We start from the raw sequence: 115,343 nt of genomic DNA on the forward strand, positions 1-115,343 counted from the left end.
ACATTTGAAGCAACATGTTTGACTGGCTCATTTAAAATTGGCAATGCGTCCATAAAAAAGGCATGCATACGCCATTCTTTAGGAAATGGATTTTTTCCTCGTTCATATGATGGCGCAACTTGAATATCTTCATTTGAAAAACGATTAATAATTTTTACTGATGCGCTCAAAGATGGCTCTAAATAACAATCAGCACCAATTGTACTGACCCCTATCAATTGAACGTTTTCCATTTGTAATAATAAAAATAGAGATACTAAATCATCTACACCACCATCATGGTTAAAATAAACTTTCTTAGTCACTCGAAATCCCCCTTACATTTCATTGTCCATTAACAATATTATGTTTTTATAAAACGTTGTTATATATCTTTCTACAAAATCATAACATTCTGTTGTAATCCTTTTAAACCTCTTCTTTTATTGATAGCCATTCCCTGATATCCCTTCCATAAAGTATGCACTAATATAATTATGATATAACTTATCAATAAAGAGATACATTGAGCTATTTTCTCAGGTATACTACTTTAGCTATAATAATACTAATCTATCATTAATTAAATTGAACGATAACAACGGCACTTATTATTTAAAAAAATACAAATATCTAACTTTCTAGCTATAAAAATAAGAGCCTAATACAATATCAAAAGATGATATGTTTCAGACTCTCATTTCACTAACTTATATAGCTGAATTATTTTGCAGCTTTAATTAATTTTTCTTTTAAATCTTTACGCATGAAATCTAATGTATAAGGATCGTTGTACCAGTATGTACCAGCATCAACTTTAACAATATGTCCTTCTTTAGTAGCTTTCAAATTCTTCCACATGTTTGTTGATTCATATCCTGGTGTAGGTTTACCTTCACTTGTACTCACAATGTAATCACCAGCATATTTTTCAATTTCTTCTTGTTTCACTTCAGCCCAACCTGCTTTTGCAGTTAACTTTTGTTGTTCTGGTTGCATTTTCAAACCAAATGCTTGATATAATACTTCTCCACCACGACCCCAGTTATCGCCGTAAGTGTATAATTTTTTATCAAATTCATCAAACAATGACACTGTTGCATCTTGTCCAATTGCTTTTTTAATTTCTTTACCGTCTTTAGCAGTTGTTTCTTCCCAATCTTTCTTCCAAGCTTTTACTTTATCTTCTTTACCAACAATTTTCCCTAACATTTCTTGTTGTTCTAAATATTTATGCTTATTATAATCAACAACTACTGTTGGTGCTACTTTTTGATATTTTTTAATATCTTTGTCAGTAGAGTATACAATAATTAAATCTGGCTTTTCTTTAGCAACTTTTTCTACATCGCCATCACCAATTTTTGTAACACCTTTAAATTTATCTTTTAATACTTTGCTTTGATCGACTTGTTGATTTACAGCTACAATGTTTGCACCTAATTTTTTAAGTCCACCAGCATATGTTGGCGCAACTACTGCAATGCGTTTAGGGTCTTTCGGAATATCTACCGTTTTGCCATCGTCCATTTTATAAGATTTAGTTTCAGCTTTGTTATTTTTTTCACCTTGGTTCCCACACGCAGCTAACACTAATAACATAATTATTAATGGTAATAATAGTTTTTTCATAATTTCCTCCTATTGAAAATGATTATCAATTATTCCAAAATTATACAAGATTGCATATACATTTACAATAGCTAGTGCTATTTATTTTTTTATTTTCGCAAAAAATTTAGCAAAATATCTTAACATCCCTATAAATCCCCACAAAAAAGGGTAAATCCGAACGTCAAATTTCATCTCTTTATGCCAATCAACGATCGATTTACCTTTTTAAATTTAAAATGTATCTGTAATACTCTTAGCAATATTTGTATATGCTGCATCTTCCATAGGTGGATTGTGTAATCCTGCACGCATGTCACGATAGTAACGTTGTAATGGTCGATTCATTTCTAAGCTTTTAGCACCAACTATTCTCATCGCTAAATCAATCACTTCAAGCCCTTGATTCATTACCATCACTTTACTCGCACTTGTTGGATTTCTTATCTGACTGTCATCTTTATATTGTTGATACCCTTTTGCTGTACTCCATAAAAATTGTCTCGCACATAACAATAGCGTTTCCATTTTCCCTAAATTTTGTTGCACAGTTGGCAATGTTGCAATCGTTCCTTCAATACTATTAGGGCTATGTTGGATTGCAAAGTCTACAGCATAATTTCTAGCAGCTTGTGCTATACCTAAATAACAGCTTGGTATATGCAATATCCAACCATTTGGCGCTTTACTTTTCTCTGTTTCCACTAAATGTTTTAATGGTACTTTTACATCATTTAATATTAAATCATGACTTTCTGTCGCTCGCATACCTAATACGTCCCAATTATCGGCAATTTCAACACCAGGCAAATTCCTGTCTACTAAGAAAAAACCAACACTTTCTAATTCTTCTATATAAGCAGCAACAATAATATGTGTTAGTGCTTTACTCATTGATGTATATGTCTTCACACCATTTAAAATATACCCATCATCAGCTTTAACAGCATGTGTACTTGGTCTTCCCCCTCTTGTTGGACTACCCATTTCAGCTTCACTAACTGCTCTATTAACTAATGCACCATTATTAATTTCAACAGCAAATTGCTCCAACATATCTTGAGACCATAATTTCTGTTCATAAATTTGTCCTACGACACTCACATGCCAACCAATAGATAATGCTGTGGCACCATCAAGTTCGCCTAAAAATGATTGCAAAATAACCATGTCTTCTATGGTCGCACCTTCACCACCATATGCTTTTGGTAACGTTAATTTTCCATAACCTTCTTTAATTAACCATTCAATATTTTTATATGGAAATTGGCTATGTTGATCATTATATTCAGCTTTAGCCTTAAATGTATCTCTAATTACTTTGAATTTTTCAATCCATTTTCTTTGAATTTCCGTTGTTATTAAAAAGGAATTATCCATATCATTCATATTAGTCACCCCACACAACACACAATATAAATTATTTATTCCTAGTTTAACACTCGACTTTAAAAATAAAAAGGAACGTGCTGTGAACAATTAAAAGAAAACTGATAATTCGATTAAGTATGCACTTAATTTTATCCATAAAAATACACCTTAAACTATACAATTCGCTGTATGGTTTAAGGTGATATTCAAACAATATTAGGTTTGATTTAACTATCAAGCATCTACTTTGTCATGTTTAATACCAGCAAATAATAAAATCCATGTCACGATAATAAATGGCAATGTTAATGCAGGTAAGCCAAACGGTTCAAGCAATGTTGTTGTACCTAGTTGCACCACTACTGTTAATAACACACCTAAAAAAGTCGAAATATAAGGGTTAATCGCTGTTTTAAATGTATATCCTAGTGCGATTGCCATTAATACAAAGTTATAACCGAATAATCCCTGATTAATATCATCATAATTACCACCTAATAGAGCTACAATGATAAAGCTTAACAAACTAGCTATAACAGCTAAGAGTGCTGCTTTTCTTGATGCTATCAATATGCCGATTAAAATACATACGCCACCAATTACACTCGCTTCGATAAATACTTGACTGAATCCTTCAAATAATGACTGAATGAAATGTATTCTATCATTGTTGCTAAAATTAACCGTTTCAATGTTTTGAGGCATTAACTTTAACGATGTATCTACAAATTTAACCTGTCCTGAAAGTAAAATTGTAAACCAAGTCACAATGACAAAAGGCATCGTCAGCATCGGAACTTTATATGGTCTTAAAACTTCTCTCACTGCAGCAGCAACTGGTAACGTTAATAAAGTTGCTATCATTGTTATAACAATATCTAATCCTGACTTATCTAAAAAGATTGTTAACGCAATGGCAGTTAACACTGGATTAAATCCGGCTAACCCATCATTAACCTCTGCCTCACTATAATTTATAAAACGCGCAAAAGTATAGGCGATGATGCTACCTACAATAGCCGCTAATCCAATTGTCCAATCGGCTACAAATAATCCTATTAAGATAAATAATCCTGTCCATTTATTACTAATTAACACAACCTGAGATATATTTTTCAAAAGCACATCTATTATCTTCAAATCTTTCACCTTTCCTTTGAATCATTACTCATTAATATACTACTATTCTATGAAAAGTTATATTAAAAACTATTTTGGTTTTTACATAAATATATTCCGCTATTTGTTTTCGATTAGATTGTTTGCTTCAATAGCGGATATGCTAAAAATATAATTTTCTAATTACACATTGAACTTTGTATATTACTTGTTTATCACAACAATTAGGATTAATATAAATTTTGTAAATTGTATCTAATATGAAATTGGGGGTTTTAATTTGCATTTTACACAACGAGAGCAAGACAAATTAATGATTGTAGTGGCGGCGGAAGTTGCACGTCGTCGTAAAGCACGTGGTTTGAAACTAAATCATCCTGAGGCATTAGCTTTAATCAGCGATGAATTATTAGAAGGTGCACGCGATGGTAAGACCGTTGCAGAGTTAATGAGTTATGGTAGACAAATTCTAAACAAAGAAGATGTCATGGATGGTGTCGAACACATGATTACAGATATCGAAATCGAGGCTACGTTCCCCGATGGTACTAAGTTAATCACAGTACATCACCCTATTGTTTAAAGGAGGCAGTCAAATGATACCAGGAGAAATTATTACAAAAAGTACAGAGGTTGAAATTAATAACCATCATCCTGAAACAGTTATCGAAGTTGAAAATACAGGAGATCGACCAATTCAAGTGGGCTCACATTTTCATTTTTATGAAGCAAATGCAGCATTAGATTTCGAACGTGAAATGGCATATGGAAAACATTTAGATATTCCAGCTGGAGCAGCTGTTCGATTTGAACCTGGGGATAAAAAAGAAGTTCAATTAGTTGAATATGCTGGCAAACGTAAAATTTTTGGTTTTCGTGGTATGGTCAATGGTCCTATCGATGAGTCACGTGTCTATCGCCCAACTGATGAAAATGATGCATATGCAGGTGTATTCGGAGATAACGGTGCTGAAAACGTGAATAAAAAAGGAGGAAAAAGATCATGAGCTTTAAAATGACGCAAAATCAATATACGAGCTTATACGGTCCAACTGTTGGAGATTCTATTCGTTTAGGTGATACGAATCTATTTGCTCAAATAGAAAAAGACTATGCGGTTTATGGTGAAGAAGCTACTTTTGGTGGTGGTAAATCTATTAGAGACGGTATGGCGCAAAATCCTCGTGTAACACGTGATGACGTGAACGTTGCAGACCTTGTCATTTCTAATGCCGTTATTATCGATTACGATAAAATGGTTAAAGCTGATATAGGCATTAAAAATGGTTATATTTTCGCCATAGGTAATGCCGGCAACCCAGATATAATGGATAATGTCGACATTATTATAGGTTCAACAACAGATATCATTGCCGCTGAAGGTAAAATCGTCACTGCTGGTGGTATTGATACTCATGTTCATTTTATTAATCCTGAACAAGCAGAGGTCGCATTAGAAAGTGGTATTACGACTCATATTGGTGGTGGTACTGGTGCTTCAGAAGGTTCTAAAGCAACAACTGTAACTCCAGGTCCATGGCATATTCATAGAATGTTAGAAGCTGCCGAAGGTTTACCGATTAATGTCGGTTTTACAGGTAAAGGACAAGCAACAAATCCAACTGCACTCATTGAACAAATCAATGCCGGAGCAATTGGATTAAAAGTACATGAAGACTGGGGTGCAACACCATCTGCTTTGAGTCATGCATTAGATGTTGCTGATGAATTTGATGTTCAAATTGCATTACATGCAGATACTTTAAATGAAGCAGGATTTATGGAAGACACAATGGCTGCTGTTAAAGACCGTGTACTTCATATGTACCATACTGAAGGTGCTGGTGGCGGTCATGCGCCTGATTTAATTAAATCCGCTGCATTTTCAAATATTTTACCTTCATCTACAAATCCAACTTTGCCTTATACACATAATACTGTAGATGAACATTTAGATATGGTAATGATTACTCACCATTTAAATGCGGCTATTCCTGAAGATATCGCATTCGCAGATTCACGTATTCGTAAAGAAACGATTGCAGCAGAAGATGTTCTGCAAGATATGGGTGTATTCAGTATGATTAGTTCCGATTCACAAGCAATGGGCCGTGTAGGTGAAGTAATTACACGAACATGGCAAGTAGCACATCGCATGAAAGAACAACGTGGTCCTTTAGATGGTGATTTTGAACATAATGATAATAATCGCATCAAACGTTATATCGCTAAATATACAATTAACCCAGCAATTACACATGGTATTTCTGAATATGTAGGATCTATCGAGCCGGGCAAACTAGCTGACATTGTCTTATGGGACCCAATTTTCTTTGGGGTTAAACCTGAATTAGTTGTAAAGGGCGGATTAATTAACTCTGCCGTAAATGGCGATGCAAATGGTTCTATACCTACATCTGAACCGATGAAGTACCGTAAAATGTATGGTCAATACGGCGGAAACCTTACAAGTACGTCAATGACATTCGTGTCTAAAACTGCTTATGAAAATGGTATCAATCGTGCATTAAATTTAAAACGCATGGTGCGTCCAGTTAAAAATATTAGACAATTATCTAAAGCAGATATGAAAAATAACAGTGCAACACCTAAATTAGACGTTGATCCACAAACATATGAAGTATATGTAGATGGAGAAAAAATTACAAGTAATGCAGCAACTGAGTTACCATTAACTCAAAGATACTTCTTATTCTAGGAGGAACATAGAATGATTGTTGAAGAAATCCAAGGCAATATTGCCAATTTGTCAAATTCAGAAAAACAAAAGCACGTCGAAAAAGTATACCTTGAAAATTCAGATCTTGTTAAACGTATTCAAAGAGTCGTTACAGACCATGGCACTGAAATAGGCATTCGTTTAAAACAACCTATTGACTTACAATATGGAGATATTTTATACGCAGATGACCATAATATGATTATTGTGGATGTTAATTCAGAAGATCTTTTAGTGATTCAACCAAGAACATTGCAAGAAATGGGAGATATAGCCCATCAATTAGGAAATCGTCATTTGCCAGCACAATTTACAGAGACTGAAATGCTAGTACAATATGATTATTTAGTTGAAGATTTATTAAAAAGTTTAGGCATCCCATATGTTCGAGAAGACCGTAAAGTTAATAAGGCTTTCAGACATATAGGGCATTCTCATGATTGATCATACACACTTAAGATTATTTCAGTTCTGTGATTCACAGTTTCCAACAGGTGCTTTCAGTCATTCATTTGGTCTTGAAACATATATTCAACGAAATATAATTCATGACGATCATACTTTTATTGCTTGGTTAAAAATGTTTTTACAAGAGCAACTTACCTATTCTGATGGTTTAGCCATGCGTTTAGTTTATGATGCATTGGAAAATGATGATACACAAAAAGTATTACACATAGATAAACTGATGTTTGTTCAAAACTTACCTAAAGAAACACGTGTTGGTGCAAAACAAATGGGGACTCGCATGGTTAAATTGGCTTTAGAACTTTATAATAGCCCATGGATTGCTTGGTATCATCAACAAATGCAAGATAAGAAAGCAAAGTTAAATCCAGCTATTTGTTTTACTATGCTAGGCCATCATTTAGGTGTAGATATTGAAACGATTATTGATTACTATTTATATCAAAATGTTTCAAGTTTAACTCAAAATGCTGTTCGTGCTATTCCACTTGGACAAACTGCTGGTCAAAAGATAGTTACTCACATGATTCCTTATATAGAAGAAACAAGAAAGCAGATTTTCGAATTAAAAGAAGCAGATTTTGGCATGACAGCGCCTGGTTTAGAACTAAATCAAATGGCGCATGAGAACGTCAATGTTAGAATTTTCATATCATAGGAGGTTATAATTGTGGCAAATCCGATTAAAATTGGTATTGGTGGTCCTGTAGGTGCAGGTAAAACACAATTAATTGAAAAAGTTGTAAAACGTCTTTCAAAAGAAATGAGTATCGGCGTTATTACAAATGATATATATACAAAAGAAGACGAAAAGATATTAGTAAATTCAGGAGTTCTACCTGAAAGTCGTATCATTGGTGTTGAAACTGGTGGATGTCCTCATACTGCGATTCGTGAAGATGCATCTATGAACTTTGCAGCAATAGACGAATTATTAGAACGTCATGACGATATAGAACTAATTTTCATAGAATCTGGTGGCGATAACTTAGCAGCAACATTTAGCCCAGAACTTGTTGACTTTTCAATATATATTATCGATGTTGCTCAAGGTGAAAAGATTCCACGTAAAGGTGGTCAAGGTATGATTAAGTCAGATTTCTTTGTAATTAACAAAACTGATTTAGCTCCCTATGTAGGTGCATCATTAGAACAAATGGCTGAAGATACTAAAGTATTTCGTGGTAAACGTCCATTTACTTTTACTAACTTAAAAACCGACGAAGGTTTGGATGAAGTTATCGATTGGATTGAACGCGACACTTTACTCAAAGGATTATCATAATGGATGAACAACAATGGACTGGGCAACTTGATTTAACAGTGTTTTTCGATGGCAATCGATCAGTATCAAGAGATATTTTCTTTGAAAAAGCACTTAAAGTGATACGTCCAGTTTATCTAAATCAATCTACCATTCCTACATTTTATATAGTAAATGTAGGTGGTGGCTATTTAGATGGAGATCGTTACCGTATGAATGTGAATGTCGAAGATAACGCTAAAGTGACATTGACATCTCAAGGTGCAACAAAAATATACAAGACACCTTCCAATCATGTTGAGCAGTATCAAACTTTTAATTTAAAAGATAACGCATATTTAGAATATGTCGCTGATCCAATCATCGCATATGAAAATGCTAAATTTTATCAACACAATACGTTCAATCTCAATAATTCTAGTTCATTATTTTATACTGATATTTTAACTCCTGGTTATTCAAAAACTGGCGAAGCCTTCAAGTATCAATATATGCATTTAATAAATGAAATTTATATTGAAGATGAGTTAGTCACATATGATAATTTATTATTGAATCCTAATAAACAATCGATCAATGAAATAGGTTATATGGAACATTACTCTCATTATGGCTCTGCTTACTTCATACATGAAGATGTTAACCAAAAACTAATCGATTCAGTTTATGAAACCATTAGTTCTTATAGCAATACATTCGATTGTCGTGTTGCTATTTCTCAATTGCCTACACATGGCTTTGCAGTTAGAATTTTTGCTTATCGCACACAAATTATAGAGAAAATACTTGGAACCATCCAAAGCTATATCGCAGAAAATATTTATGATCGTAAACTTGATTTTCTAAGAAAATATTAAAATAAAAAGACTAGTGTACCTTGTTTCAAGCTTAATAAGCTGAAATAAGGTATGGCTAGTCTTTAACTTTAATTAAAGCATCTTCAATATTTAAATTTTAAGTTAATTTTATGTCCCAATGCTGAATAAATAACTTCGTTTTAATAAATTGTTATCGTTCAATGTTATTAAACGCAATTAACCTTGATTTAATTTTTAATGTATTCTTCTAATTCTGAAATCAGTTTTTGAATATTTGCTTTTTGTGTATCTGTAACATAAACAATAACTGTTCTTTCGTCTTGTAAACTTCTTTTCTTTGATAACAATTTTAAATCTTTTAGCTTTTGTAAAGCTTTAGTTAAATAGTAAGGTTTGAACTCTGAGCACTTAGCAATCTCTTTAGATGAGATTTCGTTAGACTCACTTCTTAAAATATGATTTAAAATATAAATTTCTTCATAGTTCAAATTGAACTTCTTTTTTGTATCTCTGAAAAACTTCTTAACTTGAAATGTTGCGTTGACTAAATCATTAATGTCATTAATTTTACTCATTATTAAACCACTCCTCTGATGCACATCTTGTTGTAGCAAGGTTCACATGTAATTTATTAAATCGAAACTCTATCCAACTATGTTATAAAGTTCATTCTAAACAAATAAGTATAAAAATTCAATATTTTTATTACTAGAATATGGTTAAATACATTTATTTCTTATAATAATTTGATGTTTAAGATATTTTGCCAAATTGAAAATTATTAGTCTGAATATTTTGTATCTTAACTGATATGTAAACTTTTAAAATTTTAATCTATATCAACGTGTTTGATTTGATATTTTTTATATTAATTGGATGGCTTGCTCACAAAATTTATAAAATATAAAAAAAGAAGAGCTTTAAATCATAACGCATGCCATTTATCTTTAAATGCAATGAGTTATCATTCAAACTCTTCTTATCAACCTACATACATTGACATTATACTATCATATGTTGTTTTACATATTCAACAAACATTTCAACGTTATCACTTTTAATATCATGCATTGGGACATTACCAATATTAAATTTGAACATTATAGTTTGACCATCATAATCTATCTTCTCTATTTCATTATAACTAATACTTCTATAATAAAATTGGCCATTCATATCTACATTCATAATTAATCTTTCATTTGTTGCTATAAATGCCCCTTCAAATTCATTCTCACCTTGAACTTGATACTCAATTATTCCTAGCACTGACGGACCCTTTTTTTCAGTTGGAAATAAATCATTCGGATTCACATTATCTAAAATCATAATATCCCTCCCACTTAAAACTATAAACTATTCTTCATAGGTATATGAAATACAAGTGATTAACTATTTATTATTAAGCTTAACTTGTATTCCCTTTTCAAGATAATTATAACATGCTTGAATAAGCATAGTGACTTTAGAAAACTTTTCTCGCTTGATTGTTACATTAACACGTCTTTCATCTAATTCACATCTCTCTTTTTTAACTAATCCCTTCAAAATTAAACACTTTAAAATCGGGCTAACCGCAAATATCGGGTGATGGAATTCACCCTGTAATTCTTTAACCGTCAATTGACCTTTATGCAGATTTAATATTCCTAAAACGTATAACTCTTCTAATGTTAATTGACACATATTTAAATAACACTTTAGATTTCGAAATAATTCTTGTGACGACAATAAATACGATACATAGTCACAACTAAAATCAAATGTATATTGACCAAAGTAACGTTCAATATAGTCACTAAGCTCATTATTCATATATTCTATTTTATCTATATGCATTTTATTAATCGAAATAGTCAATTTACGTTGATCCCTTTGATCTCTTCCTTTCAATAGCCATTGATGATTGTTTAAATAACTTAACATTTGAAGAAGTGCCATCTTAGATTGGATTTCTTTCATTTTTAATAACCTATCTATTGAAGCGCTATTGGAATCAGAATTATCATATTTAACTAATAGATTTAATAGTTTCACTTGAGTCAAAGTGAGATGAAATGAATATTTCAACATATCATTAATGACTTTCAACATTAGTATGTGTGCAGTTAAACGCTTAACTTTAAATTTAGACATCTTTAAAACCTCTCTTAAACCATGCCTATATCTCAAGATGATATTTCAAATGAACAATACTATTGCTTGAGACCATTAATGAATGATCATAAATATTTCTTTCTATAAAATTAGCTTTCCAATAACTGTGTTGTTGCATAATATCATTCACAAGTACACCATTTTCGGAAGTATGATTATCTTTATCTATACTTAAAACAATTTGTTTAGTTTTAGCATGGCTAAATTGTTGAAGACCCTTACACGATAAACGTATAGCGTCTGAATTCTCATTTAACAATGCGGCTGGCAAACAAATGACACATTGTACTTCATGTTTGAACTTCGTTACAATCATCGTGTCATTTTGATAAATAACAATCCCTCGTAATTGATTAAGTATATTTATGATAAAAATGAATATTGATAATCTAGTCAAATTTATTTCTTTGCTAGCTTCACTTATAATTGACATGTGCATAATAAGTCCTCGAAATTTTGTATAATTTGTCAAAAGTTCAGTAACCTTATTAAAATCAGACATTGTGATTTTTTCTTTTAAGTCATTATTCTCATTAATCAAATCTACATCACATATAATTTTAGAACATGCAATAGACACCTGTTCTATTTGTCTTAGCGGTAAGATAAAATAGTCTATTAGATGATCAATTTCTTTATCATAGTGCGTATTCAACTCTTTTGGTTCCAGATGATATATTAATTCAAATACTCCTATATAATTATCTATTAAGCGTTTCAGTTTTTGAATTGCAGTAGTATTTAAGTCGTTAATTAAAAATGCAATCTTACATCTATTACTCTCAAATGTCATATTAAAAATTGTGGCTACTAGCTTTTCTATCTTGCCTCTTTCAGTACTCGTTAACAATTCCTTATATTCATGTTTAATACGAAATACTACATTTACATTGTAATTCACTATCTTTTGAAGTAATAAAGTGATTTGTTCAATCGATAGCTCATTGCTTGTGTCGATTGTAACAATTATATGCAAGTTTTCAAGATTAACACCTAATCTTTGAATGATTTGTTTAATAGTATAATAATCCATCCAATAAAAATTACTTCCTTTAATATAAATGTTTTTAGGTTGATACATTTGACTCCTTTTTGTAGGTTCAAAAGGTATATCAATCTCGCGCATACTTGAAGAACTTTGATTAGTATTATCAAATAATTCAATTATATTTTTATCAATTTCAACTAATTGGGAATGGTTAATTGAATGAGATGTTGGACTATATCTTTTTCTAATTAATTTAGGAGTGTTACCATACGTTTCTTTAAAGAGGTGTATAAAACGAGATTAATGATTAAAACCATGACTACTTGCGATTTCTTCAATAGGCTTCTTAGAAGTTAAAATATCAATTAAGCAATGCTCCAGTCTAATATGATTTAAATATTGAATAAAATTACTATAAGGTGTCGCTTTAAACATGTCACTTAAAGCTTTGTTTGTAATACTAACTTGATTAATGACATCTTTCCTATTTATCTTTTTATGGTGGTTGTTTGTTAAATAATCGTGCACTTCTTCGGCTACTAAATGACGACTACCATCGTATGTATTTAATGACATTAATTCAACACACATGTAATTAATAATCTTATCATTAGCATTATAAGACTGTTGTTTAATTTTGCTGTAGATTAAATACTTAATCAAGATTCTAAAAGTGCTAGCAACCTCATTTGTTAATATCTTGCCACGCATCATATAGTTTGCATTCATAAACTTCAAAAATGTCTTTGCACTTACTTCAACAACACAACATACACTATCATCATGACCATCAATTTGATACAAATCATTCAACATAATAACGGTGACATCATTTCTTTTTACATCATATTGTTGTAGATTGATTGAAACTACACCTGTACCTTGTAGCCAATATATAATTTTTAAGTTCGCTTCCTTCACACTACTCATTTTCATACTTTTATAAATATGTAGTGAATAATTATCTGTCATCTTACATCCTCACATATACAAATATATTGATTTACTCCTGTTTGTCTTTCTCAAATCAATTGTCAACATCTAATATTCACTACCAATTATATCGCCACATGTTTTTTAGCAGTAACAAAACATAAGTCGATTATATCAAATAATACTTTTATTAAAACATTTTTTTATGCTAAATTAGGATATTTTATCCATTAAATATACATTTTCATCCAAATACCAAAGCTTTCATAATCATAGAAACTTGATCGTTCGTGTCGAATTTTTATGCATTTTCTGATTAAAAGTCCTATATTATGCACAAAATATACATTTAGAATTTTCAGTAATATTACAAATTTGTAACAGACTTATTTTCGAAACATTCAGTTTTCACAAAGAATGCCGTAGTTATAAGTTTTGCAAAATGCAAATTTCTATACTTTTAAAATTCTATTGTGTCAAGATATTAGCAAAAAATTACAAAACGTTAACAAAGCACACAAGGACGCTAATTTCTGTTATAGTCTTTCTTGTCGTTTAATTACGAGAGATAACTTATAACATTAATTTTGTCACACGGACATTACGAAAATATTTTAGATTTAAAATTTTTAGGAGGATATTTTTAAAATGAAGAAAATCGCTACAGCTACTATCGCAACTGCAGGATTCGCTACAATCGCAATTGCATCAGGAAATCAAGCTCATGCTTCTGAGCAAGATAACTACGGTTATAATCCAAACGACCCAACATCATATAGCTATACTTACACTATTGATGCACAAGGTAACTACCATTACACATGGAAAGGTAACTGGCATCCAAGTCAATTAAACCAAGATAATGGCTACTACAGCTATTACTACTACAATGGCTACAATAACTACAACAATTACAACAATGGTTATAGCTACAATAATTACAACAATGGTTATAGCTACAATAATTACAGCCGTTACAACAACTACTCAAATAATAATCAATCATATAACTACAATAACTATAATAGTTACAACACAAACAGCTACCGTACTGGTGGTTTAGGTGCAAGCTACAGCACTTCAAGCAACAATGTTCAAGTAACTACAACTATGGCTCCATCATCAAATGGCCGTTCAATCTCAAGTGGTTATACTTCAGGACGTAACTTATACACTTCTGGTCAATGTACATACTACGTATTTGATCGTGTAGGTGGTAAAATCGGTTCAACTTGGGGCAATGCAAGTAACTGGGCTAACGCAGCTGCAAGAGCTGGTTACACAGTGAACAATACACCAAAAGCTGGTGCAATTATGCAAACAACTCAAGGTGCATACGGTCACGTTGCATACGTTGAAAGTGTTAACAGCAATGGTTCAGTAAGAGTTTCAGAAATGAACTATGGTTATGGCCCAGGTGTTGTAACTTCACGTACAATCTCAGCTAGCCAAGCTGCTGGTTATAACTTCATTCACTAATTAGTGATGGCTATGTTTTACGCCAACAAGGTTTCAAAAGCCTTGTTGGCTTTTTTAATTTCTATGAAAAAAATCGAATTGGTAAAAATCTCAAAATTTCGATTTTCACCAATCCGATTCACTCTGTAATAAAGAATAAACAACATACAGCCATTGACACACCCAAATTTAGGCATGTCAAATCGGCTATACATTGATAAATTTTTAGTTAAAGTACTTACAAATATACTTGCCTTCAAATTCTCAATTAATTTAGTCATTACAAATCATGACATAAAACTTACATTACATATATCAACATGTTCCGCTACAAAACATATTCAGTATATGTATAGAGGATATTTATTCTAAGTTAAAACCTTTTCAAATTATAACCGCTACAATTATAAATGATTAAAGTGTTTCAACATATTATATATATTCCACGCTCACATTAAGTTAAACGTGAATTCGATGACTTTTTAATACCTATCCCTGTAAAACCATAGATAATTGCTATAATTGCGCATAAATAACATGGTACTGTCCACATGAAAAATTCTCCAACAGAGACATGAAGTTGATTCGTATAGTAAATACCTGATGTTCCCCATGGTATTAAAGGTAAGACCATCGTACTTGAGTCTTCAAGTGTTCTTGATAAAACGGAACGAGAGACTTGGTATTTTTCGAACAAATCTTTCATTAACACACCGACCATAATAATTACAATCGAAGCAACACCTGCAGCGAATACAAGCGCAATACAACAAATAACAGTAATACATATTAAACTTCCTACAGAATGGATGCCTTTAGAAATAGTAGTTAATAAGACTTCTAAACATCCTGCTTTTTCTACAATACCTGCAAATGCATATCCGCAAAATATCGTTACTAATATTTGGGTCATACTCATCATACCACCCTGTTCTAACAAGCTTTTCACACTGGATGAAATATGAGACTGATGTATCATTGAGTCGTTAAAACCACTAAATGTTGCTTTGAAACCATCTGTCATTTTGAAATGATGATTAAAAGTCCCCACTATAATGGCAGAAAAGCTTGATATTACCATAGCTGGCACTGTAGCCATTTTAAATAGCAAACAAACAATGATCACAATTAAGGGAACCCAGACCCATATGTTAATTTGATAAATCTGTGCAAGCTCTGATAACAAAGTTTGAATCTGTTTATCATTTGAATGCCCTTTAAATTGAAATCCAGCAATAAACCATACTAATAAACCTATGATTGATGCAGGTATCGTCGTCCACATCATCGAATGTATATGTTTAAATATATTAACTTTAGTAACAAGTGCCGCTAAATTAGTTGTATCTGATAATGGTGACATTTTATCGCCAAACACAGCCCCTGCTATAATAGCACCCGCTGCCATCCCTGGAGGAATCCCCAATTGATTACCAATAGAAATAAGTGCAATCCCTGCAGTTGATGCAGAGCCCCATGCTGTACCAGTTGCTACAGATGTAACAGCACTTATAAAAAAGGCTGATATTAAAAAATAGCTTGGATTCAATAAATCTAAGCCATAATAAATCAAGGCTGGCACTGTGCCAGAAAATATCCAACTGCCTACTATAATTCCTACCGCTAGTATAATTAAAATTGCAGGCATTGCAGTATTTAAACGTTCTGCAATGCCTTTTTCTAAATCTTGCCATGTTAAGCCTACACGTTTTGCAATCCATGTGGCATATGCTGAGGCAATAATTAATAATACTTGAATTGGAATATCAAAAAACACAAAGCCTGTTACAACAACAATAACCATTACAATCATTGTCGAAATTGATTCTAAAAAGGTTGGTTTTCTTTTCATCATCTATCGTCCCCTTCGCTTATTGATGAGAAACCTCTTTTCTTCAATTTATTGCTTTTGCATAATGCTATATCCTTTTCTATCTTCAAGCCATCATTTATTTTAAATATTTTTCTAAATCAAGCTTATCTAAACCAATTTCTTCAACTGTTAAGCCTTCCTCAAAGAAGTCTCTCTCTAAAATGGTTGATGCAATTACAATTACTGCATCTATATTTGGTGTCGGTACATCAATAACACGACCTAAGCTTGACCATAGTACTAAACCATATGCAATATCTTCAGTTAAATATCTGCTTTCTACATGATTTGGTCCTGGAATTTGTGAAAATACTGGGCTTGTATTAAACAAACGATTTAATGGTTCATCTTCTTTATCACGTTCTAAATAACCACGTTCAATACGTGATTCTTTAGCTGTTGATAATTCAAAACCTAATCTACGGCCTAAATTTAAACGTTCTAATTCGATTGCATGAAGTAATCTAACTGTATGTTTAGTAATTCCTTCTTTATATAAAGCGAACTCGCCAGCATAATCAATGCGACCGACATTCAATAATGTTGGTCCTGGATGCACTTCAGGATTACCATTTTCAAGATTTGTTTTAATTAAGCTTTCCTCTTTTACTAAATGATCATAAATACTTGAAACTTTGTCATAACAATCATTTAGACAGCTTCTATCATATGTTGAAAAGAAGATACGACGTACATTTAGAGATAAATCAACTGCTGCATTTTCAAAATCGACACGCGTACCATACGTCAACGTATTAGCTTCCGCTAGTTGTGGTTTTGTTTCAATATGTCTATCTTCTAAAACATTCATAAAACGAATTGACCCCATTGCTGCAGCCATGTTGAAGAATATCAACTGATTATCAGTTACATGCTCTGCCATTACATCAGCATAATACTCTATGTATGAAGATGGAATAATCACTTGAACAATTTCAGCATCTTTTAAAACATATTCCATATCATCACTAATATCAGTGAATTTTACGAAACGTTCATCACCTTCATTATTAAAATCAAATCCGCCCTTTTCGATTGCGTTTTGAAACTTACTTATAGATTGATTACGACAATATAATTTAACATCGTGGCCTTTGCTCACCATATCTACTGCTGCCGTAACTGCGCCATTTCCTGATCCTACAATTGCTATTTTCATAAACAACCCTCTTTCTATCTTTGGTTAAAATTAAAAACAAATTATACGTAAGACAATATAAAAATGATGCGAATTAATTACGCATCATTATAAATGTTAAGTATATATAACCTTAAATTAACCTATTTAAACGCCGACGTCCACCAATTATTTTTATTTTTAATAATTGTTTAATAAACATGTTTATTTTTGATTATATTTTGTTATAGTTAAAGATAATATTACAATTTTCAAAGGAGTGTCTAATATGACAACTGAAATGAACGACGTAACAAATCATCAACCGAATCGCAAATCCAATGATGAGAACATTATGGCGATGCTTATCTATTTATTAAGTTTATTCACATCTATTATTGGTCCACTGATAATATGGTTATTGAAAAAAGATGAATCGAAACTAGTTGATCGTGCTGGAAAAAATTATCTTAACTATACGATTTCTTATATTATTTGGTCTATCGTTTTAGTCGTTATCACTTTAATAGGCGTTTTCCTAATTGCTACCGATATTAGTTTCATTATCATTATAGGTTTCATCATTACATTTATCGGTATTTTATCCATATTCGCTTTCTCAATATTATCTTTTGTATTCACAATTATTGCGTGTGTCAAATATTATAATGGCCAAGAATATGTAATACCTTTAACAATTCGATTTATTTAAACATATTACAAATAAATATTTCCTATTAATTATCTGTTAATCTCATTGTAACTTTGACTAATTTTTATTACAAAATTAGTCAAAGTTTTTTTATTCTTTTACAAATCAATAACATTCCCCACAAGAAGCATTAATTTTGTTAAAGTAACTATTGTCATCAATTCGAGATGTGAGAATAAAACAGTCGCTACGTTTTATTTATAAAAAAAGATATAGAACTTTGGAGGACTTTATTCATGAAAAAATTAGTAACAGCAACTACGTTAACAGCAGGAATCGGTACAGCATTAGTAGGTCAAGCACATCATGCAGATGCTGCTGAAAATTATACAAATTACAACAACTATAACTACAACACGACTCAAACTACAACGACTACAACAACTACGACAACTACATCATCAATTTCACATTCTGGTAACTTATACACTGCAGGACAATGTACTTGGTATGTATATGATAAAGTAGGCGGAGAAATCGGTTCTACTTGGGGAAATGCTAATAATTGGGCTGCTGCTGCACAAGGTGCTGGATTCACAGTAAATCATACACCTTCTAAAGGCGCTATCCTACAATCTTCTGAAGGACCATTTGGTCACGTTGCATATGTAGAAAGTGTAAACAGTGATGGTTCAGTTACAATTTCAGAAATGAATTATAGTGGCGGACCTTTCTCAGTAAGTTCTAGAACTATTTCTGCAAGTGAAGCAGGTAACTACAACTACATCCATATTTAATATAAACACGATGATACATATTGTCTTGAAACTTAATTCTAGTACATATGTCATCAAAAAACTTTGAGCTTTCCTTTATAGGAGAAGCTCTTTTTTTGCTATTTTTCGTTGCCACCTACTTATTTATATTTCCCCCATATTTATAATATTAATTTTTTCTAATACTATTAACTTTAAAACTACGTTATCTAATTTAATTGATCCAGTTTTTCCACATTACAAAATTCATAGTTCTACAGTGCCTAAGTTATATCACCTCCATCAAAAGTACGCGCTTACATCATTGATACACAAGACATCATGACATAGTTGTATACTGTCTAATCTTCTACTATACTAAGATAAAAGGAGTGATCTTTTATGGAAAAAGTTTATGTTGCTGGTGCAATACCAGAAGTAGGGTTAAAACTTTTACAAGAACATTTTGAAGTTGAAATGTATGAAGGTAAAGGATTAGTCGATAAAGACACTTTAATTAAAGGTGTTAAAAACGCGACTGCCTTAATTAGTTTATTATCTACAAACGTTGATAAAGATGTTATCGATGCTGGTAAAGACTTAAAAATCATTGCCAACTATGGCGCTGGTTTTAATAATATTGATATCGAGTATGCCCGAGAAAAAAGTATAGATGTTACAAACACACCTAAAGCATCAACAAACGCGACTGCTGATTTAACAATTGGATTAGTACTTGCAGTAGCTCGTCGTATTGTTGAAGGGGACCAATTATCACGTACAACTGGATTTGACGGATGGGCACCTTTATTTTTCAGAGGTAGAGAAGTATCTGGGAAAACAATCGGCATTATCGGTTTAGGTGAAATTGGTAGTGCAGTAGCTCGTCGTGCAAGAGCATTTGACATGGATGTGCTATACACTGGACCTAATCGCAAAGAAGAAAAAGAACGAGAAATCGGTGCAAAATATGTAGATTTAGATACACTATTAAAGAATGCAGATTTTATCACTATCAACGCTGCTTATAATCCTAAAATGCATCATTTAATTGATACAGAACAATTTAAAATGATGAAATCTACGGCGTATTTAATCAATGCCTCTCGTGGTCCAATCGTGCACGAACAAGCACTAGTGCAAGCATTGAAAGATAATGAAATTGAAGGTGCTGCACTTGATGTATATGAATTTGAACCAGATATTACCGATGACTTAAAATCACTTAATAATGTAGTATTAACACCGCATATTGGTAATGCTACATTTGAAGCACGTGACATGATGTCTAAAATTGTTGCTAATGCTGCAATTAGTGCCGTTCAAGGTGAGAAACCACAATTTGTCGTTAACTAATAATTGAATTTATTATAATAACATTATAAAAACAAGAACCCCCATATGTTGAGCTCTCGTTTCAACATACGGGGGTTTTCATATTGTTGTATTATTTCTCTTTCGATTTATATAAGAATTTAGTTTGTCCAGCTGCTAATGCATTTGGCATCATTTTCATAATACGATTTCTAACTGCAACAAATAAACGACTACGATATTGGGCAATTTTACCGATTTTTCTAGAACGCTTAATTACTTTTGCAGTATGTTTGACACGTATTTTATCATAACGCTGTAATGCTTTTTCAAAGTCGTATGCGTTAAAACAATTTACTAATACGATAGCATCTTCCATTGCTTGTCCAGCACCTTGCCCCATATTAGGCGTTGTCGCATGTGCTGCATCTCCTAGTAAAATAGTACGACCATAAACAAAAGATTTGAGTGGTTTCAAATCATAAATATTATGCAATAAGATACCTGTTTCACTTTGTTTGTCCAAGATCTCTCTAACTTCATTTGGATAGTGATTAAAGTATGCTTGCAAATGAGGTTTACCAAACGAACTATATTTATGATTGTTTTCCTTCGAGTTAATTGTAATGAACCAATATGCTTGATTATTTAATAACGGAACAATACCTACTCTTCCTTTTCTTCCCCAGTATTCTTTTGCACAATCCGGATGCTTTAAATCAATATCATCAATTAAACCTCTAAAGCATGTATACCCTTGATATAATACTTTACTGTCAGCATTTACAGATTGTCTCACTTTAGAATGAATTCCATCAGCACCAATACATAAATCAAATGCTTCACTCTCTTGTTCCGCGAAATGTATGGTAACTTTATCTGTCTCATTATCTATATGCGTGACTTCATGATTTGTAAATATTACATCATCTTTTACATAAGATTTAATAATGTCAATTAATGTTTGGCGTGGTAACGTCACATTCAATGTATTACTTTTTAATTTAACAGTAGTTAACAGGCGATCTTTGTCATCTAACACTGTCATTGTAGATAAGATTTGCCCAGCATTTTTAATACCTTTAGCTAAGTCATGATTACCTAGTTTTTTAAGCACATTATCTCCGATACCAATCCCAGCGCCAATTTCTTTAACTGACTCATTTTTTTCAAAGACTTTAATAGTATGACCTTGTTCTTGTAATAATGCAGCAGCTGTTAATCCACCGATGCCTGCACCTATAATTGCTATCTTCATATTGTCACCTCTATATTTTTCATTCTTTTCTATTTTATCACATGCACTATTGTTTAAAAATGACTCTTGGAACTAACGTTTCATTTTTAAGGACTTAAGTGTATTATCTGCACCATTGTACATTACATGCACATTTAGACAGCAATATTCATTTACATCATGTACATTTGTAACAATGATGTGGGATATAGCATATTTGATGCTATATAGCGTTTTTTGTTAGGTTAAAATCCATTTAACTAACACACTCAGAATGCGCTAAAGGAGCTCGAAACAATAAATTGTTCCAGCTCCTTTAAGCACCGATGTCTTATTTATAATATGTTTGTCTAATATCATCTTTCTTTATACCAAACTGCTTATAGGATTTATCCATTAATTTGGCAATTTTATCTGCCCATCGAATGTCACTCGCATATTGATGTTGCGCAGGATTTTCTGGATTCCATCGCATTTGATATAAATTCAGTTGATTGTTTTCAAAATATTCATTACGAATGAACTTTGCACCACCAATAATCGCCTTATCTGGTGATGTCCATTGTTCCTTTTCAGCATAACTTTTCCCACTACGAACAGCACTACTATCGAATGCTCCTATACCAAAAAAGTTGTAATAGCGTTTTTTCCCATCTTTAATGCCTTTTGCTAATTCTGATTTGCCGTTACCTGTTTCTACTAATGCATGGCTAACAAGATAAATGACATTAACCTCATATTTTTCTTGAGCTTCTAGAAAAACTTTCCCTCGATTTTCTAAAATCCCCTTACCTTTTAGCAATTGGTTAACTTCAGATTCCGACATTGGCACTTTTTCTGTGATATCCATATACTTCATATCATTGTCTTTATGTGAAATAGTCATTGCTTTAGCAATTTCATTATTATTTGCTTCAACAAATTTACCATCCTCTTCTTTTGTCTGTACAATACCTTTCCCTTGTTGCATTGAAACAGCCTCATCAAAAGAGTAATTCACATCATTTTTAAACAATTTAGTTTCATTCACGATGAGTAATACAGCAAAAACAACTAAAATAACTATCAATAGTAGCGTTGAAATGCGTAACTTGAAATTCTTCTTCATATAGACAAAACCTCATTTTTCTTACTTAGACAATAAAAAATATGCCACTACAATCGCTAATATTACGATTAAAAAAGAAGCGTTAACGATTACTTTCATCGTTGTTCTATCTCTGAACATCATATTAAAGACAACTAGACTAATTGATAATGAAACAGCAAAAAAAGTAATAGCTAACACTAATTTCATCATAAATAGACAGACTAAACCTATGACTAATAATGTATTAGAAATTACAGCTGACGTTTTTAACATTCTCGAATTAATATGCACTCACCCTTTTTATTTAAATAACTTACATAATCATAATAATACATGATGTTTCATAGGCCTGTCGATGATTGATTCACAATAGCACGTGATTTTTTTGTTTTTCAATATTATTCATTTATTCCATCAAAAACACCCTTTTTAATTTTTACAAAAATTAAAAAAAGTGCTCCTACACTGCTTGCATGTAGAAACACTTTTTCATTGTAATGTTATTCTTCTCGAGACATACCTTTTAGCATATTAAGCATGTATGTTAAACTACGGTTCATGTCGTCATCTTTCAATACGCCCAATAGACTTCTTATAGTTGTCTTAGCATTTGGACTCGCTTGATTGGCAACGTGTAATCCTTTATTAACTTTATTTAGGAAGTCGCTTAAATCTGATACATTGAGTTCACCTAATAAAAATACCATTGAAGCCATATTAGATAATAGCCCTGTATAAATATCTTTATTAAGTTCAACTGCAAATTTATTTATGATGACTTGACGTCCTCGAATTGCACCATTTAAAGCATCTAATAGTTTTGCATCATCTAATGTTTTAATAAGCTTGATTGCTTTTAATATACTATCTTTATTCGCTGCAATTGCCTCTGTAACTTCATTTAAACTTTCTAACTTAATTTGTTCTTCTGATTTTTCTAAGCGTCTAATTTTAGAAGATATTCTCTCAGCCATTATTTATCCACCTGATTTCCCGGGAAAACATAATCTGAACGTTCCCATTTTTTCTGTACTTGAACACTGTACTGCGGATGACGTTTTTTATTGACACGGAAATTATTAGGGTTCAACGGTGACTTACCACGTTTCGTAATTACCTCCAAACGACAGCTAGTACGTTTATAAGATGGTGTATCCGTGTATTGATCAACATCACTATTAGTTAATAAGTTAATTGCACCTAGATCTCCATTTTCCATCGCATCATTATTTAATGGAATATAGATTTCTTTACCTTTAACACGATCTGTCACGTGAACTTGTAATACCGCTTCTCCTGTTTCAGAAATCAGCTTAACTTCTGCACCTTCATGAATGCCTCTATCTTCAGCAAGCTCTGGAGAAATTTCAACAAATGCACGTGGCACTTTGTATTTAATCATTGGTGTTTGATAAGTCATATTACCTTCATGGAAGTGCTCTAACAATCGACCATTGTTTACATGAATATCATAAATTTCATCTTGCTTAAAGTAATTATCAAATGATAATGGGAATAATTTTGCTTTACCATTATCAAAATTGAATCCTTCTAAGTATAGAATAGGCTCATCAGTACCATCAGGTTGTACTGGCCATTGTAAACTATTGAATCCTTCTAAACGATCATAACTTACCCCAGCATATAGAGGTGTTAAGCGTGCTACTTCATCCATAATTTCACTAGGATGCTTGTAATTCCAATCAAATCCTAATCTATTAGCAATTGCTTGGAAAATTTTCCAGTCAGGTTTTGAATCACCAAGAGGTTCTAATGCTTGGTATAAACGTTGAATACGACGTTCGGTATTTGTAAAAGTACCGTCTTTTTCAAGTGAAGGACTTGCTGGCAATACAACATCTGCGTATGTTGCTGTGAATGTTAAAAATTCATCTTGGACTACCATGAAATCTAATTTTTCAAACGCAGCTTGTACAAAATTAATATTTGAATCCACAATACCCGTATCTTCACCATATAAGTACAATGAGTGTACTTCTCCGTCATGTATACCTTCTACCATTTCATGATTATCTTTACCAGCTTTTGGATTCAATTTAACGCCATATTCTTTTTCAAATTTAGCGCGAATATCATCCGCTTCAATACTTTGATAACCAGTAATCTTATCAGGCATACTTCCCATATCACTACATCCTTGAACATTATTATGTCCACGTAATGGATACGCACCAGTACCAGGACGACGATAATTACCTGTTACTAATAATAAGTTTGAAATCGCTGTACTTGAGTCACTACCAATGTCTTGTTGTGTAATACCCATTGCCCAACAAATTACAACAGATTCAGCTTTAGCACATTCTTCAGCAAATTTAATCAATTCTGATTCAGGAATACCTGTTGCTTCTTCAGCAAAAGCCATTGTAAATGTTTCTAATGATTTGTAATATTCATCAAAATCATCTACCCACTCATCAATAAATGCTTTATCGTGTAAATCATGATCAATAATATACTTAGTCACTGCACTTAACCACGCTAAATCCGTACCTGGTTTAGGTTGATAAAAACGATCCGCACGTTCTGCCATTTCATGTTTTCTAATATCAAATACATGTATTTTTTGTCCAAATAATTTTTGAGCACGTTTCATGCGTGATGCGATAACTGGATGAGCTTCGGCTGTATTGGTACCTATCAATACAGACATTGCCGCTTTTTCTAAATCTTCAATACTACCTGAGTCACCGCCGTGTCCAACCGTTCTAAATAAGCCTTTTGTTGCAGGTGCTTGGCAATATCTTGAACAGTTATCAACGTTATTTGTGCCAATAACTTGTCTTGCTAATTTTTGCATTAAATACGATTCTTCATTCGTCGCTTTAGAAGAAGAAATGAATGATAGTGCATCTGGGCCATACTTTTCTTTAATAGATGTAAAATTATCTGCAATGACATTTAAAGCTTCATCCCATTCTACTTCATGGAACTCACCATTTTTCCTTACTAGTGGTTTAGTTAAGCGTTGATCTGAATTAATATGTCCCCATGAAAACTTACCTTTAACACAAGTCGCAATTTTATTTGCTGGAGAATCATGTGATGGTTGTACTTTTAAAATTTCTCTATCTTTAGTCCAAACTTCAAATGAACAACCCACACCACAATAAGTACACACTGTTTTAGTTTTCTTAATACGCTCTTTACGCATTTCTGCTTCTGAATCTGAGATTGCAAATAGTGGACCATAACCAGGTTCTGCTTTTTTAGTTAAATCAATCATTGCTGCTAATGAACCAGGTTCCGTATCAGTCATATAACCCGCATTACCTTCCATATTCACTTCCATCATGGCATTACATGGACATACAGTTGCGCATTGACCACAAGATACACATGACGATTCATTAATTGGTACATCATTATCCCAAATAACACGTGGATGTTCACGATCCCAATCAATTCTAATAGTTTCATTCACTTCGATATCTTGACATGCTTCTACACAACGCCCACATAAGATACATTGATTTGGATCATAACGATAAAATGGGCCATAATCCTTTTCATATGGCTTCTCTTTATATTCATACGTTTGATGCTGAAGCCCCCATGCATCCATCGTATTATGAATTTCACAATCACCATTATTATAATCACATACTGTACAATACAGCATATGCTTTTCTAAAATTCGATCAAGCGCTTCTTTTTGAGCATCTTTCACATCATTGTTCACAGTATTTACAGTCATTGGACGATCAATCACCGTACTACATGAACGTTCAATTTTACCGTCAATCTCAACAGTACATGTATCACATGTTTGAATTGGTCCCATCGACTCGTTATAACAAATTGAAGGTACAAAAGTATCTTGTGATTTAATAAATTCAAGTAAATTCGTACCTGGTTCTACAAGATAATCTTTTCCATCAAGTGTAACCACCAAATGTTCTTGCATATTACTCACCCCGTCTATATATATTTTCCGTAAATGACTTTTAATAAATTGCTCATATCCACCTAAAATAACGATGCCCCACACATCTTTCAGATAGAATTAATTTAATTGTATTACTTTATGTACTAGTTGTTAAGTGAAATTTTGTATTTTGCCTTTTTACAATCATTTTTATTTGAAATATTTTGCGCGAAATTAAATCATCTTTTTGTTTAATTGAAAATAATTATCATTATTAGTTTTCCAATTATCTGTTTCACGCTTTTCAGTCATATCTTTCACAACCTTATTAATGACAATACTTAATAATCACCTCACCTAAAAATCGTTATACTATTTATAAATACCCTTTTTCTGAAAATTAATAACCCAAGTTTGATAAATATCTACTACCATTTAGAAGGTAATATTTATCTTTAAATTAAATTTGTAATGGATTAATTTATAAAAATCAAATCAGGCATTAAATAAAATAGCCCATAAATACAAAGTGTTATCACCTTCTATTTACGGGCTATTAGTTCTATTCGTTATTCTATTTACAGATCATTCTATCTAATTAATTTGTGTACAATTTTGATAACTTATTTTCCCTTAGTTTACTACTCTAGATTATCTTTTAATAACTTAGTACTTTCAGCTTTTGACTGCTCACTAGGAATGAAGTAGTACAATCCGTCACTTTGAATGCCGCCTTGACCACTCAATTGATGTTTATTAATCGTGTCATTAGCATCTTTATAATTGCTTCTAATCGTATTCAAATCACCTAATGTTAAATCTGTTTTAACATTATTTTGAATTTCATTCATTAGACTATTAAAATGTGTAATCGATGATGGGCTTGCAATCTTATTGGCCATCGCTTCAAGCACAATTTGCTGACGTTGTTGTCGACCAAAGTCACCACCAGCACCTTCTTCTTTACGACTTCTAATAAACTTCAATGCTTGATCACCATTTACATGTGTCTGCTGTCCTTTTGTAAAACGAACACCATCAACAGTGAATGTATCATTACTTACTACATCAACACCGCCGATGCTATCTATCATATTATGCAAACCATCCATATCGATTGTCGCATAATGATCAATTGGCACATTCATTAATTTTTCAAGTGATTTAACAGCCATATTTGGTCCACCATATGCATAGGCATGTGCAATTTTTTCAGTAGTACCACGGCCAACAATTTCCGCTCTTGTATCACGCGGTATACTTACTATTTCAGTTTTCTTCGTTTTAGGGTTGATAGATAAAATCATAATACTATCACTACGCTCTCCGCCACCCTTTTTCTTACGATCAGCATCTGAATCGACACCAAATAAAGCGATTGTGAATGGATCACCATCGTTTAAACTCACTTTTTTATCTCTTAATTCTGAATGATTGCGATCTAACGGATTGTGTATCTTATTACCAGTAATAAAAATTTTAGCAGCTACATACACAACAGCTACAATCGCTAAGATTACTAAAATACCGAATACCCATAAAAATATTTTTTTCGGTAGGCTCATTTTACTTTTAGACGAACGTTTCAATCCCACCACTCCTTTACTATTCCTTACATACTTTGTCTGTTTTCTCTATTTATTATATAGTAAAATAATTTTTTTACTATACTTCTGTAGACGTATAACTATTTTTTATCATTTTTTATCTCTAGAGAATATCTATCTGTATTTTTGATAACCACCATTTGCATTTAAAATTTTAAGTACCGTTTCATGACATGCTTTATTACTTATAATAAAAGGTGCACCCTTTAAATGATCAATTGCCTTACCATCTAAAGTCGTCATTTTTAGATTCAATAGTTCTGCAAATAAAAACTGTGCAGCAATGTCCCAAGGTTTAGGATTTGTATTAATATGTGCCCCAAATTGACCTTTTGCCACTCGCATAGAATCTAATCCGCAAGCACCAACTAAACGATAACTAAATGAGGCGTCAAATAAATCTTGCACCGTATCTAGATTCATCACTTGTGCATTAAACGATATAATAGCGTCTTCCAATTTTAACGATGGTGGTTCTTCCATCTTAATTCCATTACAAAAAGCACCTTCTCCTCGTATTGCTTTATAAAGCTTTTTATGCGGATAATCATATACGTACGATAACATTGGTTTACCTTCATAAAAATACGCCAATATAATACAATAATCTTCTTGCTGTTTTACTAAATTGGCAGTTCCATCAATGGGATCCATAATCCATAAATGATTAATTTCATTCGTAATCATTTCATTACTTTTTTCTTCCGCTAATAGTTGGTGTTCCGGAAAATGTGTTGCTAAAAATTGTTGGAATTGTTGTTGAATCTGTTTATCTACATTTGTAACTAAATCAAATCGATGACGCTTAGTTTCTGTAGTCATTTCCATAATTAATTGCGGAATAACATTGTCTATTTGTTTCAACCACGAACATATTAACTTATCTATTTGCTGTAATGTTTTATCTGTCATTTCGTCCACCACTTCTCATATCATTATCATTTTATTATTACCCTATATTAAAAGAATCAACAATACAACTGAAGACTTCTTCATTTTATGCATAAAAAAATCGGCTAGTCACGTGCTAGCCGACAAATAGAAAGGAAAGTAAGTAATAAATATTGAAGATGTTGTGATGTAACTTGAACGATTAAAAGCTATCTGTTATATAGCTCTACCCCTTTGTTTAATCGCTCCCCCTGTTACAAGTAATATCATAGCACAATCTTTTTTAAAATGTAAGCGTTTTCCAAAAAATTTTTACGATTTTTTTTAAAAGATATTGAAAATGTCCTCATTGTCACTCTTATGTTATACTTTGTGTAATATATCATCTTTTAGGAGGTGGCTGTCATGAATAAAGCTGAAAGGCAAAATTTAATAATTACTGCAATTCAACAAAATAAAAAAATGACCGCTTTAGAATTAGCTAAATATTGCAACGTATCCAAACGCACAATTTTAAGAGATATTGATGATTTAGAAAATCAAGGTGTTAAAATTTATGCGCATTATGGGAAAAATGGTGGTTACCAAATACAACAAGCACAATCTAAAATTGCATTAAACTTATCTGAAACACAATTATCGGCCTTATTTTTAGTGCTTAATGAAAGTCAGTCGTACTCGACATTACCATATAAAAGCGAAATCAACGCAATTATAAAACAATGTTTAAGTCTTCCACAAACACGCTTAAGAAAATTGCTTAAACGCATGGACTTTTATATTAAATTTGATGACACACAACATATGACACTCCCAATGCTGTTTTCCGACATTTTAATTTATTGTACAGAACGAAATGTGATGTTAGTAGATCATAGGGTTGATGATAATATTAAAGCTGAAAACGTTATATTTATTGGCCTTTTGTGTAAACATGGACATTGGCATGCAGTCATTTATGACATTGCTCAAGACAAAACTGCCGAACTCGAAATTGAAAATATTATAGATATTTCGTATTCATTCGGTAAGACGATTCAAACCAGAGACATATCCATTGATAACTATCATCAATTTTTAAACCCCATCGATTCCTAAACTATGGAGTCGATGGGGTTTTATCTACGCATAAATACTTATTACTGATATAACGAAAGAAACAAAATTATTTGCTATATGTAATGCAATTGTTGAACCTAGGTTTCTTCCAGATTTTAAATAAGTGAAAACTAATATGATGGATAGTATGAGATATGGACCAAACTCAAACGGCGACTTTGCATCAGTCACATGAATAAATGCAAATAAGAACACCGAAACAATACTCATAGCTATAAAATTAAACTTCTTACCTAATTCTCCAATTAAAATATGTCTAAATACGATTTCTTCAACTATTGGACCTACAATCACAATTAATAAGAATGCTACAGGTAAAAATGCAGGCACTTCAAACATTTTATTTAGCTCAAGTTCATTGGCTGTTTCACTATATTGCAAATGTTTAGGTAGAAACTGTGTCATATATTCATATGTATAAATTAAGATGAGAGCAATAATATACGTTATTGACAATCTAAGCCAATATTTTTTGATATACGCAAAACCAGCTCGAAGCCTTGATGGCATCACTTTTAAATGAAATAAATAAAATGCGCCAATCCCAATCGTATATGCTAAAGCTTGTGTGATAGTCGCTACAAATATCAGATTACTATCGATTTCATAATAACCAAACAAAATTGGTCCTATGTAAGCTGCAATTGTGAGTGCATAAAATATAACACCTATAATTGGAATTATAAGCAAATCTCTCCATGCTATATCTTTAAACGTGTATTTCTTTTTTTCATTTTCCACTGTTATATCCTTTCCTGTTTAATAATTGATTTTTGGAGGTACTTCTACATGATAAACGAAACTAAGTATATGAGACAACAAATTACTAATTTGATTCAAATCATTGATACGATTAAATATAATACTTTAATGACAGATTGGAACATTCAAACGCATATTTATAAATTTAACCAAATAGTTACTAATGAATTGAATAAGTTCAAAGGCTTTGAAACATCATATATAATAAACGAAAATCAAGTTTCCTATTATGAAATTATAACACTACTTAATAAACGTCCCCTCCGACAAGTCGACTATGGTAACAAAATTCAATATCTTAATTTTTATCATACAGAACTATCTAACGCATTATTTGCAATTAAATTTGCCCATTAACCTATTTTTCATAAAATGTCATTTAAACAAGTTATTTATTAAAATTCACTTTATTACATAAATTATACAATTAAAAAGTTTCTTCAAATTGTAAAGATGCATTAATCGAGTTATAATCATAATGATTAAGATGGTAGATTTAGTCTTATATAACTACATTTACTAAGATTTAAATAGATGAGTACATAATGTATAAATTGGGAATATACAGTATGACTTACGGTAATATATCAATATATTGATATATTATTTGCACATGGGAGTATGCTATTTTTTATCTATACATCTTAAAAAAATTTACAGTTTTACAATTCAATATCATTAAACAAACAACATATTCAGCTTATTTTTCATTCTCTTACGTTACAAGTTGTAAATACCATCGCGTTAAACAACAATAGCCAACGCTAATAAAATATATTGCGTTAAAGTGGAGTGATTAATATGTCAAACGTACTAACAGAAATAGATAGTCAATATCCATATATGACTAAAAATGAAAAAAAGATAGCTAAATTTATACTAAATTCACCTCAAAAGGTGATTAAAATGAGGTCTCAAGACTTAGCAAGCTTATTAGATATTAGTACATCATCAGTCATTCGATTCAGCAAGAAAATTACTGATGGCGGTTTTCACGACTTGAAAATAAATATATCTAAATATGTTCCTAAAGCATCATCAATTTACAATGTTGAATTAATGAATAACGAAAGCACAGAATCTTTAAGAACTAAACTCCATACACGTACTACACGCGCACTTAATCATGCAAATAACGAATTAAATGATAAAACTATTGATCAAATATGTCATTGTTTAAAACGTTCTGAGACGATTTTTATATATGGTTTTGGCGCATCTTTTGTAGTTGCTACCGACTTATACCAAAAGTTATCAAGAATAGGTCTTAATATTCAACTTGTTCAAGAAACACATATTTTTGCTACATTATTAGCAACTCACAATTCGAACGACAGTGTTATTCTTATTACTAACAATGGTACGCAAAGTGAAATGCAATCAATGGTTAAAGTTATTGATGACTACCATATACCTATAATTACAATTACTAGTACAAGGGATAATCCCGTAGCACAGGCATCAAATATTGTTTTAACTTATGGGAAAACTGATGAAAATGAGATGCATATGGGAGCAACAACTTCATTATTTGCTCAAATGTTCACTATTGATATTTTATATTATCGTTATGTTGCATTAAATTATCACGCATCATTAGATTTCATAACACAATCTAAAATGGCTTTAGATAACTATCGTAAACATTTATCAAATATTAACTTTAAACATTAACAGTCTTATATAAATTCTTTAATCATGTCATATAATAATTTATGCATCATTTTCAAAGCTTACATGTCTTTTATCTTGTATAACATACGCATATGACCAATGATTTGATAAGGCCATTCAATTTCTTATATTAAAAACAAACGCAGTTGATTAACGGATTCATTCCATATATCAATTGCGTTTGTTATTTTAATAATGCTATTTTTTATTTTAAAGCCCACAGTAAAAACTAACGATAATATTGCCACTTATAAGTTTTTCACACTACAACTTCGATTTAAGCTATATTTATAAAAAAATGCGCCTACTCATAACATTCTTTGGCTATTTAACTTTAATAAGCTAGGGCCAAATTTGTCATAAAATAAGCGCACATTATAATCATACTATTTTGCTTTTACATTATTTTTATTATATCTAATAAAGTAATAAATCGTTACAATCGTTAAGAAGATGACACCAATTAGCACTGATATTCTAGTTTCAACATTAAATACCATACCAACCAATACTAATATTAAGAATAAGATTGTTAAATAGTTAGTTACTGCGCCACCAGGCATTTTGAATGGGTGACCTTCCAATTCTTCAGGATGTAATTTTCTAAAACGTAAGTGACTGAATAAAATCATAAACCAAGGAATCATACCTGGTAAAATAGACGCACTATAAACGTATACGAAAATACTCTTCGCTCCATCGATATATAAAGGTAAAATTACGTTTAATAAAGCACCAATTAAAATACCAAGAGATACTGCTACAACAGTGTACAATGGTACACCATTTCTCATGATTTTAGTAAATATTTTTGGCATTTCACCTTTATGAGCAAGTGTATAAATCATACGACTCGCACTGAAAATACCTGAGTTACATCCTGACATTGCTGCAGTTAATACAACAAAGTTAATTAATCCAGCTGCAAATGTAATACCGATTTTAGCAAATGTTGCAACAAACGGACTTCCAATGTCTCCTAATTGATTCCAAGGATACACTGAAACAATAACAAAAATAGCGCCTAAATAGAAAATTAAAATTCTCCAGATAACACCATTCACTGCTTTAACGATATTTTTCTGAGGATCTTTAGTTTCACCTGCCGTAATACCTATCAGTTCCACACCTTGGTATGAACCAATTACAATTGATAATGCAAAGAAGAAACCAACAATACCATTTGGCATAAATCCGCCATTTGTCCATAGATTAGAAATACCTACCGCATGGCCACCATTTCCAAAACCAAAGAAAATAAGACCAAAACCAGCAATAATCATTAAAATAATTGTTACAACTTTAATTAAAGCAAACCAAAATTCAAATTCTCCAAACGCTTTTACCGAGAATAAATTCGCTGCCATTAATAATAAAATAGCAATAACACCAGGAATCCAAGTTGGCAATTCCGGGAACCAAAACTTCATATATTCTCCTACTGCGATGACCTCACTCATACCAACTACAATCCATTGGAATATATTACTCCATGCTGTCATATAACCTGCTGCAGGATGTATATAATCACTTGCAAATGTTGCAAATGATCCTGTTGTAGGGTTTAAATAAATCATTTCCCCCATTGCTCTCATGATTAAAAATAAAAAGATACCCGCAATTAAATATGCAAGGATAACTGATGGGCCTGTCCATTTAATTGTACTTGTGGCACCCATGAAAAGCCCCACGCCAATCGTACCACCAAGTGCAATCATTTGAATTTGACGGGCACTCAATCCCCTTTGTAGTTCATTGTTCTCCATAACTTCTTACCCCATCTCTGATTGATACTAAATAAATCCATAAAAAAACTTATTGCCGTAATTATACTATAAATTATCGATTTTGGTACATTAATATTTGCATACCATGCAATCGTTTACAGAACTACTATAGCAGGCTTTTGCAACTTTGCAAACAATTATTTTGTGATTTTTCTAAAAAATTAAAAAAGTTGCTCAAGTACCGTTGAGTCACATACAACTTCAGCTATTCTCGGTAATTATGATATAATTTTAATAATATTAAAAAGGAGTATATCAATGTTAAAACAAATACTGCCACGTGCTACAAAAATATCGATACTCTTTGCTGTAGCATTTTTCATCATAAATTATATCGGTATGGAAAAACCTGACATCCTATATTTAGTTGGAAGAACTATTATTGCAACACTTGCTTTCATACTCATTTGTCTTACATTATTTACTATTATTAATTCTCCAGAGCGCAAGATTAAACTCGGTACGACTTTACCGATTGCATTAATTATTGGTATCATTTTCGGCGCCATATTTTTAACGGTACAAATCGGTGTCATCACTGGGTTAATCATCGGTGTGATTGCTACGTTTATTTGGGAATTGATTGAAAAAAATAAAGGAGGTCGTTCATCATGACAACAGCATTAATTGGTGTAATTGTATTAATCTTACTAATTATTAGCTTTGTGCCAAACTACCGTGCTATGAAATCAGCAAAAGAACAAGGAAGTAATGCAACAAGAGCTACAATTATGGTAGGCATAGATATTATCTTAATTGTACTTATCATCGTGACATTATTATTAAAATATATGTAACTATTTAAACCACCCTATCTCATACATAAACATGAACGTTCTGCCATTTCACATACATATGGTCGTCCATTTAATGAGGTAAGGTGGTTTTCTCGTTAAAGTTTACCTTGTAATAGTAAAAAATAGCCAATTGTTGCGAGTATTAAGTAAATCATTGAACCAACAACAAAAGATCTTACTTGCACGCGAAATGGTGTCTGTTTGTTAAATATAGGACCAATCACCAAATTTCCAACGCCTAAAATTACTGGACCAGCTAGAAAAAACAATATAATGTAACCCATCATGATACGCCTCCTATTTCGTAAAGAAACGCGCTACAATTTGATCGTAATCAATATCTTTTGCTACATAATCTACATTAGAAAAGTCCTGTGCGCTTGTCATTTTATTCGTATTAACAATAACATCTAATCCAGCTGCAATCGCGGCTGTTGCACCATTTACAGAATCTTCAATAGCCAAACATTGTGTCGGCATATAATTTAATTGTTGTACTGCAGATAAATATAATTCAGGGTCAGGTTTAACTTGTTCAACATCTTCTCTACCAACAACTACCTCTATATAATCGTCTAGACCTAATGCTTTAAAGGTGGGCATTATTTCCGCTTTCACACTACTTGTGGCAATTGCCATAGGAATGTGACGTTGCTTTAAAAATGCCATCAATGATTTAATCGTATCAATCATCGGTAATGTTGTACTAGTAAGATGATGTTCTTCATAAAGTTTATCTTTATTTTCCGAACCAATCGCTTTAATTAAATGGTCATGCAAATCTGTAGCTGCTCCTCCAATAGAAGAACGATAAAAATCAATGCTTATAGGATCGGCATTATGCATCTCTAAATGTTTATTAATAACATTAAATAAATGTTGTTCCGTATCTATTATTGTTCCATCGAAATCAAATATAACTGCTCTATACATATATTTACTCCTCTATTTTTTCTCTTTATCAAAGCTTAACATAGTCCGATGACCACTTCATTCTATTAGTGCAATTATAACTTTTTTGACCAATACTTTGCTAAAATAGGCCCTGTTATATTATGAATGAAACTAAACACTGCGCCTGGTACTGCTGCAATTGGATTAAAATGCAATGCTGCTAATGACACAGCTAAACCAGAGTTCTGCATTCCAACTTCAATACTGACTGCTTTTTGATCTTGTCGATCTAATTTTAAAAGACGAGCTAACCAATATCCAATCGTATACCCTAATACGTTATGTAAAATAACTACTAAAAATATTAATAATCCTGTAGTTAAGATTTGGTGCTTACTGCCACCTACAACTATTGCTAAAATTAATGAAATAGCAACAACTGATATAATCGGCAAAGCTGTAGAAGCTTTTTCAGCAATTTTACGATTAATAATTTGCAAAACAATACCTAAAGCAATTGGAATTAATACAACTTGAACAACTGACCACAACATACTCAGGAAAGATACTTCCAACCATTCATTTGCAAATAGATATATTAACGCAGGTGTAACGAATGGCGCTAGCAACGTAGAGACCGTCGTAATAGAAACAGAAAGTGCTACGTTAGCTTTGGCTAAATAACTCATTACATTACTTGATGTCCCACCCGGACAACATCCAACTAATATTACGCCAACAGCAATATCAGGTGGTAAATGAAAAGACTTTGCAATTATAAATGCTAATGTGGGCATAATACTGAATTGTAGACAGACACCAATAATTACTGCTCTAGGTGCTTTAAAGACCATTTTGAAATCATTAGGTGTAATTGTTAATCCCATACCTAACATAACAATACCAAGTAAATAAGGTACCCACTTACCTAATGTCGCAACATGTTGTGGGAAAATAAATCCAATAACAGCTGCTACTAACATCCATACCAAAAAACTCTTCGTGGCAAATATACTCAATTTTTGAAACATTGTTAACACATCCTCGTCGATAATATTGAAAAATATTACCATAAGACCAGTAAGGTTACAATTACTTTTCTGAAAATTAAGATTATTTAGCCATTCTCTTCTTATTGCAAATATTTTATCACTGATAAACAATTATTTTAAACTTCATTCAAAAGTCTTAGTGAATAAAGAAAAAAAGCGTGGTAAAATCAACTTGAACAAAATTAAGTCACCTTTATAAATATTAAACGTGTATTTAATGCCATGTATTCCTCGGGAGGTCCTCACATGTTAATTGATAAATTCGAAACATACATCATCAACATCGCCGGTTTAAATGACCGTACTACTAGAAAAAAATTAAGTAAGTTATGCAAAAGTGTACAATTTTGTGATGCGTTGCAATTCTCAATAAACAAACAGTTTAATCAGTATGTATTAGAAATTAGCTTACCAAAGCAACAACTTCCATACTTCATTTCATTTTTAAGTTTTCATCAGTATAGTATTTTCCAAGTACTTTCACCAAAGAAAATAAATGAATTACTTGATTCTGATAATTTATATCAATCTGCAAAGCGTTTCGATATCAATATTGATGGCTTGCAAGATGCTTTCATTAAAGACAAAGTCATCGATATTATGAATATGTTCCAAAATCACACTGATATCACTTATACGTTGAATAAGTCTCATGCACATATTATATGTACGCCAGAAATATTTGCTAAATTGTTACATACGATTGCAACTAGAAATATCGACATTCTATCTGCCAATTATAGATCGTCATCTATGAGCAAAGCTCGTATATCATAATAAAAGACACATCTATACGATGATCATTTACAATGATTGCGTATAGTGATGTGTCTTTTTTTGTATTATTTATCTTCGGACGATTGATCCTCAACCATTTGTTCAAATGCTTCACGAACTTGTGGTACTGTCATACCTACTACAACTTGGATACTCTTACCACTCTTTACTAATCCGTGTGCCATTTGTTGATGCGTGAAATATTCCGTATCCGCAACTTTACTTTCATCATAAACAGTTAAGCGTAATCTTGTTGTACAGTTAGTAACATCTTTGATATTTTCTTTGCCGCCTAAACCGTCGAGGTAATACGCAGCTTTGTCTTCGTATTCATTACCTGTTGAAGCACGTTTAGAATCTACGCTATCACCTTTTTTATTTTTGTAATCTTGCTTAGAAAATAATTTAACTTCCTCTTCTGTTTTCTTACGTCCAGGTAATGGAATATCAAATTTCAAAATTAAGAATCTGAATAAGAAGAAGTAAATCGCTACAAATATCAGACCGATAATAACTTGTGCAACATAAGTACCCCAATGTTCTTTACCTAATGGCAACCAGTTTGTTGAAATAAAGTCTAACAAGCCACCACCCATGTTACCTACAACACCAAATGCGTACATTAAAGTATCCATTGATGCTGCTAAAACTGCGTGTAAAACAAATAAGTATGGTGCGATGAATAAGAATGTAAATTCTAATGGCTCAGTAATACCTACAACGACTGCTGTTAATGTTGCAGGAATAAGTAATGCTGCTACTTTTTTACGATTTTCTTTAGGTGTCGTAGCATACATTGCTAAAGCAATACCTAAACATCCAAATACTTTCCCATTTCCTTGAAGCATAAAGCCATAAGGGAATTGCTCTTTTAATGGCTTAGTACTCTTAGCAAACTCATTTAAATGTTGTAACCATTCAGCTTTCAAGCCATGATTGACTACTACTGGTCCAACTTCAATTGGTGCATAAATAAAGTGATGTAATCCTGTTGGTATTAATACACGTTCTAAGAAGTGGTACAGCCAAACACCGATATAGCCTGAAGCGATGATAAAGTGTTGCATTGAACCAATACCGTGCTGAACAGTTGGCCAAATAACACAAGTAATTGCTGCTAATGGTAACATCACAAAAAATGAAATTGTAACCACAAATGTTAAACCTTGGAATACACCAACCATTTCTGGTAATCGTTTACTGTAGTATCTATTGTGAATCCACGTAATAATAGCTGAAATAATAATACCACCTAGAATATTCGTATCCAATGTGGCAATACCTGCAATTGATTTTAAACCAGGTACATTTTCAACGCCTTTTTCTAAATTAGCGCCAAATGTATGTGGCCATTGCGTTAAAATGGCATTTATAAATGTATTAAACATTAAGTAACCCATCAATGCTGCAAGCGCTGCATGACCTGGTGCTTTTTTAGCTAAAGAAAGTGGTAAACCTACAACAAATACAACTTCCATATGCGTAAAAATAACCCAGCCACCAGATTCTATCACTGACCAAAATTTAAACCAAAACGTATGTTGATCTGCTAAACTCCCCATGATTGTAGGATTTTTAAATAATGTCGCAAAGCCAAGCACTATCCCAAAGAAAGCGAACATTAATACCGGTACAATCATTGCACTACCGAAACGCTTTATCGCATTCATCTTCTATTCCCTCCATATCATCTTTCCTAACAATACATCTAATTAGATTCATTTATAAATAGATGTCTTACTATTTAAATATAATATATAGTAAACGCTTACACACCTACAACGACATTGACGTATTTTGAAAGTATTTTGTATAATCAGATTATCTTTTCATATAGTGAAAATTTTTTCACGACCTTATATATGACATCGTTGTATTTGTAATACATTCGTTTTAAACGCATAATCAAACCTATATCAATACACAAATATATATAATGACATACAAGATTTTAATGTAATAACGATCTATCACACATTTATTTTCAAGGAGGTTGAATATGTTTTTAGATGAACACATTAATCGAAACTTTGATAAACTTAATGATAATGATTTACATATCGCTCACTTTATCAATACACATATAGATGAATGTAAAAATATGAAAATACAAGATTTAGCGCAATTCACACATGCCTCGAATGCAACCATTCACAGATTTACACGCAAATTAGGTTTTGACGGTTATAGTGATTTTAAATCGTACCTTAAATTTGAAAGTAATAAGACACACCAATTACCTTCTAACTCTATCGATAGTTTCAAACAAGAAATCGATAGTACATTCAGTTATTTAGAACGCGTTGATTACCAGCTTCTTACTGAAAAAATGCATACAGCTTCAACAATATATTTGTATGGTACAGGGCGTGCACAGTTAAACGTTGCTTCAGAGGCACAGCGTATATTGTTAACGTTACATAATCATGTCATTGTACTTCATGATGAACATGAACTTAAAATGATTTTGAACAAGAGTGAACCTAATGATTTATTCTTTATTATTTCATTATCAGGTGAAACACATGAATTATTAGAAGTAACAAACTTGCTTCAACTTAGACAAAAATACTTTATTTCTGTTACTACAATGAAAGATAATACCCTTGCTCAAAAAGCAAATTACAACGTCTATGTATCCAGTAACACATTCTACTTAACTGATGGTACAGACTATTCTAGCTTCATCAGTTATCATATATTCTTTGAAACACTTGTAAGAAAATATAATGAGTATTTACTACATAATGATATTTCAAATTAGAAAAAAGGAAGTTATGATTTAATGGCCTTGAGCCTATCATAACTTCCTTTTATCATTTTATTGTTGTGTTGATGTTTCGATAACGTGGTACATCTTATCAAACATCAATTCGAAACCATGCACCATGGCATCATGATATTCTTTTTTCTTTTGCTTGTATTCTAAATTAGTAAATCGTCTTTCTTTTTCAACTAATGAACGATAATAAAATAGCATTTGGGTGCCACCTGTTTCACGTTCAAAAAATTCTACCTCAATGACATCTTGTGTTTCACTTAGTCCAGGCATACCGATAGTCATCTTAACGTATTCATCCATAACTAAAGATTCATAAATGCCTTCAATCACATTTACTTTGCCATTACGTTGTTGATCTACAATACGATATTTACCGCCTTCTTTAACGTCCGCTTCAATCTCTTTATTCGTTCTGGCTGATGTCATAAACCATTGTTTCAACAAATCTTTCTTTGTCCAAGCTTCGTATACTAACTCTGGAGAAAATTTATAAAGCTTTTCAATTTCAACTTCGACATGTTCATTCTCTACATTAAATTTTGCCACTGTTGTCCACCCACTTTCGCTCTTACTTTTATTTTAACGTATTTTTGCTCAGTTCCAAACATAGATGATCATCATTTTTAAAAGATTAGCGTTATACGGTGAGTACAACATGATCTGTTAATATAACAAGCCACCTTACTTGGCTACATCGATATATTGTTAAGCATTAATGTTTCATTTCTTGACTAGTGTTCTTTTTTAGCTTTGGAAAATTAAATAAAATCGCAATAAGTCCGCATACACCTAATAATATAGGATAAATGCTGTATGGGAATAACATTAATGGTGAAATACCAGCTACACCAGCCGCTGAAATGACTTGCGGGCTATATGGTAATAAACCTTGGAAGCAGCCTCCAAATATATCAAGAATACTTGCTGATTTCCTTGAATCTACATCATATTCATCTGCAATATTTTTAGCTAAAGGACCTGACATAATAATAGAGATGGTGTTGTTTGCCGTGGCAATATCTGCGACACTTACCAAACTCGCAATTCCTAATTCTGCGCCACGCTTTGATTTCACTTTAGAGCGAACAAATTGCAACAACCATTCAATACCACCATTGTGTTGAATAATACCGACTAAACCACCAATTAGCAACGCAATCATAGCAATATCTTCCATGCTTATAATACCTTTGGACACTGCATCTAGTAGTCCCATCCAACCGAATGAACCATCTATGAGACCAATGATTCCAGCTAATAATGTTCCGCCAATCAATACGATAATGACATTTACACCTAATAATGCTAATACCAATACTAAAATATACGGTACAACTTTAATTAGATTATAATCATAGTTTTTAGCATGATTTAAAGAAATGCCATTCGTTAAGAAATACAGAATAATAATCGTTAAAATAGCACCTGGCAATACAATTTTAAAGTTTACTCTGAATTTATCTTTCATTTTCGTATGTTGTGTTCTAACCGCAGCAATTGTTGTATCTGAAATCATTGATAGATTATCGCCGAACATTGCACCTCCAACAACTGTAGCCATTGCTAGCGCAGTTGGTACATCTGTCGCTTGTGCAAATCCGTAACCAACAGGTGCTATTGCAGCAACAGTTCCTACAGACGTCCCCATAGATATAGAAACAAACATACAAATCACAAACAATCCTACAATAATTAAATTTTCTGGGATTAATGATAGTCCTAAATTAACTGTCGACTTTACGCCACCCATTTTTTCAGCTGTATTTGAAAATGCACCTGCTAAAATAAAAATCAACATCATTAAAATAATGTTTGAATGGCCTGCACCTTTCGTGAAGACCTCAACTTTTTTAGCAAATGATTCTTTTCGATTCATTAATAACGCCACAATTACCGTTATCGTAATTGCAACATTTAATGGCATTGAAGTAAAATCACCTGTGATAATACCTACGCCTAAAAACAACGCCACAAATAATAACAAGGGGAATAATGCCCAAGCATTGCTCTTTTTATGTACTTCCATCCTTTTTACCTGCTTTCCAATTAAAAATACCTCTTTCTCACAAACGATGAAGAAAGAGGTTTTCATGTGCTTTACCTGCTTATCTTCAAACCATTACGGTTACTGGAATTGGCACATTCGAGATGTTGCCGAGGCTTCATAGGGCCAGTCCCTCCACCTCTCTAGATAAGTGATGCTTATTTACGTTTACGTTACAAGATAATCCTTAGTACGTCAATCATAAATTAATCAGGAGTCGTATAATATTTTTCATAAACAATCATTGCTACTGTAATAATAATCAAAACAATAATGCTAATAACAAGTAAAAGCCACCATTTAAGCATTAATGCAATAAAAATGAACACGATAGACACACTTACTAATATTAATGATATGACTTTAAATTGCTGAACACGTTGCTTGGAGATGACTTTCAACTGTTTGTTTGATAGACGCGTATTTTTTATACTGATTCCCAGTATATTTTCTAATATTTGAACCAATACGATACTTATTGCAAATATAATAATTGGTAAAACATCATAGCTCCCTATAGTTAATGTATAAATTACAAATCCAATGTAAAGTAACCCTGAGACAAAGGATAAAAAGTATGCGACGTATTTGTTAAACTTAATGATATGCTTTTTAACGTTTTGATGGGTAAACCATACATTCATAATAATCGCAACTGCTACAAATAATGTGAATACTATATATAATGGTAATTTTTGTTCAGGAAAAACAGTCGCTATTCCAAAAGCTAATGCTAAAATCAAAAATAATATAGCTCTAGATACTATTAATGCCATAATAACAACCCCTTTGTTTAATATCGAGTTTGCAAATTTACGTTTATCAGCATTTCTATGATCAGTACTTCTACGGGTAGCGTTTCTATGTAATTTACATCATCTTAACATATAAATACTTCGCTATTTAATTGAAAACATATCTTATTATTCTTTGTCCGTTCTGACATTTAATATCTAACCTTAGGCATTTCACTTGTTAATAAATTTAACTTTCTTCCACTAACCGTCCCTAAACCCAATCCCGCAACAGTTTTTAACTTTTTCGTTGTTGTCCTGACATCCTCATTAAGAAAGTTTATTCTGCTTAAAACTTATAATCCACACCCTGAGCAAACGCTCCTTATGACAGAGTATTAAAATAAGCCGATAAAGATACACACCTTTACCGACTATTTAAAATACACTTCACCAATTCATTTTAATTTAATGGATTGAAGTAACTAAATTAATATTATGCTGTTCAATTAAAAGCTTCATACAACCCTAATCTATTTGCACTCCACCGCTAACACCGAACACTTGTCCAGTTGTATAACTTGATTCCTCTGACGCTAATAGCACATAAGTTCCACATAACTCAACAGGTTGACCTGCACGACCTAAAGGTGTTTTTTGACCAAATGTTGGGATTTTACTTTGAGGTTGCCCACCAGAAATTTGTAATGGTGACCAGAATGGACCAGGTGCTACACAGTTCACTCTAATTCCTTTTGGTCCTAATTCTTCTGAAAAACTTTTAGTTAATGAAATAATTGCTGCTTTTGAAGCGGCATAATCATGAAGAATAGGACTAGGATTATAACCTTGTACAGATGATGTCGTTGTAATTGACGCACCCGGTTTTAAATATTCCAATGCTTTTTGAACTGTCCAAAATAGCGGATAGACATTCGTTTCAAATGTTTCTGTAAATGCCTCAGTTGTAAATCCATGAATATCATCATGATACTGTTGATGTCCAGCAACTAAAGTAACATTATCTAAGCCACCTAATTGTTGATATGCTTGTTCAACAAGGTCATAGTTGAACTGCTCATCTCTTATATCACCAGGAATTAACACTGCCTTTTGACCACTTTCTTCAATTACTTGGCGTACTTCTTGTGCATCTTGTTCTTCACTCGGAAGATAGTTAATCGCTACATCTGCACCTTCTTTAGCATACGCAATTGCTGCTGCACGCCCTATTGCTGAGTCACCACCTGTGACTAACATTTTATAGCCTTGTAAGCGTTGATGACCTTGGTAAGACGTTTCGCCACAATCAGGTGCTGGCGTCATTTCAGATTGTAAACCCGGTACCTCTTGTTCTTGTTTTTCATATTCCGTTGTTTTAAATTTTGTTCTAGGATCTTGAGTTGCCATTTTTTAACATCTCCTTATTCGCTTAATGGTTATTATTTACCCAATCTTCCTAGGAACTTAATCATGATTACACTAAAAATTACTTTCTTCTTTATAAAAACAAGCTCGAATTACTCATGCAATAGTCTCTTTACAAATTCAACAAAATACTCAGGTACTTTTTCCAGAATCCTTTCATCCGGTTTATATTGAGGGTGATGTAAATCATATTCACTATGAGAACCAATTAACGCAAATACACTTGGAAAATGTTGACTATAACCTGAAAAATCTTCTCCAATCGTAAGCGGCTGTTCCATCATTTCCACCTTATATCCAACATGTTGGGCTACTGCAATTGCTTTATGCGTCAATGCCTCATCATTCATCACAGCGCCAGGTAAATGTGTATAATTTAAATTAATTTTCATATTATATGCTTGAGCCAATCCGTCCGCAATATCTTGTAATCGTGTTTCTACAAGCTTTCGTACCACAGGATCAAAACTACGCACTGTGCCTTGTACATACGCATGATCAGCAATGACATTCCAAGTATTACCACATGATATTTGTCCAATTGTTACTACCGCTTCATCAAACGCAGATAGATTTCTACTAACTATGGATTGAATACTATTAATCAATTGCGCCAACACAATAACTGGATCGTTGCATTGTTCTGGCTTTGCAGCATGACCACCCACGCCTTTAATATGAAACTCAAAGCGATCTACTGCTGATGTAATTGCCCCTGTTTTGATTGCAAATGTACCTACCGAACGCGATGGGTCATTATGAAAACCCAATACTGCTTGTACATCTTTTAATGCATCTGTTTCAATAATTTTAAAAGCGCCATGTCCTAGTTCTTCTGCTGGTTGAAAAATGAATTTAACACGCCCAGTAAGAGTGCCCTCAATTTCTTTTAATTTTACAGCCGTAGCCAAAATACTAGCCATGTGAATATCATGACCGCACGCATGCATAACACCTTCATTTTCAGATTTAAAATCCTGTTCAACAAGCTCTTGAATCGGTAAAGCATCAATGTCAGCCCGAACAGCTATACAACTCAGACCTTGTCCCACTTCAGCAACCAGCCCAGTCATAAGCGGTAAGTCTAATATTCTAATATGATGTTCTGTTAAAATATCTTTAATTTTTTGTGTAGTCTTAAATTCTTTATCGGATAGTTCTGGAAATTGATGAAAATACCTTCTCCAGGTAACAGCTTGATCTTTTAATCCCATCGGTCATTCCCCTTCCTTAAGTCAATGATATGTTGTCTACCCTACGATGATCATCTTTGACTATTAAACGATGATTTCACAACAATGTACTCTTGTTAATTACTTTCGCTAATGATAGACAGTTGTTTAATAATATCGTAACACTGTTGTCAAACTATTCTAACTTTTATAATTAAGAATCTATACAAAAACGTGTTCTCGGATAAACTTGTTTTTACAAACCACAAAAGCTCTAAACATTAGTGTAAACCAATGCTTAGAGCTTTCTAATTATTTTATGCTTTAAAAGATAATGTGTTATCTACGATGACCTTACCGTCTTTAATAACTTTTTCTGCGTGATTGATACCAAAATGATATGGAATATATTCATGATTTGGTGCATCCCAAATTACTAAATTAGCCTTATCACCTGTGTTAATTGTACCCGCGTTAATATCTATTGCTTTAGCAGCGTTGACCGTAACAGCATTCCACACTTCACTAGGCGAAAGCTTTAATTTTAATGCTGCAATGGCCATAACAAGTTGCAAGTTATTCGTTACACTGCTGCCTGGATTATAATCAGTAGCTAACGCGATGGCACCATTATTATCAAGCATACCTCTCGCATCTGCATAATCTTCTTTACCTAAATAGAACGTCGTTGCAGGTAAGAGGACAGCTACAGTATCACTATTTCGCAACTTTTCTTTTCCTTTATCACTAGAAGCTACTAAGTGGTCTGCTGATATTGCTTGTTCATCAATTGCTAATTCCAGTCCGCCTAACGGATCAATTTCATCCGCATGTATTTTCACTTTAAAACCTGCTTCTTTGGCTTTTTGCATATAATGTTGCGATTGTTCTATTGTAAATACACCTGTTTCACAGAAAATATCCGCAAAGTCTGCATATTGTTTTACTTCCGGAAGTAACGCAATCATTTCTTCTAAAAATGCCTCATTTGAACTTGCCTCTTTAGGTACAGCATGAGGCCCTAGGAAAGTATGTTTCATGTCTAAATCATATTTCTCAGCTAAACGATTAGACACTTTCAATTGCTTCAGTTCATTTTCTCTATCTAATCCATAACCACTCTTACTTTCAACTGCAAGCACGCCGTGTTTAATCATAGTAAGCAAATCATGCTCTGCTTTTTTAAACAAGTCATCTTCGGATGTTTCTCTAGTAGCATTAACGGTAGATAATATGCCACCACCCATTTCTAATATTTCAAGGTAAGACTTACCTTGACGTTTTAATGACATCTCATGTTCTCGAGATCCACCAAATGTTAAATGGGTATGAGCATCTACTAATGCCGGAGAAACTACTTTTCCACTAGCATCTATCGTCTCAGTCGCATCATAGTCATCTGTATGTTGTCCAGCATATACAATTTTGCCATCTTTAATGACAACTGTACCATTTTTCACAACATTTAATTCATCTAATTCCTTACCCTTCAAAGGTTTATCTGTTGATTTCGGTAAAATTAATTCTGCTATGTGATTAATTATTAAATCATTCATTATTTATCACCTGCTTTATCAATCATTGGAATATGAATACCTTTTTCTTTAGCTGTTTGAATAGCGATGTCATAGCCAGCATCAACATGTCGGGCAACACCCATACCTGGATCAGTCGTCAATACACGTTCCAATCTTCTTTCAGCACGCTCTGATCCATCTGCTACAACAACCATACCCGCATGAAGTGAATATCCCATGCCAACACCGCCACCGTGATGGAATGAAATCCATGAACCACCTGCAGCTGTGTTAATGAGTGCATTCAATACAGCCCAATCACCAACCGCGTCACTGCCATCTTTCATACTTTCTGTTTCACGGTTAGGACTAGCAACTGAACCAGCATCTAAATGGTCTCGTCCAATAACAATTGGTGCTGAAATTTCACCGTCACGTACAAGACGATTTAAAGCTAAGCCCATTTTCGCTCTTTCTCCATAGCCTAACCAAGCAATACGTGATGGTAGTCCTTGATATGAAATTTTTTCTTCAGCTAAATCAAGCCATCTTAATAACTTTTCATTTTCTGGGAAAAGTTTGCGCATTTCTTCATCCGCACGCTCGATATCTTTTGGATCACCACTCAACGCAGCAAAGCGGAATGGCCCTTTACCTTCACAGAATAATGGTCTAATGTAAGCTGGTACAAAGCCTGGGAAGTCAAAAGCATTTTTCACTCCGTTATTGAAGGCTACTTGACGAATATTGTTACCATAATCAAATGCTACAGCGCCACGTTTTTGGAATTCAAGCATTAATTCAACATGCTTTGCCATTGAAGCTTGTGACAGTTCAACATATTTTTTCGGATCTTTTTCACGCAATACTTTCGCTTCTTCTACAGAGTATCCTTGTGGCACATATCCATTTAGCGGATCATGTGCACTTGTTTGGTCAGTAATAATGTCAATTTTAAATCCTTTTTCTAGAATCGCTTGATGGATGTCTACAGCATTTCCAACTAACCCGATTGATAATCCTTCTCCACGTTCTTTCGCCTCTTCTGCTAATTTTAATGCTTCATCTAAATCAGCTGTTTTAACATCACAGTATTTCGTATCAATTCGCTTATCAACACGTGTTTCATCAACATCCACGCAAATTGCTACCCCATGATTCATAGTAATTGCTAACGGTTGCGCACCACCCATACCACCTAAACCTGCTGTCAGTGTAACAGTGCCTGCTAAATCTCCATTAAAGTGTTGATTACCTAGCTCGGCAAATGTCTCATAAGTACCTTGCACAATACCTTGAGAACCAATATATATCCAACTACCGGCTGTCATCTGTCCATACATGATTAAACCTTTTTTATCTAATTCATTAAAATGATCCCAGTTTGCCCATTCAGGCACTAATACTGAATTTGAAATTAATACACGTGGCGCTTCTTCATGTGTTTTAAATACAGCAACTGGCTTTCCTGATTGTACTAACATTGTCTCATCTGATTCTAATTCTCGTAACGTTTTCTCTATTGCTTCAAAAGCTTCCCAATTACGTGCTGCTTTTCCAATACCACCATAAACAACTAAATCTTCTGGTCTTTCAGCAACTTCTGGGTCTAAATTGTTGTATAACATTCTAAGTACTGCTTCTTGTTCCCAACCTTTACACTCAATACTCAAACCTTTTTTTGCTTGAATTTTTCTCATAAAATTCGCTCCTGTTCTTTTAAGAAGTTAATTCCACTAAATTTAAAACGCTTACATTATTATCTTCAATATTCATTATAGTATGTTAAAATATAGCCAACAAATATAAATAAACTAATTATCCATAGCTTGAACCTATAAATAAAAGGAGCAAAACACATGAAAATTATTCAGTTAGAATACTTCTTGGCTATCGTGAAATATAATAGTTTTACTAAAGCTGCACAATTTTTACATATTAGCCAGCCATCTTTAACTGCTACGATTAAAAAAATGGAAGCAGATTTAGGTTATGACTTATTTACACGTTCAACAAAAGACATCAAGATTACCGAAAAAGGAATACAGTTTTATCGTTATGCGAGCGAATTAGTTCAACAATATCGATCCACGATGGAAAAAATGTATGATTTAAGCGTTACATCAGAACCAAGGATAAAAATTGGGACTCTTGAATCTACGAATCAATGGATTGCGAATTTAATTCGAAAGCACCATTCCGACTACCCTGAACAGCAATATCGTTTATATGAAATACATGACAAACATCAATCTATAGAGCAATTACTGAATTTTAATATTCATTTAGCTATAACAAATGAAAAAATAACCCACGAAGATATAAGATCCATTCCTTTATATGAGGAATCTTACATTTTATTAGCACCCAAGGAAACATTTAAAAATCAAAATTGGGTAGATGTTGAAAATTTGCCACTCATATTACCAAACAAAAATTCTCAAGTGCGCAAACACTTAGATGACTATTTTAATAGAAGAAATATTCGTCCAAATGTCGTTGTAGAAACAGATCGATTCGAATCAGCAGTTGGATTTGTTCATCTCGGCTTAGGTTACGCTATCATTCCGAGATTTTATTACCAATCATTTCACACGTCTAATTTAGAATATAAAAAAATTCGTCCAAACTTAGGCCGAAAAATTTATATCAATTACCATAAAAAACGCAAACACTCCGAACAAGTACATACATTCGTACAACAATGCCAAGATTATTTATATGGACTTTTAGAGGCTCTTTAACTTAAGTTATTAGAGCCTCTTATGCAGTTGCGTAGTCAACTGTATACCTTTTTCCTTTAACTTAAGTTATTAGAGCCTCTTATGCAGTTGCTCAGTCAACTGTATACCTTTTGCCTTTAACTTAAGTTATTAGAGCCTCTTATGCAGTTGCTCAGTCAACTGTATACCTTTTGCCTTTAACTTAAGTTATTAGAGCCTCTTATGCAGTTGCTCAGATCATCGTATAAAAATTAATGACGTCATTTCAAAAATCGATACAAAAATAATTTATTATAAAAATTCTAAGAAAGAAGTGAAGCAGATGTTAAAATCTATTAATCATATATGCTTTTCAGTCAGAAATTTAAACGATTCAATACATTTTTATAGAGATATTTTACTTGGGAAATTGCTATTGACTGGTAAAAAAACTGCTTATTTTGAGCTTGCAGGCCTATGGATTGCTTTAAATGAAGAAAAAGATATACCACGTAATGAAATTCACTTTTCATATACACATATAGCTTTCACTATAGATGACAGCGAATTTAAATATTGGCATCAGAGGTTAAAAGATAATAACGTGAATATTTTAGAAGGAAGAGTTAGAGATATTAGAGATAGACAATCAATTTACTTTACTGACCCTGATGGTCATAAGCTAGAATTACATACTGGCACACTTGAGAACAGATTAAATTATTATAAAGAGGCTAAACCACATATGACATTTTACAAATAAGGCGTCATTATAAAAAGGCCTCTTGAAATCCGTTAAAATTTTAATTAATTATTATATAATAAGAGAACTTTTCAAACAATACAGTTGTTATTTTTGCTATTTCAACAAACATAAATAAGCAGTAAGATGACTACAACTTAAGAGTCTTCTTACTGCAATTATTTTTCAAATATATCAACGTTAATATAACTTCTATTAAGAAATACTCACATTCTGCCCTGCAATGCAAATCTCGTCACATATAAATATTTTTAATTATTTTAAAAAATGATGCACTAAATTAGCAACGAGCTTAGCAGTTCTATTGTCAGCGTCATATGTTGGATTCATCTCAGCAATACTAACTGAAGACACCTTATCACTTGGAATAATACGTTTTGCTAATTCAAGAACAGTATGTGGATACAAACCTAACACTGCCGGCGCACTTACCCCAGGCGCAAACGCACTATCAATGACATCCATACAAATCGTAAACATAATGACATCATGTTCATGTACAAAACGTTCAATCATATCTTTAATTGTTGGTGATACGTGACTCAATAATTCATCTGCAAAGACATAATCAATCTTTTTCTCTTTAGCATAATCAAATAAACTTTGCGTATTACCACCTTGAGCAATACCAAGCACTAAATAATCTGTGTTTTCATCTTCTTCTAAAATTTGTCTAAAGCTCGTTCCAGATGTAGATTGTTGTTCAGCACGTGTATCAAAATGCGCATCAATATTTATCACACCAATAGATTGTGTTGGATAGACTTTACGTGTTGCTAAATATTGAGCATACGCAATATCATGTCCACCACCTAATAAAAATGTTTGTCTATGATTAGCAATTGACTTCGCTGCAAGCATAGCAAATTCTTTTTGAGTATCAATTAATTCCTCATGATCATGATAAACATTTCCGTAATCGACTAAAGTTTCACATTGATTCAAATCCGGCAAACCTGCAAATGCTTGTTTAATCGCATCTGGTCCTTCTTTTGCACCAATGCGCCCCTTGTTTAAAGCAACACCTTTGTCAACAGCATAGCCTAATATACCGACCCCTGATGGCATACTACTCTTTTCCAGCTTAGACAAATCTTCAAATGTTACTGTTTGAAAATGTCTAAATTTTTTCGGGTCTGTTTCACTATCTAACCTTCCAGTCCATAAATTTGGTTCACCTTGCTTGTACACAGCATTTCCCCCTCTTATTTATGTGGCTTATTAACAATTAAAGTATAACGTATAGGAAATTTTGAATTCAATTCATAGTTAAATCCGTATCTTAAAAATACTTATCTACATTACTTTTACCCCTATTTTCTATGTAATAACGAATACTTAGCTGATTTATGTTAATAAAATACGTCAAGACTATTACATTTTCATTAATATTGACATAGACAATTTATCTCTCGGCTTGTAATATGTATAATTGTTACTAAAAGATATTTTGCTTGTTACCTAATGGAGGTTACATATAATGAAGAACAATAAAATTTCTGGTTTTCAATGGGCAATGACGATTTTCGTCTTCTTTGTCATTACAATGGCGTTATCCATTATGCTCAGAGATTTCCAGTCTATAATTGGTGTCAAACACTTTATATTTGAAGTTACAGATCTAGCACCATTAATTGCTGCAATCATTTGTATACTCGTTTTCAAATATAAAAAGGTCCAACTTGCAGGTTTAAAATTCTCAATCAGCCTGAAAGTAATTGAACGTCTATTGCTAGCTTTAATTTTACCTTTAATTATTCTAATTATTGGTATGTACAGCTTTAATACATTTGCAGATAGCTTTATTTTATTACAATCAACAGGCTTATCAGTACCTATTACACACATTCTGATTGGACATATTCTGATGGCGTTCGTAGTAGAATTCGGATTCCGTTCATACTTACAAAATATTGTTGAAACGAAAATGAACACGTTCTTTGCAAGTATTGTTGTTGGTTTGATGTATTCAGTTTTCTCAGCAAATACAACTTATGGTACAGAATTTGCTGCTTATAACTTCCTTTATACATTCTCATTCTCTATGATTCTTGGTGAATTAATTAGAGCGACTAAAGGACGTACAATTTATATTGCAACGACATTCCATGCTTCAATGACATTCGGACTTATTTTCTTGTTTAGCGAAGAAATCGGCGATCTATTTTCAATCAAAGTCATCGCCATTTCAACAGCAATCGTTGCAGTAGGATACATTGGTTTAAGCTTAATTATCCGAGGTATTGCATATTTAACAACAAGACGAAACCTTGAAGAACTTGAGCCTAATAATTATTTAGACCATGTCAATGACGATGAAGAAACTAATCATACTGAGGCTGAAAAATCTTCTTCAAATATTAAAGATGCTGAAAAAACAGGTGTAGCTACTGCATCAACGGTTGGTGTTGCTAAAAATGATACTGAAAATACAGTGGCTGACGAACCAAGCATTCATGAAGGTACTGAAAAAACAGAACCTCAACATCACATAGGTAATCAAACTGAATCTAATCATGATGAAGATCATGACATCACTTCGGAGTCAGTAGAATCAGCAGAATCAGTTAAACAAGCACCACAAAGTGACGATTTAACAAACGATTCAAATGAAGATGAAATAGAGCAATCATTAAAAGAACCTGCGACTTATAAAGAAGACAGACGTTCATCAGTTGTAATTGATGCAGAAAAACATATCGAAAAAACTGAAGAACAATCTTCAGATAAAAACAAATAATAACAAAGCGCTTGCTAGTACCTCTTAAAAAGATGATGCTAGCAAGCGCTTTTCTATACTATATATTATTTTTCTAAAATTTTAACACCCTCTTGAGTGCCTACAATAACTTGATCTGCCATATCTAAGAAGTATCCTGTCTCAAACACACCTGTCAGATGAATTAAATACTCATGGAACTTATATGGGTCAATTCCTTTTGGTAACTTACAATCTAAAATATAATTGCCATTATCAGTTATAAATGCGACATCTTCGTTTACACGACGTTCTACTTTTATATCAGCGTATGATTCAATTTTACGTAATATGTGATACCAGTTAAATTTATCCACCTCTACTGGTAACTTAAACGTCTCACCTAAGTATTGAACTATTTTCGTTTCATCGACAACCACAACAAAACGCGATGCCATTTCATCTATAACTTTCTCTCTGAACAGCGCACCACCGCCACCTTTAATTATATTTAAAGATGGATCTACTTCATCAGCACCATCAATTGCTAAGTCGATATGATCAACATCATTGATTTCACATATTTTAATACCTAATTCTTTTGCTAAAAATGCAATTTTATTAGAAGTGCATACACCTGTAATATTGTAACCACGTTCTTTAATTAGTTGCGCCATTTGAGGTAAGAGTAATTCCATTGTACTTCCTGTACCAATTCCCAGCGTCATGTCACCATTGATTTGACTTAAAACATCATTTAATGTCATTAACTTGAGTGCTTTGACATCTTTCATGAAGGTAGCCTCCCATATTTATGTAATCTATTCAATTCATATTTTACATGACTCGTATAAATTAACATACCCTTATTTCTAACATTTTTTTAAACATATCAATCAGAATTTACAATTCTAAAAATGTTTTATAGTACAATATATTTTAAATAATACTCGTTAAGGAGAATGATATGATATCAATTCACGCAATTTCGACAGGAAAAATCCAAGATTTGCCTTATAGCTCGAAAAGACCGATACGCTCTGCTTTAGATAAAACTAAGATTTCACAAACAACATGGTTATCTTCAACTGGTTTCACTGGTGATGAACAGGCTTATAAAGATCATGGTGGACCACATAAAGCAGTTTGTGGGTTTAGTAAGCATAATTATGCACTGTATCAAGATGATTTACCTACACTACCTACTCATGCGATGTTTGGAGAGAATTTAACATTTGATTATTTAGACGAATCTGATGTTTACTTTGGTAATCAATATCGTTTAGGTGAAGCGTTAATTGAGGTTTCTGAAATTAGAGAACCATGCTGGAAAATTCAAGCAAAATATAATATTCCTGATTTAGTGAAGCGCATGTCTACATCTGGTAAAACAGGTTTCTATTTCCGGGTATTAAAACAAGGCTATGTATCTCCAAATGATCAGCTTTACTTAATACAAGAAGCACCAATCGAACATCGTTTATCTGTACAACAGCTTAATGACCTTTATTATAATGATAGACAAAATCAAGATATGTTACGATATGCACTAAACAATCCATTTCTGTCACCAACAAGACGCGATAAACTTCAAAAAATGTATAACAGAACATTGAAATAATTACCTTTCATTATAAGTGTTAAATGAACTTTTCAAAACAAAAAGGAATCAACTTACACATCGTTTGTATAATAGTCTTATCTATAACCACTGATGCTATTGATTCCTTTTTTATGTTATATATTTTCTTTATTTCAAACTGTATATTAATGATGTCACTTCATTTGATACGATTCTTGATAACCTATTCAAAATTCCGCCAAATAACATAAATATTATATAAATGCCGATACTTTTAATCATTTTCTACTTTTTCTTCGATACGGAAACTTGTTTTCGAATTGAACACTTCACCAGCTTTTAAAATTGACGGTGCTTTTTCACCATATAAATTAATATCATTTGGTAAAAATTGTGTTTCTAATGTAAAGCCAGAATGTGGTTTATAAATATTAAATGGACTATCCCACTCATCAGGCTGGTTAAAAGTAAAGAACACAACATGAGGCATATCTGTATCGACCTCTAACATAAATTCATGATTTTCAACATACATTTTATGTTCACCAACTGTAAATGGGTGATCGAGACCACCAAAACGTGTCATTTGTTGGCTTAATTGCGCATGTTGTGATGTAAAAATATCACTCAATTTTATCTTGTTATCTTCAAACACTTCATGTAAATCTAGAATATCACCTGTAACAATATTTCGCTCATCTAATACATACATATCTAATTGATTACTTGAAATGCGATGATTATCAACGACATTATTATCTCGATTCAAATTGAAGTACACATGATTCGTAGGACTAAACAATGTGTCTTCTGATGCAACTGCTTCGTATTCAATCGACCATTGGTGATCCGCATCATAAATATGTGTAATCGTCACATCGATATCACCCGGGAAATGATCATCAGCTGATTTCAACACCGTCTTAAATATAACTTTAATTTGAGCAATTTCATTTCTAATTTCATAATCAAATAACTTATTGTCCAAACCATGACATCCACCATGTAAATGATGTTCACCGTTGTTTTTTTCTAACTGATATTCTTTACCTTTCAACTTAAATTTAGCATTATCAATTCTACCGCTATATCTTCCTATAGAAGCACCAAATTTAAAAGGATTACTATGATAAAACTCATCCGCTTCAACAACATTTCCAAGAACAATATTATTATCATGATATTTCCAAGACACTACTCTTGCTCCATAATTCGTAAAAATAATTTTAGTTTCATCATTATCAATTTTGATTAAATCTACACCTTGTCTTTGGTGCTCAACTTCAACTATCATTTTTACTTCTCCCTTCTAACCACAAGTGTTCAAGCTCTGCTGGGTAGCAACATTACTAAAACACCTACAATACAAATGATTGCACCGATAACATCATATTTATCTGGCATTTGTTTATCTACGACCATCGCAAAAATCAAACTCATGATGATAAATACGCCACCATATGCTGCATATACTCTTCCGAATGATGGAAATGATTGAAATGTCGCAATGACACCATATAACATGAGTATCGCACCGCCTATTAGCCCAACAAGTGAAGACTGTCCTTCCCTAAGCCACAGCCAAATCAGGTATCCCCCACCTATTTCACATAAGCCAGCTAATATAAATATAAAAATCGGATATAACATGAAATCACTCCATCACACATTTGCTATCAATAATCTATCGGCTACATATCATTTGTTTACATTTCTTCTTACTTCACATTCCCATTTTAAAAAGTTCGTTTTCACATTCATATTGTACACTTTTTTAGACATTATTCTATAGCTAAATATAAAAAAATAAGAGTAACACGCTTTCATCATCATTTTATATGATAAATGTGTGTCACTCTCATCAATTTTATTTTTTAAATACACGTTTCATTGAATTAAATAAGCCACGTTCAAATGTAAGTACTGAATCTTTATATGTTTTAATTGCAATCCATATCAAGACAGCTACCATTACAATTGAGATTAAAGAACTTAAGATGACCTCATATATTTGAAGCCCTGAAGTTTGAGCGCGTACAACTAATTGAAATGGCGCTAAAAACGGAATATAACTTGTGATTAAAGCAAGTTGTCCATCAGGATTATTTATCGTGAATATCGCGATATAAAATGCAATCATACCAAGTAATGTCAGTGGCATCAAAGATTGATTTAAATCTTCTATTCTAGATGTTAATGATCCGAGGATGGCTGCAAGTAATACATACGCCATAATTCCAACAATACTACTTATAATTCCGACAATAATAATTTGCCAAGACAATTGATTCATTTCCACGTTAAAACCTTGTAGCAAGTCTTTTAAGTCAAAGGCAAAAATGCATATAACTGCCATCAATACAATTAAAATAATCTGAGTCACGGCAACTGCTATAACGCCTAAAATTTTAGCAAAAATATGTTGGATTGGTGAAATACTTGTAATAATCATTTCAATGACACGCGATGTTTTCTCACTAGCAATTTCCATAGCTATTTGAGATGCATAATTTAAAACAATGAAGAACATTAGAAAGATAATGCCATAAGCTAAAGCATAGTTGAAAATCTTTTGTCCTTCTGATACTTTATCGACTTCATCATTAGAAATCACCTTATTATCAACTTTACTTTGTGCTTGTAATTTTTGTAAGTCTTCTTTGTTGATATTTAATTCCCCGGCTACCATATTTGTTTGAATAGCTGTAAGCAGTGCTTGTACTTTTTGTGAATCTTCATGACTTACTCGCTTCTCACTAATGATTGTCCCTTGTAACGTGCGATTTTGATTCACCTTGATAATATAAGCTTTATCAAGTTTATGTTTTTTTACTTCTTTTTCAGCATCTTCTATAGAAACTTTAGTAAACTTAGCATCACTATGGAATGTATTCGCCTGTTGCTTGAAAACCTTATAGATTTGTTCATTCGGTGCTGCTACACCAATTTTATCTGGACCATCATCAAACATGTTAATAATCTTATCAATGTTAGATAGGCCAATCATTAAGGCAGCAATAATAATCATAAAAATTACAAATGATTTAGCTTTAATTTTTTTGATATATGTCAAAGTAAATGTCGCCCAAAACTTATGCATCCTTGCCACCAACCTTCTCAATGAATATATCTTGTAATGATGGTTCTACAACTTGGAATCGTTTAACATAACCTTGATGTGCCACAACTTGATAAATATCTTTGGCTACGTCTTCATTCTCAATCGTCAACTGAAGACCTTGCTTCATGTTTTCACTATGAATGATGCCTCTAATGTTTGTTAAATCTGGTAGTGTTGTTTCTGATTCAATGACAACTTTCTTGTTACCATTAGATGCACGTACATGATTGATATCACCAGAAACAACAAGTTGACCTTTATCTAAAATACAAACATCATCACATAATTCTTCAACATGCTCCATACGGTGAGAACTATAAACGATTGTACTGCCCCAATCATTTAAGTCTTTAACTGCTTCTTTTAATAACTCAACATTAACTGGGTCTAGACCACTGAAAGGCTCATCTAATATTAGTAATTCTGGTTTATGTAACATACTTGCTAACAGCTGAATTTTTTGTTGATTCCCTTTTGATAGACTATCAATTCGTTTTTTGCGGTTTTCAGTAATATCAAAACGCTCAAGCCAATACGATATTTGCTGTTGTATTTCTGTTTTTGACATTCCCTTTAAAGTTGCCAAATATTTCAATTCTTCTTCAACTGTCAATTTCCCATGTAAACCGCGTTCTTCCGGTAAATAACCAATACGATTGTACATTGTTTTATCTAGTTTTTTACCGTTATACGTAATGTGTCCTTCAGTTGGTTCACTTAAGCCTAAAATCATACGAAATGTCGTTGTTTTACCTGCACCATTTCTTCCTAGAAAACCTAACATTTTGCCTGATTCTAACTCTAATGAAATATCATTTACTGCCGTCATCTTGCCAAAACGTTTCGTAACATGTTCAATTACAAGTCCCATACTTTGCCTCCTAAAAAAATATGTATTTATCTTAATATAACATTTCTATTCTCTATAAATGCAATATTTTTAAAGTGAATTTATTTTTAAAATTTCTGAAATTGAAATATTTAAATAGTATCTTCTTTGCATGTTAAGTATCATTAGCGCTAGATACGCATTTCCCATACCTTTATTGCCTTATTTGTAAAAAAATATCCCAGCATCATTGTGCCGAGATATTTATATCATTACAATTGATTATCTGTTTCTTCCGGTGTTTTCGGTGTTTCAGATGTCACTGGTTGATTTTTAATTGTAGACGGGTATTTTGGGCTTTCGCCATATTTATTTGCCGGCTTACTGTCAAAGCATAGGAATACTATCATAACAATTGTTAGGCCTAAATAAACAAAATAAAGAAGTACTAACAAAATATTAAGACCCATCGGCATTAATGTAAAATCACTGTCATAATAACTATCGATAATCTGTAATACTATATAAAATATAATACTGAATACTGTCATAATCATTGGAAATAACATTGTTCTTGATATATCGTGAAATCTTCGAACGCACAACGCTAAATTTGGAATAAACGTTGCCAAACTATAGACAAAAGTATACACAGATGTAAGGATAATCATCAATATACTCATAACTATTAATGTTTCGTTATCTGCCGCTATAGAAATAAAGACTAGAAATAGGTTTATTATTAGCACACACACAGCTGGAACCATAAGTATCAAATGCCATAGTGCCATATACCAATATTCACTACGTCTTGATCTCCCCTTAAAATTTACATAATTTTTCCAAAATAATACGAATGATTTCATAAAACCTACTTGAGGTAATTGTTCCATTGTAATCTCCCTTTCGTTAATCATATTTATATTTTTAATTATTGTTACCGTTATAATTTACAAGATTCATTATCAAGCCACTTCATTTCAATCGTCATTCACTTTGGAAAATGGACTTTATATTTCATCACTAGTAAAATGAAAACCCGCTACAAGTACACATCTATATGGAGACTCATTTGAAAGTCAACGCTTCGTTAACTATACTAAAAATATGTCATACTGCAATGTTCACGTTTAAAAGAGTCTCAATCTCTGCAAATAAAATATTCCATAACAAAGTATATACTTTACATTTTTATAATTCTTAACAATACTATTTTATCAAATATTTACCACAATAAAAATATCTTTTTCATTTTTATTTAATTTAATCATATAATTGCGAGGAGAATATTATGGATTTCGTTAATAATGATACAAGACCAATTGCTAAAAACTTATTAGGTGTCAAAGTGATTTATCAGGATACCACTCAAACGTATACAGGCTACATCGTGGAAACGGAAGCTTACTTAGGTTTGAATGATCGTGCGGCTCATGGCTATGGCGGTAAAATAACACCTAAAGTCACGTCATTATATAAACGTGGTGGTACAATTTATGCACATGTCATGCATACGCATTTACTCATTAATTTTGTAACAAAATCTGAAGGTATACCTGAAGGCGTACTTATACGCGCAATTGAACCAGAAGAAGGTTTATCCGCTATGTTCCGTAACAGAGGTAAGAAAGGCTACGAGGTAACGAATGGCCCAGGAAAATGGACTAAGGCATTTAACATTCCACGGGCTATCGATGGCGCTACGTTAAATGACTGTAGATTGTCTATTGATACTAAGAATCGTAAATATCCTAAAGATATTATTGCTAGTCCACGAATCGGTATTCCAAATAAAGGTGATTGGACACATAAATCTTTACGTTACACAGTGAAAGGTAATCCATTTGTGTCTCGCATGCGTAAATCAGATTGTATGTTTCCCGAAGATACTTGGAAATAAATGCCATCTTTCATTGATTACTATCATGAAAATGAAATCTATCTCCTTATAAGTCAATCAATCGTGCCGCCAACATGCGGATGGGTTGATTGTTTTTTTGTCCATCATATTTTTTGATTCATCTCCTCTTTTTGAACTTGTTCTTAATTATAAAATATAACAATAGAATTATTTATAATTATTAAATTTAGATGCATTAATATTATTGATATTATTTTCAAAAACTAGAAATATTGATTTGTTGCATGTATAATGTTAAAAGTGCCCTTTTATAACGCTTACATATAAAAGCTTATTTAGGGAGAGGGATATTCAACAAGGGGGATTTGAAAATGATAGAACTTAATGCAATTACAACATTATGTTTAGCCTGTATACTTTACTTACTTGGTACAGCTATCGTTAATCACGTTAATTTTTTGAAACGCATTTGTATACCAGCACCAGTGATTGGCGGCTTAATCTTTGCTATTTTAGTTGCGGCTTTGGATTCATTTGGCATGGTTAAGATTAAATTAGATGCTTCATTCATTCAAGATTTCTTCATGTTAGCATTCTTTACGACAATCGGTCTTGGTGCATCATTGAAATTATTTAAATTAGGTGGCAAAGTCTTGCTATTATACTTTATGTTTTGTGCTATCATTTCAGTCATTCAAAACATAGTTGGTGTATCACTAGCAAAAGTATTAAATATTAAACCGTTACTAGGATTAACAGCAGGTTCCATGTCTATGGAAGGCGGTCATGGTAATGCTGCTGCTTATGGTAAGACAATTCAAGATTTAGGTATTGATTCGGCACTGACAGCGGCTCTTGCAGCTGCAACTTTAGGTCTTGTATTTGGAGGGCTTATCGGTGGTCCAGTTGTAAAATATTTAATCAAACGTTATAACTTAAAGCCTCAACATAGTGACGATACATTTAAAGATTATAGCCAAGTAGCATATAACGAACATTTACATAGTAAATTTAATGCCACTGAAGTATTCTTCATTCAATTTACAATCGTTGTATTCTGTATGGCAGTTGGAAGTTATTTCAGTCATTTGTTTACAGCTCAAACAGGGATTAATGTTCCAATTTACGTTGGCTCATTATTTGTAGCTGTTATCGTCCGAAATATCTCTGAAAGTTTTAATTTTAATATTGTAGATTTAAAAATTACTAATCAAATTGGCGATGTCGCATTAGGTATTTTCTTATCTCTTGCGCTAATGAGCATTCAATTAATCGAAATTTATAAACTTGCTATACCTCTTATTATTATCGTTTTAGTTCAAGTTGTCGTTATGATTTTATTTGCTGTTTTAATTTTATTTAGAGGTTTAGGAAAAGATTATGATGCTGCAGTAATGGTAGGTGGTTTTATCGGGCATGGGCTTGGTGCAACGCCAAATGCCATGGCAAATTTAGATGTTATTACTAAAAAATATGGAAACTCACCTAAAGCATATTTAGTTGTACCTATTGTTGGTGCATTCTTAATCGATTTAATTGGTGTTATAGTCATTATGGGATTCATTCAATGGTTTAGTTAAACACCAAACTCATAAATAAAAGAGGAGGCCTCCGCCTCCTCTTTTATTTATCCTCGATGTATATTCAAGCTACGTTGTTCTATCCATGACATTATTTCCGGACTAAATACGATTTGTTTTTGTGTTAAGTCGTCAATATTTTTAGCATCTAACATCGTCATTATTGATTTCATGTGTTCAATAAATGATTCTACATAAGCTACTGTATGTGCAATGCCATTATTTTCAACTTGATTTAAAAACGGACGTGACATACCAGTTGCCTTTGCACCAAGTGCTAAACTTTTAATTGCATCGAGTGGTGTACGTAAACCACCACTCGCGAAAACTGAAATTTCGCTTTGATAAGCCGTTGTTTCAAGTAATGACTCAACTGTAGACTGTCCCCATGATGATAAGTAATCCATATCTTTATTTGCACGACGTTCATTTTCAATATCTACAAAGTTAGTACCACCTTTGCCACTAACATCGACATACTTGACGCCTATTTGTTGTAAGTCATGCATTAATTCTTTGCTCATACCAAATCCAACTTCTTTTATAATGACTGGAACAGACACTCGTGATACAATCGACGCTATATTATCTAACCAAGTCACAAATTCACGATTCCCTTCAGGCATAACTAATTCTTGAGGAGAATTAACATGGATTTGTAACGCTTGTGCCTCAAGTAATTCAACTGCTTCCAAAGCCTTTTCTACTGGTACGTCCGCACCAACATTGCTAAAAATCATGCCTTCAGGATTCATTTTTCGCGCAATCGTAAACGTCTCAGCCATGCGTGGATTTCTCAATGCCGCATGTGTTGATCCAACTGCCATCGCTAAGCCAGTTTCTCTTGCAACTACAGCTAGCTTTTCATTGATGTTTTTCGTCCACTCGCTACCACCCGTCATTGCATTAATATAAATCGGATATGCCATCGTTAAGTCAGGCGTCTGTGATGTCAAATCGATATCATTTACATTAATTGATGGGATAGAATGATGCACAAAACGCATCTTATCAAAATCTGAATGCATTGCGTCAGATTGGGCCATTGCTATTTCAACATGTTCATTTTTTCTCTGTTCTCTTTGAAAATCACTCATGATTAAACCTACCTTTTCGTCATTTCTAATTTAAAACCATTTTTTACGTCTGAAAAAGATGATTAATACGACAGCTATAACAAACATTACAGCTAAGCAAATATAATATCCATAATGTAAATGTAATGCCGGCATATTTACAAAGTTCATACCATAAATCCCAGCTATGAATGTTAACGGTGAAAATATAACTGATACTAACGTTAATACTTGCATAATACTATTCATTCTAAATGACGTGTATGACTCAAAATTTTCTCGTATTTCGTTTGTCATTTCTTGAGCAGTACGAATGATATTACGTTGCTTAATCAAGTGGTCATCGATATGTTGAATGTATAGCGAATGTTTATTATCTATAATCAAATCACCATTTTGTTTCATTGTATCAATTAGCTCTTGCATAGGAAACAGTACACGTTTTACTTTAATCAAATCCGAACGTAACTTAAAGACACTATCCATGACCATTTTATTAAAGCGATCATCTACATGGCGGTCTTCAAAATGATAAACACTATCTTCAAGTGCATATACAAAGTTGAAATATTTATCAACCATCATATCTAAAATTAATATGACGACATCTGCACAATCTAATTCTGCATCTAATGTATTCATATACTTATAGACTACTTTATTTAATGATTCCAACGTTTGATGATGATATGTTACTAATACATTGTCTTGTATAAAAATATTTAGTGCTATTGGTGAATAGTTTGACCCCATAATACTATGAAATACTAAGTATTGATAATCTTTATAAGATTTATATTTAGCTCGTGGCATACCGTTAATTGCATCATCCACTTCTAAATCATTAAAATTAAAATGTGCTTTAAACCATTCATTTTCTTGTTCATTCGGTTCATCAAAATCATACCAAACAATAGTCGCATCTTTTGGTATCTCTTTGATATCATCAACTACTTTAAACGGTTCATATGTAGTTTGATACCGTATCTTTAAAGCCATCGATACTCCCCCTAAATAACGAATTCTCTATTATTTTATCATGAATTAAATAACGTGTATGTCTTAATTTATTTTAGTATGATAGTCACTAAGGAGATGGTTATTATCAAACAACTTTTTACACATACTCAAACCGTAACATCTGAATTCATTGACCATAACAATCATATGCATGATGCAAATTATAATATCATTTTTAGTGACGTCGTGAATCGTTTTAATTACAGCCACGGTCTTTCTTTAAAAGAACGCGAAAATTTAGCATATACACTATTTACACTAGAAGAACATACGACATACCTCTCAGAATTGTCTCTTGGCGATGTATTTACTGTTACTTTATATATTTATGATTACGATTATAAGCGGTTGCATTTATTTTTAACATTAACTAAAGAAGATGGTACACTAGCATCAACAAATGAAGTAATGATGATGGGAATTAATCAGCACACACGTCGTTCTGATGCTTTTCCTGAATCATTCTCAACACAAATAGCACACTATTATAAAAATCAACCAACTATCACTTGGCCTGAACAATTAGGACATAAAATAGCAATTCCACACAAAGGAGCATTAAAATGACAGATGCATTACAACAAAAGATTCATATTGAATTACTAGATTTATTAGATGATGTTAAGTTTGAATTAACAGAATTAAATGCACAAAAAGGGTTATACATTAACGGACCAGCAAATCAGCTACTTAAGCGTGGCGTTCATATGGCTTATGTTCAAGGACAAAAGCAAGCCATCGATAATATTATGACTATTGTGGAACAGCAGCTTGAAGATCAACATTTCCTAGAAGATTATGATAAATTTCAAAATGAGGTTACTCATCGCAATTATGATAAAACAGCTAACTTTGCAGAACTTAGTGATATTCCACGTCAATTCGATAATTTTTTAGATCAATTTTATCAAATTAAAGGGCAATACTTTATCATCACACATATCAATACACTTATTGGTGATTTTCACTCAGAAGCTCATTAACAATTAGTCTATATAACCCTTGCTATATTTTCAAAAACAAAACCCAATTACGTTTTCATGTCAAATATCATCTTGCATGAAATCGTAACTGGGTCAATTGTATGTTATTAGTTATTTTGTGTTACATCCTCATCTATCGATTTGGCAATTTGTTTAATAGCTTTATGTGATTGTCTAATTGGATAAATTGGAAAATCATGTACCATCTTAGGATAATCATAAAACTCAATGTATTGATGATGTTGCAACATCATTTGTTCGAATAGCTTCATATCAGGATGTGTCATTTCACGTCCACCACCAAACATATAAACTGGTGGCAATCCTTCTATTGTGCCATTAATTGGCGATATGCGCTTATCTGTTAATGGTAGGCCATTCGCCCATTTTTTCATAATCTCATTGACACCAAACTGACTTAGAACCGCATCTTGTTCGATTAAGGCGTCCGAAATATCTTTATTAGATAGTGTTGCATCTAAAATTGGTGAGATTAAATACAATTTATTCGGTAATGGCTGTTGATTATCTAAAAGAGATTGTACAAAGGATAATGCCAGTGCACCACCTGAACCATCACCCATGACTACGACATTTTGATGTCCTACTTCAGATACTAATTGATCATAAACACGTTGTATCGCTTGGAAAGTATCGTCAATATGAAACTCTGGTGTCTTTGGATAGATAGGCAGTACAACCTCATATAATGTACTTAAAGTGATTTTATCCAACAATCTCCAATGGAACGGTGATGGTTGTAGTGCATTGAATCCACCGTGAATATATAAAATTTTCTTATCAATTTGATGTCTGAAATTAAAGCGAAAGACTTGCATATCATCTAATGATAATTTTTCTAAATTTGCTTTAACATTTAATGTTGAAGGCTGCTTATGTTTTTTTCTATTTTCAATTTCTCTTTTATAAAAAAATCTTTCAACATCTTGATCATTTTTAAACATAATCGAGCGATTGTGAAGCAAATATTTATTGACAACGCTATTCATAACACGGTTTCTAATCAATGTCTTAACCTACCTTTATATATTTTATGTATCCAATGATTGTCTATCCCCTACATTCTTTGCCAAAAAAAGTATATAATGTAGAAGATATTTTCTTTTTCACTTTCAAATTTAAGACTACAATTGAACAGTGATTTTTCATCATTATAACAGACAACTAGACATATTGATAAGTAAAGAAAAGAACTTTATACGGAGGTGCCTTGCATGACAAATCCAAATCAACGATTAGAACCATTTGATGAGACATTTCAACAACCGAATATTCATCGTGGTAAGCGATATGGTAAGAAAAAACGTTCATTGGTAAGCATGATTATTCAAATCATTGTTGTTATATTAACCGCAATCGCTGGATACAGCATGTGGAAACAACCCATTTTTAATATTGTCTTCACCAAAGAATCTGTAGATTTTGATGGCATTAAAAATTTTAACGAGACAATTGGAAAAATGCATCAATTAAATATTAATTTGGGTAATATCAATGATTTACAACAAGGAATCGATCGCTTAATTTTAGTCTTTAACGGTTTCTTTATTCTATGTATCGTTAGCCTAGTCATAACAATACTGACAATTGTATTTAATCGCACAGTTCTAAAAGTAGTAAATATTTTAGTGTTAACAATTATGTTAGTCATTACTTTGTATTTCAGTTATATTATTAAAACACTCGCACAAGAAATTGCAGATGCTTTAAAAAAATATTATTTAAATGTACCACCAGATCAAGTGATTACAGAAGCTGACGCTATTCATAACGGCATCATTTTACTGGGCTGTAGCATCGGTTTACTTGTTATAAGCTTATTCTTCCGTAATCGCATGCCTCGTTTAAAATAATGTTATATAGTAGGGATTGGGACAGAAATGTTATTTTCACAAAATTCATTTCGTTGACCCACTTCCTGCTTTTTCTTTATTAATGACCTACTACGTCAATGCCAAATTTTAATATAATTCCTCTTTTATTTTATAAATCAACAAATAAAAAAAGTATCGATAACCATATTTGGCACCGATACTTTAAAAATCATGTCCCCACAACATAATTTTTGATTAGTCACACTTCAATTAATTTATTTTATTTATTCATGATTGTTATTTGAGCTTGCTTCTAACTTTTGAGCTGTAGCTTTTGCTTTTTTATTACTTTGTAAAAATAAACATAAAATTAAAGCGATGATGCTAAATATCGTTGCAACTATAAATGCATCATTAATACCTTCAACTGTTGCTAGTTTATTTACAAATTGTAATAACACTTTCATTGCGCCTTCTTGACCACCATATTGCGATGCTAATTCACGCATATGATCTTGTACAACAGGATTCGTTTTATCTAACTCTTCCCCAAAAGCTGATAAATGTTGTGTTGTTTGTGTTGTCATAACAGTAACTAAGATTGCTGTACCTATAGAGCCTGCTAATTGACGCATCGTATTTAAGAAAGCATTACCATGAGAGGCAAGTCGTCCCGGTAACGCATTAATAGCTGCAGTTACCATTGGCATCATTATAAATGCCATACCAAATGAACGAAGTACATAGATACCCATGATTGTCATATATGGTGTATCCATATTTAATTTAGTTAATTCCCATGTTGCATAAGTCATGACAGCAATACCAAAGATAGCTAATGGTTTTAAACCAATAGTATCTAACAATTTACCTGCAAATGGTCCAAGTAGACCCATAATTAGAGAACCAGGTAATAATAACAATCCGGAATCTAATGCTGAGAATCCGCGTAAATTTTGTAAATAAATCGGTAATAAAATCATACCACCATATAAACTTAACATTACAACCATATTAATAATTGTTGTTAATGTAAATGTTGGGAATTTTAATACTTCTAAATTCAACATTGGTGATTTCATTCTTAATTCTCTTATTACAAATAGAATAATAAAGATAATACCAATCGCAAACATTGTTTCTATCTCAACAGAACCCCATCCTTTGTTCCCCGCTTCTGAAAAGCCGTATAACAAAGCACCAAAACCAATCGTACTAAAAATGATACCTGGGATATCAGCTTTAGGGTTTGTTGTATATTGATATAACTTAAACCATACAAAACCAACTAAGATTGCAATAATACCGATAATGAACATACCGTAAAACATCACATTCCAATGGTAATTTTGTACAATATAACCTGATAATGTTGGACCAATTGCAGGTGCTAAAATCATTGCGATACCCATTGTACCCATGGCAGCACCACGTTTTTCAGGTGGATAAATTGTAATAATAACAATTGAACCTAATGGCATTAGTACACCTGCACCAATGGCTTGTAATACACGTCCAACCATCATGATTGGGAAATTCATTGAAATCGCACAGATTAATGAACCAATTGTAAAGAGTACTAACGCAACTAAAAATAATTTTCGATATGAATATTTATTAAATAGATACGCCGTAATTGGTATTAAAATACCGTTTACTAACATGAATCCCGTCATCAACCATTGCCCTGTTGACGCAGAAATATTAAATTCCGTATTAATTTTTGGCAAAGCAACATTTAATAATGTTTGGTTTAAAATCGCAATAAACATACCGAATAATAATGCCGCTAATATTTTACCGCGTGAAACACCTTCACCAAAAATAAAGTTTTTATGTTCTTTTTTTATTTTTTCATTCACTTTATATTCTTCTGATTCAGGATTTTTAGCAGCAACTGCTTCCTCACCATTATTATTAGTGAATGCTTCTTGATCTTTCTCAGACCCCTTTGTGTAACCATTTAGACTAACTTGGCTATGATCATCTTGATTGTCAACACGCAACTCTTCATGCGTCATACGTTGTGTCGATTGATCAGTTGTTTTGTCTAAATCACTAGCTTTAAATTTAGATTGATTTGATTGACGTGTCGTAAATTGTTGTTCCTTTTGTTGGCGTTTGCCTTTTTTTCTTGATCTTATTAAAAATAAATTGATAACCCCAACAATAATGAGCGCTAAAATAATGTAGCTAATAATGAAGGTCGTAGTCATTTAATGACCCCCTTAATTTTTATGGATTTTTACTTCAGCGTTCATTCCAGGAACAACTTGTTTAGACGGTTCTGATTCTAGAGTGATTTTAACAGGTATTACTTGAGAAACTTTAGTGTAGTTACCATCACTATTTGATGATGGAATTAATGAAAAGCTTGCAGCAGTTGCTTTTCCAATACTATCAACTTTACCTTTAATAGAAGCTTTTTGACCGTCAATAGTCACATCAACATCTTTACCTACTTCAACATCTTTAATATCTTTTTCGTCAATATTTGCTGTTACATATAAATCATCTAAATTGTATGCATAAGCGATTGGGTTACCAGCTTGCACCATTGAACCTTCCATACCATCTAATTTGGCAATTGTACCTTTTTGAGGCATTTTAAGATCCATATCTTTCGTTTCGCCATCTTGACCTTGTACAGTAACAGTTGCTACTTTGTCACCTTTATCGAGTTTGTCACCTTGTTTAACATTAAGTGATTTAATTTGTCCAGATGCAGGACTTGCTATTTTAATTTGATCGCCATTTACTTTTGCATTATCAGTTGTTACATAGCTTGTTGTTTTATTCCAGAAATAAAAGCCAGCAATCCCAATTGCTAACAGTACAACAACCGTAATGACATTAATTAATATCATCTTTTTCATGAAACATTTCCTCCTATTTGCTTTTAAAATTCACTTTATTTATTATAGAGACATGATAACTAAAAAAACACCAACAATTTTTATAAGAGTGTTGGTTAAAATTCACAAAGGTGTAACAATATGAAACGACAAGCCAAAATAGAAATTCAAAACGCACTTGTTGATTTGATGGCTGAATATCCTTTTCAAGAAATATCCACTAAAATGATTTGCGCGTATTGTAATATTAATCGTTCTACTTTTTATGATTATTACAAAGATAAATTTGATTTATTGGATACCATCAACTCAAAGCATAAAGAAAAATTCCAATTTCTTCTAAGCGCGCTACATCATAATTTCGAAAATATTAAACAGGATAAGCTTAAACTTTATAAATTCTTCATTATTATTGCTAAGTATATCAAGCACAATGAGCAGTTTTTCAAAGACATTTTAGTTACCTATCCAATGAAAACATTATTCATAGACTATATAAATTTAGCGAGAGATTACTATCAACAAATTATGAATGACTATAGTACTACAGTAACCAATAAACAGCTTTATGTTACATATATCATAGGCGGTCAAGCTGGGGTGTTTATTAATTGGCTTTCGAATGGTTGTAATGAATCACCTGAAGAAGTTGCTGACATTTTATTGGCTAATACGATTAAACTTCAAATCCAATAATACGGTTTCATTCTAATAAAGAAATGCTATAAAACAACTAGATAAAGTTAAACCAAATGGATAGATAATAGTACATATGTTACGGTGCTATCAATATAAAAATGCCGAGATTTCCACATAATAATCTCGGCATTTTTATTTTTGATGCTAAATTCATAGGTCTATGAATAGCTCAAGTTTTGTTTTTTAATTTTTCAATTCAATATAATAGAAGAAACTATGTTTATCATCGATTTGTTTTAAATACCTTCATATTATAAATCTGTAAAATAATTAATATAACTGCTGTAGCTATAATAATAATTATGTAAGGTATAGGATTATCTTCACCTTTTACCCCCACTAATGGCGATGCAACACCACCAAATAAAAACTGCACTAAACCTAATAAACTTGATGAACTCCCTCTACCACTACTACTTTCATCCATAGCTATTGTAAAACCAAGTGTCGCAACACCTGTCACTGGTGCTATTAAAATGATAAATCCTATCGCTAAAATCCAAAAGTTCCAATGATTAAGCAATACAATCGTCACTAAAATTACACCGATAATCTGAATCATCGTCATGCCTCTCATCAATTTTTGTGAGTCTATAAAATCAACAAGGTACCCAGTAAGTTGACTTGATATAATGAGCGTAATACCAATTCCTGCAAACATCCAACTAAATTGTATTGCAGTCATGCCATAAATTTTTTGAATAATAAACGGAGACGCAGAAATATAAGTAAATAATATTACAAATGTCATACCTTGAATGAGCATTGGTAATACAAAACGTGGCGTCTTCAATAATATTTTGAAGTTTTTAAACATTGTTTTTAATCCACTACTTGACTCACGATTTGTCACTGTTAATGATTCAGGTACTTTTAATAAAGAACCTATGACCATGACGAAACCAAAGATAGTCAGAATGACAAAGACCATACGCCAGACAGAATAATTTAAAATTATGCCCCCTATTGTTGGCGCAACAACTGGTGCAATACCATTAACAAGCATCAATAATGCCATAAACTTAGTTAGTTCATTACCACTATACATATCACTTGCTATAGCTCTTGAAATAACTGCTGCTGCGCCACCTGTCACTCCTTGAAGAAATCTTAATGCAACCATCAGCCAAATATTATGTACAAAAACAATACCTAAACTTGCTAATGTAAAAATAATCATAGCTATAATAAGCGGCTTTCTGCGCCCAGTTGAATCTGAAATTGGACCAGCAAACAAATTACCAAACGCTAAACCAATCATAAACATCGATAATGTTAATTGTGCGTTAGACGTCGTTGTTTGAAAATCATGTCTAATATCTGGTAATCCAGGCAAAAACATATCTATCGATAATGCTCCAATGGCCGTCAAAGATCCTAAAATAATAATAAATATCGGTGAACGCTTGTTAAAATGCGTTAAATCATTCATATGACTATCTCCTTTATATAATGATTAGTTTATAACTATCACGAACAGAAACTAAATTTAAATATGCTCTTTTATATATTAGCATTACTCACAAGTTTCATGAACATCATTACAACTTATAAAAGGTATAAAATGATATAAACCTCAGCACTCCATAAATTTTTTCACAAAAAACAATCCCTTCAAAGTAATTCACACTAATTGTAAATACTTTGAAAGGATGTTGTTTGTATTCCATGACACATGCATCTTATTTAAGTTTTATACTCTATTTTTCTGATGTCTTGATTAATTGCAAGCGGTCTTGCGAGCCTTGTTCAAGCTCATATTCTTTATCTACTTGCTTACCGTTTTCATTTATTAATCTTACGGTTGCGGTAATCTTATCACCATGTTTTTCAGCATCTATAATTTGTGGTGAACTAATCATCATTAAACTTCCTTTAGATACACGCTTCTTTACATCATCATAAAAAGATGATCCTTTTTTTATATATGACGATACAAAATCAAAATCTGACTGATTAAACGCAGCATTATTCGCTAAAGAATATCCAGCAAAGAATTCTATCAATTTGTTCTTCAAGCTGTTTTCTTCTTTTTCTTTCTTTTCAACATAGTCTTCGATATCTTCACTGTCAAAATTCAAAGTTATCTCTGTATTGTATTTTAAATCGCTGGCTTTAATCGTCTTCGTCTGTGTTGTAAATGTTTTACCTTTCGCTTTACCTGAAGCTGAAATGGTAATATCTTTATTTTGTGGATATGGACCATACGTTTTGGAACTTGAAAATGTCATTTCACGGTCATTTATAGTTACTTTTTTAGAACTATCATTTAATTTTGTATCGCCTTTTAAAGTTACAGTTATATTTGCTTCTTCAAAATCTTCAGTAACATCTACCGTTTCAGAATTACTTTGTCTAAAATCAAATTTTAAATAGCCTGCAAAATCACCGTTCTCAGTTGATTTCATAGCTGGAATTCTATATGTCCCCGGTATAAAATTACCTATTGGCGTCACTTTATTTGCTTCAGCTATAACCATCTTTTTCTTACCACCAGATTTAAACTCATATTTTGTTTTTTCTTTCGGCTTAACAATTGGTTGCTTGGTAGGTGCAGTAAAGCTCATATTATCGAAAAAGATATAACGCGTGCCATTTTTACTTACACGTAATATATTTTGACCAGATCTGGTTTGAATATAAGAAGCTACGCTGGTCTTACTCTTATTCAATTTATGTACCGTATTTTTAAGGTCGCTGACAAATTGCTTAAGCCCAACTTCATCTTTGATATAGTTAATGTATACTTTCGCTTCTTCAGAATCTACTTTATTATCTTTAGTACTTAATAATGTTGCTACTTTTTGTTTATCATTATTCTCAATCGCATTCACTAATATTTTAGTTTGCGCTTCAGGTGAATTGAAGTTTCTTAGTAAAAAGAACAATATAATAATTAAGATTAAAATGAAAAAACCAATTGCCCAAGGCACCATTTTTCTCATCTTGATGTTATTAGTTTGTATATCTTCATCGGTTGACTTTCTATATAATGCTTGACGACTATCAAATTTATGTCCACATTGTGTACATATCTGTACATCATCTTGTGCTTGTTGTCCGCACTTCGGGCAAGATTTCATACTTTCACCTCAATTCTGTTCCTCTTCAATTGTTATATGTATATCACAAAAATTATTTCATTATTTTACCATTATTATTTTACAAATATTATCCCAAGAATACAATTCAAGAAATGATTAACTTTACTTTAGAATTGTACCTTATTACATTATTTATGAAAGTACTCTCTCAATTATAACTAAAAAGAAGGTGTTCAATACATACATATTTAGTCTTATATTTGAACACCTTCAAAAACCTATTTATGATTGCTATATGTTTTAATGCGATGATTGATGACTTCTAATACTTGCCTTACATTTTCAATATCTTCAGAATTTAAATCATTAGTAATATCTTGCGCAATATCTGTCATAATCGCATTACGTTCTTTCAAATATGCTCTACCTTTGTCAGTTAAGGTTATGAATTTCAAACGTTGATCAATATTTAAATTTGGTTTATCTAACTTAACTAATTTAGCATCGATTAACTTTTTAATTCGTCGGCTTACTGCGGCCTTATTTACTCCTTGTCTTTGCGTGATTTCACTAATTGTCAAAGGTTCTTTATTTAACATACCTAATACGTTAGACTGCTCTAATGAAATTTCATATTCATTTTGTAAATCTTTCAACATTTTTGCAGTTAATGCGTTAACGTTATTTATAAACTGCTCTAAAAATTGAATATGGTCTTGTAAATGTTTTACCATAATTATTTCTCCCTAATTACTATTTTTATAAAGTATCCTCAGCAATCATTGTATCGCACATCTAAAAAACACAAAAATATTGACCCATATATAATATAACAAATTAAGACTTACATGTTGCTGCGTTCTCCTTGCTTTAATAAATTAAATCATCTACATTTATATTTAATATTTATTATAAGCGAGGTGTCAGTATGTTATTGAATTTATTATTAATATTTATACTTATCGTTATTTGTCCGTTAATTTTCAACTATACTCTGACGTTAAATTTAACATGCTACATCTTAGTTGTCATATCGATATTTTTGTCACTCATCTATAGCATCATGACCTATACTTTCCCTTGGTCTATGTTTGTAACATTTATAATAATCAGTATTATCATGCTATTCAAACATAGATATTTATTTTCTCATACTTCTAGTCGCTTATTTATTAAAAAATTATTATCTTTTTCATATAAATTTGTACTCTACACATCAGCACTTCTATTTATAAGTACGATTCAGTCACCTATTGTGAAAGGTTTGTCTATGTGGTTAGCTATATTATGTCTTTCCCTGTTACTAACCTTTATTTGTTATCTCGTTTGGACAGTATCATATAGACATAGATCATACAACAAAGAAGTTGATATCATAATTGTGTTAGGTGCTGGTATTTTTACCGAATTTGTCACACCAATGCTTGCAGCGCGTTTAGACCGTGCACTTGATATCTATCAACAACAAGCATCAGCAACAAAGATTATTGTATCTGGCGGACAAGGACCAGACGAACCAATTTCTGAAGCTTTAGCTATGCAACGTTATTTGATTGCACATGGTGTTGATAAAACAGATATACTAATGGAATCTCACTCTATAAATACATACACAAACTTTTTATATTCTAAACAAATCATCAACAATTTGTATCATGAAGCAGTTAAAATTGTTTGTGTAACAAGTCAGTTTCATGTATTGCGCGCCTTACGACTAGCCCAAAAATTAGGTTTATCTATCGATGGTGTCGGAAGTCATACACCATATCACTTTTTCTTACATGTGCTCATTAAAGATTATCTAGGCGTAATGTATCAGTATAGATTGTTATTAACGTTATATTGTTCAAGTAGTTGGTTTATATGTCTTTACGCCGCTTTTATTTATAATAGTTAATCCACAAACAAACTATTATTATAGGTTGTTTCTAATATTGCGTCAAACTATCTTTAAATATTCGTTAATCCTTGATTAGACAATTGTTATATTGAAAATAAATAAACTAAAGCACGTCATCATTTTATATAATAGTGACGCGCTTTTTTGTAAACCCAAATCGTATTCTGTTATCTAACTTTTATACTACTATGTCTTAAATCATTAACATTTAGCGTCTTTACAAGCCACTAATCAGTTATTTTGCCATCTTCTAATTCAATCACTCGATCTGCATATTCAAATAATCTTCGATCGTGTGTAATCATAATACCAATCATTTGTTGTTCTTTAATTTGTTGACGTATCATCTCAACAACTTTTGTTGCTCTATCGGCATCTAAACTTGCTGTGGGCTCATCTGCTAAAATGATTTTCGGATTATTCATAAATGCTCTCATAATCGCAACACGTTGCTTTTCACCGCCAGATAACTGATGCGGATATACATTCAAGCGATCTTCTAACCCAATATTTTTCAAAAGTTGTATTGCTCTTGTTGAACTTTGTTGTTTGGTCATTCCCGCTTCTTGGCCTACGAGTGTCAATTGCTCTATCACTTTTAAATAAGGAACTAAATGTGAAGATTGAAAAATAAAACCAATATCTTCCAATCGCAAATCACTAGGACGATGCTGTTTATCAAACAATGGTGCATCATTGTAAAGCACTGTACCACTCGTTTGACTTAACAATCCGCCTAATATCGTTAGCAATGTTGTTTTCCCAGAACCAGAGGCACCATTTAAAATGACAAATTCCCCTTGTTCCACTTCAAAATTAATACCTTTTAAAACTTTTGTTTCAGACAAACCTTCTCCGAAATTTTTGACGATATCTTTAACGACTAATGCCATTATTCTGCACCTCCAATTGCTTCGATAGGATCCACTTTAAATAATTTGATAAATGATAGTGAGGCACCTAAAATCGCTACTAATATAAATATCCCCACCATTAATAAAATATTTTGCGTTGTTAAGTAAAAAGGCATCGTTACCGGCATCATAAATGATAGTCCTACTATGATGATCACAGCAATACCTACCCCAATTATTGTTAGTGTTAAAATTTGTAAAACTAACGCACTCAATAAATGTCTTGTCTTAATACCAATTGCTTTCAAAATGCCAATTTGTGATATTTTTTGAATCGTCATAACATAGAAAAATGCACTTAGAACGATTGCTGTAATAGCAAACAAACTAACAATCATCATATTTAACGGTGCTTGCTCTGCTTGATAACTCGCAATATTACCTGTTAAATCTTTTTCACTCACAACTTGAACGTCATTTATTTTATTAAGCTCATCACGTTGTTGTTGTGTTAAATTTTTCACTGGATAAAATGCCGTATTAACCTTATTCAATGCATTAAATCCGTTATCGTTCAATAGCACAATGGAACTATGCGCATACATTGTGTCGTTTAAAATACCAGAAACTCTATAACTAGTTGAATTATTTTTAAAATGTAATCTATCCCCGACTCTAATGTTGTCTGCAGCTAACTTATCATTAATAGCGACCTCATGAGCATTTTTAGGATAATCACCTTTTTTAAGTTGTATGCGTTGTTGTTTAACGTCATTCATTGTAATCACATCTTGTTCTTTATTAGATAATTTCAATGTTTGAATATTCATTTTATATGGTTCTTGATGAAATACCTTTTTAATTTGATTCTGTTGCGTATCACTAAGTTGCGATTTCTCAATTTGCGGCTCTTTCATTTTTTGAACAACATATTCATCATTATCAAAGTGTTCAAATAACGAAATATTCTCCCTACCAAGCCCTTGAGCTAAACCACTAATAAATAACACCATAATACTTAATAAAAGAATGATTAATGTGATTAAAATATAACGAAATTTGTAAAACATAATCTCTTTTATCGCTAATTTCATATCGATTCACTTCTCCCTATTTCTTCTTTAGCGTCAGTATAAGGTTGAAATATGAACTCAATATGAACAATTGTTTTTTTACGCAAAAATATTTTACATGTATAATAAATGAAAAAGATAAGGGAGTTTATAGCTATGGTGCAATGTCTTGTTGTCGATGACGATCCTCGAATCCTAAATTATATAGCTAGCCATTTACAAACAGAGCACATTGATGCATACACACAACCAAGTGGTGAAGCTGCATTAAAACTTTTAGAAAAACAGCGTGTCGATATTGCAGTGGTAGATATTATGATGGATGGTATGGACGGCTTTCAATTATGTAATACATTAAAAAATGATTATGATATACCAGTTATTATGTTAACAGCGCGGGATGCACTTAGTGACAAAGAGCGTGCGTTTATAAGTGGTACTGACGATTATGTAACCAAACCCTTTGAGGTTAAGGAACTTATTTTTAGAATTCGTGCGGTATTACGTCGATATAATATCAATTCAAATTCAGAAATGACTATTGGCAACTTAACGCTAAACCAATCCTATTTGGAACTCCAAGTATCTAATAAAACGATGACGTTACCGAACAAGGAATTTCAATTATTATTTATGCTTGCAGCACGTCCTAAGCAAATCTTTACTCGTGAACAAATAATAGAAAAAATTTGGGGCTATGATTATGAAGGAGATGAACGAACAGTTGACGTTCATATTAAGCGACTACGCCAAAGATTAAAAAAATTAAATGCCACACTTACAATTGAAACAGTAAGAGGACAAGGCTATAAGGTGGAGAATCATGTTTAAAACACTCTATGCTAGAATTGCGATTTATTCCATTACGGTTATTTTATTTAGTGCATTAATAAGTTTTGTATTAACAAATGTTTACTATCATTATAATTTAAAAGCATCTAATGACGCGAAAATCATGAAGACACTTAAAGAAGCAAGACAATATGAACAATCAGCTAAACCAACGCACATTCAACAATATTTCAAACATTTAGGGCAAATGAATTACCAAATAATGACCGTTGATCAAAAAGGTCATAAGACATTTTATGGGGAGCCATTTAGAGAAGATACTTTATCACAAAATGCTATTAACAACGTATTAAATAATAAAGATTACCATGGTATTAAAGATAAACCATTCGCATTATTCGTAACTGGATTTTTCGACAATGTAACAGATAATACTGTTGGTATTAACTTTAAGACAAAAGACGGTTCAATAGCAGTATTCATGCGTCCAGATATTGGAGAAACATTTAGCGAGTTTAGAACATTCTTAGCCGTCTTGTTAATGTTGTTATTATTTATCTCGATTTCATTAGTTATCGCATCAACCTATTCAATCATTCGTCCAGTAAAAAAGTTAAAGCTAGCGACCGAACGCTTAATTGATGGTGATTTTGAAACACCTATCAAACAAACACGCAAAGATGAAATTGGAACATTACAGTATCACTTTAATAAGATGAGAGAGTCATTGGGACAAGTTGATCAAATGAGGCAGCATTTTGTACAAAATGTATCTCATGAAATCAAAACACCATTAACACATATTCATCATTTATTAAGCGAGTTACAACAAACTTCTGATAAAACATTAAGACAACAATATATAAATGATATTTATACCATTACAACGCAGCTGAGCGGATTAACAACTGAATTGTTACTCTTATCCGAATTAGATAATCACCAACATTTATTATTCGATGATAAGATTCAAGTCGATCAACTCATTAAAGATATCATTCGACATGAACAATTTGCTGCTGATGAAAAGTCGTTAATCATTTTAGCTGACCTAGAATCAATCAATTTCCTAGGAAATCAACGTTTGTTACATCAAGCATTGAGTAATTTATTAATAAATGCTATTAAGTATACAGATGTTGGTGGTGCCATTGACATCGCTTTGCAACATAGTCACAACAATATCATTTTCACAATAAGTAATGATGGTTCACCAATTAGTCCACAAGCTGAAGCACGTTTATTTGAACGTTTTTATAAAGTGAGCAAACATGATAATAGCAATGGTTTAGGTCTTGCAATTACAAAATCCATCATTGAATTGCATCATGGTACAATCCAATTCACACAAAGTAACGAGTATGTAACCACCTTTACTATTACACTGCCAAATAATTCACATTAATCTCTACCTCCTGAAAAAACATTTCTGTTTTTATTTCAGGAGGTATCTTTTATATTGATTAGCGCTTTCTAGCCACTTAACATTTAATTTCTACCATTCAACAAAATTTAAATATATCGATGGTCATTTATGGTTTAATAATTTTGAAGGAGGCATTAACCTATGATGAAACTCAATTTATTTATCAATGCAAATGAGACGGAATCTTATATTGATATACATGCACCTAAAATGAATGATCACGTTCAAAGTATTATTAATGCAGTCAATGATTTAGACAAATCACATACATTAGTCGGATACATAGACAAAGAAATCCATATCATTAATGTATCAGATGTTATAACATTCCAAGTTATTAATAAAAATGTAACAGCCATTACAAGCAATCAAAAATTCAAACTAAAATTACGACTTTATGAACTAGAAAAACAGTTACCACAACATTTCATTCGCATTTCCAAATCAGAAATCGTCAACAAGTATTACATTGAAAAATTATTATTAGAGCCAAATGGACTTATACGTATGTATCTTAAAGATGCACACTACACCTATTCTTCTAGACGTTATTTAAAATCTATAAAGGAGCGCTTATCAATATGAAAAATTTGAAAAACTCATTATTTATTAGCTTAATCATTGGTTTGTCCCTTTCACTGTTCTTTAGTATGTTATTTGCAGACGGCAAATATTATCCACTGAACCCACAATCAACTATTGGCATTTTGTATTATAATCATTTCACAGAAACTACCGTAATGTTGATTTCTATCATTTTATGGTTACTCATAGGCGTCGTCTTTTTCCTTGGAGATTTTATCTTTAAATACACAGATTGGAGCATTACTAAAGCAACTATAATGCATTTCATAACAACGTATGTCGGATTCTTGCCTTTAGCAATGCTTGCCGGTTGGTTTCCACTAACAGTGCATTATCTAATCATATTCACAATTATCTTCATTGTGATTTATGTATTAATTTGGATAATTCAATTCTTTAAAAACAAGAACTACGTAGACACTATTAACGAGCAACTGAAACAATTAAAATGATTTTTATTAACCACTAAAAAACGGTAATGTCTATCACATTAAAAAAGACATTACCGTTTCGTTTATTATTTAACTTGTAAATACTTAGTTACTTCTTCATTAATTTTGTGATATAAATCCTCATGATCTGTTAAGCGATAACCAAATGACGGCACCATTTCTTTAATCTTTGGTTCCCACCCTTTGAATTCATCACGATAGCATCGCTGTAAAACATCAAACATAATATCTACAGCTGTTGACGCACCAGGTGATGCACCAAGTAATGCAGCTAATGTGCCATCATCTGACGTAATGACTTCGGTACCAAATTGTAAGTTACCTTTAGAATCCTCAGTATCCTTGATTACTTGGACACGTTGCCCTGCTGTAATCACTTCCCAATCTTCATTTTTAGCATTTGGGAAAAAGACTCTTAAATCATCCATACGCTCATCATTAGATAACATCAATTGTGACACTAAATACTTCGTAAGACTCATTTCTTTGATACCTGCAGATAACATCGTCACGATATTATTTGGTTTAACCGATTTAATTAAATCCATATGTGAACCTGTTTTTAAAAATTTAGGTGAGAAACCTGCAAATGGACCAAATAACAATGAACGCTTGCCGTCTACAAAACGTGTATCTAAGTGCGGCACTGACATTGGTGGCGCACCCACTGCTGCTTTTCCGTACACTTTAGCATGATGACGATCAATCACTTCTTGATTTGTACAGCGCAGGAATAATCCACTTACTGGGAAACCACCAATATGTTTTGATTGTTTAATCCCAGTCTTTTGGAGTAATGGTAAACTCGCACCGCCAGCACCAATAAATACAAAATCAGATTCATATGTTGTCGTTTCATTAGTTTCTAAATCTTTAACTTTAACTAGCCATGCCCCAGATTTCTGTTTCTTGATGTCTAATACATTCTGCTTATATTGAATTCCCACACCACGTTGCTCTAAATTTTCAAATAACTTTGCAGTTAACGCACCAAAGTTAACATCTGTACCAGTTTCATCATAAGTTAAAGCAATTGGTTCATCAGACTTACGACCTTCAATCATTAACGGTACCCAAGATTTCATTTCTTCTTCATCTTGCGATAATTTCATTTTTTCGAATAAAACACTTTTCTTTAACGTTGCAACACGACTTTTTATAAAAGCTACATTATCTTCGCCAATGACAAAACTCATGTGTGGCACCGCTTGAATAAAGCGATCTGGGTTATCTAATTGTCCTGTTTTAACTAAATATGCCCAAAACTGTTTTGAAATTTGGTACTGCTCATTTATCTTAATTGCTTTACTACAATCAACTGTGCCATCCTTACCTTCTTTTGTATAGTTCAACTCGCAAAGTGCTGAATGCCCTGTACCGGCATTATTCCATACATTTGAACTCTCTTCGCCAGGTTGTGCTAATTTTTCAAACACTTTAATATTTTTCTCAGGTGATAATTCTTTAAGTAATGTTCCTAATGTTGCACTCATAATACCGCCACCAATTAAGATGACATCTGTTTTGCTATGTTGTGTTGTCATAACAAATACAGTCCCCCTTTTTAAAATGAATAATGGAACGTTCGAGAAATACGACATATTAATACCACTTTAAATCAATAAGTGTCTCAATAGGTTCCCATGGTGATGCTCTATTACTATCTACTATGTATATTAATATTTTATAATAACGAAACTACTTTAATTATATACTTTATGTGCGATAGCACAAAGACAAAACCACAAACCTTAACAGCTATCAACCAATTTAATTTGATTGCTGATTACTCACTATTCATTTTAACATAAAGCGCTACCATTATTATAATGTCAAACTTCTTTCATTAATGATCCATAAAAAAAAGATGAGATGTTAGAAAACATCTCACCTTCTGTATATTTATATTTTGAAATACGTTTTTTTATAATAATGACAAGATGAAAGTCCAAATACAGATGAATATTAGTAAACATACACTGTATTTCAATGTCATTTTTAATAATTCTGATTCCTTACCAACTTGTTTTACTGCTGCAGTTGCAATTGCAATTGATTGTGGTGAAATCAATTTTGCCGCTACACCACCAACTGTATTAGCAGATACAAGAAGTGAACCACTTGTTCCAATTTGTTGTGCAACAGAAGCTTGAATTGGTGCAAATAATGAATTGTTATTTACAACTGATCCTGTCATAAACACACCTATCCAACCTAAGATTGGTGATAGAACTGGGAAGACATTACCTGCTTTAGCTATACCTTGACCCATTGCTGCACTTAAACCACCATAAGTTGTGATTTTAGAAATTGCTAAGATGAAACAAATTGTAAGAACTGGTAACCACAACTCTTTAAATGTAACGCCGAATAATCTAACAGCATCTTTAAAGTTAACCTTTTTAGACATTAAAATTGTAATAATAATAGTTAATAAAATAGCTGTACCTGTTTGTCCAATAATATTTAAAGTCAATACTAATGGTTTATGCGTAACTTCGCTGATTGTTCCAGGTAAGTTGAATTTAAATACTAATGATGATAAAGCACCATTTGGTAAGAATAAGTTTTTAAAGAATGGCGCACTCCAAATCATTACAATGACTGTTAATACAATGAATGGGCTCCATGCATGTAATACTGCTTTTGCAGAATGTGCTTTTGCAGGTTCAATTTCTTCATCTTTATTAACACGATAAATGTGTTTTGGTTGGAATTTTTTAGAAAATACTGCTAATGCTAACATTGTTAATAACGGTGGAATAATATCTGCTAATTCAGGTCCACTGAATACAGTTAATAATCCTTGAGTAAGTGTATAAGTGATTGAAACTACTAAAATTGCTGGTAATGTTTCTTTAACACCTCTAAAACCATCAATAATAAAGATAAGTAAGAATGGAATAATGAAATTTATGATTGCCAATGTTAAAGTTGCTGATTGAGAAACACCTAATACTGAAACATCTCCAGGTAATTTCAACGTTTCTACAACACCTACAGGGATACCAATCGCACCAAAAGCACCAGACGCTGCATTTGCGACTAAACATAACATCGCAGCTTTTAATGGATTAAATCCTAATTGTGTTAATAAAAGTGCACAAATTGCAATTGGTACACCAAATCCTGCTGCACCTTCTAAAAATGCGTTGAATGCAAATCCAATAAGTAAAACTTGAATACGTTGGTCTTGTGAAATATTTGTAATACTATCTTGAATTGTTAAAAATTGTCCAGATTCAACAGTAATTTTGTATAACAATACTGCCATCATAACGATATAGCCAATCGGAATGATACCTTGGAAGAAACCTTCGACTACTGCACCAGAAGCGATACCAACTGGCAATTTGAAAAATGGTATTGCAATTAGTAATGTTACAACAAGTGTTGTAATAGCTGCATAAATACCTTTCATTTTAAAAACAGTTAAACATAGTAAAAACAGTACAATCGGTATTGCTGCAATTAAAGACGATAATAATAAATTATCAAATGGGTTAAACGTATTTACTAACATAGGCTGACTCTTCTTTCCATAAAGTAGTAGTGTAATTGCTTCATTAAAATCATGCTCTGGCTATAGCATTTTGTTATCGATAACATTTTACAGAACAGTGAGATTAATGTGATTTTTTTCACAATTAAAATATACCATTTTTTCAGACTATTAACAATATCACTTTCCTATTTAATTGTTTTATTTTTCATTTTAAATCTGTTCATCAAAATGAATTGTACTTAATGTAATGAAGTAACTTATACTATTCATGAATTTTACATAAGACCGTGCTAAAATAAGGAAGATACTACGATGAGAAATGGAAGTTATAGCAATGATTAAACAGATAAATGTTTCTAATATGCAAAAGTTTGAATCTCAATTAATGAAAGCTCAGTCTGAAGGTTATACACATGTCGTTCCATATGCAAATGAGATAATGATTTATCAATCGATGTTAGATGCGGTTCAATTATATCCTAAGTCTATCGTGGTTGATTATACTGTGGATGGACAATACAAAAATGATTGTCACTATTTCGGTCAATCATCGATCAACATTGCCGATTGGGCTCAAAACAATAATTATTATCCTAACCTGATATATGCGATTCAACAGACTCTTGATTTAATACATTATTACTCTGTAGAAACGATTTTCGATTTAGCTTTATTGACACTTCTGAAAGGTGATTTATCAATCGATGGTCATGTCGTTTTTGATTTTAAAGCCCCTATAGCAACAAGTGCTTCAATATGGGAAACTATTAAAACTATTGAAGATTTTGATATGATGTCTCAGTTTTATTTGAATAAAATGGCTTATATTGATCATCATCCTATACCTTTTCGCAACCTTTTTATCGAGGATTCAGAACAACTTAATTCGCCAGATAATTGGTTGTATTCTACCAAGTTTATGCTACCTAAATGGTTATATAAAATAGCAAAGCAACGTGCTGATAACAAACAATTACAAAACTTCGGCCTGTATACGAAGCAACCAAACGTTTTAAAAGATCACATCGTTTTTATCGGTGATCATCATCAATATATAGGTAATTCAAAATATTTATTTACTTACTTCGTTAAACATAATCCAATGACTGCCTGTTATTTTGTTACTGACGATCGTCGCGGACCACATTTCATATCACCTAAGTCTGAAAAAGCTGACGAATTGATTAACAGCGCACGCGTAGTTATAGTTGAAAATGATATACCTGAAACGTTACAACCAAACGGTACTTTAATTCAATTACATCAAGGCACACCAATAATGCAATTATTTTTAGATAGTAAAGAGCCTATTAAAAATATAGAAACACCTTTTTATCGTGCTAAAAGGTATAATCGCTGGTTGCAATTCGATTATGTTATACATTCTGCTGATGATATTAGCCACTTTTATCAAACGGCTTTTCCTAGTCACCAAGCAAATGTATTGGCTTATGGTAATCCTAAACACCAATATTTACTACAAAAGCGTAACGAAAGTACTACTCAACAACAGTATAAGAAATCGTTTAAAATAAATGATCAAAAACCAGTTTTATTATACGCACCTATTGGATTAGTGAGTGCGCAACAATTACCACTATCAGATGCTTTATTCAAAGCCTATCATGTTGTGGTTCAGGGTGTTGATGAAGCGATCTTACCAGAAGAGGCGCTTGTTGCACCAAAGTATCTTAGTGCTCAAGACTTAATTCTAATGTCTGATGTCGTTATCACTGATTACTCAAATATAATATTTGATGCGATGGCTATAGACAAAACAGTAGCATTATACACTCCAAATCACAGTCAATACATTGAGTCTCAAGGTGTTAACGAAGATATTTGGCGTCATCTATCAAAAATTTGGTATACAGACCGACAATTATTAATTAATAATTTAATTTCCCAGGCAATACCAGTGATTAAATATCCACAAATACAACATAAAGAACAACCATTAGAATCTATTTCACAACTTATATTGTCTAAGATGACATCTAATCAATAGTGTTTAAATTTCTCAGTGGCTGTGAATGAGGTTTAAAAGTGCTATAAAACGTAAACTTTTATACTTTAAAATACGCAAAAAACGGTAAACCCTAATTCATATTATAGAGTTTACCGTTTTATTTTTTTAACTTGCATCATAGTTATATTAACATTATTGTTGGTAGTTTGGATCAGTAACCATTGCTTGTCCAGTATAATCAACCGTTACAATTGAATATTTTCCATTTGCATTTGGGTCTTTAAAACTAAACACATACTTATAGTTGCCATTATGTTCTTCAATAGAATAATCATTATACACTTTATTATTACTACCAAATTTATTTGCTTCATTATTAGCCGCATTTAAAGCTGTTTGGAAATTTGGCAATTGCTGTAAAGCTTGAGTTTTATTTCCATTAAACGGATAAATTTGACGTGCAACCGGCGCGGCATTTTGTCCATAATATGGTGCAACGTAACTTGATTTTTGATTATTACTTGATTGGTTATTATTTGTTTGGTTTTGGTCATTGTTTGTTGCATTTGAATTAGATTGTTGCTGGTTATCGTTTGCACTATTATCTTTATTATCTTTGTTTACGTCTTTACTATCATCTTTATTGTCTTTCTTATCTTTAGATGAATCATTTGTTTTTTTATCTTGTTGTTCAGTTTTCGCTTTATCATCTTTTTCTTTATTACTGTCTTTTTGTTGGTCACTATCTTGACCACATGCAGCTAAAAATAATGATAATGCTAGTAACCCTGTAACTAATCTTTTCATACATATCTCCTCCTATAATTCGATATTCATTGAATAAGCTTGAAATACATATCTACCATGTGTATCATTTCATGGCTTGTTACCAAAGACGTCAACATTAATATGATTTGAATTATCACAATACCCATAACTACAATCTAAGGTTCTTTTTATTATACCCTAATTTTTGTTCATTATTATTTAATTTTTGTGAATTTTATGTTTTCTATAAATTTAATTATTTTACTTTAACAATTCATTACGCATTTAGCATTTCAAGGCATACACAATATTTATTACTATGATTTCATTTTATCTGCTGCAAAAACAATCATTATAACTCTTTTTCCATAATTAAATCTGTATCCGTTACATCACCTGTTTGAAAATGATGTTCACCAACCACTTTAAATCCATGACGTTTATAAAATGCTTGAGCACGAGGATTATGCTCCCAAACTCCTAGCCAAATTTTATGTTTATTATGTTCTTGAGCAATTTTTTCGGCCAATTCTATCAATTGTGAACCTCTTCCGCCACCTTGAAAGTCTTTCAAAAAATATATGCGCTGCACTTCTAAATAGGTCTCCCCCATTTCTTCAGTTTGAGCACTATTAATATTCATCTTTATATAACCAACATTCGCACCATCTTCTTGATAAAAATAATGAAATGAATCTACATGGTTAATCTCTTGTGTAAATTTTTCTACAGTATAATTGTCTTTAAAAAATTGATCAAAATCTTTGTCATCATAGTAAGAACCAAACGTGTCATAAAATGTTCTAGTTGCTAATTCAACTAATTCACTAGCATTTTGTTCTGAAATTTCTTTGATTATCCCAGCCATATAAATCCTCCAATAAACAGTGATCGAATCAAAATATTACTTATGTTATTTTTCAGCCAAAACTATTTAAAAATACATTAACACAAATCAATTACAAATTGTATTGATTGTGTGTAACATCAATAAATGATACATTTATTCCAGTAAAATGGCCGTATTTTCAAAAGAGAAAAAGAGAGGATGTATCGTTGTGATAGAAACATTTAAAGCGTTTGTAATTGATAAAGATGAGAGCGGTAAAGTGACACCAACTTTCAAACAATTATCGCCTACTGATTTACCTAAAGGAGATGTGCTGATTAAAGTACATTACTCTGGTATAAATTATAAAGATGCTTTAGCGACTCAAGATCATAATGCAGTCGTAAAATCGTATCCTATGATTCCAGGAATAGATTTAGCTGGAACAATTGTTGAATCCGAAGCACCAGGCTTTGAAAAAGGAGAACAAGTAATTGTAACGAGTTATGACCTAGGTGTTAGCCATTATGGCGGTTTTAGTGAATATGCGCGTGTAAAATCAGAATGGATTATCAAGCTTCCTGATACTTTAACATTAGAAGAATCAATGATATATGGCACAGCTGGTTATACTGCCGGTTTAGCAATTGAAAGACTTGAAAAAGTTGGAATGAATATTGAAGATGGTCCTGTACTCGTTCGCGGTGCTTCAGGTGGTGTCGGTACTTTAGCAGTACTCATGCTTAATGAACTTGGTTATAAAGTTATCGCAAGTACAGGTAAACAAGATGTTAGCGATCAATTACTTGAACTTGGTGCCAAAGAAGTTATCGATCGACTTCCTGTTGAAGATGATCATAAAAAGCCACTCGCATCATCAACTTGGCAAGCTTGTGTAGACCCTGTTGGTGGCGAAGGTATTAATTATGTTACAAAACGTTTAAATCATAGTGGATCAATTGCAGTTATTGGTATGACTGCCGGCAATACTTATACTAATTCTGTATTCCCTCACATTTTAAGAGGCGTAAACATTTTAGGAATTGACTCAGTATTTACTGCTATGAAATTAAGACAGCGCGTTTGGCGTCGTCTCGCAAAAGATTTAAAGCCTGAAAATTTACATGAGATCAAGCAAGTTATTACATTTGATGAACTTCCAGAACAACTTAACAAAGTAATTAATCATGAAAATAAAGGCCGCATTGTTATCGATTTCGGTGTAGATAAATAGTATTCATGAAAAAGACATCCCGTTATGCGAGATGTCTTTTTTAATTTAGTATTTGATATACATACCGCCTGAATCTGGTTCGGTAGGCATAAATCCAAATTTTGCATATAATTTATCCGCTGGGTAGTCTGCGATCAGACTAACGTATGCACTTTCGACAGATACATTTTTAATATACTTCATAATATGTTCCATAATTAGACTGCCGTAATCTTGACCTTGATAACTTTTCGAAACAGCAATATCAACAATTTGAAAAACAGTTCCGCCATCGCCAATCACTCTACCCATACCAATTAACCGATCTTTATCATACAAGGTTACTGTAAATAAGGCATTAGGTAATCCTTTTTCAGCTGCTTCGCGCGTCTTTGGACTCATACCTGCGTTAATCCTTAATGCGCAATAATCCTCGCAAGTCGGAATATCATATGTCACTTTAACCATTATTTACCCCACTTTTCATCACACAATATATCAACCTAGTATAAATGTTTATTTACAATAGTCTTATTCGCTTCTTTAAACACTTCATGATGACTTGAAACATAACCCTCTGCATTCGCATCTGGTTGGATATATGTTTTAGCAAGGTTCGCTGCATTTGCACCATCACTAAATGCACTTGCAATTAGATGTGATTTTGCATCATGATAAACAATATCTCCACACGCATAGATACCAGGTATACTAGTTGTCGTATTACCAAATCCTTTAACACGACAATCATCATGCATATCTAGCTTTGAAGATGTTTCACTCAATAATGTATTACAACGATCAAACCCATGACTAATAATGACATCGTCAAATTTAACTGTATGCCTATCGCCACTTTCAACATGTTCCAAAACAACTTCACTTATATGCGTTTCATCATCATTGCCGACCAAGTATTTAATACGTGTTTTTGGGCATAGTTTCACATTTAAATCTGTCACCAACGTTTTCATCGCTTCATGACCACTTACATCTTCTTTTCGATAAACAACTGTCACGCTTTTAGCAATCTTGGCAATATCATGCGCCCAATCTAATGCTGTATTTCCTCCACCTGATATTAATACATCTTTATCTTTGAAACGTCTGTAACTTTGTACAACATAATGTAAATTAGTTAATTGATATCTCTCTACACCTTTAACATCTAATTGTTTTGGATTAATAATACCCGCACCAATTGCAATGATAACTGCTTTCGATGTATATATTTCTCCCGCTTCTGTTTCAACTTCGAAATGACGTTCTGCCTTTTTCCTAATATCTACCACACGTTCATTCAAATGAACTTCCGGTTTAAAATATAATCCTTGCTTAATTGTATCTTTTAAAATTTCATGACAAGGTTTTGGCGCAATGCCGCCAATATCCCAAATAATTTTTTCAGGGTAAATTCTCATCTTACCCCCTAATTCAGATTGAACATCTATCAATCTTACAGACATATCTCGCAATCCAGCATAAAAGCTTGCATACAAACCAGACGGACCGCCACCAATGATTGTAACATCTTTCATTATGTGCCTCCTATGACTCTCTATATTCATTTCTTTCATTAACGTGCTCAAATTGATAATTATTATCATTTAAAGCCATTATACTATTAATATTTATATTGTTAAAATAAATCGCATAGTTAATCATGAATTATCAATAACTATCCCATCACAATATAAAAACACACCTTTCAAAGTAAGAAACAACAATGTTCCTTTGAAAGATGTGTATATTTTTTAGTTCTAGTTATATTATTTTTTAAAAGACTCATCACGTGGTTCTTTAAGAATTGCTTGTCTTAAAAGGAAAAATAGCAACAATAAACCTGCAAGCATACCTGTGTGCCCAATACCTGCAAAGCCTGCAAATGCTTCTGGAGAGTATGATTTACCAGTGACTTGGAAGAATCCTTTTGTCACCATCATACCTATAGTAACGATAACACCTATGTTATATACATAGAAGAACCAGTTAAATAAGTAGTAACTTGATAATTTAAATAACTTCTCCAATGGTAATAATATTAAAAACATAAACATACCTAAAATAAGTGTATGTGTGTGTACAAGTGATAATTGTGTTGTACCAGTAAAATCATATGCTTTTGTTAGCTCTCTATAGAAAAAGCCACTAAATAAACCTATGATCATATAAAAAAGAAATGAATATAATAACCTACGCATTTTGAATCCTCCCTCACCTTTTCATTATATCCGATTATACCTATTATAACAGTGACAAAAAAGCGAAGATATGACACAACTGAATTTGGTTTAGCACATAGTATGACAGCTAAAATAACTTTACATCAAGCGCTATACAAATAAAATAGCTATACCATGACGCTCGCTACAAACGTCTTGTATAGCTATTATTTCTATTTATTAAATTATGACGGCACTTCAGTACGTTTTGTGCTATGTTTTCTAACAATAGCTGAAACTAAACTTGATACAGCGCCAAAAATCATAAACCCTATAAACATCCACATTGTACTATTTAATTCAATATGATGATTCAAGTATAATAGTTCTCTTACACTTGTTGCATAGTGTGTGAATGGATTCCAATCATATACATATTTTTGATAACTTTCAGGCAACATTTGTTTAGGTAACGTTACAAGTTGCATACTAAAGAACATTAAAATGAAGAAAATTGGAACTGACTTCATACCTAGCCATACCATAACACCTAAAATAAGGCCCACGAAACCAAGAATCGCAAATGCTACAAAAATTGCGATACGATTTGGATGGTCAAAATCAAATCCTTGAACGCCTTGCATGAAATAAATATAAACAAAGCTACCTGCAAATGCTGCAACAATTGCAAATATCATCTGTCCAATTGAAGCAATGATACGATGTTGCACGACGATATTGTTACTAGTTCTAAATGCAAAGAACAATAAGATAGACGTTACGATTGAACCTATCCAAATTGGCATAAACATTAGGAATGGTGCATTACCACCTGCTTGGTGATCTTTAACTTTATTAAGTTTTTCATTATCCACTTTTACTGGATTCGTCAAACCATTGATGTCCGCGGCATTGACTTTAACATTTTGACTCGTTAATGTTTCCAAACTTTGCTTCGTAATTTGAGCATTAATATTATCACCCATACCAGTTAACACAGCTGATGCAATTTGTGAACCTTGTAAGCTTGATCCTTCACTTACAATCGTTTTAAATTTAGCCTGCTTAACCTCTACTTGTTGATTCCCCATTTTTTGTTTCATTTGTTGAACCACTTGTGGCGGAATTTCACCTGAAGCAACTTTTTGTTGCATTTCTTCTTTTTTACTATCCATAACTACTTTTTGTGTTTTACTCATAGCATCTTTTGAAAAGTCTTTATCAATAATAGCTACTCCAAAGATTTTTTGATCTTTCAAATCTTTTTCAAGGTCTTTTTCACTATCAACCTTAACCCATTTAATTTTATTAGAATCACTATCTAATAATTTATCCTCTAATTTTTTACCAATGTTAACATTTTTATCTTGAATCGTTGTACCTTTATCCTCGTTTAATATACCAATTGGTAAATCTTTTGGTTTAGGATTATATGCAGGATAAAAAGCTAAAGAAAAGATTACCAAGATAATCATAGTTGCTATTGGCGCAATCCATAATAATTTATTTTTAAATATATTCATTTTATTAATTACCTCCTTATTAGACAATGTGTTGAATATTTCGCATGTTGTCTATTATAATATGTAAGTGGGAATAAACAATACACAATGTTCATCAATACGTTCATTAATAGACAAATACACCCACATTGTTCAATAACACAAGGAGGTTGATTTATTTTTGAAAGAAGATAGGCGAATTAGAAAGACAAAGTCCTCCATTAAACAAGCGTTCACTAAATTACTACAAGAAAAAGATTTAGAAAAGATTACCATTCGCGACATAACAACACGCGCTGATATCAATAGAGGGACATTTTACTTACATTACGAGGATAAATATATGTTACTCGCAGATATGGAAGATGAGTATATTTCAGAACTAACGACATATACTCAATTTGATTTGTTACGCGGTTCTTCAATTGAAGACATTGCGAATACTTTTGTAAATAATATACTCAAAAATATTTTCCAACATATTCATGATAATTTAGAGTTTTATCATACTATTTTACAATTGGAACGCACGAGTCAATTAGAATTGAAAATCAACGAACATATCAAAAATAATATGCAACGTTATATTAGTATCAATCATTCTATCGGAGGCGTTCCAGAGATGTATTTTTACAGTTACGTTTCCGGAGCAACAATTTCAATTATTAAATACTGGGTAATGGACAAACAGCCCATTTCAGTTGATGAATTAGCTAAACATGTGCATAATATTATTTTTAATGGTCCATTAAGAATAATGGCAGAAAACCGTTTGCATAAATCAAACCTTGATTCACTAACTTAAGTAATACTCGCTTTTCCTAAATCCTTTAGAAAGGAACTATATATCATGATTACTTCATTCAGACATTCTGAAGATATAGATAAACATATTATAAAAACACCATTAGATCATACAGCGTCATGGATTAATGTAGTAGAACCAGACCGAGAAGAAATTGAAAATCTTATGGAACAATATAATATACCTGAAGACTTTATACGTGACCCTTTGGACTCAGAAGAAAGTTCCCGTATTGAATATGACGAAGATACTGGTTACTCATTAATCATTATTGATTTACCTATCGTCAATTCAACTAATCGTAGCGTTCTATCTTTTGTAACGATTCCATTAGGCATTATTATTGGCAACGGTATTATCGTAACAGTTTGTGACGCTGAAAATGAATTTTTAGAAAATTTACCTAAGCGTGATATTAATTTAAAATTTCACAGCAGATTTGCATTAGAAATTTTAACTACTATTGCCGACCATTATAATCGTAACTTACGATTACTTAATAAAAGTAGAATTCGTATTGAGAAAGAACTAAAAAATAACATTACTAACAAACAACTTTTCAAATTAATGGAAGTTGAAAAAAGTTTAGTATACTTTTTAGCTGCCTTAAAAGGTAACGATACAATTATTAAAAAGTTATTCCGTTTACCTGCAATTAAACGTTTTGAAGAAGATGAAGAATTACTAGAAGATTTAATCATTGAAAATAACCAAGCCATCGAAACAACAGAATTACATCAACGTATCTTAGAAAGTATCACAACATCATACGCTTCCTTATTATCTAATGATATGAATACGATTATGAAGACATTAACACTTTTCACGGTACTATTAACGTTACCAACGCTCGTATTTAGTTTCTTCGGTATGAATGTGCCGTTGCCAATTGATGACCATAGTTATATATCTTGGATTATTGTGGTAGGTATTTCATTAATTCTTGTCGTAATTGTTAGTATTTTCTTATGGCGTAAACAGAAATTATAACTAAATTAAAAGGTATGACAGCTTAAAGTTTCATCCTATTGCATTTGCAATGACTGATACTTTGATTACTGTCATACCTCTTTTTTATTCTACAACTTCTTTATTTGCTTTTCTTTTAGATAAAATTAAAGTAACTGTTATAGCAATGATGAATGATATTGTCATACCAACAAAGTAGTGTAACCATCCTGCATGTACTGGATTGATTGAAATAAATCCTGGCAATCCAGCAGTTCCTAATGCGATTGCTTTAACCTTGAAGAAAGCAATATATGCTGAACCAATACCTGATCCAACGATAGCGCCAATAAATGGATATCTTAGTTTTAAGTTAACACCAAACATAGCCGGTTCTGTAATACCAAGTAATGCTGAAATACCTGCGGCAGATGCCACACCTTTTAACTTCTTATTTTGTTTAATAATAAAGAACGCTGCAATTGCTGCACCACCTTGTGCAACATTAGACATTGTCGCAATCGGGAATATAAATGATCCACCCGTTTTAGTGGCATCTGCAATTAATGTCGTTTCTACAGCTATAAAGCTATGATGCATACCTGTAATAACAATCGGAGCATACAATAATCCGAATATTAATCCACCAATTGCACCACCAAATTCATAAAGCCATGTTAAACCATCTGATAACCAGTAACCTAATTGTCGAGTGATTGGACCTACAAATGAAAATGTTAGAAATGCTGTTATAAAAATAGATAACAATGGTGTTAACAAATTATCTAACACCGTTGGAATAACTTTGCGTAACCCTTTTTCAATTGAGGCTAAGATATAAGCTGCTACAAGCATAGGTAACACTTGTCCTTGATAACCTACTTGATTAATATGCAAACCAAAAACATCCCAATATGGAATAGCCTTACCTGCTTCAACTGCTTTTGGGAAATCGTATGCGCTCATTAGCGATGGATGAACTAGTATCATACCTAATACAGCACCTAAAAATGGATTGCCACCAAAGCGTTTTGCTGCACTAAATCCAATTAAAATTGGTAATAATGTAAATGGTGCATTCGCAAAAACATTTATCATTTCAGCTAATCCAGCAAATTGACTATATACATCTATCAATGATTTACCTGAAAAGAATAAATCTTTCGCAGTCAAAATGTTATTTAACCCCATTAATAAACCACCAGCAACGATGGCTGGTATAATCGGAACAAAGATATCTGAAAGCATTTTTACAAATCGCTGTAACGGATTCATATTTTTAGCAGATTGTGCTTTGACTTCCGAAGTGGTTGATGCTTCTTTTCCAGTTAATTTTTCCAGTTCACTAAATACTTTATTGACTGTACCAGACCCAATAATAATTTGGTATTGTCCCCCAGTAGAAAACGTCCCTTTAACTACATCCATATTGTTTAGCGCCTCTTCATTTACTAAACTTTCATCATTTAAAACTAATCGTAGTCTCGTTGCACAATGCGCCATTGCATCTAAATTCTCTTCTCCGCCTATCGCGTTCAAAATATCTTCTGCGGATTGCTTATAATTCATATATTTAGCCTCCTAATTAGAACCGGTTCCATTTATTCCACTTTATTGTAACCGGTTCCAAAAATATTTGCAACACTCTATTATCATTTTATATAAACACCTACACCATTTTTGATAGCGCATTCATTTTTATTGCTATACTATATGCATGTATATTAACATTAATTATCGGAGGTAATTTTATGAAAGAACGTGGCCATATCGAACAGCTTTGGCGTGAGGAAAAATATCATGTATTGTTACACAGTCAACAGTCTTACCAAATGATAAGGAATGCTTTAAAAACGGATTTATCACTTCATCAAGTCCAACAAATGATTGATGATGCTTTGTTAATTGAACCGAGTATAGGAAGTGTATGTAATGCTTTTGATCATATGTGGGGATATTTTAAAAAATGTGCGAATGAAGAAGAAAGAAAACAATCAAAACTACTTAAAGCTGATTTTATTAATGGTAAAATCGACACCCAAACTTTATTAGATTTTTTAGCAGAACTTGCTAATAAATATGATGTTCAATATTTACTACAAAGTCGTGTTTTAAACACAAAAAGAAAGAGATAGATTGAAACTTTAGTTGTAACGGACAAATAGTAGTCATTGGAGTTCAGCAATTCATACTTTGTACTAAAGTTTACTATAATCTATCTCTCAAGGTTTAAATGTACATATCTATATTAAGATGCGTTTCATGATGTTAGAAGATACCATACACATTTAATTAGTTACAGCATAAATCAATTTATACCCTTAATTATTACATTGTTTATATTTTAAATTCGGGGGAGTAATTTTAAGTAATATCTTGTTGCTGCTAATTCTATTGTTAATAAATTGATATTAGATGTAGAAATTGAGTGTGAAAGTTAATAATAGATGATTTAGCTAGTAACATAATTAATTCATATATAGTCAAAAAGTTCTGTTAGATACTGTTCTTGATGAATATTCTTTGATGTTAGGTGTTAGCTATTCTAGATGAGTTTCTTAGATGTGGATGCCTGTCCTGATGAAGTTATCTATGATGTTAATATAATACTTGATGTTGATTCTTAGATGTTAGTGCGATTTCAAGATGCTGATTCTTTGTTGTTGCACTATCTTGGTGACGTTTCTAGTTGTTTATAGTTATCGCATCTCTTGATGTAAAATCTAAGATGTTTATGCATTTCTAGATGTTAATTCTTCGCTGCTTAAGAATTATCTTGATGGTAAATCTAGTTGTGCCATGCATTTTCTCATGATGAATCTAAGGTGTTAATTCATTGATGTGTGCTGTTTCTTGTTGCTTCATTATCTTGATGGTGAATTTCGTTGTCTAATGCACTTTTTCAAATGATTATTCTAATTGTTACGGCAATAACTAGATGGATTTTCTTAGATGTTCACTTTTCTAGATGTTTATACTTATCTTGATGTTTTCTAAACAGAACTTTTAAACGCTTTATTTTTTAGTAGATTGTTTAAAATTTCTTAGTTGATGGTTATTGTTGTTGATTTGAATAATTTGTAGCGAATATTTTGTAACAGGGCTACTAAGAATTTTTATAACAAGAAGTGATTTCAATCGTACTAATTTTCAGCGTTTGATGACAAAAGTGTATGTCCAAACTTAAATAATGGCGATAAAATTTAAGTCATGGGTACATTTAATGTTTTTTGATTCAAACTTCCATTTTGGTCAATTTGCTTTTTTTATAACATAGTTGAATATCAATAAAAGATTAGCAAGTTAGTTCAAAATGGCTATGTATTGTTTTTTGAAATACATAGGTTTGAAATCTATATTAATTATGCACCAAATAATTTAATTAGACTCTATCGAAAATTTCCAAATTTTGCTTACTATCTTTCTAATTTTACTTTTATATTGTGCACAATGCATAAAAACAAGCGTTTTCCTAGGAGTTTTCATTAATTTCTTTTATTTTTCACTATTACCTTTTCAAAAATATTCAACTATAATAGGTATACTATCCATGATTTTAAAAATTTCCATGTTTTACATTTAAATGATAGATTTCAATATATATTAGGCAGGAGAGAGAAATATGACATGCCAACTTAAAATACATCATACATTATCGACAATACCAAGTCGTAATATTAATAATATTATGGTGCTATTTTCACTTACAAGTAAACTCAATATTACGATTAATGGTGAAACCAAAGACGTAAGTAATTATATTATCTTAATTAACCATGGTGATATTTATAATATTAACCACGGCGAAAATATAATCGAATTAATGATACCCGTTTTTTATTTTTATCAACAAGATGATGATTTCTTTAATGGTTATTTAGATCGTCATTTATTACAATCAAGTAATTATATTAAGTCATTAATTGCCGATTTAATCAGTACACCAACAAGTTCTTCTTTAATGGGGAAAAATATAGGTCAAAGTATTATAGACACTTTACTTAAAGAAGCTTTTATAAGAATAGATCATGAATATTTACCAAATATTGCTTTAAGCAATCCGGTGTTCATAGACTGTGTAAACTATATTCATGACAATATTGATGCGCACTTGTCTTTAAAAGATATAGCGATGCATTGCAACATCTCTGAATCATATTGTTCTAATCTTTTTGTTCGATATTTGAGTATGAATTTTAAAGATTATTTTACAAGTATTAAACTTGTTAACGCCATCAATTTATTACTTTCTACAAAACATTCTATTACAACTGTTTCTGAATTGGCCGGTTTTAACAGTCATACAAATTTTGCAAATCAATTTAAGAATTACTTGCATTTTAGTCCTAAACAGTTCCGTTCACTCGTTTCCAAGATTACTGAACCACCACAAATACACTTCCAACAAGATAACGTATCACAATTCACTGAGTTAATTTCAACAATTGATTTAACAGCTCAACTGGCTACAAATACAACAGATATTCATATAGATGATTTTAATCCGAAAGATCGAAGTCAGCGTGCCAAAGTATTTGTTCGATTTAGTAATTTCAATGAACTATTTCAATTTATTTTCAATGAATATTACGATATTAACTTTGAGCACTTACCAAAACCTGTCGTTTTCATTGACGATATTCACGATATTGAGATTAGCCAAACGAATTACAACCTGTTAAATAGATGTTTTGAAAAGCTTTTCGAAAAAAATATAGGTTTAGCAATCGCTATTAAATCAACACAACAATTCGAAACGATGAAGCAGTTAATACTAACATTTTTACAAGGCAATCAAGACTATAAGACAAGCAAGAAATTAGTTAAATTTATGCTCGTATTTTGCTCTAATTCTATGACAGCAGAAGAAATTCATTTATGTCATCTTAAAATTAAAAACAAAAATAAAGAAATTAAATATAGTGTGACAGTCGATGGCTTTTTAGAAACTTATTCAACCGTGGAACAAGTTTATGATGTCATGCAGCGTCTTAAATTCCATTATTACTTTATTGATATTGAAAATTCAAAAACTGCAACACATCTTATCACTAAAAACCAACACTATCATCAAACTGACACTCATTTTGAACAGTATAAGAAATTTATTTTAGATTCAGGTATATCATCAACACAATTTGTATATAATAACCTGTCTGTAAGCGGATTTAAATATACTAATGATGGTAAGAATCCAATTCAATTATCTGACATAGTGTATCACTTAATCGCATTATTACGATATGGCGGTGGCATTAGCTATCAATTATTAGATGACCATTCAAATTATATTTCCTTGTACAACAAATATGGTAGCCCCCTACCATTAATGCATTTATATAAAATGTTTAGACCTTTTGTTAATGAAGATATTGAAATTACAAATAATTATGTATTGAGTCGTAAAGATAATAACTACCATTTCTTATTATTCAATAAAATTAATGATCGATATATGTCAGACGTAAAACAAGATTTCATTTTCCATAATGAATTACCTCAAGACTCTTTGATGATTATTAAAACATTGAATCATGAACATGGTTCAATTCAACATTTGCTTCCAATAAGCGATCAACTTGTTTATATAGAAAAAGAAATTTTAGATGAATTAGACAAAACGAATTACCCTAAAACGGAGCTTGCAGTTCAAGAAGAAACTGGTCGTACATTTGAACTCAAGTTAAATCACGACGAGGTTAAATATATTTGCTTTAAACCAAGCTAAATACTAACAGTCCTCTTGTGTTTAGTTTCTTACGTTAAAGGCTATTTATATCATAAGGAGATGATATGTAATGAGTAACTCACAAGCAATTCAAGCAATTGAAAACGTGTTAGCAACGTCAAAAGTTGGTGTATTATCAACTGCATATAATAACAAACCTAATAGTAGATATATGGTCTTTTATAATGATGGTCTTACTTTATATACTAAAACGAATATCCATTCTGCTAAGGTCAAAGAAATTAAAGATAATCCAGCAGCATATGTTTTGTTAGGCTATAACGACACAACTAATCGTAGTTTCGTTGAAATGGAAGCCACGATAGAAGTAGTTACTGATCAAAAAGTAATCGATTGGTTATGGGAGACTCAAGATAAAAGCTTTTTCAGTTCAAAAGAAGACCCAGAACTTTGTGTTTTAAAGGTGACACCACAATCTGTTAAATTGATGAATGACAAATCATTAGATACACCTATCAAAATCGATTTATAACACAAAGTATATATAGGAAATAACTTTTATGAATTCTAGATATAACAATGTTAAATACTTAAAATAACTCGCTATAATTAAAGTGTTTAATATGTTTACAATCCAATTTGCAATGTATTGTTTTTAGACACACTTTATTCACATTTAACGTGATTAGGGTGTGTCTTTTTAAATTAATTTTATGTAATATAAATACTGCATTTGCAAACTGTTGCACTTTTAGGTATAACAGAATTAACTACATTTAAGGAGATTGATGAACCATGAAAAAGAAAAAAGGTTTTGGTCTTGGTATTAGTTTAATCGCCATCATGTTAATTGTATGTATTGTATTAGTAATCATGATGATGACTGGCGGAAAGAAAGATACATACTATGGAATTATGAAAGATAATACTACTATTGAAAAAATGATTAGTGAAAAAGATGAAAGTATTGAAAAAAATGTTAAATTACCTTCAGATTCAGATGTTAAAGTTAAAAAAGGTGATTTTGTAATTGTTTATAAATTAGCAGATTCAGATAAAATTGTTAAAGTTAAAAAAGTTGACCATGATGACGTCCCTCACGGTTTAATGATGAAAATTCATGACATGGGCAAAATGCACATGAAACACTAATTAAGCTTTAATTTTGAGTAATATAGAAGATATTAAAAGCAGCAGTAAGATGTTTTCTAATTGAAAATTATCTTACTGCTGCTTTTTAAGAATTACTGTGTCAGTCTATTTTCGGTTCGCCTGCGCTTTTGCGCATGCATAAAAGCCCCTAACAACCTGAGGTCACTGCGCTTCGGTTCGCCTGCGCTTTTGCGCATGCATAAAAGCCCCTAACAACCTGAGGTCACTGCGCTTCGGTTCGCCTGCGCTTTTGCGCATGCATAAAAGCCCCTAACAACCAAAGGTTGTAAGGGGCTTTAAATGTCAGATAGTATTTTTTAAATTGATTTTAAATATTCTTGACCTTTTGCTTTGTCATATACGTTTTCCCATTTAGCTATAACGATTGTTGATAATGCGTTACCAATAACGTTTACACATGTACGTACCATATCTAAGATACGGTCAACACCAATAATTAATGCTAAACCTTGTGCCGGTAAGCCCATGGCACCTAATGTTGTTAATAAAACAACGATTGAAGTTCCTGGTACTGCCGCCATACCTTTAGACGTAATCATTAATGTTAACATCAACACAATTTGCTCTGATAATGTTAAGTGCATTCCATACATCTGTGCAACGAATAATGCTGCAATAGATTGATAAAGTGCTGATCCGTCTAAGTTAAACGTATAACCAATTGGTATAACAAAAGAAGTAATTTCTTTTGGAGAACCGAAGTTTTCCATTTTCTTCATCATTACAGGAAGTACAGCTTCCGAACTTGATGTAGAAAATGCTAAAAGCAATTCACTTTTCAAGATTCTAATAATATTCATGATATTAATACCACACATCCATGCAACTAGTCCTAGTATAGCGAATACAAAGAACACCATTGCAAAGACAACAACTAATACTAATTTTAATAGTGGTAATAATGCGGATGCACCAAATGTAATAATTGTAGTACAAATGAATGCAAACACTCCAAGTGGTGCTAATTTTAAAATTTTATTAATCATCCAGAACACAGCTTCAAGCGATCCGCTTAAAAATTCTTTAACTGGTTCTGCTTTTTTACCTACAGCAGCTAATCCTAATCCAAAGAATACTGCGAAGAAGATAATAGGTAATAATTCACCCTTATTTAAAGCTTCAAAAAAGTTTGTCGGAATAATATGTACAATGGTATCAATAAAATGATTTCCATATGTAGATTGTTCTGCTGCATGTGCAGTTGATTGATATTTAGAAATATCACCTTTAGGTAATTTTGTTGGGTCTAATCCAGCACCTGGTTTAAATAGGTTACCGAAGATAATCCCTAAACCTATTGCGATTGTTGTAATAATTTCAAAGTATAAAATTGTTTTCCAGCCATAACGCCCTACAGTTTTCGATTCCCCAACGTTCGAAATAGAAAGCGCTAGTGAGCAAAATACAACTGGTATAACGATCATTTTAATTAAATTTAAAAATACGTCACCAAATGGTTTAATGTAATTTGCTACGTTTTCTTGTCCATATAATAAAAGTCCTACGACAACACCTAACACTAATGCAATAACAACTTGCATAGGTAGGCTAATTTTTCTCTTGAATAGAGCCATAGTACAAACTCCCCTTCATCTGACATCACTCAATTATATCAGAAAATTGATAATTATCTATAAAAAATTAAAATATTTATCTTTTATAGATGTCAAAAATCACTAATTTCCATACAAAAACTGTTTACCTCAAATAATTAAAATTGAAGGCACTAAACTGTTTCACCAGTTTAACGTTTCACTATTTTGATGGTTTATAATTTTGATTGAAATATTTATGCTTTGCAGTTTTCAAACTTTTCTTAGTCTCTGTATCAAAGCCTTCAACAAATAATCCTTTATTAGTACTGATTGGTTGCACAACATAAGTTACACCAGGTTCATCTTTAAACGTAACTTCCTTATAGAAGAGACCTTTTTTAGCACTATACTCTGTTTTTTCTGATTTAATTTTATCTTTTAGATTTTTCTCTTCCAAGTAACTGTCAATTAGTTGAATATTCTTATGGCCTTGATATGTTTTCAGACCAAAGAAAAATGCTACTGCAACAATTAATGAAATAAATAATATAATGATAACTTTAATCGCGTTTTTTTTCTTCTTCATTATGTAACTCCTTTTTGCTTATCTATTCAGTATGAACGAATCAATTTATTTAATAAAGAGTTTTTACCAGATTGTAACAATTTTTTTATTCTCAATATTATTATAGAAATCGAATTACATACACGATGCTTTTAAAAAATTTAATAACAAATTTCATTTTACTATCTATCAAAATAATTGACTACTTTTAACAATTAAGGATGATACAATTACATTTTTTTCAATTTAAAAAATCAGTCATATCAGTAATTACCGATGAAAATACTAAGATATCGATATATTTTGCATTATTTAACATTTAAATTCAATTATAGACAATTCAATAATTGCGATGAAATCAGTACTTGACAACTATTACACTTCATAATATTGTTTATTTTAACAAGGAGTGATTGGATGTATGTAGAAAACAGCTATCTTAGCAAGCAGTTGTGTTTTTTATTTTATGTTTCTTCAAAAGAAATAATTAAAAAATACACAAACTATCTTAAGGAATATGATTTAACCTATACTGGTTACATTGTTTTAATGGCGATTGAAAATGATGAAAAACTTAACATCAAAAAATTAGGTGAACGTGTATTCTTAGATTCTGGAACACTGACACCATTACTAAAGAAATTAGAAAAGAAAGATTACGTTGTTCGAACACGTGAAGAGAAAGATGAAAGAAACCTACAAATTTCTCTAACAGAACAAGGTAAAGCAATAAAAAGCCCTCTTGCTGAAATTTCTGTTAAGGTCTTTAATGAATTCAACATTTCAGAACGAGAAGCATCAGATATAATTAATAATTTGCGGAATTTTGTTTCTAAAAATTTTGACTATTCCGACAGAAAGTAACTCCCTATCATAAGGTGATGGGCAGAAGTATGCATCGCTATGTTTATTCATTATCTTTATTGCTTGTATAAATCTCGATGCTCAGTTCTTTTGCCCTGATTCCTTATCAGGCACAAATCTACCCATTTATAACTTTTTTATCTCCCCTTTTACTTTATCTTTTTTAATACTACTCATATAATGGCTTTGTAATACAAATTTCTATAATGGAAGTGATGATATTGAACTTCAATCAATTCGAGAATCAAAACTTTTTTAACGGTAATCCAAGTGATACATTTAAAGATTTAGGTAAACAAGTATTTAATTACTTTTCAACACCTTCATTTGTAACGAATATATATGAAACAGACGAATTATATTACTTAGAAGCTGAACTAGCAGGTGTAAATAAAGAAGATATTAGTATCGATTTCAATAATAATACGCTCACTATTCAAGCTACTAGAAGCGCAAAATACAAATCTGAACAACTCATTTTAGATGAGCGTAACTTCGAATCATTAATGCGTCAATTTGATTTTGAAGCTGTTGATAAGCAACATATTACTGCTAGTTTTGAAAATGGGTTATTAACCATTACATTGCCTAAAATCAAACCAAGCAATGAAACTACTTCATCAACATCTATTCCAATTTCATAGTTAAATTTAAAATGAATACACTACTAAAGCCTTAATGTCATGCTACGAATATTGTGCATGATATTAAGGCTTTGTATTTAACTAAATGAATGTCATGTATTACATATCAACTGTGTTTCAATGAACCATATTCTTTTTGATATAAATGGCGCATGGTAAATAATGCAATGCATCCAAATACCGCTAAGAAAATAAATGCTAAATGGCTTGAACCTGTTAAATTAGCTACGTATGTGATGACCAACGGTGGGAAGAATCCTCCTAAACCACCCATCATTGATACGATACCATTTGCTGATCCTGCTTCATTTGAGAAGTAGGATGGTACTAATTTAAAAATTAAGCCGTTACCAATACCTGCACAAATACTTATTGTTAAACAGCCTACAGTGAATAATGCGATATGGTCTGAAATACCTAAAATAACGGCACCGATAATCATAATAACAAAATCAATCATCAGTACTTTAACTGCATTAAATTTATCACCTAGTATACCACCTATTGGTCTCAAGAATGTTGCCAGCGCAATGAATACACCTGAACGAATACCAGCATCTACTTTGTCAATTCCAAAATGATTTACTAAGTAGTTAGGTAAGAAAATACCAAATGCTACAAAAGCACCAAAAGTAATGAAATACCAATAACTTAAGTAATATAATTTGTAGTTTTTAGATAATGTTTTCATTTGGGCCATTAATGGCACTTTAATTTTACGTTCTTGTGTGTCACCAAAAATGAACATAATTAATGCAAATAAAGCGATAATAATTAAGTAACTTCTAACTGTTGTTTGCCAACCAATAATACCCGCTATCGGTGGTGCTAAAAATGAAGAAACTGCTGTACCGATATTCCCCATACCATAAATACCATTTGCTAGACCTACTTTTTCTTTTGGGAAATATTTAGGAACTGATGTAACACCAACAGAGAAAATTGCGCCACCTACGCCAAGGAAAAATCCTGATGCCATTAACATACCCGGCGTTTGTGCTTGGCTTAAGAAAAATATCGGGAATAACAATACGATAAAACTTGTAAAGAATACCCATTTAGCACCAACAATATTTGTTAAATAACCAAATGGCACACGGAGCACTGATCCCAAAATAACTGGTATCGCTAAAATGATTGATATTTGACCTTCAGTAACATTGACATCTTGTTTAATAAAGGGCATTAATGGCGCAATTATACTCCAAGCCATAAACCCAACCACTAAACTTAATGTTTGTAATGTAAGTTGAAAGCCACCTTTTGTTTTGTACATACGTTTCACCTTCATCAAAATCATTTATTTTTTAATAGATATCAATACTCTGCCTATATATTAGAGGTCAATGTTATTTAAAAATGCTTTCATTTATATGAAAACATTCAATATAGACAAAGTATTGACTACATATATATTTTATTATGATTGTGAAAAAGTGAACATAAGGATTTTCCCTTATTTATGAAGTGATTTACCCTATACAATGTCCCTTTAAGATGCTTTTAGACACTTATTCGCCATCATTTTAATCATATTATTTAGGAACACTCACATACTTTTCTTATTTTTTTCAATTAGTTACAATTACTGCTTGAAAATCACGTTACGTTATCCTTTATGCTGACAACATAAGGAGGTTTATCATGTATAAAATCAATATTATTAGATCAGATTCCGTCTATAAGAATATACTCAAGGCACCAATAAACGACCGTGATTCAATTTTCACTAAAGAAATATTAGTACCTTTTAAAAAGAAATTTGAGGTACAACATATGCCTATTTATAATGATGACAAACAGACAATGAGTGCGATTCAATTTTTAGATGCCTTTCAAATTTCTCCCAAAGATTTACGCATGTCTGACCAAATGTCAATACAATACCTGAATAATGATTTCTGGAGTAATTGCGAAAAATATTTAAAAGTTGCTATAGATCAATTTTCAAATTATAGTATCTCATCTCAAGTTTCTAACTATCATTTCACAGTATTACTTGGAGATAGCCAAAAACCACTTATGTATCTAAATAAAAATCGCGGTGGTGATGGTGGCATACCAGGTTATATTATGATTTATTTAGTGCCGAGTACAAGTACAATTAATTCTATGAAAAGCTTAATTGCACATGAAGTAAATCATAATATGCGCTATCAATATATTGATTGGGATGGCGGAAGTTTGATTGAATTGATTATTGCAGAAGGATTAGCTGAAAACTATGTAGAATCATTGTATGGTAAAGCGCATATTGGACCGTGGGTAACAAATACTAATTGGAGTCGTGATAACGTAAAAATTAAAAATACTATTTATAATCATTTACATTTAAAGCATATATTTGAATCGATGCCTTATCTCTATGGTGATGATATTAATAAACTTCAAGGTAGGCCTATCGTTGGCCTATCTCATGCTGCCGGGTATGCATGTGGCTATCACTTGGTAAAATACTTTTTACAAAAAACAAACATACCTATTGAAGTTGCTACAACACTTCCAGCACAAAAAATAATAAATGAGGTGACTGAATTTTGGCATACACATACACTTTAAAAGATATTATTGAAATTACAGGTGTAACTAAAAGAACTTTACATTATTACGATGAAATAGGATTATTAGTTCCAGATAAAAATGATAAAAATTATCGCGTTTATAAACAGCAAGACTTAGAAAAATTACAAAAGATTTTAATACTCAAGTCTTTTGATTTTGATATCGCTAAAATAAAACAATACATTTCGTATGATAATGAACAATTGCGAAAGTTATTATCAGAGCAAATAAGCAAGTTAGATAAAAAGATTTCTGACTTACAATTAATTAGACGCTCTGTATGTGAATTTATTAAAGGACTCTCTCTAATAGATACCAGCATTTTAAACAAGACACTACAGTCACAATATGATAAAGAAGCATCTATAAAATATGGTCATACGAAAGCATATCAATCATTTATTAGACGTAAAGACAGCTTACAATCGCAGGATATCAGACATAAATTGACAACTATCTTCAATAAATTTAATCATATGTCTTTGAGTCATTATCCAATCCAAGATTGTAGTGATCTCGTATTTGAGTGGAAGGCATTTATGAACACTATCGCTGATTTTGATGATGAAACATTATGCTGTATTGCTAAAACATATGAAGATGATACGCGTTTCAAAGATTACTTTAATTCATATGATAATCAAAATTTAGCATCATACATTTCAGAAGCTGTTAATTATTTTTTGAGCAATGTGAATAAGAGCGACAATTTTTAATCCTCATACAGATGCTACAACACTGAATACACCAACTAAAATAATTGTTCAAAGTAGAAAACTAATCATTTATTCTCTAAATCAATAACTATAATAAAAGTTATACCTTTGCAAAGCGAATTAGTATAGGTTACCGAAAGGAGAAAGGATTAGGTTCCATTCGATTTATAAAAAAATATATTTCGAAACATACAAAAGCGCCAGAAGATAATCATTTCCTCTCGCGCTTTTATACTGAATTATATTAATTTCAAACTCTAAAACTCTAATAATTTCTTTTTCAATGCATATTCAACTAGCTCAGGTTTACTCTTTAAGCCAAGCTTTGTCATAATATGCGTCTTATGTGCTTCTACTGTTTTCACAGATACAAATAATTTCTCTGCAATTTCTTTATTCCCGTAACCTTTGGCAATAAGTGGCAATATTTCTAGTTCTCGTTTTGATAAGATTTTAAAAGGATCTGTTGTGTTTGCAGTGTCCTGATTTGAATTAGATACAAATTCATTCACTAAAGATGTTGTAAGTTTCATATCTACATATGTTTCACCTTTATATACAGTTCGAATAGCTAACAATAATTGTTCATCAGGTGCATTTTTCAATATGTAACCTTTCGCACCATTACGCAACACATGGAACAAATACTCCTCATCATCAAACATTGTTAATATTAGTATTTTAGTTTCAGGAAAACTGTCAGCAATTTTACTCGTAGCGATAAGACCTGACTCACCTGGTGGCATACTTAAATCCATTAGTAACACATCAGGTTTATATTCCATTACTTTTTGGTAAGCTTCGACGCCATCTGCAGCCGTTGCAACAACTTCCATATCATTTTGATAATTTAAAATCATAGAGAACCCCGTACGGACAACAGCGTGATCATCGGCAATGACTATTTTCAATTTTATTCCCCCAATGTATGTTTCAAATTGGAATGTTCAATGTAACATTGGTACCCTCACCAATTTTCGTTTCAATATTGACGCTACCGCTGACTAACTCAGCTCGCTCATTCATTCCATATAAACCGAGTCCAGAACCTTTAGGCTTAGAACTTGGATCAAAACCATTTCCCGCATCTATCACTTCTGCTACCAAATGGCGCCCAGTTTGACGGATACCTACATTTATTTCATTTACATCAGCGTATTTCAACGCATTTAGAATAGCTTCTTGCACTACTCGATAAACAACCGTTTCAATATCACTATCAAAGCGAGTATTTTTAATATTTGATGTATATATGATTTTTATTCCATAATTTTCTTCAAACTGTTTAAAATATGATTTAAAAGCTGCTTCAAGGCCTAGATCATCCAAAGAAGCGGGTCTTAATTCAACCGACATATTACGTATATCATCAATTAATTTAGCGACAATATATTCAATATTTTCTGCGTCTTCCAAAAGCTTAGTTGTATCTTCTTGATATTTTAATAATCTCAATTGAACATCTACATTGAGCATTTCTTGAATCACACTATCATGTAACTCTCTAGAAATTCGCTTTCTTTCATTTTCTTGGGCTGAGATTGTTTTACGCATCATACGTTGTTGATGTAATTTCTCTTGCTGTTCAATTTGTGATGAAACATTTTGAAGCGTAAATGCATGAATTCCCCTGTCTTGATCAATCAACTGATATGTTGCTGTAAATGGCATCACTTTTTGATCTTTCGTCTTCATAAATACTTGGAAATTCGTAGCTTGTACTTGCATCGATTCTAAGAAACAGTCTTTACATGATTGTACATCATAGGCATTTGTATACCCTTCACATCTGTGACAAATCGCATTCGCCACAGCACTGTAATTATCTTCTTCAGATAATATATCTTTAGCAGCATCATTCATTGCAATAATTTTGCCGTTATCATCAGCAAAAACTATCTTTTCGATTGAATGCTCATAATATTTTTTCAATAAAGTATCTAACTGTATACTGTCCTCATTAATCATGACTTACACCCTAATTCATCTCATTATTTATCATCATTGAAAATACCAAACTTACGTTGAATATCATCATTATCAAATATTTTTGGTAAAGGACGACCATCTCTTTGACCAAATAATAGTACGCCATACACTTGATTCTTATACCAAAGCGGCACTGCTAAAACTGCTGTTAATGATTCGCTCAATAAAATTGGATAGTCAATCTTTTCTTCAGGCCCTAAAGCTAAACCAACATTGGCTATTACCATACGCTTTCCTGTTTTCATAACAGTTCCAGCTAATCCACGACCTTTTCTTAAAATAATCAATTTAAATCGATTATTTTTATTACCTGAAACATAGTGCCATTTTATTGGAGATGATGGTTTGTTAGATTCATAGAAAGCGATTGCCGCAAAATCATAACCCTCTTCTTTGCGTATTTTATCTAATGTCTCTTGAAATCTACGATCTTCAATTATTGCTTCTGGTGTCAAATCCTTTCACCTCTTATGCTTACACTTTATTCTTACGGTAAATAATATATCTGCGATTTATATATGTCAAAGGTACACTCCAAACATGTACCAAACGTGTAAATGGCCAACAAGCCATAATAGTGAAACCTAACAATATATGCATTTTAAATGCAATCGGCACACCACTCATCAATGACGCATCTGGTTTTAACATAAATAATTGTCTAAACCAAATTGATAATGAAGTTCTGTAGTTAAAATCTGGATGTTGTATATTGGTTACTAATGTTGCGTAACATCCCATAAATACGATAAGTAATAATAAGAAATTTACAAATATATCCGACGCTGAACTTAATCTTCGAATACTTTTCGTAGTAACACGTCTCGCTGTTAATAAAAACATCCCTATCAAAGTTATTATACCAAAGATGCTACCAATATAAACAGCGCCTATATGATATAAATGCTCAGATACCCCCACTGCATCCATCCATGATTTCGGTATTAACAATCCAACTACGTGTCCAAAAAACACTGGAATAATACCTAAGTGAAATAATAAACTTCCCCACATCAACCTTTTTCTTTCTATTAGTTCACTAGATTTAGCTGTCCAAGAAAATTTATCATAACGATAACGTGCAATATGACCTGCGACAAAGACAACTAAACATAAATACGGAAATATAACCCATAAAAACTGATTAAGCATGATGTTTCACTCCTTTTGGTGATGTCAAACATAATTTCAATGTTTTTCTAAGTGCTTGAATCACATAGGCATATGGATTATTATCTTCACCAAGTGCATTCGCCATCACATATGTTCCATCCTCAATAATCATAATGATTAATTGAATATTCTCTTCAGCTCTTGGATCATTTCGCCATTCTGCCACTTGCAAAAATTGAAGCATCAACGGTAGATAATCAGAAAGTTCATTATCTACCATTTCTAGTCCAAACATTTCATATAATACCTTTAATTTAGCTAACATTTGCCCACGTTCTTTTTGCGTATCAAATTTGTTATACGTCATATATAATGGTGCTTTTTTCGTAAAATCAAATGTATCTGTATAAATCGCTTTGATTTCTGATAATGAAAATGTCATCATTACATTTCTAAATGCTACTAAATCTTCATATGCTGGATGATCTTTCGAAATTGTTTCTTCAAAAGTTTTTGGATGAAAAGTTAATTTTTCTGGAAAACATAACTGTTGTGCCATATATCCAAAACTTTCTTGATATTTTTTAAAATTATCGAAATTAATCACGGAAAATCCCTCCATAGAAATTCTCATTATAAATTTCTTGACCAGTTTTCCCTGAACCTACTGCAACGCCACAGCCTTCACAGTTATCTCCAAAATGCTCGCCGCCGTAATTGTATCCTGTACTACCTTGTGCGTGATACGTATCTAAATAGGTTTCTTTGTGTGATGTTGGAATAACAAATCGATCTTCATATTTAGCTAGTCCTAATAAACGATACATGTCTTTAGTTTGGCGCTCGGTTATACCTAATCGCTCTAATCGAGACGTGTCAAATGGCTGTTGAGTAACTTGAGATCTCATATAACTTCTCATCATTGCCATACGTTGTAGGGCTCCTTTTACTGGCTCTGTATCTCCTGCAGTGAAAATATTAGCTAAGTATTCAATAGGTAAACGCATTTCTTCAATGGCTGGGAAAATCGCATCTGGATTTTGAGTTGTATTTTTACCTTCAAAATAGCTCATAATTGGGCTAAGTGGTGGGCAATACCAAACCATCGGCATCGTTCTAAATTCAGGATGTAACGGAAATGCAAGTTTATATTCAATTGCTAACTTATAAATTGGAGAGTTTTGTGCAGCTTCAATCCAATCATAACCAATACCATCTTTTTCAGCTTGAGCAATGACTTCTTCGTCAAATGGATTTAAGAATATATCTAATTGTTTTTCGTATAAACCTTTCTCGTCTACTGCTGAAGCCGCTTCATGAACTCGATCTGCATCATATAATAAAACACCTAAGTAACGCATACGTCCTGTACAAGTTTCAGAGCATACCGTAGGCATACCCGCCTCGATTCTCGGGAAACAGAAAGTACATTTTTCAGCTTTGTTCGTTTTCCAATTGAAGTAAACTTTCTTATATGGACAACCTGTCATACAGTAACGCCATCCACGACATGCGTCTTGATCAACTAATACAATGCCATCTTCATCACGTTTATACATAGCACCTGAAGGGCACGATGCAACGCAACTTGGATTCAAGCAATGTTCACATAAACGTGGTAAATACATCATAAAAGTTTCGTCAAATTGGAATTTAATATCTTCTTCTATTTTTTGGATGTTAGGATCTTTTGGGCCTGTAACATGACCACCTGCTAAGTCATCTTCCCAGTTAGGTCCCCATTCAATTTCAATGTTATCCCCTGTAATTTCTGAATACGCTCTAGCAACTGGCGAATGCTTCCCTGATTTCGCAGTTGTTAAATGTTCATAATTATAGTTCCATGGTTCATAATAATCTTTTATTAATGGCATATCTGGGTTATAAAAAATTTTACCTAAAGCAATTTTTGAAATTCTACTTCCAGATTTTAATTCAAGTTTCCCTTTACGATTTAGTACCCAACCACCTTTGTAGTGTTCTTGGTCTTCCCAACGTTTCGGATACCCTACACCTGGCTTCGTTTCTACGTTATTGAACCACATGTACTCAGCACCTGGACGATTTGTCCAAGTGTTTTTACATGTCACACTACACGTATGGCATCCTATGCATTTATCTAAATTTAATACCATCGCAACTTGCGCTTTAATCTTCAAGCCAATTAACCTCCTTCATCTTTCTAACTGCTACATATAAATCCCTTTGGTTCCCAATTGGTCCATAATAATTAAAGTGATAACTAATTTGTGCGTATCCTCCGACTAGTTGTGTTGGTTTCAAATGGATTCTAGTCGGCGCGTTGTGTGAACCACCACGTGTATCTGTAATTTCTGACCCAGGCGTTTGAATATGTTTATCTTGTGCATGATACATAAACATTGTACCTTTAGGCATACGATGCGAAATAACTGCTCTTGCCGTTACAACACCATTACGGTTATACACTTCTAGCCAATCATTATCTTGGATATCGTGTTTTTCAGCATCTTCATTTGATATCCAAACCGTTGGACCACCTCTAAATAGTGTCAACATATGCTTATTATCTTGATACATTGAGTGTATATTCCATTTTCCATGAGGCGTTAAATAACGCAGTACCAAAGCATCTGTACCACCTTTAATTTTCTTATCTCTATTCCCAAATACCATTGGCGGCAATGTCGGTTTATATACTGGTAAGCTCTCCCCAAATTGTTGGAAAACTTCGTGATCCACATAATAACTTTGACGTCCTGTTAATGTTCTAAAAGGTACTAGACGTTCTATATTCGTTGTAAATGGTGAATATCGTCGACCTTGTTTATTTGAACCTGGGAATACTGCTGTCGGTATTACTTCTCGTGGTTGTGAAGTTATATTTAAAAACGAAATTTTCTCAGCAGCACGTTCGCTAGAAATATCTTTTAACGGCATTCCAGTTTGTTCTTCAAGATCTTCATATGATTTTTGTGATAATTTACCATTCGTAGCAGATGAAATACTTAGTATTGCATCTGCTACATTACGTGCTGTATCAATACGCGGACGATTCGCTCTCACAGAATCATCATTTGTATCACTCCACGTACCTAACATACTTTTTAATTCTTCATATTGTTCACTGACACCGAAACTTACACCATGTGCTCCAACTTTCCCTTTTTCAAGTACAGGACCAAGCGTGACATATTTGTCGTAAATTTTAGT

The 115,343-nt window shown here is 32.2% G+C and carries 114 protein-coding genes, 1 pseudogene and 1 riboswitch (2 of these 116 running past the window's edge); of the genes and pseudogenes, 45 read left to right on the forward strand and 70 right to left on the reverse strand.

Annotated features, from left to right (window positions below):
* The 4 genes from NSS86_RS10340 to yut form a co-directional block, all read right to left on the reverse strand.
* Nucleotides 1-305 carry the start of a nucleoside hydrolase gene (locus NSS86_RS10340; protein WP_000163416.1) on the reverse strand. The gene continues 637 nt to the left of window position 1, outside the view, so 305 of the gene's 942 nt are visible here — the first part of the coding sequence; it begins with the start codon at nucleotides 303-305; its stop codon lies off the left edge, out of view.
* A 397-nt stretch (nucleotides 306-702) separates the two neighbouring features.
* Nucleotides 703-1,611 carry an ABC transporter substrate-binding protein gene (locus tag NSS86_RS10345; RefSeq protein WP_000735038.1) on the reverse strand — a complete coding sequence of 303 codons (909 nt, stop codon included), beginning with the start codon at nucleotides 1,609-1,611 and terminating at the stop codon, nucleotides 703-705.
* A gap of 213 nt (nucleotides 1,612-1,824) precedes the next feature.
* On the reverse strand, nucleotides 1,825-2,979 hold the full coding sequence (locus NSS86_RS10350) for an acyl-CoA dehydrogenase family protein (RefSeq protein ID WP_000999205.1): 1,155 nt from the start codon (nucleotides 2,977-2,979) through the stop codon (nucleotides 1,825-1,827).
* Between the two features lie 216 nt (nucleotides 2,980-3,195).
* Entirely contained in the window at nucleotides 3,196-4,101 is a 906-nt protein-coding gene (gene yut, locus NSS86_RS10355) for an urea transporter (RefSeq protein WP_000691099.1), read from the reverse strand.
* 259 nt (nucleotides 4,102-4,360) lie between these two features.
* Between yut and NSS86_RS10360 the strand changes: the two genes are divergently transcribed.
* From NSS86_RS10360 to NSS86_RS10390, 7 genes are read left to right on the forward strand one after another with little or no spacing between them, the layout of a single operon-like run.
* On the forward strand, nucleotides 4,361-4,663 hold the full coding sequence (locus NSS86_RS10360; protein ID WP_000545928.1) for an urease subunit gamma: 303 nt from the start codon (nucleotides 4,361-4,363) through the stop codon (nucleotides 4,661-4,663).
* 13 nt (nucleotides 4,664-4,676) lie between these two features.
* Entirely contained in the window at nucleotides 4,677-5,087 is a 411-nt protein-coding gene (locus NSS86_RS10365; protein WP_000612126.1) for an urease subunit beta, read from the forward strand.
* Nucleotides 5,084-6,799: an urease subunit alpha gene (gene ureC / locus NSS86_RS10370; protein WP_000008667.1), complete on the forward strand. Its 1,716-nt coding sequence runs from the start codon at nucleotides 5,084-5,086 to the stop codon at nucleotides 6,797-6,799. The genes NSS86_RS10365 and ureC overlap by 4 nt, the downstream gene beginning before the upstream one ends.
* 12 nt (nucleotides 6,800-6,811) lie before the next feature.
* On the forward strand, nucleotides 6,812-7,264 hold the full coding sequence (ureE, locus tag NSS86_RS10375) for an urease accessory protein UreE (RefSeq protein WP_000634589.1): 453 nt from the start codon (nucleotides 6,812-6,814) through the stop codon (nucleotides 7,262-7,264).
* Complete coding sequence (locus NSS86_RS10380) at nucleotides 7,257-7,946, forward strand: urease accessory protein UreF (protein ID WP_000565254.1); 690 nt, start codon at nucleotides 7,257-7,259, stop codon at nucleotides 7,944-7,946. The genes ureE and NSS86_RS10380 overlap by 8 nt, the downstream gene beginning before the upstream one ends.
* A 12-nt stretch (nucleotides 7,947-7,958) precedes the next feature.
* A complete protein-coding gene (ureG, locus tag NSS86_RS10385; protein WP_000002973.1) occupies nucleotides 7,959-8,573 on the forward strand; it encodes an urease accessory protein UreG in 615 nt (204 codons plus the stop codon).
* Nucleotides 8,573-9,409, forward strand: coding sequence for an urease accessory protein UreD (locus NSS86_RS10390; RefSeq protein ID WP_000344352.1), 837 nt, complete (start codon nucleotides 8,573-8,575; stop codon nucleotides 9,407-9,409). Before ureG ends, NSS86_RS10390 begins: the two co-directional genes overlap by 1 nt.
* 188 nt (nucleotides 9,410-9,597) lie before the next feature.
* Here the strand turns inward: NSS86_RS10390 and sarR are convergent, their stop codons facing one another.
* From sarR to NSS86_RS10410, 4 genes and pseudogenes are all read right to left on the reverse strand, one after another.
* Entirely contained in the window at nucleotides 9,598-9,945 is a 348-nt protein-coding gene (gene sarR / locus NSS86_RS10395) for an HTH-type transcriptional regulator SarR (RefSeq protein ID WP_000036076.1), read from the reverse strand.
* A 427-nt stretch (nucleotides 9,946-10,372) separates the two neighbouring features.
* On the reverse strand, nucleotides 10,373-10,699 hold the full coding sequence (locus tag NSS86_RS10400; RefSeq protein WP_000599589.1) for a PH domain-containing protein: 327 nt from the start codon (nucleotides 10,697-10,699) through the stop codon (nucleotides 10,373-10,375).
* A gap of 63 nt (nucleotides 10,700-10,762) precedes the next feature.
* Entirely contained in the window at nucleotides 10,763-11,506 is a 744-nt protein-coding gene (locus tag NSS86_RS10405; RefSeq protein WP_339302232.1) for a SarA family transcriptional regulator, read from the reverse strand.
* A gap of 25 nt (nucleotides 11,507-11,531) precedes the next feature.
* Nucleotides 11,532-13,487, reverse strand: a pseudogene (locus tag NSS86_RS10410) (AraC family transcriptional regulator).
* A 609-nt stretch (nucleotides 13,488-14,096) separates the two neighbouring features.
* On the opposite strand from NSS86_RS10410, the gene NSS86_RS10415 reads away from it, so the two are divergent.
* The gene (locus tag NSS86_RS10415; protein WP_000717376.1) at nucleotides 14,097-14,927 is read left to right on the forward strand and encodes a CHAP domain-containing protein; all 831 of its coding nucleotides are present in this window, start codon (nucleotides 14,097-14,099) and stop codon (nucleotides 14,925-14,927) included.
* A gap of 17 nt (nucleotides 14,928-14,944) precedes the next feature.
* Here NSS86_RS10415 and NSS86_RS10420 read toward each other — a convergent pair whose 3' ends face one another.
* The 3 genes from NSS86_RS10420 to NSS86_RS10430 form a co-directional block, all read right to left on the reverse strand.
* Nucleotides 14,945-15,187, reverse strand: coding sequence for a hypothetical protein (locus NSS86_RS10420; protein ID WP_031763848.1), 243 nt, complete (start codon nucleotides 15,185-15,187; stop codon nucleotides 14,945-14,947).
* A gap of 173 nt (nucleotides 15,188-15,360) precedes the next feature.
* Nucleotides 15,361-16,761, reverse strand: coding sequence for a Na+/H+ antiporter NhaC (gene nhaC, locus NSS86_RS10425; protein WP_339302233.1), 1,401 nt, complete (start codon nucleotides 16,759-16,761; stop codon nucleotides 15,361-15,363).
* A 94-nt stretch (nucleotides 16,762-16,855) separates the two neighbouring features.
* On the reverse strand, nucleotides 16,856-17,938 hold the full coding sequence (locus tag NSS86_RS10430) for an NAD/NADP-dependent octopine/nopaline dehydrogenase family protein (protein ID WP_000684567.1): 1,083 nt from the start codon (nucleotides 17,936-17,938) through the stop codon (nucleotides 16,856-16,858).
* Between the two features lie 247 nt (nucleotides 17,939-18,185).
* Here NSS86_RS10430 and NSS86_RS10435 point away from each other — a divergent pair, with 247 nt between their 5' ends.
* The 3 genes from NSS86_RS10435 (at nucleotide 18,186) to NSS86_RS10445 (ending at nucleotide 20,659) form a co-directional block, all read left to right on the forward strand.
* On the forward strand, nucleotides 18,186-18,608 hold the full coding sequence (locus tag NSS86_RS10435; RefSeq protein WP_000206114.1) for a DUF4870 domain-containing protein: 423 nt from the start codon (nucleotides 18,186-18,188) through the stop codon (nucleotides 18,606-18,608).
* A 236-nt stretch (nucleotides 18,609-18,844) separates the two neighbouring features.
* The gene (locus tag NSS86_RS10440; protein WP_000737705.1) at nucleotides 18,845-19,345 is read left to right on the forward strand and encodes a CHAP domain-containing protein; all 501 of its coding nucleotides are present in this window, start codon (nucleotides 18,845-18,847) and stop codon (nucleotides 19,343-19,345) included.
* A 360-nt stretch (nucleotides 19,346-19,705) separates the two neighbouring features.
* On the forward strand, nucleotides 19,706-20,659 hold the full coding sequence (locus NSS86_RS10445; RefSeq protein ID WP_000417016.1) for a 2-hydroxyacid dehydrogenase family protein: 954 nt from the start codon (nucleotides 19,706-19,708) through the stop codon (nucleotides 20,657-20,659).
* Nucleotides 20,660-20,750: 91 nt separating this feature from the next.
* On the opposite strand, the gene NSS86_RS10450 is transcribed toward NSS86_RS10445, so the two are convergent.
* The 7 genes from NSS86_RS10450 to NSS86_RS10480 all read right to left on the reverse strand — a co-directional run bounded on the left by NSS86_RS10450 (nucleotide 20,751) and on the right by NSS86_RS10480 (nucleotide 29,352).
* A complete protein-coding gene (locus NSS86_RS10450) occupies nucleotides 20,751-21,875 on the reverse strand; it encodes an FAD-dependent monooxygenase (RefSeq protein ID WP_000684147.1) in 1,125 nt (374 codons plus the stop codon).
* A gap of 310 nt (nucleotides 21,876-22,185) precedes the next feature.
* A complete protein-coding gene (locus NSS86_RS10455; RefSeq protein WP_000739224.1) occupies nucleotides 22,186-22,962 on the reverse strand; it encodes an N-acetylglucosaminidase in 777 nt (258 codons plus the stop codon).
* A 21-nt stretch (nucleotides 22,963-22,983) separates the two neighbouring features.
* Nucleotides 22,984-23,217 (reverse strand): hypothetical protein, encoded by a 234-nt coding sequence (locus NSS86_RS10460; protein WP_000921246.1) that lies wholly within the window; start codon nucleotides 23,215-23,217, stop codon nucleotides 22,984-22,986.
* A gap of 227 nt (nucleotides 23,218-23,444) precedes the next feature.
* The gene (locus NSS86_RS10465; RefSeq protein WP_000840811.1) at nucleotides 23,445-23,918 is read right to left on the reverse strand and encodes a DUF1641 domain-containing protein; all 474 of its coding nucleotides are present in this window, start codon (nucleotides 23,916-23,918) and stop codon (nucleotides 23,445-23,447) included.
* Nucleotides 23,918-26,872: a formate dehydrogenase subunit alpha gene (gene fdhF / locus NSS86_RS10470; RefSeq protein ID WP_001155278.1), complete on the reverse strand. Its 2,955-nt coding sequence runs from the start codon at nucleotides 26,870-26,872 to the stop codon at nucleotides 23,918-23,920. Before fdhF ends, NSS86_RS10465 begins: the two co-directional genes overlap by 1 nt.
* A 602-nt stretch (nucleotides 26,873-27,474) precedes the next feature.
* Nucleotides 27,475-28,422: an LCP family protein gene (locus NSS86_RS10475; protein ID WP_000831055.1), complete on the reverse strand. Its 948-nt coding sequence runs from the start codon at nucleotides 28,420-28,422 to the stop codon at nucleotides 27,475-27,477.
* Between the two features lie 132 nt (nucleotides 28,423-28,554).
* Nucleotides 28,555-29,352: an inositol monophosphatase gene (locus NSS86_RS10480; protein WP_000130454.1), complete on the reverse strand. Its 798-nt coding sequence runs from the start codon at nucleotides 29,350-29,352 to the stop codon at nucleotides 28,555-28,557.
* A 384-nt stretch (nucleotides 29,353-29,736) separates the two neighbouring features.
* On the opposite strand from NSS86_RS10480, the gene NSS86_RS10485 reads away from it, so the two are divergent.
* A complete protein-coding gene (locus NSS86_RS10485) occupies nucleotides 29,737-30,429 on the forward strand; it encodes a YafY family protein (protein ID WP_001030125.1) in 693 nt (230 codons plus the stop codon).
* Nucleotides 30,430-30,453: 24 nt separating this feature from the next.
* Here the strand turns inward: NSS86_RS10485 and sdpB are convergent, their stop codons facing one another.
* On the reverse strand, nucleotides 30,454-31,191 hold the full coding sequence (gene sdpB / locus NSS86_RS10490; RefSeq protein ID WP_000426696.1) for a CPBP family intramembrane glutamic endopeptidase SdpB: 738 nt from the start codon (nucleotides 31,189-31,191) through the stop codon (nucleotides 30,454-30,456).
* A 48-nt stretch (nucleotides 31,192-31,239) separates the two neighbouring features.
* Between sdpB and NSS86_RS10495 the strand changes: the two genes are divergently transcribed.
* Nucleotides 31,240-31,569 carry a hypothetical protein gene (locus NSS86_RS10495; protein ID WP_000606726.1) on the forward strand — a complete coding sequence of 110 codons (330 nt, stop codon included), beginning with the start codon at nucleotides 31,240-31,242 and terminating at the stop codon, nucleotides 31,567-31,569.
* Nucleotides 31,570-32,013: 444 nt separating this feature from the next.
* A complete protein-coding gene (locus tag NSS86_RS10500) occupies nucleotides 32,014-32,886 on the forward strand; it encodes a MurR/RpiR family transcriptional regulator (protein ID WP_000073195.1) in 873 nt (290 codons plus the stop codon).
* A gap of 386 nt (nucleotides 32,887-33,272) precedes the next feature.
* On the opposite strand, the gene NSS86_RS10505 is transcribed toward NSS86_RS10500, so the two are convergent.
* The gene (locus NSS86_RS10505) at nucleotides 33,273-34,652 is read right to left on the reverse strand and encodes an amino acid permease (RefSeq protein ID WP_000429674.1); all 1,380 of its coding nucleotides are present in this window, start codon (nucleotides 34,650-34,652) and stop codon (nucleotides 33,273-33,275) included.
* 279 nt (nucleotides 34,653-34,931) lie between these two features.
* On the opposite strand from NSS86_RS10505, the gene NSS86_RS10510 reads away from it, so the two are divergent.
* Together NSS86_RS10510 and NSS86_RS10515 are read left to right on the forward strand one after the other, a co-directional pair.
* Nucleotides 34,932-35,288, forward strand: coding sequence for a hypothetical protein (locus tag NSS86_RS10510; RefSeq protein WP_000917669.1), 357 nt, complete (start codon nucleotides 34,932-34,934; stop codon nucleotides 35,286-35,288).
* Entirely contained in the window at nucleotides 35,285-35,470 is a 186-nt protein-coding gene (locus NSS86_RS10515) for a hypothetical protein (RefSeq protein WP_000205307.1), read from the forward strand. The genes NSS86_RS10510 and NSS86_RS10515 overlap by 4 nt, the downstream gene beginning before the upstream one ends.
* A 95-nt stretch (nucleotides 35,471-35,565) precedes the next feature.
* On the opposite strand, the gene NSS86_RS10520 is transcribed toward NSS86_RS10515, so the two are convergent.
* From NSS86_RS10520 to NSS86_RS10530, 3 genes are all read right to left on the reverse strand, one after another.
* Nucleotides 35,566-35,757: a hypothetical protein gene (locus tag NSS86_RS10520; protein ID WP_000971980.1), complete on the reverse strand. Its 192-nt coding sequence runs from the start codon at nucleotides 35,755-35,757 to the stop codon at nucleotides 35,566-35,568.
* A gap of 10 nt (nucleotides 35,758-35,767) precedes the next feature.
* Nucleotides 35,768-36,403 (reverse strand): HAD family hydrolase, encoded by a 636-nt coding sequence (locus NSS86_RS10525; protein ID WP_000285450.1) that lies wholly within the window; start codon nucleotides 36,401-36,403, stop codon nucleotides 35,768-35,770.
* A gap of 74 nt (nucleotides 36,404-36,477) precedes the next feature.
* The gene (locus NSS86_RS10530) at nucleotides 36,478-37,395 is read right to left on the reverse strand and encodes a bile acid:sodium symporter family protein (protein ID WP_000486810.1); all 918 of its coding nucleotides are present in this window, start codon (nucleotides 37,393-37,395) and stop codon (nucleotides 36,478-36,480) included.
* A gap of 267 nt (nucleotides 37,396-37,662) precedes the next feature.
* Between NSS86_RS10530 and NSS86_RS10535 the strand changes: the two genes are divergently transcribed.
* Entirely contained in the window at nucleotides 37,663-38,193 is a 531-nt protein-coding gene (locus NSS86_RS10535) for a hypothetical protein (protein WP_000904065.1), read from the forward strand.
* A 65-nt stretch (nucleotides 38,194-38,258) separates the two neighbouring features.
* On the opposite strand, the gene NSS86_RS10540 is transcribed toward NSS86_RS10535, so the two are convergent.
* On the reverse strand, nucleotides 38,259-39,863 hold the full coding sequence (locus NSS86_RS10540) for an alpha-glucoside-specific PTS transporter subunit IIBC (RefSeq protein ID WP_000991504.1): 1,605 nt from the start codon (nucleotides 39,861-39,863) through the stop codon (nucleotides 38,259-38,261).
* Nucleotides 39,864-40,192: 329 nt separating this feature from the next.
* Between NSS86_RS10540 and NSS86_RS10545 the strand changes: the two genes are divergently transcribed.
* The gene (locus tag NSS86_RS10545) at nucleotides 40,193-40,957 is read left to right on the forward strand and encodes a MurR/RpiR family transcriptional regulator (RefSeq protein WP_000477989.1); all 765 of its coding nucleotides are present in this window, start codon (nucleotides 40,193-40,195) and stop codon (nucleotides 40,955-40,957) included.
* A 57-nt stretch (nucleotides 40,958-41,014) separates the two neighbouring features.
* Here NSS86_RS10545 and NSS86_RS10550 read toward each other — a convergent pair whose 3' ends face one another.
* The 7 genes from NSS86_RS10550 to hutU form a co-directional block, all read right to left on the reverse strand.
* Entirely contained in the window at nucleotides 41,015-41,521 is a 507-nt protein-coding gene (locus NSS86_RS10550) for an SRPBCC domain-containing protein (RefSeq protein WP_001051556.1), read from the reverse strand.
* A 166-nt stretch (nucleotides 41,522-41,687) separates the two neighbouring features.
* Complete coding sequence (locus NSS86_RS10555; protein WP_000451828.1) at nucleotides 41,688-43,001, reverse strand: Na+/H+ antiporter NhaC family protein; 1,314 nt, start codon at nucleotides 42,999-43,001, stop codon at nucleotides 41,688-41,690.
* Nucleotides 43,002-43,077: 76 nt separating this feature from the next.
* A riboswitch (SAM riboswitch) is annotated at nucleotides 43,078-43,173 on the reverse strand.
* Nucleotides 43,174-43,225: 52 nt separating this feature from the next.
* A complete protein-coding gene (locus NSS86_RS10560) occupies nucleotides 43,226-43,795 on the reverse strand; it encodes a hypothetical protein (RefSeq protein WP_001185190.1) in 570 nt (189 codons plus the stop codon).
* Between the two features lie 486 nt (nucleotides 43,796-44,281).
* Nucleotides 44,282-45,163 carry an SDR family oxidoreductase gene (locus tag NSS86_RS10565; RefSeq protein WP_000235289.1) on the reverse strand — a complete coding sequence of 294 codons (882 nt, stop codon included), beginning with the start codon at nucleotides 45,161-45,163 and terminating at the stop codon, nucleotides 44,282-44,284.
* Nucleotides 45,164-45,273: 110 nt separating this feature from the next.
* Nucleotides 45,274-46,395, reverse strand: coding sequence for a M20 peptidase aminoacylase family protein (locus NSS86_RS10570; protein ID WP_000523157.1), 1,122 nt, complete (start codon nucleotides 46,393-46,395; stop codon nucleotides 45,274-45,276).
* A 275-nt stretch (nucleotides 46,396-46,670) separates the two neighbouring features.
* The gene (hutI, locus tag NSS86_RS10575) at nucleotides 46,671-47,909 is read right to left on the reverse strand and encodes an imidazolonepropionase (RefSeq protein WP_000998753.1); all 1,239 of its coding nucleotides are present in this window, start codon (nucleotides 47,907-47,909) and stop codon (nucleotides 46,671-46,673) included.
* On the reverse strand, nucleotides 47,909-49,570 hold the full coding sequence (gene hutU, locus NSS86_RS10580; RefSeq protein ID WP_001226823.1) for a urocanate hydratase: 1,662 nt from the start codon (nucleotides 49,568-49,570) through the stop codon (nucleotides 47,909-47,911). The genes hutI and hutU overlap by 1 nt, the downstream gene beginning before the upstream one ends.
* Before the next feature lie 159 nt (nucleotides 49,571-49,729).
* Here hutU and NSS86_RS10585 point away from each other — a divergent pair, with 159 nt between their 5' ends.
* Nucleotides 49,730-50,614 (forward strand): LysR family transcriptional regulator, encoded by an 885-nt coding sequence (locus NSS86_RS10585; protein ID WP_000691839.1) that lies wholly within the window; start codon nucleotides 49,730-49,732, stop codon nucleotides 50,612-50,614.
* 301 nt (nucleotides 50,615-50,915) lie between these two features.
* Entirely contained in the window at nucleotides 50,916-51,335 is a 420-nt protein-coding gene (locus NSS86_RS10590) for a FosB1/FosB3 family fosfomycin resistance bacillithiol transferase (RefSeq protein ID WP_000920239.1), read from the forward strand.
* Between the two features lie 255 nt (nucleotides 51,336-51,590).
* Here the strand turns inward: NSS86_RS10590 and hutG are convergent, their stop codons facing one another.
* Nucleotides 51,591-52,526: a formimidoylglutamase gene (hutG, locus tag NSS86_RS10595; RefSeq protein WP_000277968.1), complete on the reverse strand. Its 936-nt coding sequence runs from the start codon at nucleotides 52,524-52,526 to the stop codon at nucleotides 51,591-51,593.
* 289 nt (nucleotides 52,527-52,815) lie between these two features.
* Between hutG and sdpC the strand changes: the two genes are divergently transcribed.
* Nucleotides 52,816-54,075 (forward strand): CPBP family intramembrane glutamic endopeptidase SdpC, encoded by a 1,260-nt coding sequence (sdpC, locus tag NSS86_RS10600; protein WP_000794442.1) that lies wholly within the window; start codon nucleotides 52,816-52,818, stop codon nucleotides 54,073-54,075.
* Between the two features lie 65 nt (nucleotides 54,076-54,140).
* On the opposite strand, the gene NSS86_RS10605 is transcribed toward sdpC, so the two are convergent.
* Entirely contained in the window at nucleotides 54,141-54,827 is a 687-nt protein-coding gene (locus tag NSS86_RS10605; RefSeq protein WP_000655864.1) for a ribose 5-phosphate isomerase A, read from the reverse strand.
* 173 nt (nucleotides 54,828-55,000) lie between these two features.
* Here NSS86_RS10605 and NSS86_RS10610 point away from each other — a divergent pair, with 173 nt between their 5' ends.
* The gene (locus NSS86_RS10610) at nucleotides 55,001-55,654 is read left to right on the forward strand and encodes an MOSC domain-containing protein (protein WP_000623440.1); all 654 of its coding nucleotides are present in this window, start codon (nucleotides 55,001-55,003) and stop codon (nucleotides 55,652-55,654) included.
* A 235-nt stretch (nucleotides 55,655-55,889) separates the two neighbouring features.
* Here NSS86_RS10610 and NSS86_RS10615 read toward each other — a convergent pair whose 3' ends face one another.
* The 6 genes from NSS86_RS10615 to NSS86_RS10640 form a co-directional block, all read right to left on the reverse strand.
* Nucleotides 55,890-56,909 carry an aldose epimerase family protein gene (locus NSS86_RS10615; RefSeq protein ID WP_000634685.1) on the reverse strand — a complete coding sequence of 340 codons (1,020 nt, stop codon included), beginning with the start codon at nucleotides 56,907-56,909 and terminating at the stop codon, nucleotides 55,890-55,892.
* Nucleotides 56,910-56,938: 29 nt separating this feature from the next.
* On the reverse strand, nucleotides 56,939-57,265 hold the full coding sequence (locus NSS86_RS10620; RefSeq protein ID WP_000966695.1) for a YnfA family protein: 327 nt from the start codon (nucleotides 57,263-57,265) through the stop codon (nucleotides 56,939-56,941).
* A 48-nt stretch (nucleotides 57,266-57,313) separates the two neighbouring features.
* Nucleotides 57,314-57,499 carry a hypothetical protein gene (locus NSS86_RS10625; protein WP_001789152.1) on the reverse strand — a complete coding sequence of 62 codons (186 nt, stop codon included), beginning with the start codon at nucleotides 57,497-57,499 and terminating at the stop codon, nucleotides 57,314-57,316.
* Nucleotides 57,483-58,715 carry an ABC transporter permease gene (locus NSS86_RS10630; protein ID WP_000548702.1) on the reverse strand — a complete coding sequence of 411 codons (1,233 nt, stop codon included), beginning with the start codon at nucleotides 58,713-58,715 and terminating at the stop codon, nucleotides 57,483-57,485. Before NSS86_RS10630 ends, NSS86_RS10625 begins: the two co-directional genes overlap by 17 nt.
* Nucleotides 58,708-59,607 (reverse strand): ABC transporter ATP-binding protein, encoded by a 900-nt coding sequence (locus NSS86_RS10635; protein WP_000524830.1) that lies wholly within the window; start codon nucleotides 59,605-59,607, stop codon nucleotides 58,708-58,710. The genes NSS86_RS10630 and NSS86_RS10635 overlap by 8 nt, the downstream gene beginning before the upstream one ends.
* Before the next feature lie 230 nt (nucleotides 59,608-59,837).
* Nucleotides 59,838-60,458, reverse strand: coding sequence for a DUF805 domain-containing protein (locus tag NSS86_RS10640; protein ID WP_000436823.1), 621 nt, complete (start codon nucleotides 60,456-60,458; stop codon nucleotides 59,838-59,840).
* A 398-nt stretch (nucleotides 60,459-60,856) separates the two neighbouring features.
* Between NSS86_RS10640 and NSS86_RS10645 the strand changes: the two genes are divergently transcribed.
* Together NSS86_RS10645 and gltS are read left to right on the forward strand one after the other, a co-directional pair.
* Nucleotides 60,857-61,465: a DNA-3-methyladenine glycosylase gene (locus NSS86_RS10645; RefSeq protein WP_000348287.1), complete on the forward strand. Its 609-nt coding sequence runs from the start codon at nucleotides 60,857-60,859 to the stop codon at nucleotides 61,463-61,465.
* A 332-nt stretch (nucleotides 61,466-61,797) separates the two neighbouring features.
* Nucleotides 61,798-63,006 (forward strand): sodium/glutamate symporter, encoded by a 1,209-nt coding sequence (gene gltS, locus NSS86_RS10650; protein ID WP_000571591.1) that lies wholly within the window; start codon nucleotides 61,798-61,800, stop codon nucleotides 63,004-63,006.
* A 47-nt stretch (nucleotides 63,007-63,053) separates the two neighbouring features.
* On the opposite strand, the gene fni is transcribed toward gltS, so the two are convergent.
* Nucleotides 63,054-64,103, reverse strand: coding sequence for a type 2 isopentenyl-diphosphate Delta-isomerase (fni, locus tag NSS86_RS10655; protein WP_001279374.1), 1,050 nt, complete (start codon nucleotides 64,101-64,103; stop codon nucleotides 63,054-63,056).
* 30 nt (nucleotides 64,104-64,133) lie between these two features.
* A complete protein-coding gene (gene corA, locus NSS86_RS10660) occupies nucleotides 64,134-65,081 on the reverse strand; it encodes a magnesium/cobalt transporter CorA (RefSeq protein ID WP_001185431.1) in 948 nt (315 codons plus the stop codon).
* A gap of 96 nt (nucleotides 65,082-65,177) precedes the next feature.
* Between corA and NSS86_RS10665 the strand changes: the two genes are divergently transcribed.
* Nucleotides 65,178-65,669, forward strand: a complete 492-nt coding sequence (locus tag NSS86_RS10665) for a thioesterase family protein (RefSeq protein WP_000234727.1) — start codon at nucleotides 65,178-65,180, stop codon at nucleotides 65,667-65,669.
* Entirely contained in the window at nucleotides 65,666-66,085 is a 420-nt protein-coding gene (locus NSS86_RS10670) for a hypothetical protein (protein WP_000128655.1), read from the forward strand. Before NSS86_RS10665 ends, NSS86_RS10670 begins: the two co-directional genes overlap by 4 nt.
* Nucleotides 66,086-66,192: 107 nt before the next feature.
* Here NSS86_RS10670 and NSS86_RS10675 read toward each other — a convergent pair whose 3' ends face one another.
* Nucleotides 66,193-67,113, reverse strand: coding sequence for an alpha/beta hydrolase (locus NSS86_RS10675; protein WP_000620864.1), 921 nt, complete (start codon nucleotides 67,111-67,113; stop codon nucleotides 66,193-66,195).
* A gap of 207 nt (nucleotides 67,114-67,320) precedes the next feature.
* On the opposite strand from NSS86_RS10675, the gene NSS86_RS10680 reads away from it, so the two are divergent.
* Complete coding sequence (locus NSS86_RS10680; RefSeq protein ID WP_000184229.1) at nucleotides 67,321-67,959, forward strand: hypothetical protein; 639 nt, start codon at nucleotides 67,321-67,323, stop codon at nucleotides 67,957-67,959.
* Nucleotides 67,960-68,204: 245 nt separating this feature from the next.
* On the opposite strand, the gene NSS86_RS10685 is transcribed toward NSS86_RS10680, so the two are convergent.
* Nucleotides 68,205-70,136, reverse strand: coding sequence for a DHA2 family efflux MFS transporter permease subunit (locus NSS86_RS10685; RefSeq protein WP_000213885.1), 1,932 nt, complete (start codon nucleotides 70,134-70,136; stop codon nucleotides 68,205-68,207).
* 12 nt (nucleotides 70,137-70,148) lie between these two features.
* A complete protein-coding gene (locus NSS86_RS10690) occupies nucleotides 70,149-70,796 on the reverse strand; it encodes an HlyD family efflux transporter periplasmic adaptor subunit (protein WP_000738249.1) in 648 nt (215 codons plus the stop codon).
* Nucleotides 70,797-70,916: 120 nt separating this feature from the next.
* Here NSS86_RS10690 and NSS86_RS10695 point away from each other — a divergent pair, with 120 nt between their 5' ends.
* Nucleotides 70,917-71,471 carry a TetR/AcrR family transcriptional regulator gene (locus NSS86_RS10695; protein WP_000828569.1) on the forward strand — a complete coding sequence of 185 codons (555 nt, stop codon included), beginning with the start codon at nucleotides 70,917-70,919 and terminating at the stop codon, nucleotides 71,469-71,471.
* 226 nt (nucleotides 71,472-71,697) lie between these two features.
* On the opposite strand, the gene NSS86_RS10700 is transcribed toward NSS86_RS10695, so the two are convergent.
* The 4 genes from NSS86_RS10700 to NSS86_RS10715 form a co-directional block, all read right to left on the reverse strand.
* The gene (locus tag NSS86_RS10700; protein ID WP_000999131.1) at nucleotides 71,698-72,906 is read right to left on the reverse strand and encodes a multidrug effflux MFS transporter; all 1,209 of its coding nucleotides are present in this window, start codon (nucleotides 72,904-72,906) and stop codon (nucleotides 71,698-71,700) included.
* 109 nt (nucleotides 72,907-73,015) lie between these two features.
* Nucleotides 73,016-73,144 (reverse strand): hypothetical protein, encoded by a 129-nt coding sequence (locus tag NSS86_RS10705; RefSeq protein WP_001792264.1) that lies wholly within the window; start codon nucleotides 73,142-73,144, stop codon nucleotides 73,016-73,018.
* Between the two features lie 30 nt (nucleotides 73,145-73,174).
* Complete coding sequence (gene tcaA / locus NSS86_RS10710) at nucleotides 73,175-74,557, reverse strand: glycopeptide resistance protein TcaA (RefSeq protein ID WP_000833811.1); 1,383 nt, start codon at nucleotides 74,555-74,557, stop codon at nucleotides 73,175-73,177.
* Nucleotides 74,558-74,796: 239 nt separating this feature from the next.
* The gene (locus NSS86_RS10715; protein WP_000238542.1) at nucleotides 74,797-75,252 is read right to left on the reverse strand and encodes a MarR family transcriptional regulator; all 456 of its coding nucleotides are present in this window, start codon (nucleotides 75,250-75,252) and stop codon (nucleotides 74,797-74,799) included.
* A gap of 194 nt (nucleotides 75,253-75,446) precedes the next feature.
* Here NSS86_RS10715 and NSS86_RS10720 point away from each other — a divergent pair, with 194 nt between their 5' ends.
* Nucleotides 75,447-76,415, forward strand: coding sequence for a YdcF family protein (locus tag NSS86_RS10720; protein ID WP_001549718.1), 969 nt, complete (start codon nucleotides 75,447-75,449; stop codon nucleotides 76,413-76,415).
* Nucleotides 76,416-76,645: 230 nt separating this feature from the next.
* Here the strand turns inward: NSS86_RS10720 and NSS86_RS10725 are convergent, their stop codons facing one another.
* Together NSS86_RS10725 and NSS86_RS10730 are read right to left on the reverse strand one after the other, a co-directional pair.
* Entirely contained in the window at nucleotides 76,646-77,311 is a 666-nt protein-coding gene (locus tag NSS86_RS10725; RefSeq protein WP_001229920.1) for an ABC transporter ATP-binding protein, read from the reverse strand.
* Nucleotides 77,311-78,366 (reverse strand): ABC transporter permease, encoded by a 1,056-nt coding sequence (locus tag NSS86_RS10730; protein ID WP_000761390.1) that lies wholly within the window; start codon nucleotides 78,364-78,366, stop codon nucleotides 77,311-77,313. Before NSS86_RS10730 ends, NSS86_RS10725 begins: the two co-directional genes overlap by 1 nt.
* A 135-nt stretch (nucleotides 78,367-78,501) precedes the next feature.
* Here NSS86_RS10730 and hssR point away from each other — a divergent pair, with 135 nt between their 5' ends.
* The 4 genes from hssR to NSS86_RS10750 all read left to right on the forward strand — a co-directional run bounded on the left by hssR (nucleotide 78,502) and on the right by NSS86_RS10750 (nucleotide 81,600).
* Nucleotides 78,502-79,176 carry a DNA-binding heme response regulator HssR gene (hssR, locus tag NSS86_RS10735; RefSeq protein WP_000249497.1) on the forward strand — a complete coding sequence of 225 codons (675 nt, stop codon included), beginning with the start codon at nucleotides 78,502-78,504 and terminating at the stop codon, nucleotides 79,174-79,176.
* Nucleotides 79,169-80,542 (forward strand): heme sensor histidine kinase HssS, encoded by a 1,374-nt coding sequence (hssS, locus tag NSS86_RS10740; protein WP_000477338.1) that lies wholly within the window; start codon nucleotides 79,169-79,171, stop codon nucleotides 80,540-80,542. Before hssR ends, hssS begins: the two co-directional genes overlap by 8 nt.
* A 162-nt stretch (nucleotides 80,543-80,704) precedes the next feature.
* On the forward strand, nucleotides 80,705-81,148 hold the full coding sequence (locus tag NSS86_RS10745) for a LytTR family DNA-binding domain-containing protein (RefSeq protein WP_000977032.1): 444 nt from the start codon (nucleotides 80,705-80,707) through the stop codon (nucleotides 81,146-81,148).
* Nucleotides 81,145-81,600: a DUF3021 domain-containing protein gene (locus NSS86_RS10750; protein WP_000793164.1), complete on the forward strand. Its 456-nt coding sequence runs from the start codon at nucleotides 81,145-81,147 to the stop codon at nucleotides 81,598-81,600. Before NSS86_RS10745 ends, NSS86_RS10750 begins: the two co-directional genes overlap by 4 nt.
* Before the next feature lie 65 nt (nucleotides 81,601-81,665).
* Here NSS86_RS10750 and mqo read toward each other — a convergent pair whose 3' ends face one another.
* Entirely contained in the window at nucleotides 81,666-83,144 is a 1,479-nt protein-coding gene (gene mqo, locus NSS86_RS10755) for a malate dehydrogenase (quinone) (protein ID WP_000211366.1), read from the reverse strand.
* Nucleotides 83,145-83,524: 380 nt separating this feature from the next.
* Nucleotides 83,525-85,123 carry an L-lactate permease gene (locus tag NSS86_RS10760; protein ID WP_000960858.1) on the reverse strand — a complete coding sequence of 533 codons (1,599 nt, stop codon included), beginning with the start codon at nucleotides 85,121-85,123 and terminating at the stop codon, nucleotides 83,525-83,527.
* Nucleotides 85,124-85,439: 316 nt separating this feature from the next.
* Here NSS86_RS10760 and NSS86_RS10765 point away from each other — a divergent pair, with 316 nt between their 5' ends.
* Nucleotides 85,440-87,113, forward strand: a complete 1,674-nt coding sequence (locus NSS86_RS10765; RefSeq protein ID WP_000595297.1) for a CDP-glycerol glycerophosphotransferase family protein — start codon at nucleotides 85,440-85,442, stop codon at nucleotides 87,111-87,113.
* 153 nt (nucleotides 87,114-87,266) lie between these two features.
* Here the strand turns inward: NSS86_RS10765 and NSS86_RS10770 are convergent, their stop codons facing one another.
* Entirely contained in the window at nucleotides 87,267-87,881 is a 615-nt protein-coding gene (locus NSS86_RS10770; RefSeq protein ID WP_000827010.1) for a hypothetical protein, read from the reverse strand.
* A 313-nt stretch (nucleotides 87,882-88,194) separates the two neighbouring features.
* On the reverse strand, nucleotides 88,195-88,710 hold the full coding sequence (locus NSS86_RS10775; protein ID WP_000907311.1) for an N-acetyltransferase: 516 nt from the start codon (nucleotides 88,708-88,710) through the stop codon (nucleotides 88,195-88,197).
* A 190-nt stretch (nucleotides 88,711-88,900) separates the two neighbouring features.
* Between NSS86_RS10775 and NSS86_RS10780 the strand changes: the two genes are divergently transcribed.
* Nucleotides 88,901-89,905 carry an oxidoreductase gene (locus NSS86_RS10780; RefSeq protein WP_000573240.1) on the forward strand — a complete coding sequence of 335 codons (1,005 nt, stop codon included), beginning with the start codon at nucleotides 88,901-88,903 and terminating at the stop codon, nucleotides 89,903-89,905.
* 45 nt (nucleotides 89,906-89,950) lie between these two features.
* Here the strand turns inward: NSS86_RS10780 and NSS86_RS10785 are convergent, their stop codons facing one another.
* From NSS86_RS10785 to NSS86_RS10805, 5 genes are all read right to left on the reverse strand, one after another.
* Nucleotides 89,951-90,352, reverse strand: a complete 402-nt coding sequence (locus NSS86_RS10785) for a GNAT family N-acetyltransferase (RefSeq protein ID WP_000241607.1) — start codon at nucleotides 90,350-90,352, stop codon at nucleotides 89,951-89,953.
* Between the two features lie 35 nt (nucleotides 90,353-90,387).
* Nucleotides 90,388-91,422 carry an NAD(P)/FAD-dependent oxidoreductase gene (locus NSS86_RS10790; protein WP_000655971.1) on the reverse strand — a complete coding sequence of 345 codons (1,035 nt, stop codon included), beginning with the start codon at nucleotides 91,420-91,422 and terminating at the stop codon, nucleotides 90,388-90,390.
* Between the two features lie 10 nt (nucleotides 91,423-91,432).
* Nucleotides 91,433-91,549 carry a hypothetical protein gene (locus NSS86_RS10795; RefSeq protein WP_001801916.1) on the reverse strand — a complete coding sequence of 39 codons (117 nt, stop codon included), beginning with the start codon at nucleotides 91,547-91,549 and terminating at the stop codon, nucleotides 91,433-91,435.
* 104 nt (nucleotides 91,550-91,653) lie between these two features.
* The gene (locus tag NSS86_RS10800; RefSeq protein WP_001253464.1) at nucleotides 91,654-92,085 is read right to left on the reverse strand and encodes a DUF2871 domain-containing protein; all 432 of its coding nucleotides are present in this window, start codon (nucleotides 92,083-92,085) and stop codon (nucleotides 91,654-91,656) included.
* A gap of 206 nt (nucleotides 92,086-92,291) precedes the next feature.
* The gene (locus NSS86_RS10805; protein WP_001020011.1) at nucleotides 92,292-93,569 is read right to left on the reverse strand and encodes a YhgE/Pip domain-containing protein; all 1,278 of its coding nucleotides are present in this window, start codon (nucleotides 93,567-93,569) and stop codon (nucleotides 92,292-92,294) included.
* A 160-nt stretch (nucleotides 93,570-93,729) separates the two neighbouring features.
* Here NSS86_RS10805 and NSS86_RS10810 point away from each other — a divergent pair, with 160 nt between their 5' ends.
* Nucleotides 93,730-94,353, forward strand: coding sequence for a TetR/AcrR family transcriptional regulator (locus tag NSS86_RS10810; RefSeq protein WP_000656771.1), 624 nt, complete (start codon nucleotides 93,730-93,732; stop codon nucleotides 94,351-94,353).
* Nucleotides 94,354-94,398: 45 nt separating this feature from the next.
* Nucleotides 94,399-95,343, forward strand: coding sequence for a magnesium transporter CorA family protein (locus tag NSS86_RS10815; RefSeq protein WP_000633068.1), 945 nt, complete (start codon nucleotides 94,399-94,401; stop codon nucleotides 95,341-95,343).
* Nucleotides 95,344-95,427: 84 nt separating this feature from the next.
* Here the strand turns inward: NSS86_RS10815 and NSS86_RS10820 are convergent, their stop codons facing one another.
* A complete protein-coding gene (locus tag NSS86_RS10820; protein ID WP_001108116.1) occupies nucleotides 95,428-96,870 on the reverse strand; it encodes a sucrose-specific PTS transporter subunit IIBC in 1,443 nt (480 codons plus the stop codon).
* 182 nt (nucleotides 96,871-97,052) lie between these two features.
* On the opposite strand from NSS86_RS10820, the gene NSS86_RS10825 reads away from it, so the two are divergent.
* From NSS86_RS10825 to NSS86_RS10840, 4 genes are all read left to right on the forward strand, one after another.
* The gene (locus tag NSS86_RS10825) at nucleotides 97,053-97,436 is read left to right on the forward strand and encodes a DUF1722 domain-containing protein (protein WP_000664359.1); all 384 of its coding nucleotides are present in this window, start codon (nucleotides 97,053-97,055) and stop codon (nucleotides 97,434-97,436) included.
* Nucleotides 97,437-98,923: 1,487 nt separating this feature from the next.
* Nucleotides 98,924-101,029, forward strand: a complete 2,106-nt coding sequence (rsp, locus tag NSS86_RS10830) for an AraC family transcriptional regulator Rsp (RefSeq protein ID WP_000128366.1) — start codon at nucleotides 98,924-98,926, stop codon at nucleotides 101,027-101,029.
* A 70-nt stretch (nucleotides 101,030-101,099) separates the two neighbouring features.
* On the forward strand, nucleotides 101,100-101,522 hold the full coding sequence (locus tag NSS86_RS10835; protein ID WP_000071904.1) for a pyridoxamine 5'-phosphate oxidase family protein: 423 nt from the start codon (nucleotides 101,100-101,102) through the stop codon (nucleotides 101,520-101,522).
* Nucleotides 101,523-101,785: 263 nt separating this feature from the next.
* A complete protein-coding gene (locus NSS86_RS10840) occupies nucleotides 101,786-102,142 on the forward strand; it encodes a DUF4889 domain-containing protein (RefSeq protein WP_000727328.1) in 357 nt (118 codons plus the stop codon).
* Nucleotides 102,143-102,459: 317 nt separating this feature from the next.
* Here NSS86_RS10840 and NSS86_RS10845 read toward each other — a convergent pair whose 3' ends face one another.
* The gene (locus NSS86_RS10845) at nucleotides 102,460-103,737 is read right to left on the reverse strand and encodes a cation:dicarboxylase symporter family transporter (RefSeq protein ID WP_001173165.1); all 1,278 of its coding nucleotides are present in this window, start codon (nucleotides 103,735-103,737) and stop codon (nucleotides 102,460-102,462) included.
* 181 nt (nucleotides 103,738-103,918) lie between these two features.
* Nucleotides 103,919-104,284: a DUF3139 domain-containing protein gene (locus tag NSS86_RS10850; protein WP_000727537.1), complete on the reverse strand. Its 366-nt coding sequence runs from the start codon at nucleotides 104,282-104,284 to the stop codon at nucleotides 103,919-103,921.
* 396 nt (nucleotides 104,285-104,680) lie between these two features.
* On the opposite strand from NSS86_RS10850, the gene NSS86_RS10855 reads away from it, so the two are divergent.
* Together NSS86_RS10855 and NSS86_RS10860 are read left to right on the forward strand one after the other, a co-directional pair.
* Nucleotides 104,681-105,127, forward strand: coding sequence for a MarR family transcriptional regulator (locus NSS86_RS10855; protein WP_000289215.1), 447 nt, complete (start codon nucleotides 104,681-104,683; stop codon nucleotides 105,125-105,127).
* Between the two features lie 215 nt (nucleotides 105,128-105,342).
* A complete protein-coding gene (locus NSS86_RS10860) occupies nucleotides 105,343-105,771 on the forward strand; it encodes an Hsp20/alpha crystallin family protein (protein WP_001797427.1) in 429 nt (142 codons plus the stop codon).
* Nucleotides 105,772-105,877: 106 nt separating this feature from the next.
* On the opposite strand, the gene NSS86_RS10865 is transcribed toward NSS86_RS10860, so the two are convergent.
* On the reverse strand, nucleotides 105,878-107,047 hold the full coding sequence (locus NSS86_RS10865; protein WP_000278556.1) for a nitrate/nitrite transporter: 1,170 nt from the start codon (nucleotides 107,045-107,047) through the stop codon (nucleotides 105,878-105,880).
* A 368-nt stretch (nucleotides 107,048-107,415) separates the two neighbouring features.
* On the opposite strand from NSS86_RS10865, the gene NSS86_RS10870 reads away from it, so the two are divergent.
* Together NSS86_RS10870 and NSS86_RS10875 are read left to right on the forward strand one after the other, a co-directional pair.
* The gene (locus NSS86_RS10870) at nucleotides 107,416-108,330 is read left to right on the forward strand and encodes a DUF2268 domain-containing protein (protein ID WP_000276759.1); all 915 of its coding nucleotides are present in this window, start codon (nucleotides 107,416-107,418) and stop codon (nucleotides 108,328-108,330) included.
* Nucleotides 108,309-109,049 (forward strand): MerR family transcriptional regulator, encoded by a 741-nt coding sequence (locus NSS86_RS10875; protein ID WP_000332063.1) that lies wholly within the window; start codon nucleotides 108,309-108,311, stop codon nucleotides 109,047-109,049. Before NSS86_RS10870 ends, NSS86_RS10875 begins: the two co-directional genes overlap by 22 nt.
* A 257-nt stretch (nucleotides 109,050-109,306) precedes the next feature.
* Here NSS86_RS10875 and nreC read toward each other — a convergent pair whose 3' ends face one another.
* The 7 genes in view from nreC to NSS86_RS10910 are tightly spaced (at most 23 nt apart) and all read right to left on the reverse strand, a layout consistent with a single transcriptional unit that may run on beyond the window.
* Entirely contained in the window at nucleotides 109,307-109,960 is a 654-nt protein-coding gene (gene nreC, locus NSS86_RS10880; protein WP_000706315.1) for a nitrate respiration regulation response regulator NreC, read from the reverse strand.
* 22 nt (nucleotides 109,961-109,982) lie between these two features.
* A complete protein-coding gene (gene nreB, locus NSS86_RS10885; protein ID WP_000606546.1) occupies nucleotides 109,983-111,017 on the reverse strand; it encodes a nitrate respiration regulation sensor histidine kinase NreB in 1,035 nt (344 codons plus the stop codon).
* Nucleotides 111,018-111,040: 23 nt separating this feature from the next.
* On the reverse strand, nucleotides 111,041-111,493 hold the full coding sequence (gene nreA, locus NSS86_RS10890) for a nitrate respiration regulation accessory nitrate sensor NreA (RefSeq protein ID WP_000186933.1): 453 nt from the start codon (nucleotides 111,491-111,493) through the stop codon (nucleotides 111,041-111,043).
* Between the two features lie 19 nt (nucleotides 111,494-111,512).
* Nucleotides 111,513-112,190: a respiratory nitrate reductase subunit gamma gene (narI, locus tag NSS86_RS10895; RefSeq protein ID WP_000934155.1), complete on the reverse strand. Its 678-nt coding sequence runs from the start codon at nucleotides 112,188-112,190 to the stop codon at nucleotides 111,513-111,515.
* Complete coding sequence (narJ, locus tag NSS86_RS10900) at nucleotides 112,183-112,758, reverse strand: nitrate reductase molybdenum cofactor assembly chaperone (RefSeq protein ID WP_000606768.1); 576 nt, start codon at nucleotides 112,756-112,758, stop codon at nucleotides 112,183-112,185. Before narJ ends, narI begins: the two co-directional genes overlap by 8 nt.
* Complete coding sequence (narH, locus tag NSS86_RS10905) at nucleotides 112,751-114,310, reverse strand: nitrate reductase subunit beta (protein ID WP_000692648.1); 1,560 nt, start codon at nucleotides 114,308-114,310, stop codon at nucleotides 112,751-112,753. Before narH ends, narJ begins: the two co-directional genes overlap by 8 nt.
* Nucleotides 114,300-115,343, reverse strand: partial view of a nitrate reductase subunit alpha gene (locus NSS86_RS10910; protein WP_000514408.1) — the 3' portion only. The gene runs 2,646 nt beyond the window's last position; only the last 1,044 of its 3,690 coding nucleotides appear in the window; its start codon lies off the right edge, out of view — the gene reads right to left on this strand; it ends in the stop codon at nucleotides 114,300-114,302. Before NSS86_RS10910 ends, narH begins: the two co-directional genes overlap by 11 nt.

This window comes from Staphylococcus sp. FSL W8-0056, from assembly GCF_037963075.1.
Taxonomy (GTDB): domain Bacteria; phylum Bacillota; class Bacilli; order Staphylococcales; family Staphylococcaceae; genus Staphylococcus; species Staphylococcus aureus.

Bases quoted from the DNA above. Each gene is read 5' to 3' on its own strand.
- NSS86_RS10380 (WP_000565254.1), top strand. From the start codon at position 7,257: ATGATTGATCATACACACTTAAGATTATTTCAGTTCTGTGATTCACAG.
- NSS86_RS10630 (WP_000548702.1), bottom strand. From the start codon at position 58,715: ATGCATAAGTTTTGGGCGACATTTACTTTGACATATATCAAAAAAATT.
- NSS86_RS10815 (WP_000633068.1), top strand. From the start codon at position 94,399: ATGATTACTTCATTCAGACATTCTGAAGATATAGATAAACATATTATA.
- NSS86_RS10865 (WP_000278556.1), bottom strand. From the start codon at position 107,047: ATGTACAAAACAAAAGGTGGCTTTCAACTTACATTACAAACATTAAGT.
- nhaC (WP_339302233.1), bottom strand. From the start codon at position 16,761: ATGATGAAAAGAAAACCAACCTTTTTAGAATCAATTTCGACAATGATT.
- NSS86_RS10645 (WP_000348287.1), top strand. From the start codon at position 60,857: ATGGATTTCGTTAATAATGATACAAGACCAATTGCTAAAAACTTATTA.
- NSS86_RS10700 (WP_000999131.1), bottom strand. From the start codon at position 72,906: ATGAATGATTTAACGCATTTTAACAAGCGTTCACCGATATTTATTATT.
- NSS86_RS10440 (WP_000737705.1), top strand. From the start codon at position 18,845: ATGAAAAAATTAGTAACAGCAACTACGTTAACAGCAGGAATCGGTACA.
- NSS86_RS10725 (WP_001229920.1), bottom strand. From the start codon at position 77,311: ATGGCATTAGTCGTTAAAGATATCGTCAAAAATTTCGGAGAAGGTTTG.
- NSS86_RS10505 (WP_000429674.1), bottom strand. From the start codon at position 34,652: ATGGAGAACAATGAACTACAAAGGGGATTGAGTGCCCGTCAAATTCAA.
- NSS86_RS10615 (WP_000634685.1), bottom strand. From the start codon at position 56,909: ATGATAGTTGAAGTTGAGCACCAAAGACAAGGTGTAGATTTAATCAAA.
- NSS86_RS10435 (WP_000206114.1), top strand. From the start codon at position 18,186: ATGACAACTGAAATGAACGACGTAACAAATCATCAACCGAATCGCAAA.
- NSS86_RS10770 (WP_000827010.1), bottom strand. From the start codon at position 87,881: ATGAAAAGATTAGTTACAGGGTTACTAGCATTATCATTATTTTTAGCT.
- ureE (WP_000634589.1), top strand. From the start codon at position 6,812: ATGATTGTTGAAGAAATCCAAGGCAATATTGCCAATTTGTCAAATTCA.
- NSS86_RS10400 (WP_000599589.1), bottom strand. From the start codon at position 10,699: ATGATTTTAGATAATGTGAATCCGAATGATTTATTTCCAACTGAAAAA.
- NSS86_RS10510 (WP_000917669.1), top strand. From the start codon at position 34,932: ATGTTAAAACAAATACTGCCACGTGCTACAAAAATATCGATACTCTTT.
- hssS (WP_000477338.1), top strand. From the start codon at position 79,169: ATGTTTAAAACACTCTATGCTAGAATTGCGATTTATTCCATTACGGTT.
- NSS86_RS10485 (WP_001030125.1), top strand. From the start codon at position 29,737: ATGAATAAAGCTGAAAGGCAAAATTTAATAATTACTGCAATTCAACAA.
- ureC (WP_000008667.1), top strand. From the start codon at position 5,084: ATGAGCTTTAAAATGACGCAAAATCAATATACGAGCTTATACGGTCCA.
- nreB (WP_000606546.1), bottom strand. From the start codon at position 111,017: ATGATTAATGAGGACAGTATACAGTTAGATACTTTATTGAAAAAATAT.
- NSS86_RS10445 (WP_000417016.1), top strand. From the start codon at position 19,706: ATGGAAAAAGTTTATGTTGCTGGTGCAATACCAGAAGTAGGGTTAAAA.
- NSS86_RS10835 (WP_000071904.1), top strand. From the start codon at position 101,100: ATGAGTAACTCACAAGCAATTCAAGCAATTGAAAACGTGTTAGCAACG.
- NSS86_RS10345 (WP_000735038.1), bottom strand. From the start codon at position 1,611: ATGAAAAAACTATTATTACCATTAATAATTATGTTATTAGTGTTAGCT.
- NSS86_RS10540 (WP_000991504.1), bottom strand. From the start codon at position 39,863: ATGAATGCGATAAAGCGTTTCGGTAGTGCAATGATTGTACCGGTATTA.
- NSS86_RS10500 (WP_000073195.1), top strand. From the start codon at position 32,014: ATGTCAAACGTACTAACAGAAATAGATAGTCAATATCCATATATGACT.
- NSS86_RS10745 (WP_000977032.1), top strand. From the start codon at position 80,705: ATGATGAAACTCAATTTATTTATCAATGCAAATGAGACGGAATCTTAT.
- NSS86_RS10480 (WP_000130454.1), bottom strand. From the start codon at position 29,352: ATGACAGATAAAACATTACAGCAAATAGATAAGTTAATATGTTCGTGG.
- NSS86_RS10840 (WP_000727328.1), top strand. From the start codon at position 101,786: ATGAAAAAGAAAAAAGGTTTTGGTCTTGGTATTAGTTTAATCGCCATC.
- NSS86_RS10560 (WP_001185190.1), bottom strand. From the start codon at position 43,795: ATGGCATTAATAGTATCTAGAGCTATATTATTTTTGATTTTAGCATTA.
- NSS86_RS10685 (WP_000213885.1), bottom strand. From the start codon at position 70,136: ATGACTACGACCTTCATTATTAGCTACATTATTTTAGCGCTCATTATT.
- NSS86_RS10555 (WP_000451828.1), bottom strand. From the start codon at position 43,001: ATGGAAGTACATAAAAAGAGCAATGCTTGGGCATTATTCCCCTTGTTA.
- NSS86_RS10805 (WP_001020011.1), bottom strand. From the start codon at position 93,569: ATGAATATATTTAAAAATAAATTATTATGGATTGCGCCAATAGCAACT.
- NSS86_RS10790 (WP_000655971.1), bottom strand. From the start codon at position 91,422: ATGAAAGATGTTACAATCATTGGTGGCGGTCCGTCTGGTTTGTATGCA.
- sarR (WP_000036076.1), bottom strand. From the start codon at position 9,945: ATGAGTAAAATTAATGACATTAATGATTTAGTCAACGCAACATTTCAA.
- NSS86_RS10620 (WP_000966695.1), bottom strand. From the start codon at position 57,265: ATGTTATATCCGATTTTTATATTTATATTAGCTGGCTTATGTGAAATA.
- NSS86_RS10640 (WP_000436823.1), bottom strand. From the start codon at position 60,458: ATGGAACAATTACCTCAAGTAGGTTTTATGAAATCATTCGTATTATTT.
- NSS86_RS10775 (WP_000907311.1), bottom strand. From the start codon at position 88,710: ATGGCTGGGATAATCAAAGAAATTTCAGAACAAAATGCTAGTGAATTA.
- sdpC (WP_000794442.1), top strand. From the start codon at position 52,816: ATGAAGAACAATAAAATTTCTGGTTTTCAATGGGCAATGACGATTTTC.
- NSS86_RS10730 (WP_000761390.1), bottom strand. From the start codon at position 78,366: ATGAAATTAGCGATAAAAGAGATTATGTTTTACAAATTTCGTTATATT.
- hssR (WP_000249497.1), top strand. From the start codon at position 78,502: ATGGTGCAATGTCTTGTTGTCGATGACGATCCTCGAATCCTAAATTAT.
- narI (WP_000934155.1), bottom strand. From the start codon at position 112,190: ATGCTTAATCAGTTTTTATGGGTTATATTTCCGTATTTATGTTTAGTT.
- NSS86_RS10825 (WP_000664359.1), top strand. From the start codon at position 97,053: ATGAAAGAACGTGGCCATATCGAACAGCTTTGGCGTGAGGAAAAATAT.
- NSS86_RS10495 (WP_000606726.1), top strand. From the start codon at position 31,240: ATGATAAACGAAACTAAGTATATGAGACAACAAATTACTAATTTGATT.
- corA (WP_001185431.1), bottom strand. From the start codon at position 65,081: ATGGCTTTAAAGATACGGTATCAAACTACATATGAACCGTTTAAAGTA.
- NSS86_RS10455 (WP_000739224.1), bottom strand. From the start codon at position 22,962: ATGAAGAAGAATTTCAAGTTACGCATTTCAACGCTACTATTGATAGTT.
- NSS86_RS10845 (WP_001173165.1), bottom strand. From the start codon at position 103,737: ATGGCTCTATTCAAGAGAAAAATTAGCCTACCTATGCAAGTTGTTATT.
- NSS86_RS10515 (WP_000205307.1), top strand. From the start codon at position 35,285: ATGACAACAGCATTAATTGGTGTAATTGTATTAATCTTACTAATTATT.
- NSS86_RS10545 (WP_000477989.1), top strand. From the start codon at position 40,193: ATGTTTTTAGATGAACACATTAATCGAAACTTTGATAAACTTAATGAT.
- NSS86_RS10760 (WP_000960858.1), bottom strand. From the start codon at position 85,123: ATGTTAGTAAATACGTTTAACCCATTTGATAATTTATTATTATCGTCT.
- NSS86_RS10870 (WP_000276759.1), top strand. From the start codon at position 107,416: ATGTATAAAATCAATATTATTAGATCAGATTCCGTCTATAAGAATATA.
- NSS86_RS10525 (WP_000285450.1), bottom strand. From the start codon at position 36,403: ATGTATAGAGCAGTTATATTTGATTTCGATGGAACAATAATAGATACG.
- NSS86_RS10705 (WP_001792264.1), bottom strand. From the start codon at position 73,144: ATGGAATACAAACAACATCCTTTCAAAGTATTTACAATTAGTGTGAAT.
- NSS86_RS10430 (WP_000684567.1), bottom strand. From the start codon at position 17,938: ATGAAAATAGCAATTGTAGGATCAGGAAATGGCGCAGTTACGGCAGCA.
- NSS86_RS10570 (WP_000523157.1), bottom strand. From the start codon at position 46,395: ATGGGATTAAAAGATCAAGCTGTTACCTGGAGAAGGTATTTTCATCAA.
- fni (WP_001279374.1), bottom strand. From the start codon at position 64,103: ATGAGTGATTTTCAAAGAGAACAGAGAAAAAATGAACATGTTGAAATA.
- mqo (WP_000211366.1), bottom strand. From the start codon at position 83,144: ATGACAACACAACATAGCAAAACAGATGTCATCTTAATTGGTGGCGGT.
- NSS86_RS10405 (WP_339302232.1), bottom strand. From the start codon at position 11,506: ATGTCTAAATTTAAAGTTAAGCGTTTAACTGCACACATACTAATGTTG.
- NSS86_RS10820 (WP_001108116.1), bottom strand. From the start codon at position 96,870: ATGAATTATAAGCAATCCGCAGAAGATATTTTGAACGCGATAGGCGGA.
- NSS86_RS10450 (WP_000684147.1), bottom strand. From the start codon at position 21,875: ATGAAGATAGCAATTATAGGTGCAGGCATCGGTGGATTAACAGCTGCT.
- NSS86_RS10565 (WP_000235289.1), bottom strand. From the start codon at position 45,163: ATGGCAACTCAAGATCCTAGAACAAAATTTAAAACAACGGAATATGAA.
- fdhF (WP_001155278.1), bottom strand. From the start codon at position 26,872: ATGCAAGAACATTTGGTGGTTACACTTGATGGAAAAGATTATCTTGTA.
- NSS86_RS10665 (WP_000234727.1), top strand. From the start codon at position 65,178: ATGGTTATTATCAAACAACTTTTTACACATACTCAAACCGTAACATCT.
- NSS86_RS10860 (WP_001797427.1), top strand. From the start codon at position 105,343: ATGATATTGAACTTCAATCAATTCGAGAATCAAAACTTTTTTAACGGT.
- NSS86_RS10635 (WP_000524830.1), bottom strand. From the start codon at position 59,607: ATGGGACTTGTAATTGAACATGTTACGAAACGTTTTGGCAAGATGACG.
- NSS86_RS10605 (WP_000655864.1), bottom strand. From the start codon at position 54,827: ATGAAAGATGTCAAAGCACTCAAGTTAATGACATTAAATGATGTTTTA.
- rsp (WP_000128366.1), top strand. From the start codon at position 98,924: ATGACATGCCAACTTAAAATACATCATACATTATCGACAATACCAAGT.
- NSS86_RS10610 (WP_000623440.1), top strand. From the start codon at position 55,001: ATGATATCAATTCACGCAATTTCGACAGGAAAAATCCAAGATTTGCCT.
- NSS86_RS10695 (WP_000828569.1), top strand. From the start codon at position 70,917: ATGAAACGACAAGCCAAAATAGAAATTCAAAACGCACTTGTTGATTTG.
- NSS86_RS10850 (WP_000727537.1), bottom strand. From the start codon at position 104,284: ATGAAGAAGAAAAAAAACGCGATTAAAGTTATCATTATATTATTTATT.
- NSS86_RS10365 (WP_000612126.1), top strand. From the start codon at position 4,677: ATGATACCAGGAGAAATTATTACAAAAAGTACAGAGGTTGAAATTAAT.
- NSS86_RS10800 (WP_001253464.1), bottom strand. From the start codon at position 92,085: ATGCGTAGGTTATTATATTCATTTCTTTTTTATATGATCATAGGTTTA.
- NSS86_RS10680 (WP_000184229.1), top strand. From the start codon at position 67,321: ATGACAAATCCAAATCAACGATTAGAACCATTTGATGAGACATTTCAA.
- NSS86_RS10670 (WP_000128655.1), top strand. From the start codon at position 65,666: ATGACAGATGCATTACAACAAAAGATTCATATTGAATTACTAGATTTA.
- gltS (WP_000571591.1), top strand. From the start codon at position 61,798: ATGATAGAACTTAATGCAATTACAACATTATGTTTAGCCTGTATACTT.
- NSS86_RS10720 (WP_001549718.1), top strand. From the start codon at position 75,447: ATGTTATTGAATTTATTATTAATATTTATACTTATCGTTATTTGTCCG.
- NSS86_RS10460 (WP_000921246.1), bottom strand. From the start codon at position 23,217: ATGTTAAAAACGTCAGCTGTAATTTCTAATACATTATTAGTCATAGGT.
- NSS86_RS10535 (WP_000904065.1), top strand. From the start codon at position 37,663: ATGTTAATTGATAAATTCGAAACATACATCATCAACATCGCCGGTTTA.
- NSS86_RS10390 (WP_000344352.1), top strand. From the start codon at position 8,573: ATGGATGAACAACAATGGACTGGGCAACTTGATTTAACAGTGTTTTTC.
- NSS86_RS10690 (WP_000738249.1), bottom strand. From the start codon at position 70,796: ATGAAAAAGATGATATTAATTAATGTCATTACGGTTGTTGTACTGTTA.
- NSS86_RS10530 (WP_000486810.1), bottom strand. From the start codon at position 37,395: ATGTTTCAAAAATTGAGTATATTTGCCACGAAGAGTTTTTTGGTATGG.
- NSS86_RS10795 (WP_001801916.1), bottom strand. From the start codon at position 91,549: ATGATTAACTATGCGATTTATTTTAACAATATAAATATTAATAGTATA.
- NSS86_RS10585 (WP_000691839.1), top strand. From the start codon at position 49,730: ATGAAAATTATTCAGTTAGAATACTTCTTGGCTATCGTGAAATATAAT.
- NSS86_RS10350 (WP_000999205.1), bottom strand. From the start codon at position 2,979: ATGAATGATATGGATAATTCCTTTTTAATAACAACGGAAATTCAAAGA.
- NSS86_RS10520 (WP_000971980.1), bottom strand. From the start codon at position 35,757: ATGATGGGTTACATTATATTGTTTTTTCTAGCTGGTCCAGTAATTTTA.
- NSS86_RS10420 (WP_031763848.1), bottom strand. From the start codon at position 15,187: ATGACTAAATTAATTGAGAATTTGAAGGCAAGTATATTTGTAAGTACT.
- NSS86_RS10715 (WP_000238542.1), bottom strand. From the start codon at position 75,252: ATGGTAAAACATTTACAAGACCATATTCAATTTTTAGAGCAGTTTATA.
- hutU (WP_001226823.1), bottom strand. From the start codon at position 49,570: ATGAGAAAAATTCAAGCAAAAAAAGGTTTGAGTATTGAGTGTAAAGGT.
- NSS86_RS10465 (WP_000840811.1), bottom strand. From the start codon at position 23,918: ATGGCTGAGAGAATATCTTCTAAAATTAGACGCTTAGAAAAATCAGAA.
- NSS86_RS10765 (WP_000595297.1), top strand. From the start codon at position 85,440: ATGATTAAACAGATAAATGTTTCTAATATGCAAAAGTTTGAATCTCAA.
- NSS86_RS10855 (WP_000289215.1), top strand. From the start codon at position 104,681: ATGTATGTAGAAAACAGCTATCTTAGCAAGCAGTTGTGTTTTTTATTT.
- NSS86_RS10750 (WP_000793164.1), top strand. From the start codon at position 81,145: ATGAAAAATTTGAAAAACTCATTATTTATTAGCTTAATCATTGGTTTG.
- hutI (WP_000998753.1), bottom strand. From the start codon at position 47,909: ATGAATGATTTAATAATTAATCACATAGCAGAATTAATTTTACCGAAA.
- NSS86_RS10415 (WP_000717376.1), top strand. From the start codon at position 14,097: ATGAAGAAAATCGCTACAGCTACTATCGCAACTGCAGGATTCGCTACA.
- NSS86_RS10785 (WP_000241607.1), bottom strand. From the start codon at position 90,352: ATGGTTAAAGTGACATATGATATTCCGACTTGCGAGGATTATTGCGCA.
- tcaA (WP_000833811.1), bottom strand. From the start codon at position 74,557: ATGAAATCTTGCCCGAAGTGCGGACAACAAGCACAAGATGATGTACAG.
- NSS86_RS10590 (WP_000920239.1), top strand. From the start codon at position 50,916: ATGTTAAAATCTATTAATCATATATGCTTTTCAGTCAGAAATTTAAAC.